The organism is Polyangium jinanense (assembly GCF_028435365.1).
The window spans coordinates 1-115343 of the sequence record NZ_JAGTJJ010000023.1 but is presented as its reverse complement, the minus strand read 5'-3'; the positions used below and the strand labels follow the sequence as shown (position 1 = coordinate 115343).

Annotated in this window: 83 protein-coding genes and 1 tRNA gene (1 of these 84 running past the window's edge); 38 read left to right on the top strand and 46 right to left on the bottom strand. The window is 68.3% G+C overall.

Annotated elements, in window-relative coordinates:
- The 3 genes in view from KEG57_RS30305 to KEG57_RS30295 are tightly spaced (at most 32 nt apart) and all read left to right on the top strand, a layout consistent with a single transcriptional unit that may run on beyond the window.
- On the top strand, positions 1–3079 hold the 3' portion of the coding sequence (locus tag KEG57_RS30305) for a tetratricopeptide repeat protein (RefSeq protein WP_272421893.1). Its footprint begins 1664 nt before the window's first position; only the last 3079 of its 4743 coding nucleotides appear in the window; the start codon falls outside the window, past its left edge; its stop codon occupies positions 3077–3079.
- Positions 3080–3111: 32 nt separating this feature from the next.
- The gene (locus tag KEG57_RS30300) at positions 3112–8112 is read left to right on the top strand and encodes a tetratricopeptide repeat protein (RefSeq protein WP_272421891.1); all 5001 of its coding nucleotides are present in this window, start codon (positions 3112–3114) and stop codon (positions 8110–8112) included.
- 16 nt (positions 8113–8128) lie between these two features.
- A complete protein-coding gene (locus tag KEG57_RS30295; RefSeq protein ID WP_272421889.1) occupies positions 8129–9127 on the top strand; it encodes a formylglycine-generating enzyme family protein in 999 nt (332 codons plus the stop codon).
- A 48-nt stretch (positions 9128–9175) separates the two neighbouring features.
- On the opposite strand, the gene KEG57_RS30290 is transcribed toward KEG57_RS30295, so the two are convergent.
- Entirely contained in the window at positions 9176–9403 is a 228-nt protein-coding gene (locus KEG57_RS30290; protein ID WP_272421888.1) for a hypothetical protein, read from the bottom strand.
- Between the two features lie 18 nt (positions 9404–9421).
- Here KEG57_RS30290 and KEG57_RS30285 point away from each other — a divergent pair, with 18 nt between their 5' ends.
- Complete coding sequence (locus KEG57_RS30285) at positions 9422–9613, top strand: hypothetical protein (RefSeq protein ID WP_272421886.1); 192 nt, start codon at positions 9422–9424, stop codon at positions 9611–9613.
- 48 nt (positions 9614–9661) lie between these two features.
- On the opposite strand, the gene KEG57_RS30280 is transcribed toward KEG57_RS30285, so the two are convergent.
- Positions 9662–10093 carry a hypothetical protein gene (locus tag KEG57_RS30280; protein WP_272421885.1) on the bottom strand — a complete coding sequence of 144 codons (432 nt, stop codon included), beginning with the start codon at positions 10091–10093 and terminating at the stop codon, positions 9662–9664.
- Between the two features lie 243 nt (positions 10094–10336).
- On the opposite strand from KEG57_RS30280, the gene KEG57_RS30275 reads away from it, so the two are divergent.
- A complete protein-coding gene (locus KEG57_RS30275) occupies positions 10337–10648 on the top strand; it encodes a formylglycine-generating enzyme family protein (protein WP_276073410.1) in 312 nt (103 codons plus the stop codon).
- A 48-nt stretch (positions 10649–10696) separates the two neighbouring features.
- Here KEG57_RS30275 and KEG57_RS30270 read toward each other — a convergent pair whose 3' ends face one another.
- A complete protein-coding gene (locus KEG57_RS30270) occupies positions 10697–12151 on the bottom strand; it encodes a haloacid dehalogenase-like hydrolase (RefSeq protein ID WP_272421883.1) in 1455 nt (484 codons plus the stop codon).
- Positions 12152–12318: 167 nt separating this feature from the next.
- Between KEG57_RS30270 and KEG57_RS30265 the strand changes: the two genes are divergently transcribed.
- Positions 12319–13968 carry a hypothetical protein gene (locus KEG57_RS30265; RefSeq protein WP_272421881.1) on the top strand — a complete coding sequence of 550 codons (1650 nt, stop codon included), beginning with the start codon at positions 12319–12321 and terminating at the stop codon, positions 13966–13968.
- A gap of 111 nt (positions 13969–14079) precedes the next feature.
- Here the strand turns inward: KEG57_RS30265 and KEG57_RS30260 are convergent, their stop codons facing one another.
- The 3 genes from KEG57_RS30260 to KEG57_RS30250 form a co-directional block, all read right to left on the bottom strand.
- Complete coding sequence (locus KEG57_RS30260; protein ID WP_272421879.1) at positions 14080–18417, bottom strand: M36 family metallopeptidase; 4338 nt, start codon at positions 18415–18417, stop codon at positions 14080–14082.
- Between the two features lie 215 nt (positions 18418–18632).
- A complete protein-coding gene (locus KEG57_RS30255) occupies positions 18633–19349 on the bottom strand; it encodes a DnaJ C-terminal domain-containing protein (RefSeq protein ID WP_272421878.1) in 717 nt (238 codons plus the stop codon).
- 156 nt (positions 19350–19505) lie between these two features.
- Positions 19506–19928 carry a hypothetical protein gene (locus tag KEG57_RS30250; protein WP_272421877.1) on the bottom strand — a complete coding sequence of 141 codons (423 nt, stop codon included), beginning with the start codon at positions 19926–19928 and terminating at the stop codon, positions 19506–19508.
- Between the two features lie 212 nt (positions 19929–20140).
- On the opposite strand from KEG57_RS30250, the gene KEG57_RS30245 reads away from it, so the two are divergent.
- Together KEG57_RS30245 and KEG57_RS30240 are read left to right on the top strand one after the other, a co-directional pair.
- On the top strand, positions 20141–20992 hold the full coding sequence (locus tag KEG57_RS30245) for a hypothetical protein (protein WP_272421875.1): 852 nt from the start codon (positions 20141–20143) through the stop codon (positions 20990–20992).
- Between the two features lie 65 nt (positions 20993–21057).
- Positions 21058–22044: an OmpA family protein gene (locus KEG57_RS30240; protein ID WP_272421873.1), complete on the top strand. Its 987-nt coding sequence runs from the start codon at positions 21058–21060 to the stop codon at positions 22042–22044.
- Positions 22045–22056: 12 nt separating this feature from the next.
- Here KEG57_RS30240 and KEG57_RS30235 read toward each other — a convergent pair whose 3' ends face one another.
- Complete coding sequence (locus tag KEG57_RS30235; RefSeq protein WP_272421872.1) at positions 22057–23607, bottom strand: alkaline phosphatase D family protein; 1551 nt, start codon at positions 23605–23607, stop codon at positions 22057–22059.
- A 50-nt stretch (positions 23608–23657) separates the two neighbouring features.
- Here KEG57_RS30235 and KEG57_RS30230 point away from each other — a divergent pair, with 50 nt between their 5' ends.
- Together KEG57_RS30230 and KEG57_RS30225 are read left to right on the top strand one after the other, a co-directional pair.
- Positions 23658–26063 (top strand): exo-beta-N-acetylmuramidase NamZ domain-containing protein, encoded by a 2406-nt coding sequence (locus KEG57_RS30230; RefSeq protein ID WP_272421871.1) that lies wholly within the window; start codon positions 23658–23660, stop codon positions 26061–26063.
- Between the two features lie 119 nt (positions 26064–26182).
- The gene (locus KEG57_RS30225; protein WP_272421870.1) at positions 26183–26812 is read left to right on the top strand and encodes a hypothetical protein; all 630 of its coding nucleotides are present in this window, start codon (positions 26183–26185) and stop codon (positions 26810–26812) included.
- A gap of 4 nt (positions 26813–26816) precedes the next feature.
- Here the strand turns inward: KEG57_RS30225 and KEG57_RS30220 are convergent, their stop codons facing one another.
- Positions 26817–27827 (bottom strand): hypothetical protein, encoded by a 1011-nt coding sequence (locus KEG57_RS30220; protein ID WP_272421869.1) that lies wholly within the window; start codon positions 27825–27827, stop codon positions 26817–26819.
- A 96-nt stretch (positions 27828–27923) separates the two neighbouring features.
- On the opposite strand from KEG57_RS30220, the gene KEG57_RS30215 reads away from it, so the two are divergent.
- Positions 27924–29021: a hypothetical protein gene (locus tag KEG57_RS30215; RefSeq protein ID WP_272421868.1), complete on the top strand. Its 1098-nt coding sequence runs from the start codon at positions 27924–27926 to the stop codon at positions 29019–29021.
- A gap of 3 nt (positions 29022–29024) precedes the next feature.
- Here KEG57_RS30215 and KEG57_RS30210 read toward each other — a convergent pair whose 3' ends face one another.
- Together KEG57_RS30210 and KEG57_RS30205 are read right to left on the bottom strand one after the other, a co-directional pair.
- Positions 29025–29711, bottom strand: coding sequence for a DUF4336 domain-containing protein (locus KEG57_RS30210; RefSeq protein WP_272421867.1), 687 nt, complete (start codon positions 29709–29711; stop codon positions 29025–29027).
- A gap of 19 nt (positions 29712–29730) precedes the next feature.
- Positions 29731–30417 (bottom strand): DUF4336 domain-containing protein, encoded by a 687-nt coding sequence (locus KEG57_RS30205; RefSeq protein ID WP_272421865.1) that lies wholly within the window; start codon positions 30415–30417, stop codon positions 29731–29733.
- 244 nt (positions 30418–30661) lie between these two features.
- Between KEG57_RS30205 and KEG57_RS30200 the strand changes: the two genes are divergently transcribed.
- From KEG57_RS30200 to KEG57_RS30180, 5 genes are all read left to right on the top strand, one after another.
- Positions 30662–31549 carry a methyltransferase gene (locus tag KEG57_RS30200; protein ID WP_272421864.1) on the top strand — a complete coding sequence of 296 codons (888 nt, stop codon included), beginning with the start codon at positions 30662–30664 and terminating at the stop codon, positions 31547–31549.
- Positions 31550–31727: 178 nt separating this feature from the next.
- Positions 31728–33239 carry a hypothetical protein gene (locus KEG57_RS30195; protein WP_272421863.1) on the top strand — a complete coding sequence of 504 codons (1512 nt, stop codon included), beginning with the start codon at positions 31728–31730 and terminating at the stop codon, positions 33237–33239.
- 163 nt (positions 33240–33402) lie between these two features.
- Positions 33403–37236 carry a serine/threonine-protein kinase gene (locus tag KEG57_RS30190; protein ID WP_272421862.1) on the top strand — a complete coding sequence of 1278 codons (3834 nt, stop codon included), beginning with the start codon at positions 33403–33405 and terminating at the stop codon, positions 37234–37236.
- 40 nt (positions 37237–37276) lie between these two features.
- Positions 37277–38374, top strand: coding sequence for a DSD1 family PLP-dependent enzyme (locus tag KEG57_RS30185; protein ID WP_272421861.1), 1098 nt, complete (start codon positions 37277–37279; stop codon positions 38372–38374).
- A 10-nt stretch (positions 38375–38384) separates the two neighbouring features.
- The gene (locus tag KEG57_RS30180; RefSeq protein WP_272421859.1) at positions 38385–38978 is read left to right on the top strand and encodes a DUF7691 family protein; all 594 of its coding nucleotides are present in this window, start codon (positions 38385–38387) and stop codon (positions 38976–38978) included.
- Between the two features lie 4 nt (positions 38979–38982).
- Here the strand turns inward: KEG57_RS30180 and KEG57_RS30175 are convergent, their stop codons facing one another.
- Positions 38983–39432, bottom strand: a complete 450-nt coding sequence (locus KEG57_RS30175; protein WP_272421857.1) for a M23 family metallopeptidase — start codon at positions 39430–39432, stop codon at positions 38983–38985.
- A 514-nt stretch (positions 39433–39946) separates the two neighbouring features.
- Here KEG57_RS30175 and KEG57_RS30170 point away from each other — a divergent pair.
- The 7 genes from KEG57_RS30170 to KEG57_RS30140 all read left to right on the top strand — a co-directional run bounded on the left by KEG57_RS30170 (position 39947) and on the right by KEG57_RS30140 (position 48420).
- Positions 39947–40990, top strand: a complete 1044-nt coding sequence (locus KEG57_RS30170; protein ID WP_272421856.1) for a methyltransferase — start codon at positions 39947–39949, stop codon at positions 40988–40990.
- Positions 40991–41113: 123 nt separating this feature from the next.
- Positions 41114–42967 carry a MutS-related protein gene (locus KEG57_RS30165; RefSeq protein ID WP_272421855.1) on the top strand — a complete coding sequence of 618 codons (1854 nt, stop codon included), beginning with the start codon at positions 41114–41116 and terminating at the stop codon, positions 42965–42967.
- Between the two features lie 78 nt (positions 42968–43045).
- On the top strand, positions 43046–45862 hold the full coding sequence (locus KEG57_RS30160) for a hypothetical protein (protein WP_272421854.1): 2817 nt from the start codon (positions 43046–43048) through the stop codon (positions 45860–45862).
- A gap of 10 nt (positions 45863–45872) precedes the next feature.
- Positions 45873–46871 carry a hypothetical protein gene (locus KEG57_RS30155; protein ID WP_272421852.1) on the top strand — a complete coding sequence of 333 codons (999 nt, stop codon included), beginning with the start codon at positions 45873–45875 and terminating at the stop codon, positions 46869–46871.
- Between the two features lie 112 nt (positions 46872–46983).
- Positions 46984–47433 (top strand): hypothetical protein, encoded by a 450-nt coding sequence (locus tag KEG57_RS30150; RefSeq protein ID WP_272421851.1) that lies wholly within the window; start codon positions 46984–46986, stop codon positions 47431–47433.
- A gap of 82 nt (positions 47434–47515) precedes the next feature.
- Positions 47516–47950 carry an STAS/SEC14 domain-containing protein gene (locus tag KEG57_RS30145; RefSeq protein WP_272421850.1) on the top strand — a complete coding sequence of 145 codons (435 nt, stop codon included), beginning with the start codon at positions 47516–47518 and terminating at the stop codon, positions 47948–47950.
- 35 nt (positions 47951–47985) lie between these two features.
- The gene (locus KEG57_RS30140; RefSeq protein WP_272421848.1) at positions 47986–48420 is read left to right on the top strand and encodes an STAS/SEC14 domain-containing protein; all 435 of its coding nucleotides are present in this window, start codon (positions 47986–47988) and stop codon (positions 48418–48420) included.
- 12 nt (positions 48421–48432) lie between these two features.
- On the opposite strand, the gene KEG57_RS30135 is transcribed toward KEG57_RS30140, so the two are convergent.
- Positions 48433–49056 carry a hypothetical protein gene (locus KEG57_RS30135; RefSeq protein ID WP_272421847.1) on the bottom strand — a complete coding sequence of 208 codons (624 nt, stop codon included), beginning with the start codon at positions 49054–49056 and terminating at the stop codon, positions 48433–48435.
- Positions 49057–49131: 75 nt separating this feature from the next.
- Between KEG57_RS30135 and KEG57_RS30130 the strand changes: the two genes are divergently transcribed.
- A complete protein-coding gene (locus KEG57_RS30130) occupies positions 49132–49527 on the top strand; it encodes a hypothetical protein (RefSeq protein WP_272421846.1) in 396 nt (131 codons plus the stop codon).
- A 93-nt stretch (positions 49528–49620) separates the two neighbouring features.
- Positions 49621–50205: a TetR/AcrR family transcriptional regulator gene (locus KEG57_RS30125; protein ID WP_272421845.1), complete on the top strand. Its 585-nt coding sequence runs from the start codon at positions 49621–49623 to the stop codon at positions 50203–50205.
- Between the two features lie 6 nt (positions 50206–50211).
- Here KEG57_RS30125 and KEG57_RS30120 read toward each other — a convergent pair whose 3' ends face one another.
- Positions 50212–51210, bottom strand: a complete 999-nt coding sequence (locus KEG57_RS30120) for an RNA polymerase sigma factor (RefSeq protein WP_272421843.1) — start codon at positions 51208–51210, stop codon at positions 50212–50214.
- 231 nt (positions 51211–51441) lie between these two features.
- On the opposite strand from KEG57_RS30120, the gene KEG57_RS30115 reads away from it, so the two are divergent.
- A complete protein-coding gene (locus KEG57_RS30115; protein ID WP_272421842.1) occupies positions 51442–52326 on the top strand; it encodes a hypothetical protein in 885 nt (294 codons plus the stop codon).
- Between the two features lie 4 nt (positions 52327–52330).
- Here the strand turns inward: KEG57_RS30115 and KEG57_RS30110 are convergent, their stop codons facing one another.
- The gene (locus tag KEG57_RS30110) at positions 52331–53263 is read right to left on the bottom strand and encodes a hypothetical protein (protein ID WP_272421840.1); all 933 of its coding nucleotides are present in this window, start codon (positions 53261–53263) and stop codon (positions 52331–52333) included.
- A gap of 1112 nt (positions 53264–54375) precedes the next feature.
- On the opposite strand from KEG57_RS30110, the gene KEG57_RS30105 reads away from it, so the two are divergent.
- Complete coding sequence (locus KEG57_RS30105; protein ID WP_272421838.1) at positions 54376–54948, top strand: hypothetical protein; 573 nt, start codon at positions 54376–54378, stop codon at positions 54946–54948.
- A gap of 10 nt (positions 54949–54958) precedes the next feature.
- On the opposite strand, the gene KEG57_RS30100 is transcribed toward KEG57_RS30105, so the two are convergent.
- Positions 54959–55219, bottom strand: a complete 261-nt coding sequence (locus KEG57_RS30100) for a hypothetical protein (RefSeq protein WP_272459070.1) — start codon at positions 55217–55219, stop codon at positions 54959–54961.
- A 750-nt stretch (positions 55220–55969) separates the two neighbouring features.
- On the opposite strand from KEG57_RS30100, the gene KEG57_RS30095 reads away from it, so the two are divergent.
- Positions 55970–56446, top strand: coding sequence for a hypothetical protein (locus KEG57_RS30095; RefSeq protein WP_272459069.1), 477 nt, complete (start codon positions 55970–55972; stop codon positions 56444–56446).
- 509 nt (positions 56447–56955) lie between these two features.
- Positions 56956–57636, top strand: coding sequence for a hypothetical protein (locus tag KEG57_RS30090; RefSeq protein ID WP_272421835.1), 681 nt, complete (start codon positions 56956–56958; stop codon positions 57634–57636).
- A gap of 255 nt (positions 57637–57891) precedes the next feature.
- On the opposite strand, the gene KEG57_RS30085 is transcribed toward KEG57_RS30090, so the two are convergent.
- From KEG57_RS30085 to KEG57_RS30070, 4 genes are all read right to left on the bottom strand, one after another.
- On the bottom strand, positions 57892–61716 hold the full coding sequence (locus tag KEG57_RS30085; RefSeq protein ID WP_272459085.1) for a serine/threonine-protein kinase: 3825 nt from the start codon (positions 61714–61716) through the stop codon (positions 57892–57894).
- Positions 61717–61881: 165 nt separating this feature from the next.
- Positions 61882–62712 (bottom strand): hypothetical protein, encoded by an 831-nt coding sequence (locus tag KEG57_RS30080; RefSeq protein ID WP_272421834.1) that lies wholly within the window; start codon positions 62710–62712, stop codon positions 61882–61884.
- A 137-nt stretch (positions 62713–62849) separates the two neighbouring features.
- Positions 62850–63677: a hypothetical protein gene (locus KEG57_RS30075; protein ID WP_272421832.1), complete on the bottom strand. Its 828-nt coding sequence runs from the start codon at positions 63675–63677 to the stop codon at positions 62850–62852.
- A gap of 180 nt (positions 63678–63857) precedes the next feature.
- Positions 63858–64694, bottom strand: coding sequence for a hypothetical protein (locus KEG57_RS30070; RefSeq protein ID WP_272421831.1), 837 nt, complete (start codon positions 64692–64694; stop codon positions 63858–63860).
- Here KEG57_RS30070 and KEG57_RS30065 point away from each other — a divergent pair.
- A complete protein-coding gene (locus KEG57_RS30065; RefSeq protein WP_272421830.1) occupies positions 64693–64914 on the top strand; it encodes a hypothetical protein in 222 nt (73 codons plus the stop codon). The genes KEG57_RS30070 and KEG57_RS30065 overlap by 2 nt on opposite strands.
- A gap of 33 nt (positions 64915–64947) precedes the next feature.
- Here KEG57_RS30065 and KEG57_RS30060 read toward each other — a convergent pair whose 3' ends face one another.
- On the bottom strand, positions 64948–68766 hold the full coding sequence (locus KEG57_RS30060; protein WP_272421829.1) for a serine/threonine-protein kinase: 3819 nt from the start codon (positions 68764–68766) through the stop codon (positions 64948–64950).
- 308 nt (positions 68767–69074) lie between these two features.
- Between KEG57_RS30060 and lon the strand changes: the two genes are divergently transcribed.
- From lon to KEG57_RS30045, 3 genes are all read left to right on the top strand, one after another.
- Positions 69075–71468, top strand: a complete 2394-nt coding sequence (gene lon / locus KEG57_RS30055) for an endopeptidase La (RefSeq protein WP_272421828.1) — start codon at positions 69075–69077, stop codon at positions 71466–71468.
- Positions 71469–71608: 140 nt separating this feature from the next.
- Positions 71609–72508: a hypothetical protein gene (locus tag KEG57_RS30050; RefSeq protein WP_272421827.1), complete on the top strand. Its 900-nt coding sequence runs from the start codon at positions 71609–71611 to the stop codon at positions 72506–72508.
- Between the two features lie 197 nt (positions 72509–72705).
- Positions 72706–73956: an MFS transporter gene (locus tag KEG57_RS30045; RefSeq protein ID WP_272421826.1), complete on the top strand. Its 1251-nt coding sequence runs from the start codon at positions 72706–72708 to the stop codon at positions 73954–73956.
- A 7-nt stretch (positions 73957–73963) separates the two neighbouring features.
- On the opposite strand, the gene KEG57_RS30040 is transcribed toward KEG57_RS30045, so the two are convergent.
- The 5 genes from KEG57_RS30040 to KEG57_RS30020 form a co-directional block, all read right to left on the bottom strand.
- Positions 73964–75265, bottom strand: coding sequence for a DUF418 domain-containing protein (locus KEG57_RS30040; RefSeq protein WP_272421825.1), 1302 nt, complete (start codon positions 75263–75265; stop codon positions 73964–73966).
- Between the two features lie 168 nt (positions 75266–75433).
- Positions 75434–76120, bottom strand: coding sequence for a carbonic anhydrase (locus KEG57_RS30035; protein ID WP_272421824.1), 687 nt, complete (start codon positions 76118–76120; stop codon positions 75434–75436).
- Between the two features lie 67 nt (positions 76121–76187).
- Complete coding sequence (locus KEG57_RS30030) at positions 76188–77021, bottom strand: NAD-dependent epimerase/dehydratase family protein (protein WP_272421822.1); 834 nt, start codon at positions 77019–77021, stop codon at positions 76188–76190.
- Between the two features lie 8 nt (positions 77022–77029).
- Positions 77030–77632, bottom strand: coding sequence for a YIP1 family protein (locus KEG57_RS30025; RefSeq protein WP_272421821.1), 603 nt, complete (start codon positions 77630–77632; stop codon positions 77030–77032).
- Positions 77633–77689: 57 nt separating this feature from the next.
- Positions 77690–79342 (bottom strand): phytoene desaturase family protein, encoded by a 1653-nt coding sequence (locus tag KEG57_RS30020; RefSeq protein WP_272421820.1) that lies wholly within the window; start codon positions 79340–79342, stop codon positions 77690–77692.
- Between the two features lie 184 nt (positions 79343–79526).
- Here KEG57_RS30020 and KEG57_RS30015 point away from each other — a divergent pair, with 184 nt between their 5' ends.
- A complete protein-coding gene (locus tag KEG57_RS30015; RefSeq protein WP_272421819.1) occupies positions 79527–82730 on the top strand; it encodes a serine/threonine-protein kinase in 3204 nt (1067 codons plus the stop codon).
- Positions 82731–82772: 42 nt separating this feature from the next.
- On the opposite strand, the gene KEG57_RS30010 is transcribed toward KEG57_RS30015, so the two are convergent.
- The 6 genes from KEG57_RS30010 to KEG57_RS29985 form a co-directional block, all read right to left on the bottom strand.
- Positions 82773–83699 carry a hypothetical protein gene (locus KEG57_RS30010; RefSeq protein WP_272421818.1) on the bottom strand — a complete coding sequence of 309 codons (927 nt, stop codon included), beginning with the start codon at positions 83697–83699 and terminating at the stop codon, positions 82773–82775.
- 214 nt (positions 83700–83913) lie between these two features.
- Positions 83914–85704 carry an FG-GAP-like repeat-containing protein gene (locus tag KEG57_RS30005; RefSeq protein WP_272421817.1) on the bottom strand — a complete coding sequence of 597 codons (1791 nt, stop codon included), beginning with the start codon at positions 85702–85704 and terminating at the stop codon, positions 83914–83916.
- 195 nt (positions 85705–85899) lie between these two features.
- A complete protein-coding gene (locus tag KEG57_RS30000) occupies positions 85900–87618 on the bottom strand; it encodes a sigma-54-dependent transcriptional regulator (protein ID WP_272459068.1) in 1719 nt (572 codons plus the stop codon).
- An 8-nt stretch (positions 87619–87626) separates the two neighbouring features.
- Positions 87627–88763 carry a serine/threonine-protein kinase gene (locus tag KEG57_RS29995; RefSeq protein WP_272459067.1) on the bottom strand — a complete coding sequence of 379 codons (1137 nt, stop codon included), beginning with the start codon at positions 88761–88763 and terminating at the stop codon, positions 87627–87629.
- 66 nt (positions 88764–88829) lie between these two features.
- A complete protein-coding gene (locus KEG57_RS29990; protein WP_272459066.1) occupies positions 88830–89705 on the bottom strand; it encodes a hypothetical protein in 876 nt (291 codons plus the stop codon).
- Between the two features lie 670 nt (positions 89706–90375).
- On the bottom strand, positions 90376–90993 hold the full coding sequence (locus KEG57_RS29985; RefSeq protein WP_272421812.1) for a hypothetical protein: 618 nt from the start codon (positions 90991–90993) through the stop codon (positions 90376–90378).
- Positions 90994–91075: 82 nt separating this feature from the next.
- Between KEG57_RS29985 and KEG57_RS29980 the strand changes: the two genes are divergently transcribed.
- Positions 91076–92077, top strand: a complete 1002-nt coding sequence (locus KEG57_RS29980; RefSeq protein ID WP_272421811.1) for a hypothetical protein — start codon at positions 91076–91078, stop codon at positions 92075–92077.
- Between the two features lies 1 nt (position 92078).
- Here the strand turns inward: KEG57_RS29980 and KEG57_RS29975 are convergent, their stop codons facing one another.
- Entirely contained in the window at positions 92079–92480 is a 402-nt protein-coding gene (locus KEG57_RS29975; RefSeq protein ID WP_272421810.1) for a hypothetical protein, read from the bottom strand.
- A gap of 66 nt (positions 92481–92546) precedes the next feature.
- Here KEG57_RS29975 and KEG57_RS29970 point away from each other — a divergent pair, with 66 nt between their 5' ends.
- From KEG57_RS29970 to KEG57_RS29960, 3 genes are read left to right on the top strand one after another with little or no spacing between them, the layout of a single operon-like run.
- Entirely contained in the window at positions 92547–93482 is a 936-nt protein-coding gene (locus tag KEG57_RS29970; RefSeq protein WP_272421808.1) for a DUF58 domain-containing protein, read from the top strand.
- Entirely contained in the window at positions 93479–95512 is a 2034-nt protein-coding gene (locus tag KEG57_RS29965) for a vWA domain-containing protein (protein ID WP_272421806.1), read from the top strand. The genes KEG57_RS29970 and KEG57_RS29965 overlap by 4 nt, the downstream gene beginning before the upstream one ends.
- A gap of 42 nt (positions 95513–95554) precedes the next feature.
- Positions 95555–96574 (top strand): hypothetical protein, encoded by a 1020-nt coding sequence (locus tag KEG57_RS29960; RefSeq protein WP_272421805.1) that lies wholly within the window; start codon positions 95555–95557, stop codon positions 96572–96574.
- Positions 96575–96625: 51 nt separating this feature from the next.
- Here the strand turns inward: KEG57_RS29960 and panB are convergent, their stop codons facing one another.
- The 14 genes from panB to KEG57_RS29890 all read right to left on the bottom strand — a co-directional run.
- Positions 96626–97567 carry a 3-methyl-2-oxobutanoate hydroxymethyltransferase gene (panB, locus tag KEG57_RS29955; protein WP_272421803.1) on the bottom strand — a complete coding sequence of 314 codons (942 nt, stop codon included), beginning with the start codon at positions 97565–97567 and terminating at the stop codon, positions 96626–96628.
- Between the two features lie 150 nt (positions 97568–97717).
- Positions 97718–99091 (bottom strand): DUF2330 domain-containing protein, encoded by a 1374-nt coding sequence (locus tag KEG57_RS29950; RefSeq protein WP_272421801.1) that lies wholly within the window; start codon positions 99089–99091, stop codon positions 97718–97720.
- Positions 99092–99252: 161 nt separating this feature from the next.
- Entirely contained in the window at positions 99253–101430 is a 2178-nt protein-coding gene (locus tag KEG57_RS29945) for a DUF4388 domain-containing protein (RefSeq protein ID WP_272421800.1), read from the bottom strand.
- Positions 101431–101628: 198 nt separating this feature from the next.
- Positions 101629–105960, bottom strand: coding sequence for a DNA-directed RNA polymerase subunit beta' (gene rpoC, locus KEG57_RS29940; protein ID WP_272421799.1), 4332 nt, complete (start codon positions 105958–105960; stop codon positions 101629–101631).
- A gap of 6 nt (positions 105961–105966) precedes the next feature.
- Positions 105967–110094, bottom strand: coding sequence for a DNA-directed RNA polymerase subunit beta (gene rpoB, locus KEG57_RS29935; RefSeq protein WP_272421798.1), 4128 nt, complete (start codon positions 110092–110094; stop codon positions 105967–105969).
- A 272-nt stretch (positions 110095–110366) separates the two neighbouring features.
- Positions 110367–110759 (bottom strand): 50S ribosomal protein L7/L12, encoded by a 393-nt coding sequence (rplL, locus tag KEG57_RS29930; protein ID WP_272421797.1) that lies wholly within the window; start codon positions 110757–110759, stop codon positions 110367–110369.
- Between the two features lie 173 nt (positions 110760–110932).
- Positions 110933–111469, bottom strand: a complete 537-nt coding sequence (gene rplJ / locus KEG57_RS29925) for a 50S ribosomal protein L10 (protein WP_272421795.1) — start codon at positions 111467–111469, stop codon at positions 110933–110935.
- Positions 111470–111471: 2 nt separating this feature from the next.
- Positions 111472–112182: a 50S ribosomal protein L1 gene (rplA, locus tag KEG57_RS29920; protein ID WP_272421794.1), complete on the bottom strand. Its 711-nt coding sequence runs from the start codon at positions 112180–112182 to the stop codon at positions 111472–111474.
- Between the two features lie 170 nt (positions 112183–112352).
- Positions 112353–112796, bottom strand: a complete 444-nt coding sequence (gene rplK / locus KEG57_RS29915; protein ID WP_272421793.1) for a 50S ribosomal protein L11 — start codon at positions 112794–112796, stop codon at positions 112353–112355.
- Positions 112797–112851: 55 nt separating this feature from the next.
- The gene (nusG, locus tag KEG57_RS29910; RefSeq protein WP_136932097.1) at positions 112852–113382 is read right to left on the bottom strand and encodes a transcription termination/antitermination protein NusG; all 531 of its coding nucleotides are present in this window, start codon (positions 113380–113382) and stop codon (positions 112852–112854) included.
- 22 nt (positions 113383–113404) lie between these two features.
- Complete coding sequence (gene secE, locus KEG57_RS29905) at positions 113405–114064, bottom strand: preprotein translocase subunit SecE (protein ID WP_272421792.1); 660 nt, start codon at positions 114062–114064, stop codon at positions 113405–113407.
- A gap of 147 nt (positions 114065–114211) precedes the next feature.
- A tRNA-Trp gene (locus tag KEG57_RS29900) sits at positions 114212–114284 on the bottom strand.
- Positions 114285–114345: 61 nt separating this feature from the next.
- Positions 114346–114543, bottom strand: coding sequence for a 50S ribosomal protein L33 (rpmG, locus tag KEG57_RS29895; protein WP_372518185.1), 198 nt, complete (start codon positions 114541–114543; stop codon positions 114346–114348).
- Positions 114544–114552: 9 nt separating this feature from the next.
- A partial coding sequence (locus KEG57_RS29890; RefSeq protein ID WP_272421791.1) for an elongation factor Tu occupies positions 114553–115343 on the bottom strand: 791 nt, incomplete at its 5' end.

Genomic DNA, 115343 nt, shown 5'->3' with positions numbered 1-115343 from the left:
CCTCGCGCGGGGCCTCTGGGTGGTCGCTGCACTGCGCAGCACGCGCGCGGGCAACCTCGATGCGGCGCGCGCGCGACTGCGCGAGCTGCACGAGGCGCAGCCGTCGGACGAGGTGGTGGCGCTTTTCCTCGCGGACCTCGAGCGCCGCGCAGGGGACCTCGCGGCCGCGTCGAACATCCTGTCGGCATGCGCGACGGCGACCGAGGACATCGACCTCGGCGCCGCGCTCTACCTGGAAGCCGCGCTTCTCACGTGGCGGATCGGCGATCGGCAGAAGACGATCGAGCTCATCGAGCAGGCGCGCGGCAGCGCGTCGAAGGCGGCCGCGGCGCTGCTCGCGTGGGCGCTGCGCGGGGCCGATCCCGACAGCCTCGACGGTCGTCGCCGCGCGCTGCTCACGGCAGCGGAGGCGGGCGCCGATCCGGCGAGCATCGCGATCGAGCGCTTCGGCCTGGAGGTGGGCCAGGGCGAGGCGGGTGACCGCCCCGAGGCGCTCACGGCGCTGGAGACGGCGGAGGCCGAGGGCTCGGGCGACATCACGGTCGCCGCGGGGCTCGCGCGCCTGACGTGGCCCGAGGCGCAGAGTGATCGTGGGGCGATCGATCGCGCGCTCGATCGTCTGGAAGACCAGGGCGACGAAGCGACGGCGATCGCCCGCGCGGAGCGGTATCGCCTTGCGCGCACGGTCGATCAGGACCCGGGCGCGGCGGTGTCGCGCGCGGCGGCCTGGGCGGACGCGGAGCCGAAGCTCTACGCCGCGCTCGAGTGGCTCGGGGCGGCGCTCGCCGCGAAGGATCGTGATGCCGAGGTGGCCGCGCGCCGCGCGGTGGGAACGTTCCTCGACGACGAGCCGTGGTCGGCGATGGACGCGTCGGCCGCGCTCGTGGCGATGCTGGATCAGCCGAGCACGCCGCAGCCCCTGCTCGCCGGCACGTCGGACGCGACGCGCCTCGCGAACCTGGAGCTCGCGATGCCCGGCTGCGATCCGCGCCGCCGCGCCTTCGCCCTGCAGAACGTGGGCGGGGCGCTCGGCGAGGATGCGGGCAGCGACGCTTCGGCGCTCTCCGGCTGGTCGGAGCTCGCGGCGGGCAACGTGGAGGCGGCGCTCGCCACCTTCCGCGCGGCCGTCGAGCGCCGCCAGGACGACATCGTGTCGTGGGAGGGCGTGCGCGCGGCGAGCGAGGCGCTCGGCGACCACGTCTCCACGGCGCTCGCGCTCGCGCAGCTCGGCGCCCTCAGCAAGGACGACACGCGCGGCGCGGCGTTCTGGGAGTCCGCGGGCATCATCCTGCTCGATCACACCGACGCGCACGACGACGCGGAGATCGCGTTCGCCCGCGCATTCGATCGGGATCCGAGCCGTTCGGTCGCCTTCGACAAACTCTTCCGCCGCGTCCGTTCGCGCAACGAGGACGACAAGCTGCTCGACATCATCGGGCGCCGTCTCGACGTGGCCGACGACGAGGCGGAAATCGGCAAGCTCTTCTGGGAGCGCGCGCGCGTGCTTCGCAAGAAGGGCGATCGCGAGGGCGCGCTGTCGGCGCTCGAGAACGTCACGATGCTCGAGCCCGATCACGTCGGCGCGCTCGCGCTCGCCGGCGAGATTTCGATCACGATGGGCAAGTTCGCCGAGGCGGCGGACCTGCTCGGTCGGCTCTCGGGCATCGGCGAGGCGCCGGCGCAGCAGCGGCTGATGTCCGGCGTCGCGGCGGTGGACATCTACGAGAACAAGCTGAACGCCCCGGAGAAGGCGCTCAAGGTGCTCGTGGGTCTCCACGAGGCGGGCCTGTCCACGCCGCCCGTGCGCGAGCGCCTCGCGCGCGTCGCGGCGAAGACGGGCGCGTGGTCGCGCGCGACGTCGATCCTCGAGCAGCTCATGCAGGAGCGCGACAAGCGCGAGGGTCGCATGGAGGCCGCGCGGCTCGCGATGGCCATCTGGCGCGACAAGCAGAACGATCCGCTCAAGGCCGAGAGCGCGGTCGTGAAGCTGCTCGACGAGTCGCCGGACGACGGCGAGGCGCTCGATCTCGTGCTCACCACGAGCTACGAGGCGTCGCTCCGTCAGCGCCTGCTCGGCCGCGCGAAGAACGTGCTCGTGCAGAAGCTCTCCGAGGATCCGTGCGACGCCGACCGCGTCGAGCGGCTCGCGAAGATCGCGCAGGCCGGGCAGGACGCGGCGCTCCGCCAGGCGACGCTCGGCTGCCTCGTCTCGCTCGGTCGCGACGACGACGCGATCTCGACGGAGCTCAAACGGATCGACGGTCGCGTCGCGACGCGGCCGCAGATCGTGCTCGACGCGAAGGCCATGGCCGAGATCGCCGATCCGGAGGACAACGGCCCGATCGCGGAGCTCTTCGTGCTCATGGCCGAGACGGTGACGCTCGCGCTCGGCCCGACGCTCGGCTCGCTGAACGTCGGCAAGAAGGAGCGCATCGACTCGCGCGGCGGCCACCCGCTGCGCGTGGCGGTCGCCGAGTGGATGGGCGCGGTGGGCTTCGAGGGCGACTTCGAGCTCTACGTGGGCGGCCCCGAGCCGAAGGGCGTGCACGGCGTCGCCGGCGAGGTGCCCGCGATCGTCGTCGGGCCCGGGATCACGACGCCGCTCGACGCGGCGGCGCGCTCGGCCATCGCACGCACGGTCTTCGCCCTGCGGCGCGGGATCACCTCGCTCCGCACGCGCGACGAGGCCACGGTCGCGTCCGTGGTCATCGCGGCGTGCAACGAGGTCGACATCAAGGTCCAAAACCCCGGCTACGCGGTCTACGGCGAGATCCAGCGCGCGGTGCACAAGGAGATCTCGCGCAAGATCCGCAAGAGCATCGGCGAGGTCTGCCAGAAGGTCGTGTCGAGCAAGCAGGATGCACGCGCGTGGACGAACGCGGCGCGTCGCAGCCTGGATCGCATGGCGGTGATCGCCGCCGGCGACGTCTCGATCGTTCTGAGCGACATCGTGAGCGTGCCGCGGGATCAGCTCGGCTCGGTGGTCACCGAGAGCGAGCGCTCGCGTCGCCTTCTCTCGTTCGTGCTTTCCCCCAGCTACCTCGAGCTGCGCAAGAAGCTCGGCATGGGTGTCCGGTGAGCCACGACTCTGGAGCAAAGGATCAAGGTCCCGTGAGCGAGCCCCAAGACGACGAGATCGACCTCGCAGAGGACGCGATCGAAGACGACGACGACGACGCTGCGACCATCATGGCGCACGTGCCCGACGAGCTGATGGCGTCGCTGCGGAACTCCGGCAGCGAGCCGGAGATCGGCGAGGTGACCGCGCGCATGAAGGAGGACGTGCGGCACGAGTTGCCCACGAGGCCCGAGGACGACGGGCTCGTGGAGGCCCTCGTCGACGAGACGAACACGCTGCCGGCCGCGGACACGAGCGCCCACGACGCGGTGACGCCCGCGGGACCTTCCGTCGTGGAGACGCCGGTGGCCGCGGTCGTGGCCGAGGTGGAAGCCGAGGACGACGTGCCGATCGCGCCGTCGCGGCGCGAGCGCGCGCCCGTCGCGGGAGCGCCCACGTTCGACGACGAGCAGGACGCGAGCGCGCACCTCGTGCGCACGCAGCAGCGTGACGCGTGGGCCGAGCGGGCCGCGTGGCTGCGCGCCGAAGCCGAGGCGATGGAGGACAAGGCCGCGCGCGCGCGAGCGCTCGTGGCGGTGTCCGAGATCTACGCGATGGCGGGCGAGGAGCAGACAGCGCGCGCGATCGCGGCCGAGGCGCGCGAGCTCGCGCCGAGCTCTCCGCTCGCGCATCGCCAGATCCGCGGGCTCCTCGCGCGTGATCAGGACTGGCAAGGCACGATCGAGGTGCTCGACACCGAGGCGCGCATCGCGCCGACGCCGGCCGCGCGGGCCCACGCCGCCGTGCTCGGCGCCGAGGTCCTGCGCATCCGCCAGGAGGACGAGGAAGGCGCCCAGAAGCGCATGGACCTCGCGCAGCGCTCGCTGCCCACGGATCCGCGCCCGCACGTGCAGCGCTTCTCCGAGGCGCTCGGCAGCGCCGACGACGCCTTCACGAAGGTTCGCGCGCCGGAAACGAGCGAGCTCTCGGCGCTGCGCGACGCGTTCACGCAGGTCGCGATCCACCGCGGCGTGGTGCCGCGTGGCATCCGCGGTGTCGTCTCCGCGTACGACGCGCTCCTCCGCGCGCGCGCCGCGCTCGAAGCGGGCGACGTGTCCCTCGCGGTGTCGAGCCTCGGGCGCCTGCGCAGCACCGCCTCCCTCAAGGGCGGCGCGGGCTGGCTCGCGGGCATGCTCGCGGCCGCGCGCAAGGACACGCGTCCGGGCTCGATCGAGGCCCTGCGCGGCGCGCTCGACGGCACGCACGACGCCGACGCGCGGCGCGCCCTCGCGGCCCGCGCGATCGAGCTCGGCGACGCCGCCGCGGCGCGCGCGGCCGTCGAGGGCAGCGACACGATCGCGTTCTCGGCTGCCGACCGCCTCTCCTTGACGGCGCTCACCGGAGGCTCGCGCGAGCTCTTCGACCAGGCCGTCGACGCGGCCGCGGGCGACGACGAGCTCGCGCCGCTGCTCGCCGCGGCGAGCGCGGCCTCCCGCGAAACCGACGCGTCTTCGAGCAGCGTCATCGGCGCTGGCAGCCCGAGCGCGCGTGCTTCCGCGGCGCTCGGCCGCGCCCTCGCCGACGCTCGCCCCGACGGCAAGCCCCTCGGCGAGAACGACGCCCTCGCGGCGGCGATCCTCGGCTACACCGAGCACGCCGCCGACAGCGGCACGGGCCGCGCGCTCAAGCTCGAGCTCGACCTCGAGTCGAAGGCTGGCGCGAACGTCGCCCGCGCCGTCGCCGCGTGGCGCGGTGCAGAGGACGGGGATCGCGACAGCGCGCTGGCGAGCGCGCTCCTCGCCGAGCTCGCGGGCGACGCGGAGCTCGCGGCCGAAGGGTACGATCGCGCGCGCCAATCGGATCCGGCCCACGAAGGCGCCACGCGCGCTCGCGCGACGGGCGCCGACGCCGCGACCGCTTCGAGTGTCCTCGCCGGCCTCGCGCAGTCGATCGAGCCTGGCACGCGCGCCGCGCTCTTGCTCACGGAGGCGGCGATCCGCTTGCTCGAGGTCGAGGTCCCCGACACCTCGATCGACGACGAACGCGACAAACTCCTCCGCGGCGCGGCCGAGATCGACGCGCGCCTCCCGCTCTCCGTGCACCTCGGCGAGCGCACGGCGCGCGGCGTGGGCGATCGCGACGGCCTCATCGAGTGGCTCCACCTCCGCCGTCAGGCGAGCGAGGATCCGATCGAGCAGGCCCGCGACTTCGTGCGCGAAGCCCTCATCACGCCGGAAGGCGCGGCGCATGCGGCGGGCCTGCTCGCGCAGGCGCTCACGGCGCGTCCCGACGACATCGGCCTGCGCGAGCTCTACGAGCGCCTCTCGCCGGAGCGCCCCGCGGATCGCGCGGCCTGGCGTGCCGAGCGCGCGGCTGCCTCCACGGGCTCCGACGCCGCGCGCTTCTCGCTCGAAGCCGCGCTCGAGTACGAGCGCGACGGCGACCTCGAGAAGGCCGCGGCCCTCTCGCGGCAAGCCATCGCCGCGGGCGAGACGCTCCTCGCGCCGCTCTGCGCGTACCGCGCCGCGCTCGCGGGCCATGGCACGAGTGATCTCGTCGACGGCCTCTTGCAGTACGCCCGCGCGACGGAGGATTCCGTCGAGCGGCTCCAGGCGTACGAGCGCCTCGCCGAGCTCGACGAGATCGGCCGTGGCGACGCGGCGAGCGGCCTGCTCTGGCGCCGCACGATCCTCGAAGAGACGCCTACGCACCTGCCGACGCTCCGCCGCGTGGCGAGCGCCCTCATCGCGGGCGGCCGCGACGAGGAGCTCGAGCCGGTCGTCTTCACGCTCGCGAGGACGCTCGAAGGCCCCGAGGCCATCGCGCATGCGCACCTCTCCGCGCGCCTCCGCCTCCGCATCCACGGCTGGGACGAGACGCGCGAGCCGGTCGAGATCGCCTATCGCAACGAGCCTCGCGGGCTCTGGGCGCTCCGCCAAACGGCGGCGCATGCTCGCGCGCGCGGCGACGAGGCGACGGCGCTCGAAGCCGACCTCGAGCTCGCGAACCGCACCGAGCGCGCCTCCGAGATCGCCACGCTCTCGCTGCGCGCTGCCGAGTCCGCGACGCGTGCGGGGCAAACCGAGAAGGCCCGCGAGCTCCTCGAAAAGGCGATCGAGCTCGTGCCTGGTCACCTCGTGGTGCACCTCGAACGTGCCCGCGCCCTCGAGCAGAGCGGCGACTTCGTCGGGGCTGCGACCACGCTCGAAGCTGCCGCGCAGACCAGCGCGACGGCCGAGGAGCGCGTGCGCAACCTCTACCTCGCCGCGGTCCTCTGGGCCGACAAGACGAGCGAGACCGAGCGCGCGCGTGGCGCCTTCGAGAGCGTCTTCGCGGTTGATCCCTCGTACCTCGACGTCTTCCAGCGCTTACAGGCGATCTACGTCGCGAGTGGCGCGCGGGCCGAGCTCGCCGCGCTCCTCGAACGTCGCCTCGACGCCGTCACCGATCCGGCCGAGCGTGTCGAGATGGAGGTCCTGCGTGGCCGCGCGCTCGCCGACGTCGGCGACGCGGCGGCGGCGAAGCAGGCTCTCGCGGCGGCGCTCGATCAGAACCCCGACCACGTCGAGGCTCTGACGGCGTTTGCCGACGTCTGCGCGAGGGAAGACGACTGGGGCGGCGCGGAGCAGGCCTGGATCCGGCTCGCGCGCCTCGTCGCGGAGCCCGAGCGCCAGGCCGAGCTCTACATGCGCCTCGGCGACCTCTACAACGGACCGTTGCCGAACGCCGAGCGCGCCGAGCTCTCCTACCAGGAGGTCTTGAAGCGCTTCGCGAACAACGAGCCCGCGCGTGAGCGCCTCGTCGACCTCTACAAGAACCTCGGCGACACGGCGAAGGCCCTCGAGCAGCAGACGATCCTCATCAACAACGTCGAGGAGCCCGAGGCGAAGTGCCGTCGCACGACGCAGCTCGCCGAGATCTACGAGGCGATGGGCGACCTCAAGAAGGCCGAGCAGACCTTGCTCCAGGCGCGCAAGACCTGGCCCAAGGACGACGTCGCGCTCGGCGCGCTCGCGAGCTTCTACCAGCGCACCGATCAGGCGCAGGCTGCGAACGTCCTGCTCGATCGTGCCGTCGCCGACGCGCGCCGCGCGCTCGGCACCGGCCGCTTCGAGCCGTACCTCTTCAGCACCGTCGCCACCGTCGCCGATCTACGCGGAAGGCCCGAGGTCGCGCGCATCGCGCGTGGCAGCGTGGCGGCCCTCGACGGCGGCGCGGTCGATCTTCCGGGCGCGGGCGTGGCGGCCGGCGACCTCTCGCTCGACGAGCTGGTCGCGCCCGACGTGATGACGCCTGCGTTCCGCGACCTCCTGCAGCGCACTGGGCCGATGCTCGACACGGCCGTGCCGTTCGACGTCACGTCGGTCCGCGCGACGCCCTTCCCGCCCCCGCAGGCGCACCTCGCCGAGGAGATCAAGGAGCTCGCACGCGCCTACGGGATCGAGGATCTCAAGGTGCTGCAGTCGTCCACGCTCGGCTCGGTGTGCGTCGCAGCGAGCGCGCATCCACCGACGATCGTGCTCGGCGCGCCGCTCGTGGCCGCGACGAACGAGGCTGTCCGCACGTTCCTCGTTCACCGCGCGCTCAAGGTCGTCCAGGCGAATGCCACGGCCTTCGCGCGCACCGCGCCGATCGACCTCTGGCCGCTGCTCGCCGCGTACCTCAAGGCGCTGAGCCCCGGGTTTGCCCCGCAAGGTGTCGACCCGGCCAAGCTCAACGATGCGTCGGCGCGCGTCGCCAAGGCGCTCCCGGCGAGCCTCGATCCGCAGGTGCGCACGCTCGCGACCGACGTCATCGCCAACATCGGCAACCGCGCCTCGACCCTCAACACCGCGGTGAACGGCTGGGGTGCGCGCGCGGGCTTGCTCGCGGTCGGTGATCCCAACATCGCGCTCACGGGCATTGCCTGGGCTGGCGGCCACACGAACCAGCCTCCGGCGTCCGGCAAGGAGCGCCTCACCTGGATCGGTCGCAATGCCGAGGCCCGCGAGCTCATCGTCTTCTCGGTGAGCGACGCGTACGCCGATGCCCGCGCGCGCCTCGGCCTCGACTGATCCCACCCGCCCTCGCTTGGCCTCGCGCCTGCTCTCCTCTGCGGCGGCCCTCCTCCTCGGGGCCGCCGCCTGCTCCTCCCCGGACGCCTCCCCCGCGCCCACCCCACCCGCGTCTGCGGCATCTCCGCCGCCGGCGCCCACGCCCCTCCCCTCGGCCGCGCCCCCGCCCGAACCTTCCCGCTGCGCTGGCGTCACCTGCGCCTCGATCGAGCGCTGCGACGAGGCCACGGGCGCGTGTGTCCCGCATTGCCCTGCGGGCGAGGTTTACATCCCGAAAACCGGCCCTGACGGATTCGTCATGGGCAAAGGTTTTACCTTGAATGGCGGCGCGCGCCGCCTCCGCAAGGGACACCAGCCCGACTCCGATCGCCCGCACCGCGTCGTCCTCACGCGCCCGTTTTGCATGGACGAGACCGAGGTCACCGTCGCCGCCATGAAACCATGCGTCGACGAAAAGACCTGCGACCCGCCGAAGACCCTCGAAGTCTTTGCGAACTATCCGCGCCGCCCCGATCACCCCGCCAACGAGGTCTCCTGGGACAAGGCCAAGAAGTATTGCAAGGCCCAAGGCAAAGACCTCCCCACCGAGGCGCAATGGGAATGGGCGGCGACCGGCGGCGACGGACGCAAATGGCCCTGGGGCAACGACGAACCCACCTGCGAGCACGCCGATTTCACCATTGGTGTCCTCGTCTCGCCCGGAGGCGACTCCGGCTGCCACGGCGGTGGCACCTCGCCCGTGCGTTCGCATCCGAAGGGCGCGCGAAGCTGGCCCACCGGCACGCTCCACGACCTCGCGGGCAACGTCTGGGAGTGGTGCGACGACACCTATGCCAAATATGGCGCCGACGCCGTCACGGATCCCCATGTGCAAAAGCCCGGCGTGCTCGTGCACGTCGTGCGTGGCGGCGGCTGGAATCGATCGAACCTCGGCATCCAGACCGCCTTCCGCGGCGCCGCCATTCACACCTACGAGGTCCCCGGGCTCGGCTTTCGTTGCGTCCGGAACCCGTGAACACCCGGGGAGGGCCCCGCGCGGAGCCCTCCCTTTTCGTTTCCGCGATCAGAACACCGTATCCATCTGATCCGGGATCCCCTCACCCACCTCGTTCACGCACGAAACGGAGGCGCCCGACGCGTCCTTGCAGCCCGTCGTCGCACACGGGTACGGCGCGGCTTTCTGCGGGTTTGGCAGGATGAACATCGGGGTCACGAGCCACTTGTTCATGTAGTTCGCGTATGCGTTGCACATGAGCTCGTTCTTGTTGCGGTTCACCGCGAGCTTCAGCACCGTCGTGCGCGCGCGGGCTTGCTCGCGGTCGGTGATCCCAACATCGCGCTCACGGGCATTGCCTGGGCTGGCGGCCACACGAACCAGCCTCCGGCGTCCGGCAAGGAGCGCCTCACCTGGATCGGTCGCAATGCCGAGGCCCGCGAGCTCATCGTGTTCTCGGTGAGCGACGCGTACGCCGACGCCCGCGCGCGCCTCGGCCTCGACTGATCCCACCCGCCCAGCGCCGCTTGGGTAGCGGCGCTGGGCAGACGATCATTACTGGACCTGAATCTCGCCCGTATAAGCCGTCCCGGGCGCATTAGACTCGTAGAGAGCAGAATACCATCCCGGCCCCGGGGGGCCGAACCAGACCTCCTTTTGTCCGACGTATACGGGCCTCGTGTCGATGGTACCCAACCACGTCTTGAGCTTCATCGTCCCCGAAGACGTAAACGCCCCACCGTCGCGTTTCTTGACGTAGAGGCTGTTGTTCGACGTCCTGCAGAGGGTAATGATGTTTCCCCAGGTGCCGCCGCCGGTCGTCGTGCATGTATCGAGCGCCTGCGCGGCCTCCTCAACCGCCTCGACCTCTTCCTCTGCACGCATCGCATACTCGTCTTGGACGGAGCCGTCCTCGGCGATGCAGCCTGCCGACACCATTCCGATGAGAACCGTGAACATCATCGCGTCGATCTTGCTCGAAGGCATGATTCACCTCGTCCTCTGCTATCGATCATCCTGACCGCACCTGGCTGCGCTGCGCCCCGTGCCACCTAGCACTACGCCCTCGCAGAGAGGCAAGGAACTATAGTATGGAACAGACATGCGCCACAACACTGAACAATTGATATGTGTTCGTGCAGCTGGTCGCGCCCACTCCCCCAAGAGGTCATCCCGCGCCAGAAAGCTCGAATCCGGTGAACGTAATTTTATTTACATCGTGGTAACACGCTGAACCATTCCCTATTTCCACACGCACTCCACACGCCCAAAGCCGCTCCAGGGCGCGACCGCATCTGGCCCACCGGCACGCTCCACGACCTCGCGGGCAACGTCTGGGAGTGGTGCGACGACACCTATGCCAAATATGGCGCCGACGCCGTCACGGATCCCCACGTGCAAAAGCCCGGCGTGCTCGTGCACGTCGTGCGTGGCGGCGGCTGGAATCGATCGAACCTCGGCATCCAGACCGCCTTCCGCGGCGCCGCCATTCACACCTACGAGGTCCCCGGGCTCGGCTTTCGTTGCGTCCGGAACCCGTGAACACCCGGGGAGGGCCCCGCGCGGAGCCCTCCCTTTTCGTTTCCGCGATCAGAACACCGTATCCATCTGATCCGGGATCCCCTCACCCACCTCGTTCACGCACGAAACGGAGGCGCCCGACGCGTCCTTGCAGCCCGTCGTCGCACACGGGTACGGCGCGGCTTTCTGCGGGTTTGGGAGGATGAACATCGGGTTCACGAGCCACTTGTTCATGTAGTTCGCGTATGCGTTGCACATGAGCTCGTTCTTGTTGCGGTTCACCGCGAGCTTCAGCACCGTCGCGTCGTGCAGGAACGAGATGTCCGTATCCGAGTCGCCCGCGCCGAACACCGGCCGCTTCTTCATGTCCGCGTTCGGCTTCTCCGCGTCGGCCCCGGTCACCCCGTAGATCACCTTGTTCATCCAGCAGCGTTTGCCCTCGATGTACGTGATCATCGTATTGCCGACGGGATTCGCGCCGTTCCCCGACCCATCCACGACCGATCCGCATCCCTCGAAGTCGTACGTCAGCTTCCCGGCCCCGTCGAGCAGGTTCCGGATCGCGATCACGTGATCCGCGCCCACGTTCACGCGCTCCGCGAACGCCTCCACGTTCGGCTGCGGCGATGCTGAAATCACCCACACGTCGAGCCCATTCTTCTGCATCACGTCGATCAGATCGTTGATTTGCTCGTAGATCCGCACGTACGCATTGACCGACGTCGTCCCGATCGTCTGCTTCGTCCCCTCCGCCGCGGCGAGCCCCTCTTCGATCGCCGTGTTCGCGAATGCCTTCATCTCGGCCGGCGTGTATCCCGCCTGCACCTCTGCGGCCCAGGCGTACGCAGGCTCCATCGTGCGATAGTTCCACGCCTCGAACGCCGCCTTCGCGTCCACCGTCTTCCCCGTCGTATACACCGCGAGGATCTCGTCCGCGCATTCCGCGTTCGTGCTCGTTGGCAGCGGCATCCCCGCGTCGACCAGCGCTCCGCACGCCTGGTTCAGCGCGTTCCGCGCGTCATTCGTCAGGAAACGGCTCGTCGTGCGCCAATCCTTGTTCGGCGGCTGCATGATCTTGTCGTTCTTCACGAGCCAGAAGAACACGAGATCCCCCACGTCGTTCTTGATGACCGTGTTGTCCCAGTCGAAAATCGCGACGGGCTTCTGCGCCGGATCGTACGACGCGCTGTTCACCCCGACCTCGTCGATCATCTTGTCGAGCGCTTCGCGGTTCTGGCCGTACCACATCAGATTCGAATCCAGGTCCGGCGCGGCCATCGCGCCTCCCGCGCCGCCCATCCCGCCGACGCCGCCCATTCCACCCGCGCCGCCCATTCCCCCGGCCCCGCCCATTCCGCCCGTGCCGCCCATTCCACCGGTGCCGCCCGTACCGCCCGTGCCACCGGTCGCGCCTGCTCCCCCGTTGCCTCCGGAGCCGTTCTCTCCCTCGTCCGTGCAAGCCGCCGAGAGCGTCGCCATCCCCACAACGAGCGCGACGGGAAGAAAAGATCGAATCTTGATCATGGCAAGGATCCCCTTTCTGAGATCACCCTACCACGGAAAGCTCGAATCCCGTGAACACCATTTTCACGACATCATGGTAACACGGTGAGGCATTCGCCATTTCCACACGCAAAAGCCGCTCCAAGGCGCGAGCGCGCCTGCTCGATTCGATCCACGCTCACGGCCACATGGCCTTCCCCTCGGCCCCTCGATTCGCGCCCCGGTCCCTCGCCCGCTTCGCCCTCCTCGGCTTCGCCGCGTGCTCCCCCACGCCGAAGTCCGATTCGCAAGCGAACGCCCCGCTCCTCGCGCCCGAGCCCGCCGCGGACGCCATGAAGCCCGCGGCCACGCAAAGCTCCTCGTTCGAGCGGGAAGCCCGCGGCACGAAGCTCCGCCTCGTCTTCCACGCCGATCCCCTCCCGAACCTCGTCTACCAGCTCGATTGCATGGCCGGCCGGCACCCTTGCTCCCGCGCCGCGTACGAGGCCCTCTGGCAGGACGATCTCGGCTGGGACGACACGGATCGCCGCACCCTCGAAGCCTTCCGCAAGATCCGCGAATCCTGGAACGGCCGCATCGAGCTCCGCTCCCCCGCCCCCGCCGCGCCCCTCCCCTTGCCCCACGCCGATCGCACCGTCGCCGCGCGCCTCTCCATCGCCGGCCTCGTCGCTCGCACGCCCGACGAGCACGTCCGTTACCTCGGCCTCGTCACCACACCCACCGACGCGCAGCGCGCCCAGACCCTCGTCGACCATTTCCGCCCTCGATTCGATCGATACTGGGAACGCGAGGGCCGCGCCCATTGCGAAGAATCCGCCGAGAAGCTCGCCGCCCTCTTCCAGCGCGAGGGACTCACGGGCCACGTCGAGGCGCTCGTCGGGTTTTACAAGGCCGACCTCCCCGAGGGCACCCCGCTCCATTTCCACCTCATGGCCCGCCCGGCCCACCGCTCGGTCGACACCGCCCGCCAGATCGGCGGCCATGCCGTCATCGAGATGCCCGCCGGCGCAAAACCCGAGGACCGCGCCCCCGTCGTCGTCCACGAAATGCTCCACCACCTGCACGCCGCCGCGACCGACGAGCGCCTCGCCGCCCTCTCCCGATCGTTCGTCGAGACGAACGACCCGCTCGCCCCGGCCTCGTATGCGGTCCTCGACGAAGCCCTCGCCACCGCGCTCGGCACCGCGAAGGCCATGGGGCGCCTCGATCCGCCGGGTTTGTCCAGAAAGCTCGAAGCGCCGATGGGCCTTTATGCCGAGCCCACGATCGACCGCGTCGCCAAGGCCGTGCTCCCCTTCCTCGACGCCCGCCTCGCCGAAGGAAAGAGCCTGCACGACCCCGGCTTCGCCCCCGGTTTCCTCGCCGCCGTCCACAAAGCCTTCCCCGACGGCCTGCCGCCCCTCGCGCACGCCCGGCCCCTCGTCGCCGTCGTCGCCCCCGGCTTATGGCCGGCCTTCCACGCCTTCGACGGCGCCGCGATGGCCTCCTCGCTCGGCGGCTCCACCGCCTCCGACGCCATGCGCGCCCCCGAAACCCTGAACCTCTTCGCCTCGCGCCCGCACTGGGGCGGCGCGTTTTTCGTGACACACGCCGAGGTTGCCGACCTCGCCCGCTTCGAGGGCACGATCGGCGCCGCCGCCGTCGCCGCCATCACCGCCGAGGCCCGGCGCACGCGCGCCTTCGTCTATTCGACGCAAAAAAGCCCCGGCGTGTATCGATTCGTCTTCGTCGCCGACGACCTGCCCTCGATGAACGACCTCGTCCGCGCCCTCGCGGCCCAGCGCGCGCCGTTCGAGGGCGCGCTGGAGGTCGTCGCGCGCCGCCCGGCCGCGCCTTGATGCGACGCGGAATCGTGTAACCCACAAAAAGGCGCCGCCCGCGCCGTCGCGAGGACGAACGCGGGCGGGTTTTCCGGGGCGCGAGGGGCTCGCGCCTCGGCCGTTCGGGTCTCAGGACCGCTTGCTGCTGCGGCGGCGCTTGGCCATGAAGGCGCCCACCATCGCGAGGAAGCCGCCCACGGCGCCCACGCCGCGCGCCGGCGCCTCGTCGCCCGGCACCGAGCAGCCGCAACCGCCGACGACGACCGGCTCATCGCCGCCGCCGCCACCAGCGCCCGTGGTGACCGTGGTGACGGCGGTGACGGAGCCACCCTCGCCACCCTCGCCACCCTCGCCACCCTCGCCACCCTCGCCACCCTCGCCGCCAGCGCCACCGGCGCTGATGCCGCCGCCGACGCCGCCCTCGCCGCCAGCGCCACCGGTGCCGCCGACGCCACCGGCACCACCGGCGCCACCAGCACCGCCCATGCCGCCGGTACCCATGCCGCCTTCACCGCCAGCGCCACCCGTTCCACCGGCGCCAGCCATTCCGCCAGCACCACCGGCGCCGCCCATGCCGCCAACACCGGTCGAGCTCGACGAGCTGGTCGTCCCGGCCGGCGGTTGCACGAGCACGTCCACCGTATCCGTCGCCGACGCTTGACCGTCATTCACGGCCACCTGGAACGTGAGCAGCGTCTCCGTCGCGACGTTTGGCGCGACGAAGTCCGTATGCGCGCTGTTCGCCGCGCCCAGCGTCACGCCCGGACCGACCTGCTGCGTCCAGCCGAACGTGAGCGGATCGTTATCGGGATCCGAGCTCCCGGACGCGTCGAGCATCACGGTATCGCCGCTCGCCACGATCTGATCCGGGCCGGCCATCGCGATCGGCGCCTGGTTCGGATCGTCGCAAGTGCCCTGATCCGACACGATGCTCCCGAACGGCGGGGCCGCGAGGCCGTTGACGGTCAGGCTCTCGATGAACCACCCCTGCGTCCCGACCGCCTCGTCCGTGCCGATGCGGAAGCGGATCTTGATGGTCTTGCCGGCGAACTGATTGCCGAGGTTGATGCTCGTCGTGACGTTCGCACCGTTCGTGAAACCCGTGCTCTGCCCCGTAAAGCCCTTCTGGCCTACGAGCGGGTTGCCGGCGTCCGCGGTGCCGATGGTGCCATTGTAGGTCGCGCCGAGGTTCGCGTACGTGTTGATGTTGACCCAGGTCTGGCCGCCGTCCTGGCTCAGCTCGATGATGCCGCCGTCCCAGTTCGTGGCCGGCGTCCCGCTCCGCTCGAACTGGTAGCGGTGCACGAGCGACATCGTCACGTTGCCATTGCCCACCACGAAGTCCGGCGACTCGTACCGCTCGTCGGAGATGCCCGCGGTCGCCTCGCCGTGGGCGAGCACGTTCGACGACGTGGCGAGCGGCCGGATCCGCGCCCACTTGTTGCTCGGGCCCGACGCGTTCTTCGCCGTCCACGTCTCGAGGTTGCTCTCCCAGAGCTCCTGCGTCGCCACGTTCGGGATGCTGTCGAAATGGGCCTTGCGCACGCTCGAATTGCTGATCGTCGGCGAGCAGGATCCGGGCGCGGCCACATCGACCTTGAGCTGCAGATCCGTGACTGCCGCGACCGAATCCGCGAGCGCGATTTGCAGCGTCGTCGTGTTCGAGGCGAGGATGTTCGTCGCCGGCAGCGCCACGGACGCGCCGTTCGGGAACGACACGTTCGGGTTCGTCGAGCTCACCGTGACCGTGCCGCCGACGAGCGGCCCCCAGCCCTGATTGCGCACCTCGACGGTGACCTTGCCGATCTCGCTGTTGTCGAGGACGCCGTCGTTGTCGCAGGACAGCACGCTGTCGTCGATGTTCACAGAGACAATCACCGGCTGCGGCGCCGCCTCGTAGCTCTCGGTCACGCCCACGTTGTCGGTGGAGTTGCGCGGCGGCGAGATCGCGCAGGAGCCGGCGCCGCGGATGGCGAAGCCGGTCGCGAGATCCTCGAAGTCCTCCACGTTCGCCGCGATCGCCGTCGCCAGGATGCCGTCGCGCTGCTCGGTGAACGTCGGGTTCGCCGGGGCGAGCTGCATGCCGCCGGTCAGGTAATTGGCCATCTTGCGCTTGGCCTGGTCGAACGTGTGCCGCGGCGTCGCCGAGTACGCGTCCTCGAGGAGCTTCGCATACCCCTCGAGCACCATCGTCGCCCAGATCTCGCCGGTGTTGTGCACCTCTTCGTTCTCGGCGGCGAGCGGCTGCGTGGGCATACCGGTCGGGAGCGCCTCGCCGGCCTGGATGTGCTTGAACGTGAGCGCGTTCTTCGTGAAGTCGGTCGTGTACGGGAAACGCCGGATCCCGAAATACGCGCTATCGCCGAACGTCGCGCCGCCGTACACCGCTGTCGCGTACACGCCATTCGGATCATCGCCCTCGCGAATGAGCATGTGGAGCGCCACGGTATCGCCCCAGCCCTCGCCCATGCCGCGGGCCTGGATCGAGCCCACCGCGACGAGGCGGTTGTGGATGTAGTGACCCCACTCATGCGCGGCCACGCCGTTGTCGATCGTGCCGTCGCGCTTCGTGTTGTCCGCGCGGGAGATCGTGGCCGTGATCGGGCTGCCGGCCGCGATGGCCGCCTTCAGCGCCGTGCCCACGTCCTTCGTGACGCCGAGCACGCCGATGCCGACGGTGATGGGCGGGGTCGATTCGCCCATGGGGCTCGGCGGCAGGCCGGGCGCCAGGTGGTTCGCGATGATCCCGCCCACCGCGCCCGCGGCCTCGATGTTCGACGCCTTCAGGTTGAAATCGCACGAGCCGCGATCCGCGATCACGATCTTCCCGGCGTAATTGCCCACGAGGGGCTGGCAGGCGTCATTGAACGTGCCGGGGGTCTGGTTCGTCGTGTCCGTGGAGTTGTCGACCGCGAGCGCGACCTCCGCCGTCGTGGTGAACGTCTGCAGACCGAAGCTCGCGACGCCGGTCGGATACGTCGCGCCGCCCGGGTTCACGGTCAGGCTCGCGTTCGGCGGGCCGCTCCAGACGAACATCTGCATTCGCGGCTGGCTGCCGTCGGACGGCGTGCTCATGTTCGCGTTGTCGAGCGAAGGCGTCGCGTTGTGGAAGCCGTCCTGCGCCTCGGCCAGGATCGCGTCGTTGCCGAGGCCGCCGCGGCCGTAGTTGTTCACCTGCGCATTGCCGGCCTGCTCGTTGAAGCCCGAGTCGTACCAGTAATCGTGCAGGTAGTTGTTCAGGAAGAAGAGCTGCGTGATCGCCGCCTTCACCTGATCCTGCGTGACGTCGGGGTTCTGCGCCGTATCGTAGACGCGATCGAAGACGCCCGGCGCCGTCACGTTGGCGCGATATTCACCGGAGGAGAGGCCCTGCGGATCCTCGTGATCGACGTACGCGTCGACGTTGTTGCCCGAGGTCTCCTCCGCGCCCACGGGCAGCCACGGATCGAACGTTCCTTGCGGATTCGTGTTGAAGCCGTCCATCGTGACCAGGGTCGGTGCGATGAATGCCGGCGCCGAGCCGTCGGGCGTGCCCGTCGGGTGGGGCGCGTAATCGGCCATCGGGCCCTCGGTCGGCGTGTACTTCGGCGCGCCGTCGGACCAGACGCGGTACTTGAACTCCGCGTCGCTCGTCCGAGCCGCGCGCATGAGCAACCGCCCGTCGTCCGCGGCGATCACGTACGCGTAGAGCTCGTCGTTGTGCAGGCCCTTCTGGCCGCCCCAGATCTCGACGTAATACCCCGACACCAGCTGATCCGGCATCGGGAAATAGACCTTCTTGATGCGCGCCGGGCGCGTCAACTCGACGTGCGCCGTCTCGGGCGAATCGACGAGGTCGTAGAAGGCATAACCGTGCTCGGGCTGCTTCTTGTCCTTGAATGCGCTCGCGGGCACCTTCGTCGCGAAGAAATCGTTGAACGCGCGGGAGACGGCCGTGGAGGCATCGAGCTTGAAGTTCTTGCCGCGCTTCATGCCCGGCGTCGCCGACGGGTGCAGGTTGCCGGCGATCGCCACGAGCTCGCGGCTCTGCGTCATCAGCACCTTCACGTCGTTCTGGAAGACCTCGATCCCGTCGACGTTCTGGCGGAACACCACGATGATGCCCCCGCCCGTCACGTCGTTCACCACCACGGGCACGGCCGCGTCGATCGCCTTCTTGCCGACGCCGTAGAGGTACGCGTAGTGCTCGAGGTAGAGCCGCGCCGACCCCGCGGGCGTCGCCGTCTGCGCGCCCGGCGCCTTCCAGCCGCCCTTCGGGGCCCAGAAAAACGTCGGCACGCCGCGCTTCTCGTCCACGCCCGTCACGCCGCCGACGCCGGTCTCGTGCAGGCTTTGCAGTGGGCTCACCGCGACGGCGGGGGCGTCGTCGTACGCATGGTAATTCGGCAGATCCATGTCACCCGCGCGCGCCGCGGAGCCGGCGAGCAGCGTGATGAGAGCCGTGGCATATCGAGCAGAGCGCTTCATGATTCCTCCACGCCAGAATCTTCGTGGTGATCCCGCAGGCAGACGCCGCGAGCGATGTATTGTTTCGATGATATCGGACAAGGATTGGGCGCTCGTCGCGCCGCGTACACCCCCTGTACCCCGATCCCGCACGGAAGGGAAGCCGTTCCAGGCTCGCCCGAACGCGTGTCCCGCCCCGCCGTTTCCGTGCTCGCGCGTGTGGATCCCCGGTGACGCTAGCGCCCGAGGACGAGCGCCCCGATCACCGCCGCGATCAGCGCCGCGGCGAGCAGCACGGTCCGAAAGAGCCCCGTGTTCCGTGCGGCTTGTCGCACCTCGAACGCCTCGTCCTTCCCGTCCACGAAAGACTCCCCCACGACGAACGTGACAATCTGGTCACCGCGGTGGTCCCCGACGCTCCGTGAACGATAGGGATCGGCCGTTACCTCCGCGGGAATGGGCACGGCCTCGGCGCCGAGGCGCACGGCGCCAAACCCGGCGAGCCGCAGCTCGGCCCCGGTCACCGTCCCTCGGGGCACCATGACCGTCCGCTCGCCGTCGAGCACCGGCACTTTCACGCGCCCCCCGCGCCGCGCGGTCTCCGCGTCGATCCGCACCTCGACGAACAGATCCACGCCCTCGCGACGCAGGCGCGGGTGCGGCGCCACGATCACCTCGATCATCAAATCTCCGGGCCGCCCGACGCCGAGCGACGCCTCGTCCCCCTGCCCCGCGAGCCTGAGGATCTGCCCGTCGTCGATCCCCGCCGGCACCTTCACCGTCAGCGTTCGTTCCTGCAAAACCCGCTGTTTGCCCAGACATACGGGACACGAAACGCCGGGCAGAGCGCTCTGAAAAACGCCGCTCCCTTTGCAGGCCGCGCAGCGCGCCTCGAACGTCGCCTTGATCACCTTGCTCGCGCCCGAGGCCGCCTCCTCCAGCGACACGAGCATCGGAATGCGACGATCCTGCCCTGAATCCACCGCCGGGCGGCGGAAGAAATCATCGAAGATCGCCTGGAATTGATCCTCGAGCGGCCCGAAGCCCTCGAGACCTCCCTTTTTTGCCGTCCTCCGCCCCCATATCGGCTCACGACGCCTTTGCGCAGCTCACGCCGGGCGGCTTCGCTGCTGGATGCATTCGCGCAGCGCGGCCTCGAAGTCCGCGCGGGTATGGTGCACGCGCACGCCCGACATCACCACGCTCGCCGCCTGGATGCCGAGCGCCACGAGCTTCGACCGCACGAGGAAATGGGCCCCCTCGTTCCCTTTCCCCATGTCGCGCGCCATCTCGGTCAGCCGCGCGCGGGCCCGCGCGTCGTAGTCGGTCATCTCCTCCCAGTCGTGAAAGCCCATGACGCGCCCCTCCTCGGCGGCGACCCTGCGCGCCACCGCCTCGATCAACGTCGCGCACTGATCGTCGAGGTAACCCGTCACCCGCGTCACCAGCACCCGCCGTGCGGGCCGCCACACCCGCATCGTCGCTCGCGCCGTCGTCGTGGTTTCGGCCTTGTCGACCGGGAGAAGCTCCATCCCGAACGACTACCGCGCGGGGCAGAACGCGTCAATTCCGTCGAAACGCCCTCCACGGTCGGAATCCTGCCGCTCCAGAAACGCTTGTCATTTTGGCAGCGCGCCGCCGCGTCTCGCGCCGGATTGTCGCGATCCTGACGCACCGGACGTGTGTTCTCTCTGCAAAACGCGCTCGTCCCGGCCTGGCATCGAACTTGATATCCCCCCGCTCCATGTCGTCCGAGCCTTACCGCACCCCCTCGTGCCCCACTTGCGCTGGTCCTCACGTCGAGCAAGCACACATCTGCGCGCTTTGCGAAGAGCCGTTCGTCCCCAGCGGCGCGGGCGCCGAAGCCTGCGACCCTTGCCTCCGCAAAGCTTGCCGCGTCGTCGCGCGCGCGAGCGCCGAAAAACCCGCCCCGCGACGCGCGACGGCGGTCCTGCGCTGGCTGCCCGTCGCGCTCGCCGTCCTCTCCGTGGGCATTCTGTCGTTCAATACGCTCGTCGTCGTCGAAACGAGCCAGCACCTCGCCATGCTCGGGTCGTTCCTCGCCGAACAGCACCGCGCGAAGTCCAGGGGCAAACCCAAGACGCACGCGCCGCCCAAGCAAACCGCCGCGCTCCCCGCCCCGCCCCCGCCGCGCGAAGAGACCTCCTTCGACGACACGAACGTCCCGGCCCTCCCGAGCGTGCTCGCCGCGCTCCGCCCCGAGGTCCACGATCCGGACGCCTTGGTCGCGCGGGTCCAGAAGCTCCGCGAGGCGGGCCTCGACATCTTCCTCGTCCGGACGAACCTCGGCAAGAACGTCTTCGACGGCGGCAACGACCTCCGCACGCGCATCAGCCCCGTCCAGCAGGGCGGAAAGACCGTCGGTGTGCGCTACTCGCGCCTCGGCCCCGACGCGATCGAATCCCTCGCGGGCGTCCAGCCGGGCGACGTCCTCGTCTCCATCAATGGATTCGGCATCGATAACCCCGACCGCGCGCTGAGCGGCTACGCGTCCTCCCGCGAAAAGGGCGGCGCCGTCTTCGAGCTCTTCCGCAATGGCCGCCGCGTCGTCCTCGACGTCCGCTGGCCCAAGTGATCCGCGCCGCCGGGGACGGTCACGAAAGCCTGGAGTCGCCCTCCGGGTTTTGGTAGACGTTCTCCATGGCGATCTTCCGAACCTCGTCGATCGCGCCCCTTTTGCTGCTGGCGCTCGCCTGCGGCTGCGGCGGCGCGGGCGCCCAGACGAACCCCGAAACCCCGACCGAGGCCCCCACCGCCGAGGCCACGTCCTCCACGCCCCCTGCGCCGTCGCCCACGGACGAGGCCCCGAAGCCGCCTCCGCCCGAGGAGGCGAAGGCCGAACCTACCCCGGACAAACCCGCCCCGGCGGAGCTCGCGGAGGCCCCGAAGGCGCCGTCGATCACGTGCCAGCCCAAGGCCGGCGCGGCTGCGGGCCCGAAAAAGAAGCTCGAGATCAGCGTGGATCGAGCACGCGTCGACCTCGAAGGCCACAAGCTCGAGGTCAAGCTCACGCATGCGGCTTGCAAGGTCGAGCTCCAGGTCATCGGCGAATCCGGCAAGATCCTCGCGAACGCGGCGAAGGCGTTTGACGGCGCGGCGCCGGGCACGGTGCTCGCGATCGACTGGAGCCCGATCCGTGCCGAAACGGTGTCGCGCATCGAGGTCTGGGGTCACGACACCGAGGGCAACTACGTCGGCGTGGCGATCACGCCGTGGAACGTGAAGATCGACCACGAGGAGGTCAACTTCGAGACCGACTCGGACAAGATCCGCGACTCCGAGGTGCCGAAGCTCGAAGCGAGCCTCGACAAGGTCAAGGCCGCGCTCACGAAACACCAGGATTTGAAGGGCATTTCGCTCTTCATCGCGGGCCACACCGACACGGTGGGCAGCCCCGAGCACAACCTCACGCTCTCGCGCAAGCGCGCGCGCGCGATCGCCGCCTGGTTCCGCGGCCGCGGCCTGAAGATCCCGGTCGCGTGGGAAGGGTTCGGCGAGCACAGCCCGATCGTCAAGACGGGGGACGAGGTCGCCGAGGCGAAGAACCGCCGCGTCGATTACATCCTCGCCCTCGACCCGCCGCGCTTGCCGCAAGGCGCGGTCACGTTCGGGTGGAAGGCGCTTTAGAGAACCCGAGAATCAGCTCACCGCCTCGATCTCCACGCCCCACATCTCGCTGCCGTCTCCATCGTGCAGCGACGCGCGGAGCTGCCCGCTTTTCCCGTCGATCGCGAGCACCCCGAACGACTGTTTTCCCCCGGCAGGCCCGACCGGCGGATCCCCCTGCTTTCGATTCTGAAATTTTACCTCGGGCCCGAACGTCTCGTCGAGCGGCGCTGGCCCGAACGTGCCTGCGTGCAACGGCCCGGCGACGAGCTCCCAGAACGGATCGAACTTCGCGAACTTCGCCCGCGAAGGATCATAATGGTGCGCCGCTGCGTAATGCACGTCCGCCGTGATCCACAGGACGTTCCGGATACGTTTCTCCTGTAGAAACGACAGAATCGAAGCAATCTCCAGCTCCCGCCCGAGCGGCGGCCCCTCCCCGTTCGCGAACCCTTCCTGCGCCGTGGGTCCATCCGGAATCACGAGCCCGATCGGCTGATCGCAGGCGATGATCTTCCACGTCGCCACGGACCGCGCGAGCGCCTCCTTCAGCCACGCGATCTGCTCTTGCCCGAGGATGACGGCGGGCTCCTTCTCCTCGCGATTCGGTCCATTCGATCCCCGAAAGGTCCGCGCATCGAGCACGAAAACATCCACGCGCGGCCCGTACGACAGCACCCGATGAACCGGCCCTTGCCGCATCGGCGCATACTCGAACATGGCCTGCTTCGCGAACGCCGCGAGCACCGACGCCCGCCGCTCCTTGTACCGCGGATCCGAAAGGACCTGCCCCGGGAACCAGTTGTTGCGCACCTCGTGATCGTCCCATTGCACGATGGTCGGCACGGCCGCGTGCAGCCGCCGCACGTGCTCGTCGAGGAAGTTGTACGCGAAATTCCCCCGGAACTCCTCCAGCGTCTCGGCCACCTTCGACTTCGCCGGTGTCACGAGGTTTTTCCAGACGGACCCATCGTCCAGCTTGATCTCCTCCGGCAAGGGATTGTCCGCGTAGATCCTGTCCCCCGAATGAATGAACAGATCCGGCGCGAGCCGCGCGATCGACGCGTACGTCTTCATCCCGCCGCGATCCACGTCGATCCCGAACCCTTGCCCCGCCGTATCCCCCGACCAAACGATCTTCACATCCTCCCCCGGCCCTGGCGGCGCGCGGAGCGACCCCACGGCGGGCTCGCTCCGCGCGTGCCCCGCGTCGTCCGCCTCGAAGACCACGCGGTAATGGATCCGTTTCCCGGCCGGCAACCCCGTGAGCTCCACGCGCGCCGTGAAATCGTTCTCCGCCGTGGCCACGGGCCCTTCGAGCTTCCTCGCATCGCTGAGCCGCTCGTCGGTCCCCCATTCCACGAAAAGCCGCGCCGGCCGATCCGTCTTGCTCCAGAGCACGACGCCCGAGGCCGTGGGATCGCCGGTCTGCACGCCAAACGGAATCGTCGGCCGCGCGGCCTCGGGCGTCACCACGCCGGGCGAGCCACACTGCCCGGCGCAGGAGGGAAGCGCGAGGGCGGAGAGGGAGCCGAGAAGGAAATGGCGTCGGGGGAGGAGGAGCGTGCGAGGAGGGATCGGCATGGTGTGTTCGCGAGGATAACCGAGGCGGGAGCACATGCTAACATCCGAACATGGGTAGCGCGGCGCGAAACCTCGAAGCTCTCCCCCTCGCGCTCGCCCTGTGCGCCGCCTGCGCGGAGCCTCCGCGCCCCGACGAGAACCGAACGGCCACAACCGCAACCGCATCCGCAACCGCATCCGCATCCGCATCCGCTTCCGCTCCCGCAACCGCATCCGCCACCCTTCCCGCCTCCGCCCCCGCCCTCCCCACCTTCCCCCCCGACGCCGAAGCCCGCCTCGACGCAGCCATCCGCGGCGCCATTGATCGCGGCGAAGTCCCGGGCGCCGTTCTCCTCGTCGTCAAAGCGCGCCACGTCGTCCTCCACAAAGCCTACGGCCTCCGCGCGAAAGAACCTTCCCCCTCGCCGATGGCCCCGGATACCGTCTTCGACCTCGCCAGCCTCACCAAGCCCATTGCCACGGCGAGCTCCATCCTCCTCCTCGCCGAGCGAAAATCCCTGCGCCTCGACGACCCCGCGCAGAAATGGCTCCCCGATTTCACCGGCGACGATCGCGAACGCATCACCATCCGCCACCTCCTGCTCCACACCTCCGGCCTCCCCGCCGGCGACGCGATCACCTCGTACGCCGACGGCGAAGCCCGCGCCCTCGCCCGCATCCAGAAAACCAAGCTCCTCCACCCTCCCGGCGAGGTCTACGTCTACAGCGACCTCGGCTATATCCTCCTCGCCGAAATCGTCCGTCGCGCTTCGGGCGAGCCCCTCGACGAGTTCGCCCGGAAAAACCTCTTCGAGCCCCTCGGCATGAAGGACACCACCTTCCGCCCCGAACCTCGGCTCGGCGCGCGTGCCGCGCCCACCGAGCGCGTCGCGGACAAACTGCTCCTCGGCGAGGTCCACGACCCGCGCGCCCGCGCCCTCGGCGGCGTGGCCGGGCATGCGGGGCTCTTCTCCACCGCCGACGACCTCGGCCGGTTCGTCCGGATGCTCCTCGGCGGCGGCGAATTCGACGGACGCCGGATCCTCGCGGAGACCTCGGTCCGCGCCATGACCGAGCTCGAGCCTTTGCCGCTCCCCGAAGGCAGCCCTGACAAACCTTCCTCCCGCAGCCTCGCCCTCGGCTCGCTCTTCGGCGGGGTCGGGCATACCGGCTTCACGGGCACGGCCTTCTGGCTCGACGTCCGCCGCGGCGACGCCGTCGTCCTGCTCGCGAGCCGCCTCCATCCGGACGGCAAAGGCGACGCCACGCGCCTGCGCCGCGACGTCGCGAATGCCGCGGCCGTGATCCCCCAAAGCCCGCCCGTCGCCCGCGTCCGCGTCGGCATCGATGTCCTCGAAGCGCGCGGCGCAGGTGTCCTCGCCGGGCGCAAGATCGGCCTCATCACGAATCACACGGGCAAGGACGCGCGCGGCGAGCGCACGATCGACGTCCTCGCCGCCTCGAAATCGTTCGAGCTCAAAGCCATCTTCAGCCCCGAGCACGGCCTCGGCGCCGACAAGGATGCCCTCGTCCCCGGCGGAAAAGACGCCCGCACGGGATTGCCCATCCATAGCCTCTACGGCACCGATCGCCGCCCCACGGACGCCATGCTCGCCGGCATCGACACCCTCGTCTTCGACGTGCAGGACGCGGGGACCCGGTTTTACACGTACATCAGCACGATGGGGTATGCGCTCGAAGAGGCCGCGAAACGCCGCATCCGCTTCGTCGTGCTCGATCGGCCGAATCCGCTCGGCGGAATCGTCGTGGAGGGCCCGCTCGTCGATCCCGGCCGCGCGTCGTTCGTCGCGTACCATTCGATTCCCGTGCGTCACGGCATGACCGTCGGCGAGCTCGCGCGGCTCTTCGACGGCGAAAAGAAGCTCGGCGCCGATCTCCACGTCGTGCCCCTCGAAGGCTGGGATCGTTCCTTCCGCTTCGACAAGACTGGCCTCCCTTGGATCCACCCCTCGCCCAATCTGCGCAGCGTCACCGAGGCCCTGCTCTATCCCGGCGTGGGCCTGCTCGAATTGACGAACGTCAGCGTCGGGCGCGGCACCGAAAAGCCCTTCGAGCGCGTGGGCGCGCCCTTCCTCTCCGGCCCGCGCCTCGCCGCCGAGCTCTCGCGCTTCGGCCTCCCCGGCGTGCGATTCTCGCCCGTCCGCTTCACCCCCACGTCGAGCACCCACGCCGGCGTGCCGTGCGAAGGCGTCGCCCTCGACGTCACCGATCCCGCGAAGATCGAGCCCGTCCGCGTGGGCCTCGCGATTGCGATCGCTTTGCGCAGGCTTTCTCCCGAGGAATGGAAACCTTCCGGCGTCCTCACCCTGCTCGGCAGCGCCCGCGTCCACGAGGCGCTCGTCCGCGGCGACAACCTCCCGAAGCTCGTCGCGCTCTACGAGCAGGATCTCAAGGCTTTTTCGGAGCGCCGCAAGCCCCACCTGCTCTACCCCGAGTTCGACAAGGACAATCGGTAGGACATTTTTCGTCCTCGAAACGGCCCGGACATTGTTCATCACGGCATAAGATGAAAAACCGTGACGGACGGAGGTTCCGTGTTATCATCTGGAAACGACACGGACGGCGCGCGACGGTGATGGCCGAGAGCGCCTCCGCGGCCCAGGAGGATCCGATGGACAAGGTCTCGCTGACGTACTTCGTCGATTTCGTTCTGAAATCTGGGACGCCCAAGCTCACCGGCGTGCGCGAGTACAAGGAGCGCAAGGACGAGCTCAGCACGGACTTTTATCGTCCGATCCGGGAAGCCATCGTCGAGATGCACAAGAACGGCCTGCCGGCCTCCACGCTTTCGGACGTCGCGCGCGCGCAGGACGACGAGAAGCGGCAGAAGCATTATCCGCTCGTGGTCGCCGGATATCGCGCGTTCCTCGCCGAGGGCCCGATGAATTTCTTCGAGCCCGCGCGCGCGGGCCTCTCGCTCGGCGCGCTCGAGATCGACGTGAACCCCGAGCTCGGGCTCGTCATCTCGGGCAAACCGCACCTGATCAAGCTCTATTTCCGCAGCGAGCCGCTCACGCCGCGCCGCACCGCGGTGATCCTCGCGCTTCTTTCACGAGGTCTCTGCGAGGGCCATCCCGAATACGTGCCCGCCGTGCTCGACGTGCGCAATGGCAAGCTGCACACCTCCGCGAACACGAGCTCGCGCATCGACATTCTGCTGCGGGGCGAAGCTGCGGCGTTCGCCGCGATGTACGGATCGGTTTGACCCTCTAGCGAGCTCCGTCCGCGCGTCGTACCCATATCGGTCCCTGCGGACGGAGCTCGATCTCGCCCTTTTTCACGCGCAGCACGAGCGCCCCGTCCGGCAGCGCCTCGCCTTTCTCGGGGGTCGCGGGGATCGGCCGCATTGGAATCTTTCCCGTCTCCCAGAGGACATAGGTCCACGGTAGCTCGGCCGACGAGAAGACCGCGCTCTTCTCCGCACGGATCATCGCCGCGTTGCAACGCTGCTCGGGCTCGACGCCCCACTTCTCCGACGGCGCGATCGCCTGGTTTTCCCCCGCGAACACGACCCCGACGCCGGCGAGCTTCTCGTCGAACGTTTCCGGCCGGAGCCGGCTCGGATCCGCAAGCAGGGCATCACAATCGAGCGGGGCCTTCGGGCGTCGTAGCATCACGTGCATCTCCGGCTCCTCGGAAGGCACGTGCACGAACACATCCGCGAGGACCATGCCCCGCGGACCCGTCAGCCGCACCTGATGGAGCCGCGCCACCGACGTCGCCATGCAGAACACGAGCCCCACGGCGGCCGCCAAGAGCTCGATCGGCCGCAGAGGACGCCGCGGGTTGTCCGCTCGAACCTCCCGCATCGAAGGCGTGAGCACCCGGTAGCCGATCGCCACGAAAGGAAGCGCGAAGAGATCCGTCGGATCGGCCCAGGTTTGGAAAGGCAAACCGAGCGCGCCGAGCGCCGCGTCCCACGCCGCGGCGAGGCCTCCCGAGAGCTCGAGCGCCGCGAACACCACGGCCACGGCCACGTGACAGCCGATCACGGCGCGCCGCCTTCGCGCGCGGACGAGCGTCGCGAGCAGCGCGGGCGCGAGGAACAGCCCTGCCGCGTCGCTCAACTTGCCCGTCACGAGCCCGGGGACGAGGCTGCTGCCCTTCAAAACGTGATCGTTCACCGCGAGCACGGCGAGCGCGACCCACCACGCGGGATGCGCGAGCGCGCGCGCTGGGCGCCACGGGGCCTCGTCGATTCGAGCTTCATGCGTTTTCATTCGCCCGACGAGATTACGCTCGATCACGACGCCCGAGAACCATCCATCTGCGCACCTCGACACGCGCGCCAACTCTCTGCGACAATACCCACCCTCATGCGACGCGCGACCTCCTCCCCTCGCCTCCTCGGCCCCGCGGCCCTCCTGCTTCTCGCGGCTTGCAGCAAAGACCCGGCGCCCCCCGCGCCCGCCGTCGCGAGCGCCACGCCCGTCGCCGCGCCCGCCCCGAGCGAAGCCGCGCCCGCGCCCGCGCCGGAGACGACCGCGGCGGCCGCGTCCGAAAAGCCCAAGAACATCGTCCGCTCGTCGCGCCCCACGCCCATCGAATGGTGCCAGGCGCCAATCGCGAAGCTCGGCTGGGAGGGCCACGACGAAGGGGATCTCGTCGAGGCGTGCAAGATGATCGAGGTCCGCGAGTGGGTGATGATCGGCTGCCCGCAGAATGGCCGGCGCGAAAACAACAAGCACCTCGGCCGGTACGATCGCGCGCTCCCCGGCGGTGGCAGCATGGCGACCGACGACGAGGTTTCCGCCGCGGATCTTGAATCGTCGGACGCCGTGGTCATCTCGCTCCGCCCGGGGACGAAGGCCAAGCCCGCCTTCACGTACCGGCCTTTCGAGCACCCCGAATGGATCAAAGACGAGACGTTCACCATCGAGCTGCCGGAGAGCGCGAGTGGCCTCGAAGATCGGCTCTTCAATGGCGGCGCGTGGCCCTCGTTCGAGGCGCGCGACACCTCGCGCTGCGAGGAAATGGCCGCCGCCGCGAAGGCGGAAGCCGCCGCGAAAGCCGAGGCCGCCGCGAAGGCGCAGGCCGAGGAGGACGCGAAGATCCTGCCCGACGTCGAGGGAATCTCCGCCGCGCCCGCGGACGAGGCGTTCGCTGCCGAAAAAGAGGTGCTCGTGACGGGCTCGGGCGCGGTCGGGTGCAAGACGAAGGTCCTGGAGAGCTGGTTCTGGATGCGTTGCGAGGGCAAGGTGAAGATCACCGGCCTCGACATCGAAAAGGGACGCAGACAAACCCAGACGAAAGCGAGCACCGAGGAAGGCGTGAGCAAGCTGCTCGTGCCTTACGTCGAGGGCACGGATCTCCGCGCGAAGATCACGTTCGAGGGCGGCGAGAAATTCCTGAAGCTCCGCTGGCCCAAGGGCAAACGGCCCTTCCAGGTCGGCACGATCGGCGAGACGCGCTGAGGCTCAGACGTAGGGCGATAACGCCGCTTGCACGCGGTCTTTCGCGCCCGAGGCGACGACCTCGCCGTGCGCCATGATCAGCCGATCGAAATCGAGCGCGGCCACCCCGCGCAGCGACGCGCGCAGCGCCGCGCGGTCCTTCGCGATCAGCGGCCACTCCCGGCCCATCGCGAGCTTTCGGTTCGTGCCGAGCGCCGTGTAGACGAGCTTCGATACGAGGCCCTCGGGCTTCTCGATGTTGAACAGGATGTCGGAGACGATGAGCGTCCGGCTCGCGTGGTGCAGGAACACCACCTCCGACACCATCGGGACACCCTCGACGTGCCGCAAATCGATGGCGCCGCCCCACGCGGCGGGCGGCTTTTCGGATAACACCTCGTCGATGCGGACCGAGGGGATTTTCTCCTGGACCCGCGGCGCGCTGAAGACACGCGCCTCCGGGAAACGCGCCGACGCGGCGCCGATGAACAGGTTGTGAAACCGGTTCGGCGCGACGAGGTACGCGACGCGCCCGAGCTTCGCGAGCGCGGCGGCGAGCGTATCGTCGATCGGAATGGGCGAATGCACCCAGAGCTCATCACCCGGGAGGCGCGCCACGGTCATCCGCGCGTTCATCCGGACAAAGCCGGCGAACCGCAGAGGGTGCTCCGCGGCCCAGAGATCTTCGGCGAGGGATACGAGCTCGGTCATGCGATGGTCTCCTTGGGGCTCAAACGTACGGGCCGAGGGCCTCGTTCACGCGGGCCTTCGCGCCCGAGGCGACGACCTCGCCGTGCGCCATGATCAGCCGATCGAAATCGAGCGCGACCACTTCGCGCACCGACGCCCTCCACGCGGCCTTGTCCTTCGTGATGAAATTCCACATCCGGCTCCGCGCGAGCTTGCCGCGCGTGCCCATCATCGTGAGCACGACCTTCGTCGCGAGTCCTTCGGGCCGCTCGATGTTGAACAGGAGATCCGAGACGACGAGCGTCTTGCTCGGGCGGTGAAGGAACGCAACCTCCTGCATCTGCGGCGCGCCCTCGACGAGGCGCTGCGTGAAGACGTCGGCCCACGTGGCGGGCGTATCCGCGGAAAGCACCTCGTCGATGCGGAGCGAAGGAATTTTCTTCTCGAGCCCTGGCGGCGCGAAGACCCGCGCCTCGGGGAAACGCTCCGAAGCCCGGCCGAGGAAGAGGTTGTGATACAGGTTCGGCGCGACGAGGTAGGAGATCTTTCCGAGCTTCGTGAGCTCGGCGGCGAGCGTGTCGTCGATCGGAATGGGTGAATGCACCCAGAGCTTTTCCCCGGGCAGGCGCACCACGGTCATCCGCGTGTCCATCCGGACGCCGCCGGGCATCTTCACGGGGTGCTCCGCGGCCCAGAGATCTTCGGCGAGGGAAACGAGCTCGGCCATGGTGGTTTTCCTTTTGGATCACTCGTTCACGACGGCCATGAACATGTGCTTCGCGACGTGCTGGGCAAGGCTCGCCGAAAGAATCGAAGAGGTTTTCATGGCGAGGCGGGAGAGTATCACCACTCGCCCCGCGCTCCGAGACCCTCCGTAGCATCGACGACCCCAATCGAGTCCGTCTCCGGCCGATCATTTCTGCGACGTTGGAATAGCGCCGCCCCGCGCCCTCGTGGTAGACAAGGGCCCCATGCTGCCTGCATCCGACTCGGACCAGCTCGCCCCGAAGGCCTCGGGGATCGTGCGCCCCGCGCGCCGCCCCGCCGGCTGGGTCGCTCCGGGCCCGCAGCCGCGGACGCCCGATCGCGAGGACGTCTGGCCCGGCCCCGGCGAGGACCTCTGCTACCTGGCCGGTGATTTCCGCATTCTCCAGCGCGTCGACGGCCACCGCTGGTCGGCCGACGACCTCGTCACGGCCTGGTACGCAATCGAGCAGTTGCGCCACGCGCCCCCGCGCCGCGCCGTCGACCTCGGCTGCGGCATCGGCACGGTCCTCCTTTTCGTCGCGTGGGCCTTCCCGGAGGCGCGCGTGACGGGCGTCGAGGCGCAGGACGTGAGCTTTGGCCTCGCGCGCCGCTCGCTCGCCTGGAACGGCGTCGACGATCGGTGCGCCGTGCGTTTCGGCGACTTGCGTGAGGCGTCGACGACCGAGGGCCTCGAAGGCGCGGAGCTCGTGACGGGCACGCCGCCGTATCTGCCGAAGGGGACGGGGATCGAGTCGAGCAAAGTGCAATGCGGCCCGTGCCGCTTCGAATGGCGTGGCGGCGTGGAGGATTACGCGCTCGCCGCGGCGCGCCTGCTCGCCGAGGACGCGCCGTTCGTGGGCTGCGCCGCCTCACGCCAGCGCCCGCGTGTCGAGGCCGCGGCCGCGGGCGCCGGACTCGTGCTCGAGCGCTACCGCGACATCGTCCCGCGCGAGGGGAAGGACCCACTTTTTTCGATATATGTAATGCGCCGCCCTGCCGCGGCTCGCGCCCCGGAAATCGAGCCGCCGCTCGTGTTACGTGGGAAGGACGGACGCTTCACGGCCGCGTTCGACGAGGTACGCCGGGTGATGGGAATGCCCGTCGAGCGTTAAGAAAGTATCGGTCGCATCCCACTCCCCAGAAAATCGAACTCCGAGCGGAACCGCACGTGTGGAAAGCGGTTTTTCGTCCTTGATGCGCCCGGCCGAGGGCAGTAAGAATCGTTCTTCTTCGGTCCTCGGCGCAGCGCGGCGACAAGCCCTCGCGCCCAGGACCTCTCGTGGAGGTCTCATGCGCAGGAACGTTTTGCTTGGGCTCGTCATTTCTTCCGGGCTTTCCGTCCTCGCGGCCGGCGTTGGTTGCGGTGGTGGCGGGTCGGACCCCACCGGCGCCGGCGGCGAAGGCGGGTCGGGCGGCGCCGGCGGCGCTTCGCAGTCGAGCTCGAGCTCGTCGAGCGTCGCGCAATCGGGCTCGGGCGGCTCGACCCCCGCCGATTCGAACATCAGTTGCGATACCGCGGCGGAGCTGTTCCTCGACGATCCCGGTTTGCAGGACACGCTCGATCCGATCGATACGGACGAGGATTTCTACAAATTCAAGGGCGCGAAGGGCCAAGCCATTCTCCTCTCGACGGATGCGAAGCCCCCGCAGGACGAATTCGACAACACGTACCCGGATCTCGTCCTCACGCTTTACAAGAAGCAGGGCGCGCAATGGGTGCAGATCGCGGAGAACGACGATCCGTTCCCGCGTTCGAGCAACGACAGCGCGCTTTACACGATCCTTCCGGCGTCGGACGACGACGAGTACTGCATGCGGGTCACCGAATGCAACGTGTGGGTCGGCGGGGCGCCGGGTTGCGCGCCCTCGGCCGACATCACCACGTACGACTACGCGGTCGGCGCGGGCATCCTCGACGCGTCGCTCGAGAGCATCGCGGCCGAGACGGAGCCGAACGACGCGGCCGAACAGGCCACGGCCGTCGAGTATTCGAAGAACCCGCAGAGCGGGAACTATTACCTCTCGCTCCAGTGGGGCGGCTACGGCAGCGCGGCGGACGTCGACATCTGGAGTTTCAACGTCCCGGCGGACGCCGTGACGGTCATGGGCGATCGCCCCGTCTGCAACTTCGACTTCTATCCGGGCGGCACCGCGGGCGGCGGCTCGACGGCCACGTCGGGCGTGATCGCGTACGTGACGACGGCCGCGGATCCCACGAAGAAGCTCGCGCAGGTCGACGTGACGGCGGCCGCGACGCCCGCGCAGATCGCCGTGCCTTGCGAGCTCGGGACCGATTACCTGTTCTTCATGACGCGCAAGGCTGGTTCGACGGCCGGGGAGAACGATTTCTACTTCGTGAACCACGGCGGCACGGGCTCGAACGCGCTCGAGGCTGGGCCGAACGACGCCGTCGACACGCCCGAGGCGCTGAAGGCCACGCCGAACGGCACGACGACGAGCTACTTCGTCGACGGCGACCTCGACGCGGCCCCGACGGACATCGATTACTACTCCGTCGACGTGCCCGACGGCTCGGCCACGATCAGCGTCGCCTGCGGCGGCCAGCGCTCGGGCTCGGGCCTGCGTGGGCTCAAGGTCTCGGTGCTCGGCGCGAACGACATGCCGATCACCGGCGGCATCGGCACGGAGAGCGAGACGAAGGACCTCTTCCTCCAGGACGTGAACATCCCGGCCGGCGTCACCAGCCTGAAGATCAAGGTCGAGGCGGCCTCGCAGGACGCCGAGGTCGCGAGCACGTTCTACCGTTGCGGCATCCACGTCGCGCCGCCGGCCAACCCGTAGTTTTACAGGACGTACCCTCCCCGCCTGCCCTCCCGGACCTCGCGACACGCGGGGCCGGGGGGCGTCCCGGACGCTCCCAGCAAGAATTCGACGCGCGCTACGAATACCCGTCCCTTTCGTGGGGATGGACCGCGCCGAACTTTGCGCGGATACTTGGCGCCCCATGCTTCCGGGCCAGGTTGTCGACGGACGGTTCGTCGTCGAAGGCGTCGTCGGCCAAGGCGGCATGGCCCGCGTGTTTCGCGCGACCGACCACACGACGGGCGAGGTCGTCGCCCTCAAGGTCCTGCTCGAAGAAGAAGCGGCGAACATCGAGCGCTTCGAGCGCGAGGCGGAGATCATGGCCGCCCTCCAGCATCCCGGGATCGTGCGGTACGTCGCGCACGGCCGCGAGGAGAGCTTCCCCTACATCGCGATGGAGTGGGCCTCGGGGCAGAGCCTCGACCGGCGCATCCAAAGACAAACCCTGCCGATCGACGGCGCCGTGCGGCTTTTGCGTCATCTCGCAGAGGCGCTCGCGGTCGCGCACGAGCGCGGGATCGTGCATCGGGATCTGAAGCCCGGGAACGTGATCCTGCTCGAGGGCGATCTGGAGCGGCCGAAGATCATCGATTTCGGCATCGCGCGGCTCGGCGGGGCTGCCAAGGAGCTGACGCAGAAGGGCGTCTTGCTCGGGTCGATGGGGTACATGGCGCCGGAGCAGGCGCGCGGCGCGCAAAACCTCGACGCGCGCGCCGACGTGTTCGCCCTCGGCTGCTTGATGCTCCACGCGCTCACGGGCAAGCGGCTCTTCGAGGGCGGCGACGCGCTCGCGTACCTCGTGCGTGTGGTCGTCGAGGACGCGCCGAGGCTACGCACGATGCGGCCCGACGCGCCGCCGTGGCTCGAAGCGCTGCTCGCGCGGATGCTCGCGCGCGCGCCCGCCGAGCGGCCGGCGAACGCGGGCGCGCTCGCGCTGGAGATCGAGCGGGCGCTCGAAGCGGACCTCGACGAGACCACGACCTCCGCCACGTCGCTGCCGGGCGGCGCGCTCGGGGCACACGAGAGGCGCGTTCGCTGCGTGCTCATCGTGCGTCTGCCAGAGGGGCCGGGCGCGGGTTCCGCGGGAAAAACCTCGCTCGTGGAGGTCGCCGCGGGGTTCGGCGGCGCGGTCGACGAGCTGCTCGACGGGCACCAGCTCGTGACGTTCCACGGCTCGGGCGCCGCGACGGACGAGGCCTCGCGGGCCGCGAAATGCGCGCTCGCGTTCGCCGATCGGGTCGACGGTGAACGCGCGGCGATCGTCGCGGCGGAGAGCGCGGGCGAGGCGCCGGCGGCTTCGACGATCGAGCCCTTCCTGCCCATGCTCTCGCGCGCGCCGCGCGACGCGATCGCGGTGGACGACGTGACGGCGGGCCTGCTCGGCGCGCGCTTCGACGTGAGCGGCGACGAGCAAGGCCTCTTCCTGCTCGGCGAGCGCGACGTCGGCGAGCCCGCGCGGACACTGCTCGGCAAGCCCATGCCGTGCGTCGGCCGCGAGATGGAGTTTTCCGCGATCCAGCGCATCTTCGAGGAGGCCGAGCGAGAGCGGGTGCCGCGGGCGATGATCGTCACGGGCGAGGCCGGGATCGGCAAATCACGCCTCCGGTACGAGCTCCTGCGCTGGCTCGGCGAGCGAGGTCGGCCGGTGGAGATCTGGATCGGCCAGGGGGATCCGATCGCGGCGGGCTCGTCCTTTGGCCTCCTCGCGCGGACGCTGCGGCGGGCGGCGAACGTGATGGCCGGCGAGCCGCTCGAGGTCGCGCGGCGCAAGCTGCGGGCGCGCATCGGCCGCTACCTCGATCCGATCCGCGCCGCGTCCGTGGCGGAGTTTCTGGGCGAGGCCGCGGGTTTGCCCTTCGAGGGCGAGGGCCGCCCGGGGCTCGTCGCGGCGCGGCGCAACGCGACGCTCTTGGGCGACCGGATCCGCCGATCGTTCGAGGAGCTCGTGGTCGCCGAGTGCCGCGCCAGCACGCTGCTGCTCGTGCTCGAAGACCTGCATTTCGGGGACCTTCCGAGCTTGAACCTCGTCGACGCAGCGCTCGCGCAGCGCTTGCCGCTCGTGGTGCTCGCGCTCGGCCGGCCCGAGCTCGCGCGGACGTTCCCGGATCTCTGGACCGCGCGCGGGCCGCTCACGATCTCGCTCGCGCCGCTCGCGGACGGCGACAGCCAGAGGCTCGCGCGCGCGGCGCTCGGGCCACGGGCGAAGAGCACGGTGATCACGCAGATCGTGGAGCGCGCGGGCGGGAACGCGTTTTTCCTGGAGGAGCTCGTGCGCGCGGCCGCGCGCGGCCGCGATCAGGCGCTGCCGGAGAGCGTGATCGCCATGGTGCAAGGCACGCTCGAAGAGCTCGATCCGCGCGCGCGGCGGGCCCTGCGCGCGGCGAGCGTCTACGGCGACGTGTTCACGGAGGGCGACGTGGCGGCGCTGCTCGGCGAGGAGACGCGCGACGTGGCCGAGCTGCTCGGCGAGCTCTGCGCGCGCGAGCTCTTGGAGCTCCGCGAGGTGAGCCTCACGCGGCACGAGAACGTCGTGGAGATGTACTCGTTCCGGCACGCCTACGTGCGCGAGGCGGCGTACGCGATGCTCACCGACGAGGACCGCGTGCTCGGACACAAGCTCGCGGCGCGCCGGCTCACGGCGGCCGGAGAGCCCGATCCGATGCGCCTCGCCGAGCACCTCTTCCGCGCGGGCCAGCTCGACAAAGCGATCACGCACTTCTCACGCGCGGCCGAACAAGCGCTCCTCGGCGGAGATCTCGGCAAGGCCCTCTCCTCTGCCGAGCGCGGGATCAACTGCGGCGCGCTCGGCGACGATCTCGGTCGCCTGCTCGTGATCCAGGCCGAGGCGCATCGATGGCGCGGCGAGAACGTCGAGGCGATGCGGAAAGCGGAGCACGCGCTCACGGTCCTGCCGCGCGGCACCGACGCGTGGTGTGCGGCCGCGAGTGAGGTCACCTCGTGCGCGACGACGCTCGGCGATCCGGGCACGCTCGAGCCCGTGGCGGCGGCGCTCTCCGAGGTCGTCTCCGCGCCGCGGACCTCGCCGAGACCGACGCAGATCGCCGCCTGCGCGCGCGTCGCGGCCGCGTTGTACGTGCTCGGGAGGCACGAGCTCGCGGAGTCCCTGCACGAGATCGCCGCGGGGCACGAGGAGGCGCGGCGCGAGCCGTCCACACGCGCGCGCCTGCATGAGGCCGACACGCTGCGGGCGCACACGATGGGGGACGCGGCCGGGGCGGTCGCCGCGGTGGAGCAGGTCATCCAGGCCTTCACGGAGATCGGCGACCTGCGCAGCGTCGCGCTCCACCGAAGCAACCAGGCCGCGCTGCTCAACGCGATCGGCGCCTACGTCGAGGCCGAGTTCGCCGCGCGCGCCGCGCTCGAAGCGGGCGAGGCGCAAGGGCTCTCGCAGATCGTGAGCGCGGCCCAGCAGAACCTCGGCTTCTCCCTGGCGCACACGGGCCGGCTCGACGAGGCCCAGACGCTCCTCTCGCGCAGCATCCGCGACGCCCTCCTCCAGAGGAACCGCAGGCTCGAAGCCGGCGCGCGGATCTACCTCGCGATCGCCGCGCTCTATGCGCGCAAGCTCGACATCGCCGACGCCGAGGCGCGCGCGGCCGCGGACGCGCTCGCGGGCATGCCCCTCCACGCCTACGCGCAAGGCGTGCTCGCGATGGTCGAGGTCTTGCGGGGTCGCACGCCGGAAGCCCTGCACATGGCGGAGAGGGCGATCAGCGCGCTCGCGGCGCGTGGGGGCGCGGCCGAGGAGGGCGAGGGGCTCGTGCGCCTCGCGTTCGCCGAGTCGCTCGCGGCGACGGGGGACACCGAGGGTGCGCGGCGCGCGCTCTCCATCGCGAGACGGCGCATCGAGGAGCGCGCGGCTCTGCTCACGCGGCCGGCGCATCGACGGAGCTTCGTCGAGCTCGTTCCCGAGCACAGGCGAACCCTCGATCTCGCGGCGCACATGGGGGTGTAGCTCGGGATCAAAAGCGGCACGTGAGGAGGACGAACCAACCATGCTCGAATGGACGAGAGGCCAGGCGGTCGGCGAAATCGACACGCCCGCGCTGATCCTGGACATCGCGGCGGCCGAGCGGAACATCCGGGCGATGGCGGATCGGCTCATCCATGGCTCGGTGCGCCTGCGCCCTCACGTGAAGACCCACAAATGCCCCCTGCTCGCGCACAAGCAGATGGCGGCGGGCGCGATCGGCGTGACGGCGGCGAAGCTCGGCGAGGCCGAGGTGATGATCCGCGCGGGGATCCCCGAGGTGCTCGTGTCGACGCCGATCGTCGGGCGCACGAAGATCGATCGGCTGCTCGCGCTCTCGCGGCACGCCATCGTCCTCACGGTCGTGGACGACGTGGGCGCGGCCCGGGCGATCTCCGACGCCGCGACGCGGGTCGGGCAGAAGATCCCGGTGCTCGTCGATGTGGACGTGGGGCAGCGGCGCACGGGCGTTTTGCCGGGGGAGCCGGCGCTCGCGCTCGCGCGGCAGGTGGCGACGATGCCGGGCCTCGTGCTCGTCGGGCTCCAGGGATACGAGGGGCATTTGCAGCACGTGCAGAGCCGCGACGAGCGCGAAGCACACTGGCGCGCCTCGATGGAAAAGCTCACGGACACGGCGGACCTCATCCGCGGCGCGGGTTTTCCTCTCGACATCGTCTCGACGGGCGGCACGGGCACGTCGACGTTTGCCCTCGAAGCCCCGGGCATCACCGAGATCCAGCCCGGCTCGTACGTGGTGATGGACGACCATTACGGCACGGTGCAGGGCGTGGGATTCGAGCAAGCGCTGTTCGTCCTGACCACGGTCGTGAGCCGGACGCGGACGACGGACGTGATCGTGGATGCAGGAATGAAGGCGCTCTCGAGCGACAGCGGCCCGCCGCGGGTGCGGGGCATCGAGGGCGCGCAGTATGTGTTCGCGGGGGACGAGCACGGCCGGATCGAATTCGCCGACCAGGGAAGCAATTTGCGGGTCGGCGACAGGGTCCTGCTCGTGCCAAGCCATTGCGACACGACAATCAACCTGCACGACCATTATCACGTGATCGAGGACGACCGACTCGTCGAGGTTTGGCCGATCTCGGCGCGCGGCCGCATCCGGTAGGAGGAAACCAGTGAGCTACAGCGTGATGGCCTATGCGGTCAAATTCGACAAACTGAAGCCCGTCTTCGGCAGCGGCGACGACAAGCTGCGCCGGCAGATCTGCGGCCGGTTCAAGGCGGATCTGGCCCGGCAGGCGGACTGGTTCGACTCCGAGATCGCGGGTGGCGCGCCGACGCCGTTCGACGCGGTGAAGGCCTTGATCATGGGCACGGTCCCCGAGAAGGGGCACGGCTTCATGTATGCGTATGCCTACGCGCGGATCGTCGAGCACTTCGGCCGGTACCTCGACAACAATGCATTTTCCTCGATCCGGTGGGAGTTCATGGAGGCCGTCGAGGAGGATTGGAAGAAATCGGGGCTCGACGAGGCCTTGCCCATCAGCGATCTCTACGTCGGCAAGGCGCTCTGCACGTTCCCGCCCCCCGACGATTTCCCGCGCCACGGATACTGGAGCCCGGAGCAGGTGGTGGCAGGAAACAAGCGTTTCGACGAGATTCACATCAGCGCGGAGACGGACTACGTGCACGACGCTATCGTGGCCGCGCGCAAGTGGGTCCGGGAGGCGTCGTCGAAGGGAGAAGGGATCGTCGGGTTCTATTATTGACGATTCACTCCTTCGGCAAACGCGCTCCTTTTCGATAATCGCCCATCACCTTCCGGATCTCGTCCTCGAAGAGGAACGTCCCCCAGGATTGCTCCACCTCGCCGTCCAGCAGGAAGCCGAGGTGCAGGTGCCAGCTCCCGTTCGCCACGCCGGACGTCCCGATCCGGTCGCCCCCCTCGATCCGCGTCCGCGGCTTCGCGCCCTCCGACTGCACGTGCGCGAGCTCGGAGAGATGCGCATAATAGATGTGCGTGATCTTGCGGTTTCCGTACGGAATGGGCGTGTCGAGCTCGATGCGCACGCAATACGGCGTATCGCGCGGCCCGGTCCAGAGCGTGTGCCCCGCCTCGGCGTAATCGACGTACCCCGATGCAATCGCGTACACGGGCTTCTTGATCCCCATCACATCGAGCCCGGTGTCGGCCCGGTACCCCGCGATCACGCCCTCCGGCATCGGGTTGTAGAGCCCACTCGGTAACTTGCTCGACCTGGGTCCAGCGGGCCACCTGGGTTCGTCAGGAGCGGCTTCCAGAAACACAGCGGTCGGCCCGGTGAAAATCGCTTCGTGAACATCGCTCTCAGGTCGGGCCGACCCGATCTCTTCCACCGTTCGATCCGGCCCACCGGCCGCCGCCCCTCCAGATCCCACACAAGCCGGGAGCGCGACGAGCGCGAGGGTTCCAAGGATCCGGGCGACGGAGGTGGTCGGCATGTCGGGCATGGCGGTTCGGGTGGCTCATCGGGCGGGGGAGGCATTTCGTGACGACGTCGATCCCGAGCGCCTCGCCGTGAGGCAGGGCACGAGCACGGAAACGCCGCTCGATGCCTGGGTGTCTCGACTTGCGTTGCAAATGAAAGTCATTATCATCAGTGGCGCAAACGGCTCGGCGAGCGCTCGCTGGTCGCCGGCACGGTGCCGGCGCGGACTGGCGGCGCGAGCCGTTCATCCCGTTGCAGGAGGTTCCACGGTGCCTGAAAGCCACTCCCCCGCCGCATTGCCCCCGCCTTTGGCGATCTACCAACTCGTGGTGGGCCACTATCGATCGAGCGCGCTCGCCTTGGTCGCGAAGCTCGGTGTCGCAGACCTGATCGCCGCGGGCCGGCGGAGCGTGGACGATCTGGCGAGCGCCACGTCGACACAACCGCAGGCGTTGCGGCGCGTGCTGCGTCTCCTCGCGAGCGTCGACGTGTTTCGCGAGGACGACGCGGGAAACTTCGAGCTCACGACCGCGGGTCAGTTCCTCCGATCCGATGTACCGGGTTCCATGAAGGCGCTCGTCGCCACGTTCGCGGGCCCTCCCATCCAGGAGAGCTGGCGGGAGCTCGAGTACTGCGTCCGCACGGGCCAGCCTGCGTTCAAGAAGGACGACCCGAACGCTGATTGGACCACGCGTTTCGCGGCGGATCCCGAGACGGCAGCGAACTTCGACAAGGCGATGGAGGCCGGGACCGCGCTCGCCGCGCCGGCGGTCGCGAGCGCCTACGACTTCTCGAGCTTCAATACGATCGTCGACATCGGTGGAGGAAACGGCACGCTCTTGACGGCGATCTTGAGCGCGTATCCGAAGCTGCGCGGCACGTTGTTCGAGCGCCCCGAGGTTCTCGAACGGGCCCGCGGCGTGCTCGCTTCGAGCCCGTTATGGCCCCGGATCGACCTCGCGCCGGGGAGTTTCTTCGAGGCCGTCCCGGCAGGCCTGGATGCGTACATGCTCAAGCACGTGATCCACGACTGGAACGACGCCGACGCTTGCGCGATCTTGAAGGTGTGTCGCCGCGCCATGCCGGCGCATGCGAAGCTCTTGATCGTGGAAGGGGTTTACCCGCGGCGCGTCGAGCCGACGCTCGAAGCGCAGGGCGCCACGGCCAACGACGTCAACATGCTGGTCTGCACCGGAGGCCTGCAGCGCTCCGAGGCCGAATTTCGAGAGCTCTTGACGGCCGCATCCTTCCAGCTCACGCGAATCGTCCCGACCTCGATGAGCGCCTGCGTGGTCGAGGGCGTGCCCTGCTGAGTCCGCGCTGTCGTCCTCGCCGCGGACCACACCGAGCTTGCTGCGGGATCTTGGGGGGACCCCGCACAAGCCGGGAACAAAACCTGCCCCGAGGTTCCAAGCACCCGAGCGGAGGTGATCTTCATGTCGGTCATGGCGCTTCGGGTGGATCAGGGGGCGACGGACGCGTTTCGTGACAACATCGATCGCGGAAGCCTCTCCGAGGTACCATCCCTCTCCCTCGCGATGACCTCGAAGGCCCCTCTTGCCGCGGACGCGGTCCCCGTCCCCGACCTCCTTTGCGAAGAGGCCGAAGTCCGCGTCGACCTCGACGAGCTGCACCAGACCTTCGCCTTCGCGTTCGCGCTCGGCACCTCCCTCGACGCCTTCGAGCGCGTCCTCGCCGTGGCCGCGCTCCCGTCCTCGACGTGGGATCGCAAGGACTTCGAGCGGGACATCTTCCTCGAAGACCTCGTCACCCGCGCCCTGCGCATCCGCATCGGCGGGCGGGCCGTCACGCCTTGTTTGCCCTACCTGCTCCGCGCCATCTCCGAGCCGCCGAGCGACCTCCGCGTCGTCGCCTTCCGCCAGCGCATCCTCGCCGAGCTCTCCGGAAAGCCCGAGCTTCGCCGCGACTTCGAGCGCGTCTACCAGCGCCTCGTCACCTTGCGCGCGTCCTTCTGCTCCGAGGGCGGGTCGCGCCGCGGCGGCGATACGCATCGACGCCTCGAAATCCTCCGGTCCGTGCAGGAGGTCGTCGAGGACCTCGCCGGCGCGTTCGACGGCGCGAGCTCCGGCGTCGCGCGGATCCGCGCGTTCGGCCTCGCCGTGAAGGAAAGCGAGGCGTACAAGCGCCTCGAAGCCCTCCTCGATCACGAGCGCCACCTCGGCACCGTCGACCTTCGGGTCCGCGTCGGCGTCGATGGCACCTTGCGCACCTTCCAGATCGTCCGCATCCGCGAGAACCAGGACAATCCCCTCCACACCTCCGCGATCGCCCGCTTCTTCTCGCGCCTCCGCCTCTTCCTGCGCGGGTATCGCGTCACGCCCGGCGAGGTCACCGAGCGCCTGCTCGACGACGTCTTCAGCGGTCTCGAACGCCCCGTCGCGCTCCTCGTCCAGCTCCTCGGCGACATGGAGTTTTACCTCGCCGGCCTCGGGCTCGCGGACCTCGCGCGGGACAAGGGTTTGCCCGTTTGCCTCGCCGAACTCGTCCCCCCCGGCGAGGCCGGGCTCACCATCGATCGCCTCTACAACCCGCTCCTCCTCGCCGGCAAAGGAAAACCCGTCCCCTCGAACCTCGGAACGGCCCACGGCGACGCCGTCGTCATCGTCACGGGGCCGAACTCGGGCGGCAAGACGCGGCTGCTCCAGTCGATCGGCCTCGCGCAGCTCCTCGGCCAGGCGGGGCTTTTCGTCACGGCCGAGCGCGCCGTCTTGCCGCAACTCGGCGGCATGTTCGTCTCGCTCATCGAGGAGGCGCGCAGCGATCAGCCGGAGGGGCAGCTCGGCATGGAGCTCCTCCGGATCCGCAGGCTCTTCGAGGAGCTCGGGTTCGGCTCGCTCGTGCTGCTCGACGAGCTCTGTTCCGGGACGAACCCCTCCGAGGGCGAAGAGATCGCGCGGCTCGTGATCTCGCTCCTTCCCGAGCTGAAATCGCCGGTCTTCTTGACCACGCACCTCCTCACGCTGGCCACGCACCTCGAGGAGGAGCCGCCTGTCCCGCACCTCGAATTTTTGCAAGTCGATCTCGACGAAAACGAGCGCCCCACGTACGGGTTCCGGCCGGGGGTCGCCAAGACCTCGCTCGCGCACAAAACGGCGGCGCGGCTCGGCGTCACGCGGGACGAGCTCGCGGAGCTCATCGCCAAGAAGAAGCGCGCGGAGAGCCTGGGGGAGCGGCCGCTACCGTCGAGCCGCCGCGTCGCTCGCCCGATCGCTCCGGAAAAGAGCGGCGCCGCTCCGGAACGGCGCAGGCTCCGCGCGACGCGGCGGTAATCGCGGCCCTTTTCGGCTGGCACGATCCGTGTTCCCCTGAGGCGCTGGCTTTGGCCTTCGGGAGGAAGAACAGGGGACATGGAACGGACCAGCCGAAAGATACCCGTCACCGAGCGGCAATTCCTGTGGGTGCAGGACGACGACAAGGGCGAGGTCACCTTGCACGTCGGGCCCACGATGGTCTCGCCGACCGCGGCCGATCGGGTCGTCATCGACGACGGATTGGGCGGTTTCCGCGAGGACACCACGGGCAAACCGCAAAGCATGGTGGAGCTCGGGGACAACCAGTACGCGGTCCTCTTCAACCCGCTCCTCGAGAGCGACAGCGGCCCGAACGGGCGCTTCAAGAATGGCCGAAACGAGTCGCGCCCGCTCCGCAATGGCACGCGCTCGATGATCCCCGGGCCGTGTAGCTTCTATCTGCGCCCCGGCCAGCGTGCCGACGTGCGCGACGCGCACGAGCTCGCCTCGAATCAATACCTCGTCGTCAAGGTGTACGGCGAGGTCGACAAGAATGCGCCGTACTACGAGGTGACGGCGCGATCCGCGGCGATCACGCGGGCCACGGCGGAGAACCTCGACGAGCAGCCGACGACCACGGTGGGCGCCGTTTCGCCTGTGCCGCTGAAACGCGGGCAGCTCATCGTCATTCGTGGGCTCGATACGCAGTTTTACATCCCGCCGACGGGCGTGGACATCGTGCCGGATACCTCGATCGACGACAGCGGCGCGGCCATCAGCGCGGCGATCGCGCGGCAGGTGCTCGCGCAGAGCGGCGAGGAAACGGCCGCGATGGAGGAATACGCGGCCGACGACGAGGGCCCCGCGTTCCGGGGCCAGGCGCGCAGCAAGGTGCCGAACCAGTTCATCGATCAATCGGCGCGCATGCGCGGACGCAAGCCCGCCTCGGCCGTCCCGCCCACGCCGCAGGCCGCGCCCGCGCCCGCGGTCGCCGCGCCCGAGGCCAAGATCGGCGCCGCGGCGGTGCAGGATCTGCTCGCGTCTTCCGCGGTTCGTCGCGCGCTCGAAGCCGAGGCGCGGCAGGCGCGTCTCATTCGCCGCGCGGTCGTGCTCGGCGAAAAAGAGTATTGCGTGATCGTCGACGCCGACGGCAAACGCGAGATCAAGGTCGGCCCCGCGCGTGTCTTCCCTGGGCCGTACGACACGTTCATGACCCTCGGCTCGCGCAATCGTGTCTACGACGCGTACGAGCTTTTGCCGCAGCGCGCGCTGTGGCTGCGCGTCATCGCGCCGATCAAGCGGGCAGACCTCGCCGCCAAATTGCCCCGCGGCTTCGAGCTCGCGAAGGACGAATATTTCCCCGGCGACGAGCTCCTCCTCACGGGCGTCTCGACGTTTTTCGTCCCCTTCAACGAAATCGAGTGCCTCTCGCCCGAGACCGGCCAGGCCGTCGTGGGCAACGACCATAGCCGTGTCTTCATCGAGGCCATCGGCATCGACCAGAAGAGCGGCATTTACGTGCGTGACCTCGCGACCGGCGAGGTGCGCCTCGTGCGCGGCAAACAATCGTACCTCGTCGACCCGCGCAAGGAGGTGCAGGTCACGCGCACGGTGCCCGCGGACGACTGGAACCTGTGGATCGCCTCGAACGAGCCGCACAAGGAAACCCCAAGGGCGATCACCACGCCGTGGGCGCTCTCGATCCTGGTGCCGAACAACACGGCCGTGCTCGTGACGAGCGCGAATTCGCGCCGCGTCGTGGAGGGACCGTGTGTGACGCTGCTCGGCTACGAGGAGTCGCTCACCTCGCTCTCGCTCTCGACGGGCACGCCAAAGAGCGACGAAGGCCCGCTCCGCACCTGCTTCTTGCGCACCGTGGGCAACCGCATCTCCGACAAGATCACCGTGGAGACGGCCGATTTCGTCAAGATCTCGGTGCGCGTCTCGTATTCGGTCGAGTTCCTGCCGGACCATAAAGACAAGTGGTTCAACCACGAGAATTACATCCAGTTCATCGTGGATCGCCTCCGCTCGATCGTACGCGGCAAGTGCCGCACGATGTCGCTCTCCACGCTCTGGCCCGAGCTCCCCGCGGCGTTTCGCGACACGCTGCTCGGCGAGCGCAAGGACGGCGCGCGGCCCGGGCGGCTCTTCACGGAGAACGGCACGCTGCTCTCCGAGGTCGAGGTGCTCGGCGCGGAGATCGAGGACCGCGAGGTCGCCGCGCTCATGCAGAAGGTGCAGACCGAAAGCGTGACGCTCGCGATCGGCGATCGAAAAGCGCAGGAAGCCCTCGCGTCGGCGAAGCTCCGCGCCGAGGTCGAGCGGCAAACGCAGGAGCTCCTCGCCGAGGCGCGGGTGCGCGCGGCGAAGCTCGAGGAGCTCTCGCGCAAGCTCGCGCACGAGGCCGCGCTCGCGAAGGCGCGCGAGGACGAGGCCGTGCACAAGGAGCGGCAATCGCTCGCGGACGCGCGCGAGGCCGATGCGCAAAAGGCCCGCCTCACGCGCGAGAACGAGGAGAAGGCGGCGCTGCTCGAAGGCTTCCGCAAAGACGCGGAGGCGCGCGCCGAGGCGCAGCGGCTCACGCACGAGATCGAGCTCGCTTACGCGGCGCGGTTGCGCGAGCTCGAAATCAAGCTCATCGAGGTGCAATCGAGCGCGACGGTGGCCGAGCGCCAGGCCGTGCAGAAGCAGCTCGTCGAGGCCATGGTCGGGCTCGGCGACAAGCTGCTCTTGACCGAGGTCGCGGGGAACATGAACCTCGTGAGCCTCTTCAAGGGCAAAGACGTCGGTACGATCCTCTCCGAGGTGCTCGGCGGGACGAAGGTGATGCCCACGCTCCGCTCGATCATCGATGCCGCGGCAACCCCCACGAAGGGCGAGCTCGACGTGGGCGACGCCGCTCGCGTAGTGCCGGGCGCGCCGATCGTGTAACGTCGGCCTCATGTTGCCGAAGACCGGCCCGCGCAGCCGCGCGCGGGCGTGGATCCTCTTGGGGGCGCTCCTCTTCGCGCCCCCCGCTTTTGCAGCCGATCCCCCGAAAGATCCGGCCCCGAACGATCCGCCGCCAAACGACGAGGCTCCCAAAGACGAACAGCCTTATGTGCACAAAGGGTTCGTCTACCGGAGCACGACCGCGGTGCGTTACAATCCGCTCGGGCTCTCGACGTTCTTCCGCATCGGCTACCAGCGCCCGCTGCTCGGCCCGCAGGAGAACATCCTCCTCCAGCGCACGTACATCGGCATCAACGCCGTCACCACGATCACGCCGGCGTACATCCGCGGAGGGCTGCGCCTCGACGTGCAGCCGCTCGCGTTTCTGCAATTCCTGTTCGCCTACGAAGGAATGGCCCTCTTCGGGACGTACGACACGCTGCAATCGTTCAAGCACGTCTCCGAAGATTTCGGCGACGTGCGGCAGATCGAGCGCGGAAAGCAAGGGCTCGCCTATCCGACGACCGGGGGCATCTTCACGGCCGACGTGATCTTGCAGGCCAAGGGCGGGCCGTTCCTGCTCGTGTCGGACACGCAGTTCATCCATACCGATTTCACGATCACGCCCGGCGACCGATTCTATTTCGATCTCCCGCTCGGCATGCTCGCGAAAGACGACGGCTGGATGGTCTCGAACGAAACGGATCTCCTCTTCGTGACCTCGTTCGGCCTCATGGCCGGCGCGCGGCACGGCGTGTATCACACGTTTTTCCCGGCCGAGATCATTGCCGGGGAGGAGGCGCGGGCCGAGCAGATCACGCCGGTCGAGTTCGCGGGACCACTCGTCGGATGGCAGTTCCCCGAGCACAATGGCCCCAAACGTTTCAATGCGCCCGGCATTTTTTTGAACGTGAGCTGGTGGATCCGGAACCCTTATCGGACGGGGCAGGAAGTCGCCGCTACGGTGCCTTACATCGTGGGTGGTTTCACGTTCAAGGGAACGCTTTGACCACGAAGTTCACACGCGTGGCCTCCCCTGGCAATCGTGTATCCTTTGCGGAATTACCGCACAATCAGGGCGCTAGACGCCACGAAAAACGCTGGTACGGTTCGTTCTGCGCATGGAAAACGATTCGCCGGAACGCATTGCCGTGGGCCCGCATCTCGTGACCATCCTGCCGCCCAACATGCTCCAGGTCGATTTCGGCTCTCCCCTCGATGGGAGCCAGGCGGGCCGTATCCTCGACTTGATGTGGCAAACCGGTTCCCGACGAGGCCCGCTCAAGGTGCTGATGGACATCACCCACGTGACGAACGTGCCCCGGGGCGTGCGGGAGTCGATCCGCACCCGCAACACCAAGAGCACGACCGCGGCCCTGGCCTTCGTCGGCGCGCGGTTCGGCGTGCGCGTCGCCATCGACATGATCATCGCCGCCGTGCGAATCCTCCGGCCCGACGTACCCGCGTATCCCCACAGCTTTTTCGATCGCAAGGAGGAAGCGCTCACCTGGCTCCGCGCCGCCCCCTCCGCCCCACGCCGCGCGAACGATACGCCCCAAGGGTCGCGCTGACGCAAACCGTGCGGGAGGCGCGCCGCTCGTGTAGGCCTCGTGGTAACCTATCGATCCTCGGCGCCGGTCGCTCCTCTTGCCCATGAAAAACGATTCGACGGAACGCATCCGCTTCGGCCCGCACGTCGTGACGTTCGTGCCGCCCGACCTGCTCGTCCTGGAGTTCGCGGTTCCGCTCGAGGTGGACGACTGCAACCGCGTCCTCGATCATGTATACCGGACGACGGCCGAGCGAGGTCCGTGCAAGGTGCTGATGGATATCACGCCCTTGAAGAGCGTTCCGCGCGACCTCCGGGAGGCGGTCCGCGCCCGCAAAGACGCCTCCAAGCACGCGGCCCTGGCCTTCGTCGGCGCGCCGTTCGGCGTGCGGGTCGTCCTCGAGATGATCATCGCCGCCATCCGGATCCTGAAACCCGAGCGGCCGCGTTACCCCTTCGCATTCTTCGATCACAAGGAGGAAGCGCTCGCCTGGCTTCATTCACAGCCGCGCGTCGCATCCTCAAACCACGCCGCTTGAAGGATCGAGGCTCGGCGCGATACAAGTAGCTTTCCATGTCCTCCCTACCCACGGTCCTCCGATTCGGTGACCATTGCGTCAGATTCGTGACGCCCGACATGGTCGTCGTCGAGTTCAAGCCGGATATCGCCATCGACGACGTCATTGCCATCACCGATGTGCTTCGGACGGTGAAGGAACGGGAGGGACGGCTTTTCACGCTGGCGGACGTGTCGAGCGTGACGACGGTGCCCCGGCGCGTGCGGATCCTGGGGCCCCGCGTCGTGCCGGCGTACGACGCCCTCGCCTTCGTGAGCGCCCATTTCGCCCTGCGCGTGGTCGCCGAAATGGTCATGCGCGCGACGAAGGTGCTCTCGCCGAAGTTATCGTTTCCTTATGCATTCTTCGACGACCAAGCGACCGCGCTCCCGTGGCTCCACGCCCAGCGGCGCGCCTTCGAGGCCACACACGCGGCGGCCCATCCCCGCTGAGAAAGCGGCCTTTCAGGGCGCCGGCATGCTCACGATCTCCTCGATCTCCTTCAGCACGAGCTGCGCCCGCCGCATGACCTCGAGCGCCACCTCGTACCGCATCGGCTGCGGCTCTCCCATCGCCACCGCATAACTCGATTCGAGCTCGGTCGTGCGATCGACGAGGTCGTTCGTCGCGCCGCCGTACGGGCCCTCCGCGAGCGCGAGCAGCGTCTCCACGCCGACGGAGAACCCACGCACGAAGGCCGCGCGCAAAGGCGGCGAGCCCGAAAGCCCCGGGCCCCGCATCGCCGCGGCCGCCTCCTGCATCTCCGCGGCCGCAACGCTCGTACCCACCCGCTCGCCTTCGGGCACTTCCTCCAAGGTGAGCGCGAAGAGCCGTAGCAAAAGCGCCATGTCCGCGTCGCTCGGCGGCATCGGACCGAGCAGCGTGCGCCGCAGGTTGATGCTGAAGTCCGAGCTGCGCTCGGCCAAGCGCTCGGGGGCGACGTACATGTCGGGCGGCGGGGACACCCGCAGCGCTTCCTGCTGGATCTGGCGGACGAGGGGCAGGTTCGCGGGCGGCGCATTGTCCCGCATGACGACCACGCACCCGCCGAGCAGGAGCAATCCCCCGCAAAGCGCCCCACGCACCATGGCTCTCCCCCGCCGTCCGGGGCTGCAAACCGCGCGCCGGTGACGCCGCGCCGCCGTTCTGTTAAGCCGGAACGCATGACCCACACGCAGACGTCGCTCGCTGTCGCCGCGCTCGCCCTCGGGCTCGCGCCCTTCGCCCTCGGCTGCGAAGAGAGCGCGCCTTCGCCCTCCCCCGCCGCCTCGGCCGAGCCGCTCACGGCCCCGAAGCCGATGGACGTCGTCCCCGCGAGCCCGCCCAAGGTCGACCTCGGCCCGCTGCCCGTGCCCGCCATGTCCGCCGCCGACCTGCCCCCCGATCCTGCCTCCTCGGCGGCCCCGAAGCCCACGGGCACGACCACGGCCGCGGCCCAGCCGCCCGCGGCGACGGCCCCGACCGGCGCGACGAAGGGCGGCGCGGCCCCCGCGGATCTGCGCGCCACGCCCCGCACCTCCCCCGGCCCGATGGCCCCGCGCACCGCGCCCACGGAGTGACCCGGACGCACGGCCCGAGCAGGGCCGTGACGATGGGGGGATCCCTTCGACGTGAACCTGTGGCAAACTCGTTCACGGTTCGAGGGAAGGTTCATGAACGACACCGCGCGCCGCGAGCAGATTCTCCAGGCCGCCGATCGCTTGCTCCGGCATTACGGGCCGCAAAAAACCACGGTGGCGGACGTGGCGCGGGAAGCAGGCGTCGGCGTGGGTACGGTGTACCTCGAATTCTCGTCGAAGGAGGCGATCGTCGAGGAGCTGTCGCGCTCGCGGTACGACGTCGTGCTCGACGCGATGCGGGCGGCGGCGGTGGCGGACGGGCGCTCGTTCGGCGAGCGTCTCGTGGGCGCGCTCGACGCGCGGCTGCGAGCGTATTTCACGCAGGCGGACGGCGGCGCGCACGCGTGTGACTTGTTCCATTGCGGGAGCCCCGCCGTGAAGAGCGCGTCCGAGCGGTTTTACCAGGAAGAACGGGCCCTGCTCGCGGACTTGCTTCGGCGAGGGACCGAGGCCGGCGAGCTCGACGTGGCCGATTCGGATCTCGCGGCGCGGGTCTTGCTCCGGGCTTACAAGAGCTTCGCGCCGCCGTGGATCTTCATGGAAGAACGGGACGAGGTGGGGCGATTGCATGCGGCTATGCATGCGATTGTGCTTGGTGGCGTCATCGCGCGGCGTTGAGCGAAGCTACTTCGCGCCCGTAACGCTCGCCTCGCCGCGTCTCGTGGCATTCGCAGCCATCCAATCGAAGGGCTTTGCATGGTCACGCTGGGGCGGCGCCAGCGGAAGACGCCTTGGGCTTCCATGCCGTGTGGCGTCCTCCGTGCGTGCGTCGCTGCCCTGGATCGTGGCAATGCTTCGCGGCTCGTCCCGGCGGACGACGTCGGCGCGGGTGGCTTGACTTGCCGTGATCGTGCCCGGCATGGCCTGCGGTGTCCCCCCGGACGGCCACATGCCGATCGCCGCGCCCACGGCGACGCTGCCCATGACGCGCATCGGGGACCGCGCGAGGGACGTGCGGAGCTGCCCAAATGCGGAGGAGATAGCCGCGCGTGCCACGCGCGCGGCCAGGACAAGAAGCAGGAACGGCAGGGCGATGGCGCTCCGCCCGATAGCACGCGATGGCGCCTCTTCGACGAATTCGAGCCTCGTGTGGAGGAGACCGATGCCACGAGAATAGCGGTGGAAGACGGTGGTCGGGGCCAGCTTCGTCTCGGCGGCGATCTCGCGTATGGTTTTTCCTTCGACCGCGTGTGCGCCGACGATATCGCGCATCTCGGCCGGTAGCGCGTGATAGGCCATTCGCACCGCGGCGTCGTGCTCGTCATCCCGCGTTCCGGCGATCCGCTCGTCGAGGTCGCCGAGCGGCGCGAGAGAAACGTATGTCCGCCGGCGCTTGGGCTTGAGGTTTGACAGGGCCGCATATTGAGCGAGCTTGCACATCCACGCGACGAACTCTTCCCATTCGTGTGTGCTCGGTTGTTCCTCAATGGGCTTGCCTAATGCGGTCACGAATGCATCATGCACGACGTCGATCCCATGCACATGCGCTCCAAGCCCGATCCGATGCACGTGCGCCACCATTCGCTCGACGAGCTCCCGATAGGCGGGGACGGTGAGCTCGAACGCCCGAGCCATGGGCTCGCCGCTCTTGGGTGGTTCCGTGTCCTCGTCCGGTCCGGCCATCGGTTTGTCCTCGCGCGCAAAAGCAGACCTCATGCATGTAAAGGTCGCGAGCGGCCCTGTTGTTCAGAAAAATCGACACGCGCCTCGACGATCGTCCCGGGCGGGGCCGGTCCCGGGGCCAGGCGCGGGTGGCCACGGCGCGGCCTCGCCGCGGCCTGCTTCGCCTTCGGGGCGCTCTTCCCGGAGGCGCGGGCGCATGCGGACGTCCCGCGGCATCGCCTGGACTTCAGGGTGGATCGCGCGCTGCCCCTCTGCGACAGGCCGCTCGTCTTCATGGCGATCCTCACGAACTGGGTGTCCGTGTCCACGTTCGACCCGCCGGCCGCGCGGACGCTCACCGTGCGCATCCGGCGCGCGCCCGACGCGGCCAAGCTCGCCGACGTGACGATCGTGGACGAGGCTGGGGACGTCGCGGAGGAGGTGCATCGGAGCTACGAGCCGGCGACGGAGTGCTTCGAGGTGCTCTACGCGACGGCGTTCGAGGCGGCGAAGCTGCTCGGCGCGTTCGAGCCGCCGGAACCGCCGCCGCCTCCGCAGCCGCCGGCGCCTCCGTGTCCGCCAGCGCCTCCGCAGCCACAACCGCGGCCGTCTCCGCCTCCGCTGCCGAGGCCGCCTCCGCTTCCGAAGCGGTTTTTTCTGGGTGCGGGGGTTGGGGCCTTCCTGAACGTGGCGCCCGAGCCGTTCCTCGCGCCGCGGGTGTCGGCGGGGTGGAACGTGGCGCCCCGGTGGGTCGTCGGGCTGGACGTCGCGGCGTGGCCGTGGATGACGGCGAACCCGCAGGACGGGCCCACGTCGGTGGACGTGGAGACATACCTGGGGACGGTGGCGGGGTGTTACCGGTTCGGGCGGTTCATGACGTGTGGCCTCTTGGCGGGGGGCGTGCTGCTTGGGAGTGGGACGAACCGGCTGTACGGGAATCCTTACGCGTCCCCCTTGCTTGGGCTGGGTGGGCGCGTCGCGGCCGAAATCCCCGTGTGGGAGCGAGTGACGTGGCGATCGGACGTGGACGCGCTCGGGTTCGTCCTCGCCCGACAGCTTACGGTGAACGGCGTACGCTTCTCGGATCCCTTCCCGCTGGCGATGAGCGTGACCACATCGCTCGCGTTCACGTTCTAGCGAGTCAGGACGTAGCCGCCCGGCAACATACCGTTACGGGTTTGTCAAGGGTCAGTTCGCCGACGACCTGGCCCCCGCTCGGGGTGCACGTGCCCTTCGTGTAGTTGAGGAGCTCCGCCGTCTTCCCACTGAGCTGGGTGCCGGGCATGAAGTCGTCACACGGAGCGACCATCCCCGCAGAGATAGGACGGGCGATGGCGACCTGGGAGCAACCTTGGCTGCTCCAGGCGGAGATCAGCACCTCACACATCCCGCCGGTCGGCGCTTCGCACGTGCAAGCCGAGCACTCGCGCTCGTCCTTCACCACGCCGTAAAGGACGTGCCGCTCCCCGGTCCACCCCTCCGGACAGAGGTGCTCGCCCTCCCGGAAGATACAAGAGGAGTAGTCGTCCCCCGCCGGCCCGCAGACCTTTTCGCTCTGCCCGTGGCAGACCGGCCAGGGCTCGGCGCGCGTGCACACCCGGCCGAGGGGGGTCTCGGGTCCACCGTTCCAGACCTTGGGGATCTCCTGCCCCGGATCTCCTTTTGTATGTGCCTTGCAAGGCTGCTCCTCGATCACCGGAGGCGAGATGGTGATCGACCGGACGCACGGCACGCCGCCGCAAAGCGTGGCGGAAGGGATCGCTTTGTCCTGGTTGCAGGTGCCGTCCCAGTTTGTCGACGGATCGAAGTTTGTCTTGACACCGCCCCCGGGATCATCACAGCCGGTGGAGCTGACGGTCCACGTCTGCGGCAGCTTGCACGACCCCTCGGGCTCCTCGCACGAGCACTCGCCACATAGAAGAGGAGGGGGCGCGGGGATCCCTTCGAACGCGAGAATCGGCGCGTCGTCGGGGCACGGCGGCGGCTCGCGCCAGTCGGAGAAAAACGCGACGAGCGTCCAGTTTTTCGGAGATTCGTCTACACATTCGCCGCCGCCCGGACAAAGCGACGACATCCCTCCATCCGCTCCCCCATCCGAGCACTTCGGGGGGAGCGGGGGCGGACCATCACAGGCGTTCGGGCAGTCCCACGGGATGGGTTTCGGCGTGTAGATCCACGGACGGTCCGGATCAGAGCACGCCTCTGGAAAGGGACAAGGGCAACACCGGTTCGGAACCTCCGGAGGACAATCGCCACCGGGGTCGTTGTCCAGGCCGCAGGACAGAACACCAACCGCGCCGGCCCACCCCGCCGCGATCACCAACAAGAACCCGACTACCTTGCGCATGCCGCAAGCATACCGGGGTTGTCACCGACAAGGCAACCCGATCCACAAAAAAGGTTCGTCCCGGGATCCCGGGACGAACGAGGTACGATGGTCTAAAAAAAACGGAGGACCGCACTCCCACGAGGTCCACACAATTTGTTTTTTTGGGTTTTGCTCGGTCCCGTCTCCCGGTGCTTCCGGGTGGGTGCTCGCGAGCCGCAGGTGCGCGGAGCGTGGGCCCGTCCTCCTGCAAAAAGGTTTGCCCGAGGAGAGGGCGAAAGGCAAGAGGAAAAGTGGACGTACCCGGAAAAACTTGTTCTTGGCCGGGCGGGTGGGGAGGAGGGATCGGGACAAACGGGAGGGGGGCTGCGGGAGGGGGCGCGGGCGGCGACGGGGAACGTTACTGGGCCGAGCTGGGCGTCCCGGGAGCGATGCTCCTTCGTCTGAGTTCTTCTTGCTCTTCTTCGTTGAGCTCGTCCCGCCACGTAAGGACCGCAGGGCAAAGCTTTTTGCTTTCGGCGTCGGTGCAAAGGAGGAAGGAATCGTGCTCGTACTCGTCGAGCTTGCCGTTGCCATCGAGATCCATCGAGATCGTCGAAAAGATGGCCGCACCGGCCTTGGACGACGTGCATGTGGGCCCAGAACGTGGCCCCCGTAGTGTCCTCGCAGGGAATTCCACACCAGATCGGGTCGAGCTCCGTGCATGTGTTCCTCGACAACCCTCAGATCCCGCCTTGGCCCCCGGCTCCGGGGTCGGCCCCGGTTCGGTGGAGGGACGCTGAGCCAGGCGGGGCGTGGAGACAACCGGGAAGAACGAACCGACTCGCGATCCCGGCTCCGATGATGTAAGGTGCACCCTTGTGAGAGCTCCGAGCCCGAAGACACGCCGCGCGGCCTTCGCCGCCCTCGTCATCGCCGCCGCCGCAGCGCTCATCCTGGGGGCGCGCGGCCCGGACGAGGATGACCCGATGTACAAGCACTGCGAGGATGACCTCGGGTACGTCTTCGATGGCTGCCATGAATGGGACGTCTGTCCGTACGTGGACGAAGAGTTCGTGGACGCGTGCGTCGCTGGTTGCGTGCGCGCGATCTGCCCGAAGCAAGCCGAGTGCACGGGCCTCGACCCCATGTTTTGCGCCCCCTGTGACGACATGCAGGGCGCCGCCTTCTGGCGCAACGTCGATGCGGCTCGCTCCCGGTGCGGACACAAGGCCGGGTTCTTTGTGTTGCTGGACGACCCCACGGAGGCGACGTATCAGGCGATGTATCGCGCCTTCGATGAATGCTTCCCCGTGGATGTCGAGCAACACTGCCCGGCTCTCGCCCGAACCGATTGGTTGGCCCGCTTCGACGCCGTCACGCCCATCCCTCGTAAACGCACCATCCCTGCACGCGCTCCCACTCCAGGCGCACAATCATCTTCGCCGCGGTGAAGGCTGGACTTCAGGTCCCGCCGTGGCCTCCCTCCCCGGGGTGGGCATCGAAGCCCCCTTCTCCGCCTGCCCCCTCCTCCTCGTCGAACCAATAGTCCCCGGTGCCAACGCCCACCCCGATCGTGACGAGGGTCCCGCCGGTCGGCCCCGTGTAGTCGGGCCCGTTCGAAGTGCCAGCGCCGTCGAGGCAGATCAACGCGGGAGCGGCCTCGAACTCGCATTTTATCTCTGTCTCGTAGGTCCTTATTTTCATGGCTTCCTTCTTGCACATGCCTTGATTCCAGGAGCCATGATCGCGAATGACCGGATCCACGTTCCCCTGCAAATGCTCCACGGAATCAGGACGCCCTGCCTGATTCGGGCATATAATGGTGACGTTACACTGAATGGCGGGGCCTTCGACCCCACCAAGATCAGTGTGTTTTCGGGTTTCGGCACTTGCTCTCACACCCCACCCCGAACAGAACCCCCCACGCGACCAAGACCCCGACAACGACCCTCTGCATACACATCCCCTGTCTGCCGCTGCCTGCAGCGCCCGCGCGTCACCCCCGCGCATGTGAAATCCTCCTTGCCAGACCCTCCCCGACAGGGCCAACAATCCCCGACCCGAGGCCCCGACCCGCGCAGCCCACCGACCCACCCCCGAAGCACATCCCCGCATTCGTGGAGCCCATCGCCCAGGGTCCCCACGAAAGCGAGATACCCTCCAACGGTCGGCAACGACCCTCCGAGGCTATCCCCATGGCCTCCACGGCTCGCCCATGGCCCTGGAGCATGTCTCACGACCCTCCAAGGCTATCCCGATGCCCTCCAGGGCCATCCGCCGCCCCACCACCCCGAGCCGCCCACGCTCGGAGCCGCGGGCCCTCCTCGCGACGGCTCCGCCTCCCCTCCCCAGGCATCTCGCCCGAGCCTCCGAGGATGCCGCCCTCGGCTTGGAAGGTTTGAACGTCCGCCAGCGTTGTGCATTCGTCTACACCAAACGGCCGAGCGCCGTAGAACAGAAAGGGAGGCGGTCATGGGCACCCCGAAGTACCCCGAGGTCGGCGACCTCTTCATCGACGCAAGCGATATCAAGGTAACGGACATCACGCCGGAGCAGATTCAAAAGCTCACGAAGCTACGCGACGGATTCGAGGCCGCCGTCAAGAATCTCCTCGGACTGAAGCCCGAAGACGCCGACCGCGCAGGGCTCAACGAGAAAGACAAGGAGCGGCTCGCCGCTGCTTTCGCCCGGGATCAGCGAATCGGCGAGCTCCTGCCCGCCTCGCAAAAGCTCACGGAGCTGCTCCACGAGACGCGCCAGACGACACGGCACGAGATCGCCACGATCCTCGCCGAGAACGCCGCGCAGGCCAAGCGCAGGGCAGACCGCGTGCAGAATGGCGCCGAGGTGCTCGGTCCCGTCGCGCCCTTGATGGACTACCAGTATGGGCCGGCCAACAAGGCCGCGGCCACGAAAGAAAAAGCCAAGGAGCCAAAGCAGGAAGTCTGAATCAAGCCGCGCCTAGGCACGTAAGCTCGTCCCGCCTCCGCCGCAGCCGCTCGCTCATCACATTCCCGATCGAACCATCGATCGTCTGCTTCCTCGTCGTCCTTTCCCTCCGAACGCTCCTGGGCGATTCGTGAGCTTCCGTCTCCAACGCTGAGGAAGCTCATGAGCATCGTGACGACGTCGACAAATGGCCAAATCGCTCGCGGCGAAATGCGTGGTTCGCCGTTCCCCTCCCCGTCCGGGGCAACCGCCCAGTGCTCGCAGAGCACGATCTCAGCGTAACCTCTCCCCTGTGAGCACGTGGGTCACATCACTTGGTGGTCACTTCGCCGTGCAATCAGACCATAGAAGGCAGCTCATGCACAGCTGAATGACCACCGCGCTTGCATTGCACATAGGGCGCGCGTCCGGACGGCGAGGAAAACATATAAAACTTGGTATGGCTGGTGCCATGGGAGAATGCGCCAACACATGGAGCCCCCGGCTCCCAAAAAGGAGGCCGTCCCCCAATGAACACGATCAAATTCACTTTTGCTGCTCTTCCTCTCTGCGCTCTCCTGTTCGGCTGCGCGTCCGAACTGCACGAGGAAAGAGATCTCGGCGTGGCGGAGCAGGCGAACGGAAATGGCGCCCCGAGCGGCTCGCATCACACGCTCAACATCATCGGCGTTCCGAAGGGCAAGAACCCGGATATGACGGGAAACAGTGGCAGCCGCATCTTCGTGCCGCTCGACGGACCGGCGCAGATTTACCTCGCGGAGGGTCCGTCCTTCAACGTGCTCGATGCCAACGGCACCGACGCCAACGGCGCGAAATTCGAGCTCCCCGCGGCCGACGCCGATAACGACGGAATTACCTCGTATTCGGTGTTCGCGCGCCCGCTCGGTACGCCCGGCGGCTCATCGACGACCACGACGTGCATGACCGAGACGGTGACGAGCCCGACGGACGAGGCGGAGGAGTACTGCAGCGTTTATTCGATGGAGCTCGATCGCACGAAGGGCAAGCAGACGTTCACGAACGTCTCGAAGGAGCTGCTCTACGTGTACGCGGACGTGGACGGCGACGGCGACATCGATCGTGTGCCGCTCTTCGCCGATGGATACGAGAATTTCCTCTGGGATTACGACAACAACGGCTTGAAGGTGGCGCAGCTCCGCTTCTACGACGAAGCGACGAACGTCAACTGATTTCCACCCACGTGGCGCTGTGGCCCATGACGGCCACAGCGCCGTCCGTGGTCCTCCTCACGGTGGATGGCCCCCGTGATTGGGGCGCCCACGGCTGTCGGGCTCGACCCACCCATACCCGCGATCCCTGCACCCAGCTTCCGGCGAGCCCGGATCGTCCCATGAACGGACCACCGGCGGGCTCCTGCCCGCCGCGCAGAAGCTCGCGGGGCTGCTCCACGAGACACGCCAGACGACGCGGCCACGAGGGCTGAATCAAGCCGCGCCCAGGCACGCAAGCTCGTCCCGCCTCCGCCGCAGACGCTCGCTCATCACATTCGGAATCCGCGACGCCGCTGCAATGGCTTTCTCGAGCTGACGCATCGCCCGCTCCCGCTGGCCGAGGCGAGATGCATGCAGCGCCCGCGCCTCCAGCACCTCGATGTGCTCCTGCCCCACGCTCGCGCGCGCCGAACGGGCTTCGAGCGCCTCCCACGCCGATTCGATGTCGGAAAGGGAGCCCCCGTCGTCCCCCGTCGCGAGCTCGATCATCGTGCAAAGCACGTCCTCCGAGGGCGACATCTCGGCCGCGCCCCCGCGCAATGCAGAGGCAATGGCCCGCGCCGTCCGCGCATCGCCGCGGGCGAGGGCAATACGCGCGTCGAGCAGGGCGAGCATGGCCGGACGCACGCAGCCGGCACGCCGCGCCGCGACGGCCAGCGCCGCGCGAATCATGGGCTCGGCGGCCTCGACGTCGTCCATCCAGTACAGGTGCTCGGCCAGGTTGTAATGACCCGCAAGCTCCATCGTCGGCTGGCCGAGCTCGCGGCCGAGCTCACTCGTGCGCTCGAAGTCCCGGATCATGCCCTCGCGATCGCCACGAATGCCCCGGACCATGGCGCGCGTGTTCCACGCGGCGCCGAGGTGCAAAAGGTCGCCGCGCTCCTCGCAGCGGCGAATGACCTCGTCGAGCAATGCCGCGGCCTCGTCGACCCGGCCGAGCAAGGGCAGAAGGTAGGTGAGGAGCAGATGCGCGATCACGTAGGTCTCGTATCCCTCGTCGCCGAGGCGGCTCGCGAGCTCGGCCGCGCGCGAAAGCTCGTCCGCGGCCTCCTCCTCGCGCTCGGCACGCAATGCCGAGCGGCCGACGCCGAGCAAAAGGCGCGCTTCGAGGAGCGGCGAGCGCGAAGGGAGGGCCTGCTCCTCGATACGCGCGGCGAGCACGCGGCGCTCGGCTTCGCGATATTCGCCCATCCAGTCGAGCACCATGGCCTCGTCGAGGTAAAGCTCCACGATGAGCGACGCCTCCCCGCGCCGCGCCGCGCCCTCGCGCGCCCGCGCAAGCTCGGTGAGCGCATCGTGAAAGCGGCCGAGGCGAAAACGCGAGAGGCCACGGCCGCGCTGCGCGCGCGTTGGGAGCTCGCCCCAGAGCGCCTCGGCCTTGCCATAACATCGCTCGGCGTCGAGGTAATCCTTGCGGGCCGCCGATTGCTCGGCCGAGGCCAGGTAAAACGAGGCCGCCCGCGCCGAGGCGCCGCCGCGCTCGAAATGTTCCGCCAGGACGAGCGCGTCGGCTTCGCCCTTCTCCTCCAGCCATTCGGCCGCGAGGTGATGGCCGAGCGTGCGATCTTCGTCCGTGAGCATCGCATATGCGCCCTCGCGCCAGAGCGCCTGTCGGAACGCATATTGGGGTTCGCCAGGAATGCGGCTCTCGCGCTGGCGCGTGACGATCTCGTGCGAGACGAGGGCCGCGAGGTCACGCGCGACGGATTCGTCGTCCTCGCCCGCGAGGCGCGCGACCGCGCCACGCCAGAAGACCTCGCCGAGAATGCTCGCGGCGCGCAAGGTGCGGCGCGCGCGCGGCTCCAATCGTTCGAGGCGTGATTGCACCATGGCCACGACCGTCCCGGGCGGGGTGCCGCCGCGCCCCTCGGCCTCGGCGCGAATGAGCTCTTCCAGGAAAAACGGATGCCCCTCGGAGGACGCGACGAGGCGCTCTTCGAGCCCAGAGCGAAGCTCGCCGAGCGCGTGGCGAACGAGGCGCACGCACGCCCGCGGCGAGAGCTGCCGGAGGCGCACGTCCTGCCGGCCGCGGCTCGACCAGAGGCCGGGAAAGAGCTCGTCAATCTCGGGGCGCGCCGAGGCGAGGAGGAAGATCGGCTCGAACGCGAGGCCCTCGAGCGCGGCGTCGAGCGCGAGCAGCGAGGCGCGGTCGCCCCATTGCACGTCTTCGAGGAGGAGGACCAAGGGTTTGTCCCCGCATTCCGCGCGCAGAAAATCGCGGAGGGCGCGCTGCATTTGCTCGCCGCAAAGCTCGGGGTCCTGCCGCGCGGCGCGGAGCGGCAAGTCCTCGTCGTCCGGAAAAGGCACGCCCGCGAGCTCGCCGAGGAAGCTCGCGACGCGGCGGCGATCACGCTCGGGGACGCGGCGCGCGACGCGGGCGGAAAGCAACTCGCGGCGGCGCGCGAGGGGCTCGCCGCCGCGAATGCCCGAGGCGCCGCGCAGGACCTCGGCGAGCAGGCCGAAGCTCGAAGCGACGCGCAAGGGATCGCCGCGGCCGAACCAGATCTCGGCGGGCTCGACGGCGGCCCGCTGGCGCTCGACGAACTCGTGGAGCAGGCGCGATTTGCCAATGCCCGCGGGGCCGGAGACGACGACGACACGCGCGGCCGGCTCGCTTTTGCAGGCGGCGAAGGTGAGGTCGAAGAGGCCGAGCTCGTGCTCGCGGCCGACGCAAGGCGTGGCCTTGCCGAGCAGGGGCCGCGAGACCTCGAAGCTCGCGCGCTCGCCGAGGAGCGCGAAGCCGCCGCGCTTTTGGGCCTCGACGTCGAAGCGCGCGTCGAGCAGGCCCGCCGTGGTCTCGTCGAGGGCGATACGGGCCTCGCCGCTCCGCGCGTGGAGGAGGCGCGCGGCGCGGTCGATGGCCTCGCCGACGGGCACGCCCCGCGCGCGCTCGCCAAAGCCCGCGGCGACGGCCATGGCGGCCCCGGGCGCGCGCTCCCAGAGCGCGAGCGCGCAGCGAGCGACGTGGGCCGCGACGTCGGTGGGCACGCGCGTCCGATCGATCACCACGGCCGCGGTGCCGTCCGCGAAGACCTCGAGGTGCCCGCCGAAGCGTTCGGCGATCGCGCCGAGGTCGTCCGTGGGCGAGTTGCAGGCGAGCGTGGTCGCCGGGCCGAACGGGCCGAGCGCGGTATCACGGCGGCCGCGGAGCACGACGCCGAGGAACCTCCGCTCGCCCTCCCCGAGCGTCGATCGAGGCGCGGAGGAGCGTGGGGCCTCCGAGCTCGGGGGCTCGAGGTCCTTCTCGGCGGCGAGCGCGAACGCCACGGCCGCGCCGTCTTGTGGCCTCCCGAGCGGGTCTTTGGCGAGCATCCGGGCGACGAGGCCATCGAGCCACGAGGGCACAGCGGGCGCGCGCTCGGCGAGGCGGGGCGCGTCCTCGAAGATGATCTTCGCAAGGACGGCGATCGTGTGATCGGCGCGGAAGGGCGGCGCGCCGGTGATGCACTCGAACATCAGGCATCCGAGCGAGAAGACGTCGGCGCTCGCCTTGACGATGCTGCCGCTGCGGACCTGCTCGGGCGCCATGTAGCTCGGCGTGCCGATGACGGTGCCGGTCTGCGTGATGCGCGAAGCTTCACCACAATGCGCGATGCCGAAGTCGAGGATCCGCGGCTCGGAGACGGCACCGTTGACGAGGAAGACGTTTTGCGGCTTGAGATCGCGGTGCACGACGCCGGCGTCGTGCGCGACGGAGAGGGCCTCGGCGAGGCGCTGGCCGAGCGTGAGGGTCTCGCGGAGCGACAGCGGCCCGCGGGCGAGCCTGCGCCCGAGGTCCTCGCCTTCGAGCCATTCCATCACGAGCAGCGGGCTCGACGCCGAGGACGTGTCGTAGGCGACGTAGCGGACGATGCCGGGATGCGAGAGGCGCTCCAGGATCTGCGCCTCGCGACGGAAGCGCGAAAGGCTCTCGGGAGAAACGGCGACGAGGATCTTCGCGGCGACGACGTGACCGGTCACGAGGTCTATGGCGCGAAAGATTTCGCCCATCCCCCCTGCATTGACACGCGCCTCGACGCGGAAGCGCCCACCGAGCACTTCTCCCGGCCGCACAAGGGGAAGCGTAACCCTAGGATTTCCCGCGTCCAGGGGCCATCGGGAAGGAAACGACAATCGATATCCGACCGGGTCGAATGTAATGGTGTGGAGCCCGCCTGGAACGGAGGAAGGCGTGGAAAGAGAGACTGCACTTTCGGGGTGGTATCAGGGCAATCCAGTGGTAAGTACGAACTTCGTGGTCGTCGAGCTCTGGCCGGGCCTTTCGGTGCAGGACGGATAATACTGACCCGCGCCGTTCAAGGTCTGACACGCCGTGGAGCAGGGACCGACGATGTCGATCATCCCGCACTCCTCGACACCTCCGCCGGCGACGAGGTGCCCCACGGCGCAATCGCGTTTCCAGGATCGGGAGTTCGTCACCGTATTGCTGTTGTAGCAGGCGTGAAGGAACGGCGTGGGCGCCCACAGGTTGCCCCAGAACGCGCCTTCGACGTCCGGATACGCGGCGAGCTCCGAGCTGCCGCTGAGCGTCTTCAAGGGCTCGGTGAGTGATCGGATCGAAATGACGACGGGCACCTCGTAATAATTGACGCGGGCCGCCAGGCAGGCGCTCACCATGTACTGCCCCTGTGTGTTGAGCGGCCCCGTGGCCCAGCCGGGCGCGACGCCGAGCTCGCCCCAATACGTCTCGTCGTGGACCACGTTCGACGCGTCGGTCCAGGAGAAGGAAAAACTCTGCGAGGTGGTGAAGGCGCAGCCGACCGCATATTTGAGAAAACGACGGGCAAGCGTGCCATTGGACCCCGGGTCCTCTATCGCCGTGAGGGCCTTCGGGTCGAGGGTATTCAGCGCGATCCCGTTCAGGGCGATCCCGTTCAGCGCGAGCGAATTGAGCGCGAGCGCGTTCGAAGACAGGTGGTTTCCCTGCACCAGCGCGACCTCCGCCTCCATGACGTCATCAGAAGTCTCGTCGATGTAAGCGGTACAACCGGGGGTCAACGCGAAGAGCATCATCAACGGCGACCAAGCTCGCATGTCCACCTCCAAGGAACGGCATTCTCCCCGGGGCGGTTCGTCCGCGGGGGGTATCGGGCTTCGATGATCTCTGGCTGGAATGCGTTGCGCGGCTCGGTCGCACGCTGCGCGGAAAGGTGTCCGGGTCGGAGCGGCGATCAGGGCAGCGCGGTCGTCACGACGAGGTTCGTTTTCGATTTGCCTTTCCCGTCAGGTTTGTCGCCGCATAATCGGTAGTATCGACCGCCGCTGATCAAAGGTCCGCACACGGCGCTACAGGGGCCGACGATGTCGATCATGCCGCACTCCTCGATCGTGCCGTCGTCGCGCAAATGCCCTGCGGCGCAGTCGCGGCTCCACCCGCGGGAGTTCGCGACGGTCTCGCTGTTGTAGCAAGCGTAGATGGCGGGCGCGGTGCCCCAGAGGTTGCCCCAGAACGCGCCCTCGACGTCCGGGAAATGGTCGAGCTCCTTGTCCCCGGGGACCTCGAGGGGCGGCTGCGTCGATCGGATCGATATGAGCACCGGCACCTCGTAATAGTTGACCCGCGCAGCCACGCAGGCGCTCACCATGCGTTGCCCCTGGAGGTCGAGGGGCCCCGTGGACCAGCCGGGGGCGACGCCCAGCTCCCCGTGGTACGTCTCTTCGTGAGCGACGCGCGCCGCGTCCCACCAGGTGAACGCGAAGCTCTGCGAGGGCGCGAAGGCGCAGCCGATCGCGTAACGAAGGAACGCGCGCGCACGCGCGCCCTTCACGCCCGCGTCCTGGATGGCCGAAAGCGACGTCGGATCCATCGAATTCAGCCCGATCCCATTCAGGGCAATTCCGTTCAGCGCCAGCGAGTTCAACGCGAGCGAGTTCGCGGCCAGTTTGTTACCCTGCACCAGCACGCCCTCGGCCTCGAGTACGTCCTCGGAGATCTCGCCGACCCCTGCACAACCCGATAAGCAAACCAGGAGCCCTATCGTCCTGAACCAAACTTGCATAAGCCCTCCCTTGTACGGATTCGAACCCCGTGGACGACCGCTTCGAGTGCCGGACGGATCGCCGACGGGTTCGTGCTTGGATGATCGGAGGGCACAACGCGTTGCGCGGCGCGAGCATCGGGCCGGTCGCGCGCGATGGAGGGGGGGTGTACGGGACGGTGCCGGTGGGAAAGGGCCCGTTCAGGGCAGCGCGGTCGTGATGATGTGCTCGGTCATGGTGGGATCCTGCCCCGGGTGCACGATGCACGAGGGGTACGCGCCCGTCTCACCGTTCACCGGCTCGCAGACCTCGCTGCACGGACCCACGATATCGATGAGGCCGCACTCGTCGATGGAGTTGTCGGGGTTCAGGTGGCCCGCGGCGCAGTCGCGAGAATGGGCGCGGGAGTTCGCGATCGTATCGGCGTTGTAACAGGCGTGGACATAGGACGTATCGCCCCAGAGGTTGCCCCAGAACGCGCCCTCGATGTTCGGGTAGTTCGTGAGCTCGGCCGGGTCGATGACCTTCAAAGGCACCTCGGGCGCGCGCATCGAGATGGTGACGTGCGTGCCGTAGTAATTCGTGAGCCCCGCGAGGCAAGCGCTCACCATGCGCTGGCCCGTCAGGTCGAGCGGGCCCGTGTGCCAGTCCGGTGAGAGCCCGAGCGCACCCACGTAAACCTCGGGGTGCTCGACGCCCTGCGCGTCGGTCCAGGAGAACTCGAACGTCTGGCCCGCATTGAGCGCGCAGCTCACGGCGTACTTGACGAACTCGCGGGCGAGGTCGCCGTTCGCCCCAGGATTCCGGATCGCCGAGAGCGAATCCGGATCGAGCGCGTTCACGTTGAGCGCGTTCACGTTGAGCGCGTTCACATTGAGCGCGTTCACGTTGAGCGCATTCACGTTGAGCGCATTGGTCTTGACGATCTCGCCCTCCGCAACCCCGACCGCATCCTCCTCCGGCCCCACCTCCGCGGTGCACCCTCCAAGAGCCGCCGCCAAAACCACGAGCTGAGCCCCTCGACCGAGAACACGCATGATTGACCTCCGCTCCTGCAGCAAGAAACCAACGGAGCCGAATGTCGCAGAGTTTCCGGACATTCCATTATGTCTAGATGCATTCCAAGAACGAAGCAAGCACAAAAATGGCGAAACCACTGCGCCGAAATTGCTCAACATGCGCAAGTGCCACGCGACGCCAAATAAGAAGGGTGCGTCGGCGCACGATCGCGACGCATTGCATACAGTAAAAACCTGATGCGGCCCTTACGAAACGAAAGGGTGCTCGCCCTCAACCCTTCGCCGCGACGAGCGCACGCCGGAGCCGCGGCGTCATGACGTTCGCAACCCGCGAGGCCACGTCGAGCGCGGCCTCGAGGTGCCGCGCAGCGTCGTCGCGCCGGCCCCGGCGGAGCGCCGTGAGCGCCCGCGCTTCGAGGACCTCGAGCCGCTCCTGTCCCACCGAGCACCGCGTCGAGCGCTCTTCGAGCTCGTCCCAGCGCTCCGCCGACGCGTCGGTCGTGGCAAGCTCGACCATGGCGCAGAGGACCTCCTCGGAGGGCGCCAAAATCTCGGTCCCCTGTGCCCGCGCTTCCACCTGCTCCTTGCGAATGGCCGCTATGATCGCCGCCGCAGAAGCCTCGTCGCCGCGATAAAGGTGAACCCGGGCTTCGAGCAACTTGACGATCGCAGGGTGCGCCCCGATGTTCGGCCGCGGAAACGAGGCCGCGGCGGAGCGGATGTATGGCTCGGCCGCGGGGAGGTCGTCCATCAGGTAAAGATATTCACCCAGATTGTAATGCCCGATGAGCTCCAGCGTGGGCTGGCCGATCTCGCGGCCGATGGCAATGGTTTGCTCGTAATCGGCGATGAGCCCGGCCCGATCGCCGCGGCAAGCCCGGACGAGGCCCCGGTTGGCGAGCGCGCCGCCAAGGTGAAGGAGGTCGGCGCGGACCTCGCAGCCATGAATGACCTCGTCGAGAACGGCAGCCCCCTCGTCGGAGCGCCCGAGGCCCGGCAAGATGAACCCGAGCAAGAGGAGCGCGATCGTCCGCGTCTCGTAGCCCTCCTCCCCGAGCTCCGCCGCCCTCTCCGCCGCGGCGAGGAGGTCCCGCGCCGCCTCTTCGTTGCGGTCGGCGCGGTGCGAGGAGCGCCCGAGCCCGAGCAGGAGGCGCGCGTCGACGAGCGGCGAGGTGCCCTCGACATACCGCGCCTTCGCGTCGAGGACGAGCTCCTCGGCGCGCTTCACGTCGCCCATCCAGTCGAAGACGATGGACTCGTCGAGCAAGAGCTCGACCTGCAAGAGGACATCTCCCGCCGCCTCGGCCTGGGCCCGCGCGGCCGCAAGCTCGGTAACGGCGTCCTCGTACTGGCCCCGCCGAAACCGCGCGAGGCCACGCGCGCGCCGCGCGACCGCGGGCAAACCGGAGAGCAGCTCGTCGGCGCGCGCGAAGTAACGCTCCGCGTCCGGGTAATTGCGCCGCGCGCTCGCTTGTTCCGCGCCGCGGATGTACATCGTGCCCGCCCGATCGAGCCGGCCGCCGCGCTCGAAGTGGTTCGCGAGGATCAATGGATCGGTCTCGCCCGCCCGTTCGAGCCATTCGCCGGCGAGCCTATGGCCGAGCTCCCGATCGTCGTCCGTGAGGAGCGCATACGCGCCCTCGCGGAGGAGCGCGTGGCGGAAGGCGTACTCCTCGTCCTTGGGAAAACGGCTCTCCCGATGCTTCGAGCAAATCTCGCCGGCGACGAGCGCGGCGAGCGGATCGCTGCTCGGATCGCCCTCGCCGACCATGTGCACGACGGCGCCACGCCAGAAGACCTCGCCGAGGATGCTCGCCGCGCGCAAAGCCCGACGCGCGCGCGGTTCGAGCCGCTCGAGGCGCGTCTGCACCATGGCCACGATCGTCTCCGGCAAGGATTCGCCGAGCGAATCCTCGGATGCGGCCCGGACGAGCTCTTCCAGGAAAAACGGATGCCCCTCGGAAAGGGTCACGAGCCGCTCGATGAGAGGCGTTTCCGCCGCGTCGCCGAGCACCTTGCGCGCGAGCCGGGCGCTCGCCTTCACGGAGAGGTGCTTCAGCCGGATCTCCTGGCGGCCACACTCGACCCAGAGCTGCGGAAACACTTGCTCGACCTCGGGACGCGCGGTCGCGACGAGAAAGATGGGTTCGTCCGCGAGCTCGCGCAGCGCCGCTTCGAGCGCCGAGACGGAGGCGCGATCGCCCCAGTGCACGTCCTCGACGACGATGAGCGCGGGACGCTCGGCGCAAAGAGCGCGTAGGAAATCACGAAATGCGCGTCGTATCTGCTCGCCGCAGAGCTCGGGGTCCTGGCGCGCGGCGCGGAGCGGGAGGCTGTCCTCGTCGGGGAACGGGATGCCCGAGAGCTCGCCGAGGAACTCGGTCACGCGGCGCAGGTCGCGCTCGGGGACGTGCCGCGCGACGAACGCGGCGAGGCGCTCGCGCCGCACCTCGATCGGCTCGCCGCCCTTCACCTCGGCCGCACGCCAGAGCACGTCGGCGAGCAGGCCAAACGTGGAGCCGGCCCGCTGCAGATCCCCGCGGCCCCACAGGATCTCGACGGGCGCGGCCGCGCGCTTGCGACGCTCGATGAACTCGTGCACGAGGCGCGATTTGCCGATGCCGGCAGATCCCGTGACCACCACGGCGAGCGCCGCAGGTTCGTTCTCGGCGTTCGTGAAGCTCTGTTCGAGCAGGGCAAGCTCGTGCTCGCGCCCCACGCATGGCGTGAGCTTGCCGAGCAGCGGGCGGAAGGCCTCGGCCGAGACGCGCTCGCCGCGCAGTTCGCAGCCGCCGGGCGCGAGCTCGACGAAGTCGAAGCGGCTGTCGAGCAGGCCCGCCGTGGTCTCGTCGATCGCGACGCGTGGCCCGGGGACGGGTCCCTCCATGTGCAGGAGCCAGATCGCCCGTTCGATCGCCTCGCCGACCGGCAGGCCGCGACCGAGCTCGCACCACCCGGTGGTCACAGCGATGGGCACCCCCGGAAAAAACTCGCGCAGCGCGAGCGCGCACCGGGCGACCTGCGCGGCGATGTCCGTCGGCACGCTCGTGTGGTCCAGGATCACGACGGCCGTGCCGTCGGCGAGGAGCTCGAGGTGCGCGCCGAACCGCGTGACCACCGAGCGCATCGTGTCGGGCGTGGAGACCGCGAGCGTCTTCGAGGTCGAGGTGATGGGCGGCGCGGACGCGGGCGGGCCGAGCAGCACGACGCCGAGGAAGCGCCGCTCACGCTTGCCGAGCGAGCGCGGCGGCACGTCGTCGAGGCCGTCGTCGTCGATCGTCTCGGCTTCGAGGGCGCGGGCGAGCGTGGCGCCGTCGCGCGGCCGCCGCGTGGGCTCCTTCGAGAGCATGCGCGCGACGAGCTCGTCGAGCCACGGGGGCACGACGACGCCGAGCTCGTGGAGCCGCGGCGCCTCCTCGAAGATGACCTTCGCGAGCACCGCGACGAAGTGATCGCCCTGGAAAGGAGGCCGGCCCGAGAGGCACTCGAAGAGCAGGCATCCGAGGGAAAACACGTCGGCCGAGGCGTCGACCACGCCGCCGCTGCGCGCCTGCTCGGGCGCGATGTAGCTCGGCGTGCCCATCATCGTGCCGGTCGCGGTGATGCGGGCGCTGCCGCCGAAAAACGCGATGCCGAAATCGAGGATCTTCGGCGACTCGCTTCGACCTCCAACGAGAAAGACATTGCCGGGCTTGAGGTCACGGTGGACGATGCCCTGCGCGTGCGCGGCGCCGAGCGCCTCGGCCACGCGCGTCGCGAGCGTGATCGTCTCGGGGACCGTGAGGTGCGTGCGCGCGAGCCTTTGCGCGAGATCCTCGCCTTCGAGCCACTCCATCACCAGGAATGGCTGCCCGTCCGGCATCACGTCGTACGCCACGTAGCGGACGATGCCGGGGTGCGAGAGCCGCGCGAGCGCCCGGCCTTCCCGCTCGAACCGCGCCACGGTCTCGGGCGCCGTGTCGTTCAGGATCTTCGCGGCCACGATCTCGCCGCTGGAGAGATCGAAGGCGCGATAGACCTGCCCCATGCCGCCGCCCCCGACCTGGGCGTCGACGCGGAATCTCTGCGCGAGGACCTGCCCGACTCTCATCCCGAAGGCGGTTTGCGAAGAGCGTGGTCCGACGACGTCGAGGTCCCGTTTGCCCGCACCGTTACCAGCATACGCGTCGGCGGGGCGCGGATCATCTTCTCTACGCGGTCATGACGAACGTCACACGTGTGGCGCCCCTGGGCGGAAGGCCCCCCACGAGCCTCCCGTACCGTCCCGTCACCCCTTCGCACGTCCCCCCGTTGACGGAGCAGTGAACGGATTTATGGTTCGTTCACGCCTCGGGCCACCGGACCGGCGACGCCGACCGTGGCGAGGCGCTCTTTCCTGAAGTCCCAAGGAGTCCCACGATGACGACCCTCCGCGACGGGGCCCGCGCGCCCTCTTCTCCATTTCCGGTGCTTCCGCTCCGCAACGGGGTGCTCTTTCCCGGCGCGGTGATCGCTCTTCCCATCGGCCGCGAGCGCTCGGTGGCGCTCGTCCGCACGCTGAACAAGGGGGACGTGATCGGCGTCCTCACGCAGAAAGACCGCAACCTCGGGGATCCGGCCGAGTCGGATCTCTATCGCCTCGGGACGTTCGCCCGGGTGGTGGAGACGGGCAGGCTGCCGAGCGGGGACATGAAGCTCGTCATCGAGGGCGTGGGCCGCATGCACCTCGGTCGTATCGTGCGTCGGGATCCATTCTGGCTCGCGGAGGGCGAGGTCGCCGCGGAGACGAGCGAATCGAGCGAGGAGGCCAAGCTCTTCGCCCGCGCGCTCTTCGATCAGGTGCGCGAGCTCGGCCGTGGAATCGAGAATTCGATCGAGCCGTCGCTCGCCGAGGAGGATCCGGGCCTGTTCGCGGATCGGGTCTCGGCGCTGCTCGGGCTCACGTCGGACAAGGACATGCGGGTGCTCGAGGCGCTCGACGTGGTCGAGCGGCTGCGTATCGTCGCGGGCTTCGTCATCGAGCAGAAATCGCTCTCCGAGGTGAAGCGCAAAATCGAGCAGGACGTGCGCCGCGAGATCGGCAATCACCAGCGCGAGGCGATCCTGCGCGAGCAGCTCCGGGCCATCAAGAAAGAGCTCGGCGAGGAAAGCTCGGACGACGAGACGGGCAAGCTGCGCGAGCGGCTCGAAAAGGCGAATCTGCCCGAGGAGGTGCGCACGGTCGCCGATCGCGAGATCAAGCGGCTCGAAGCGCTTTCGCCGCAGCAGGCCGAATACAACGTGATCCGGACGTACCTCGACTGGATCGCGGAGCTACCGTGGAGCCAGCGCGCCGACGCGAAGGACGACATCGACGCGGTCGGCAAGAAGCTCGACGAGGACCATTACGGCCTCGGCGACGTGAAGCGCCGGATCCTGGAGCACATCGCAGTGCTGAAATTGAAGGGCACGGCGAAGGGCAGCATTCTCTGCCTCGCGGGCCCGCCCGGGGTTGGCAAGACCTCCATTGGGCAATCGATCGCGGACGCGACGGGGCGGCCGTTCGTGCGGATCGCGCTCGGCGGCGTGCGCGACGAGGCGGAGATCCGCGGGCATAGGCGCACGTACGTGGCGGCGCTCCCGGGCCGGATCGTGCACGGGATGAAGAAGGCGAAGGTGAAGAACCCGGTCGTGCTGCTCGACGAGATCGACAAACTCGCGGTGGGCTGGGCGGGCAATCCCGAGGCGGCACTGCTCGAGGTGCTGGATCCGGAGCAAAACAAGACGTTCCAGGACCATTACCTAGAGCTGCCGTTCGACCTGTCCGAGGTGCTCTTCGTCTGCACGGCGAACGACCTCGGCACGCTGTCGGCGCCGCTCCGCGATCGATTGGAGATCATCGAGGTCCCCGGATACACGCCGGACGAGAAGGCGCAGATCGCGCGCCGGCACCTGATCCCGAAGCAGCTCGCGGCGCACGGGATCCCCGAGGGCACGTTGACGATCACGGACGACGCGCTCCGGGCCATCGTGCGCGATTACACGCGGGAGGCGGGCGTTCGTCAGCTCGAACGGGAAATCAAGAAGCTCTGCCGCGCGCTCTCGCTGGAGGTGGCGCGGGCGAAGGACGAAAAGCCGAACCTGCACGTGGAGGAGAGCGATCTCGGAAAATACCTCGGCAAGGTGAAGTTTTTCGCGGAGGTGGCGGAGCGGACGGCGTCGGCGGGCGTTGCGACGGGAATGGCGTGGACGCCGGTGGGCGGCGACATTCTGTTCATCGAGACGAGCCGGATGCCGGGCCGAGGCCGCGTGGAAATCACGGGGCAGCTCGGCGACGTGATGAAGGAATCGGCAAAGGCGGCGCTTTCGTACGTGAAGAGCCACGCGGCGGAGCTCGGCGTGGATACGTCGAAGCTCGAAGAGGAGGACCTGCACATTCACGTGCCCGCGGGCGCCGTGCCCAAGGACGGGCCGAGCGCGGGCGTGACGATGTTCACGGCGCTGACCTCGCTGCTCTCGTCGCGGCGGGTGCGCAGTGATACGGCCATGACCGGCGAATGCACGCTGCGTGGGCGCGTGCTCCCCGTCGGCGGGATCAAAGCGAAGGTGATGGCCGCGCATCGGGCCGGCATCAAGCGGGTGATTCTGCCGCAAAAGAACGCGCGCGACGTCGAGGAGGTGCCGGAGGAGGTGCGTAGCTCGCTGACGTTCGTGTTCGCCGAGGACATGAGCCAGGTGATCCACGCAGCGCTGGAAGATCGGCCGGCCGACGAAGAGACCGTCCCGCTCGGCAACGACGCGGAGACGGGCGGCGAAGTGCGCGCGGTTCATTGACGAGCGACGGCGATCGACGCGCCGCAGCAGGTGTAGGCGGATCTCTGCCAAAATCCCGGCGGGCGGCGCGTCGACACTTCTCCAGCCATTCCACGCGTGCTACGTTCCCCGTCGCATCGCTTTCGCGCGGAGGAATGGAAATGACCTTATCGTATTTCGGGCGGACGCTCGCGGGTCTCGTTCTCACGGGCACGCTCGGTCTTTTGGGCTGCAAGGGTACGGTCGTGATCGGGGGCGGCGGCGAGGACGGCCAGCCTGGTCAGCCTGGCCCGGGTGATCCCGGCGGCGTCGTGAACCCGCCCCCCGTCTGCGGCTCGGAGCTGCACCTCATCGGCATCTACGAATCACACGGCAATCACGGCGGCGGCGTGCACCCGCCCGGCGCGGCTTCGGTGCACGTCGAGCGGCAATCGAGCTCGATCCTGGTCCTCTCGTCGTACGAGCCGGTGCACTGGACCGTCACCGCGGCCGAAGGCGTCACGCTCGAAAAGGTGATCCTGAACGGCTATCACGATCAAACGGCCGACGTGCCCGCGGGCGTGGCGGTCGAGATTCACGACGGCCCGGACGGTTCGCTCGGCGCGTATGGCTATGCATGGCCGCACGCCGAGGGCGGGAGCGATACGCAGACGCTCGTCGCCGCGGTCGAGAACCTGACGGGGCGCGCGTTGACCTCGTTCCACGGCTGTTATCAGGCCACGCACTTCACGCTGCACGACGACCTCCAGGCCGACTCGTCGTGTGCAATCGAGCAGGGCTACACGCAGACGAGCCACGTGGCCGAGGGCATGCTCGAATGCGACGACGAGCCGGAGGGCGCGGATTCGTGCGCGGGCAAGGAGGCGCCCGGGGTTTACGATTTCAAGTTCTGCTGGGACCAGGGCGGCTCGATGCACACGCCGGACAGCTCATGCGAGGAGGCGCTCGACAACTGCCTCTTGAACAGCCCGCTCAACCCGGATCGAAGCGTGATCTGCCGCTTCGACGGCGAGGTCGTGCACCTGAGAGAGGTCGTGCCCGGCGACTGCGACGGGTTTTGATCCGATACCGCCATTGACACGCGCCGGGCTCGCCCGCTCGCGGGTCCGCGCGGGCCCTTCCTGTCAACACAAAAGCGCGGCTCTGGATCGACGCTTCGGCAGGCGGGCGTTCATGCTGCGACGCGGCGGCCGATGAGAAAAGTCGTTCGCAGCAGAGGCACATAGCCCACGCGCGGCCGCCATGGTAGAGGCCGTGCGTGAGTCCTGTCACCCCCCAGCTCCGCCGTCTCTATGCGACCACGTTACCGTTCGGGATTGCGTGCGGCATCTCGATCGGTCTCACGGCGGTGCACCTGAACCGGCTGGGGTACTCGAAGGATTCGATCGGCTTTCTGGCCCTCTTCTTCGGCGCGGGGCTCGTGGCCTTCGCGCTCCCGGTCGGGGCGATCATTCGACGGTTTTCGGCCGAGCGAGTCCTTTCCGCGTCGCTCGTCGGGTACGCGGGCTGCCTCGCCGCCTTCCCGTTCGCGAAGACCTTCGCCCAGGTCGCGGGCGTGCGCTTCGTCGACGGCCTGTTCACGATCGGCATATGGGTCAGCTCCGAGACGGTGCTGCTCGCGCAAGCCCGGAAGGAGCACAAGGCGTACCTCACGACCCTTTATGCGATATGGCTCGCGAGCGGATACGTGGCCGGTCCGCTCATGGCGACGGGCATGGATCGGTTCGTTCCTGCGACCGTCTCGTTCGGCGTGGCCGCCCTGTTCGCGCTCAGCGCCGGCCTTTACGTGGCCTTGAAGATGCCGCCGGCGCCGCCCGTCGAGGGCGCGAGCGCGGATGAGGAGACGGAGGGCGAAAAGGGCTCGGAGCTCTCGGCCGCCACGATCCTGTGGCGTATCAAGACGTCGTGCTTCGCCTCGTTCTCGTACGGCTACTTCCAGGCGGCCGTGGTGATTTTCCTGCCGCTTTACCTCATCGAGTCGAAGGGGATTCCCGAGAACCGCACGATCGTGCTGCCGGGGCTGTTTTGCCTCGGCATGATGATCTTCTCGAACGTGGCGGGCCGGGTCGCGGACCGCGTGGGGCACCTGCGCGCGGTCCGCGTGCTCTCGTTCATCGGGCTCTGCTGCGTGGCCGGCTTCATCTACGCCGACAACTATTGGCTCATGCTCGCCATCGTCTTCGGGACGGGCGGGTCGTTCGCGTCGATGTCGCCGGTCGCGCTCGCGCTCACGGGCGTCATCGTCGAGCCGCGCGATTACAGCCGGGCGAACTCGATCTACAACATGTTCTACGCGGCGGGCATCCTCTCGGGCCCGCTCGTTGCGAGCCAGATCTTCCAGCGCCTCGGCGGGGTCGCGATGCTTTACCACCACGTGGCAATGTGGGCCGCGTTCGTGCTGTTCACCGTGATCTTCATGTACGACGATCCGGCGGCGCGGCGACGGCGGGACGCGAAAGACGTGAACGACCCGGACCCGACGGGGCTGCCGGGCGGGGCCGCGGGCTGAGAGGGTTTTACGAACCCGACGCGGTGGGGCTGACCGGCACAGGCGCCGCCGGGGTTTGCGCGAGGCGCATCGGCGGCAGCTTGCCGTACGTCGCGGCGCGCCACAGCCATTCGAGCGGGCCATAGCGGAAACGCGCGAGCCAGAATCGGCTCCAGACGACCTGCACGGCGAAGATCGCCACCGCGATCCCGGTCCCGAGGAGCGGGCCGACTTTGCCGTACCAGCCAAATCCGTAACTATAAAAGAGCGTGGTCGCGATCAGGCTCTGCGTCAGGTAATTCGTCAGCGGCATGCGGCCCGGGCTCGCGAGCACGAGGAGCACGCGCTTGCCGCGGTCGGTCTGGAGCAGGAGCGCGATCGCCGCGATGTAAGCGATGCAGAGCAGGGGCCGGTTCACCCGGAAGAGCAGTTCGGCGAAGAAGCCGTACCAGGTCCAGCCTTCCGGCGGGGGCATGGGTCGGAACTCGAAGAGCAGAGAAAAACCCACCGACGCGGCGATTCCGAGGCTCAGCGAGATCCAGAGGACCTTGCGAATCCGCGGGAGGTTCTCCGCGACGTCCTCGAGCAGCCGCTTTTTGCCCGCGTAGAGCCCGAGGAGCATCGTGACGAACACCGAGAGATACCACCAGATCATGCCGTGGCCGATCCGGATCATGGCGTACGCATCCGCGAAAACCGCGAGCCGCGCCCCGATTTGCTCGAGATAGGTCCCCGTCGAGTAGATCCGCATGTGCTCATGCGCCATGGCGACCCAGAAGGATCTCGGATGCGGGGGCGCTTCTTGCAGAAGGAGCCCGATCATGCTGCGCACGGTCGGCGCGAGGAACGCGATCGCGATGAGCCCGAAGACGAGCCGATCGGAGGCGCGGCGCAAGGCGAGCAAGAAGAGCCCGAGGACCGCATACGTGTGCAGCACGTCCCCGTTCCAGAGGAAGATCGCATGCGCGGCGCCCACGAGGAAAAGCACGGCGACACGTCGCAGGTAGAGAGGCGTGAGGCGCGCGCCGCTCGCCTCGGCGCGCTGCATCTGGACGGTCAGCCCGAGGCCGAACAAGAACGAGAAGATGGAGTTGGCCTTGCCCGCGAACACGATCGACGTGACGGTCTCGGCCGCCCGGTCGTAGAAGCGCGGGAAGTAGTGCTCGTCGAGCGCGTGGATGCCGTCGGGCACGCTGAAGCCCGGCATGTTCATCACGATGATGCCGAGCAGGGCGAACCCGCGAAGGACGTCGAGAAGCGGGTTGCGTTCCTCCGGGGCGACGGGTGTGAGCGGTGGGGCGCCCTCCGTCTTGCTTTGTTCCTCTGCCATGTGGGGACCTCCACCGATGGAGAGTCACTCCGCCTTGCTTTGTTCCTCTGCCATGTGGGGACCTCCACCGATGGAGAGTCACTCCGGGCGCGATGTGAACGAAAAAGCGCACCCGGGCCTCCTTACTCACTCCGGGTTGATCCCGGCGTGAGGCCCTCGGCCTGGCCGTCAGCTATGCTGAAACGCGGATTGGCCGGCCAGCACGCGCTCGGCCTCGGTCTCGTCGAGCAGGATGTAGCCGCCGCGCTCCCTATCGTAGACGTGCACGTCGCCCGTCGCGACGTCGAACCACCAGCCGTGCAGCGTGATCGCGCCCTCGTCCACGAGCGTGCGGACGTTCGCGTAGCTCGCGATGTGCTCGAGCTGCTGGAGGACGTTGGCCTGGGAGAGGCGATCGACAGCCGACAGGTCGTCCTTGATGAAGGGCGAGCGCACGAGGCGCGCAAAGGCAGCTTCGCCGTGCGCGAGCCACGCCTTGAGGTTCGGCAAGGCGCTGTAGTTCTCGCGGCCGTTGAGGATGGCCTCGATGGCGCCGCAGCGAGAATGACCACAGACGACGATGTGCCTGATCTTGAGCTTGGCCAGGCTGAACTCGATGGCCGAGGCTTCGGAGACGTCGCCCACGGAGATGCCGGACGCGGTGGCCGGCGCGACCAGGTTGCCGACGCTCCGAACCACGAAGAGGTCCCCCGGGTCGGTGGAGACCATCAGGTTCGGGACCACACGGCTGTCGGCGCAAGCAAAGAAGAGGACGTCCGGCTTCTGCCCCCGCTCCGCGAGCTGCTTGAAGAGCGGAGCCAGGCCGGGGAGCTTGTTCTTGCGGAAGTCGATGAGGCCGCGGATCAGCTTTTCCATGACCGCCGAAGATAGACCAGACGTAATTGGTGAGCCAACGAAATAGTTGGCAACGCAAACTAAATTCTTACGAGGTCGTGGGGTCGGCCTCCGCGGCAAGGCAGGCGACGAACCCCTCGCGATACGTCGGGTAATCGAGGGAAACCCTTAGCTCTCGTCGAATCTTCCCGGCGTCGACGCGACGGTCGTTCCGGAGGGTCGGGGGAAGGTGATCCCTCGGGACCTCGGTGGGTCGCGGGACGCCGAGCCGAGCGCAGAGCCAGTCGATGACCTCGGACTGAGGGACGGGCGCATCGTCGGCGACCACGAAGACCTCGCCTTTCGGAGCACGCGCGAGCGCGGCGAGGGCGAGGCGCGCGAGGTCCTCCACGTGGATGCGGCTGATGACGGCGTGGCCGCCTTCGGCGATCTTGTGTTCGCCCCGCGCGAGCCGGACGTGTAGGCCCCGACCCGGGCCGTAAATGGCCGCCGCGCGGAGGACGATCCCGCCGGCCGCGCGCACGAGGGCCTCGGCCCGGAGGCGGGCGGCGGCGCGAGGTTCACGGGGATCCACCGGAGTTTCCTCGTCGATCCGGCCCGCGGCGCTGCCATACACGCCGGTCGAGGAGATGTAGACCGCAGACGCGGCGCGGGAGAGAAGGGGCAAGAGGGCGGCGTCGGTCGCGTCGTCGGGCGGGTATGTGACGAGGACGCGCGTGTCCTCGCGGAGGAGCGGCGCGACGAGGGCTTCGTCGAGGCGGGGCACGAGGCGGACGTCGACGCCGAGCCGTGACAAGGCGGCGGCGCGCTCGGGGGAGCGGGTCGTGCCCACGACGCGGATCCCCGCGGCGAGGGCCTGCTTGGCGGCGAACGTTCCCGTAAAACCACAGCCGAGGATGACGAGTGTTTCCGAGGCGTCCACGATCGCTCCTACCGCAGGAAAAATGCGCCGAGAAGGGCCTGCGCCACGAATCCGACGAGCGTGGCGAGGAGGGCCGTCCGCGTGCGGAGATGGTGCGCCCGTGACAAACCCATCGTGCCGAGCGCGAGGCAAGAGGCCGCGGCGAGCGGCGCGTAATACCGCATGGCCTTTCCGATGGCCGAAAAGCCGAGGGCGAAATAGACGGCGATATCGGGCACGATGAAGAGGAGCGTCATCGGCACGGCATACGCCACGCCGAATACCGCGAGCGACGCATCCTGCCGGCTCCCCTCCCCGCCCGGCGGGGATGCGCGGCGCGCGATGGCATGCGTGATGCCGCCGCCGACGCGCCAGAGGACGAGGTAAAGCGGCACGGCGAGGAGGGCCTGGACGAGGTAATGCCGCTCCCGCCCGAGCCCCGGCAGGCCAAACCTCGGCGCATGGCCCGAAAGGAAAAGGAGAAGGGAAAACGCGGTGTGCAAGGCGCCGAGCACGAGCATCGCCGCCCGCCCTTCCCGCGCGTCCGCGCGCGCCGCGACGCCCGCCATGGCGGCGCGCGGGCCACGGAGGACGTCGAGGAAAAGCGACCAGGCAGGGCGGGGATCGGGCATCGGCGCGCCCATTCGATAGCGGAAAGGGTGGGCGCGGGAAAGGGGGTTTGTCGTCGCTCAGGAAGCGAGGGCGTCCTCGGTGTCGTCGTCGTGCGCCGCGGCGGGCGCGTGTACGCGGGTCCTGGAGGCGGGCGCGAGCTCGGCGGCCGGGACGATCTGGAGCGAGCCGTCGGGCGGGGCGAGGAGGTCTGCGATGTGGCGGACGCCGAGGATGTCACGGGCCGCGAAGAGGCCGGAGGTGGCCGCGCCCGCGACGCCATGGCTGAGCGTGCTCGCGCCGACGCTGTAAAGGCCGGGGACACTGGAACGAATGGGGAAGGAAAAGGGGCCGAGCTGGAGGGGGCTCTTCGCCGTGCCATAACTCGAGCCGCGGTGGGTCTCGCAATAAAAATCGTTCGTGAGGGGCGTGCCCACGGAGCGGAAGGTGAGGTTCTTGCCGAGTCCGGGGATCACACGCTCGGCCGCGGCGATCAGGGCGTCGCCGAGGCGCTCCTTGAGGTCGCGGTATCCCTCGGGGCGCGCCGCCGCGGTGCCGGCCCAGCGTTCGAAGGGTTCGTACGGGACGAACGTGAAGAGCTCCAGGGTATGGTGGCCCTTCGGTGCGTGGCCGGGGTCCTTCAGGGTGGTGACGGTGAGGAAGAGACCCTCGATGATTCCGTGGGGGAGCGCGTGGAGGGCGCGCTCGTAGACGCCGTTCACGTCGAGGGTGCGATAACACCAGTAATTGCCCGAATCGAGGCCCATCGCGGGTAGGTCGAGGTCGGTAGCGCAAAAGACGCTGAGGATGCCGACGGAGTATTCCATGCGGCCGGTCTTCCGGCGCTCGCGCTCGCCGTGCGGCGGTTCGAGGAGCTTGCCGAAGGTGATCGCGGGGTCGGCATTGGAGACGACGGCGCGGGAGGCGATACGCTCGCCCGATTCGAGTTCGACGCCGGCCGCGCGGCCGGATTCGACGAGGATGCGGCGGACCCGGGTGCGGAGACGAATCTCGCCGCCGCGCCTGCGGAGGGCCTTGATCATGGCCATCGGAATGCGTTTGGCGCCGCCGCGCGGATAATACCCGCCGTCGTAGTAATGGTTGATCATGCGGGCATGGAGGGGGAGCGAGACGCGCGATGGGGGCAAACCATGGTTGCCCGATTGCGCGGCGAGGATGCCGCGGAGGAGCGGGTCGCGAATGGTGCTGTCGAGGAGGGCGTGCTGGGTGCGCAGGCCCCACACGAAGAGGTCTTTCGAGCGGAACGGGAGCTCGAGGGCGCCGCGCGGGGAGACGAGGAGCTCCTCGCAGCGGAGGGTGCCCTCGACAATGCGGCCGATGACGTCGAAGTATCGCGCGAGCCCCTTGCGCTCGTGGGGGAAGCGGGAGACGAGGCGCTCGAAATAGCGATCGAAGCCACGCGGGACATCGAAGCGCTCGCCGCCGAGGAGGAAATGGTCGAAGCCGTCCGGCGCGAGCTCGTGAAACGTGAGGTCCGAGCCGAGGCCGAGGCCTTCGTAGAGCGCGCGGGCGGACTGGCCGGGGCCGAGCTCGCCGATATAATGGACGCCAGGGCTGAATCGATACCCTTCGAGCGCGAAGCTGTGCGTCCAGCCGCCCGGCAAGTAATGCTGTTCGAGGACGAGCACCCGCTGCCCCGCGCGCGCGAGCGCGAGCGCAGCCGTGAGCCCCCCCGCGCCCGACCCAACGACGATCGTGTCCCAGCGCTCCATCGGAAGATCCTCCTCGATCTCGGGTTGGATGTCGGAGGGGGGAGGCGGTGTTGCGGGGGCATGACATTTCGTCGAGCAACAGGCGAGGCGCGGACGGAACGGACGAGCGGATGACGGCTTTCGCGCCGCCCGCCCGGCTGGTAAGCTTCTTGCTCGGAATGCCCTGCCTGCAAGGGGTGGTTGAATGAGGGTCGTTCGTGCGTCGCCCGAGGTGGACGTCGACGTGGAGAGCAGCACGGTGCTGGTCGATCCCGCGCTCGCGCAGACGGAACTCGGCCCTCCTTTGGAGCTCCGGTCGGAGCGTCGCAGCGTGCCCCCGTCCCTCGCGGAACGGTACGAGGACATTCATTTCCTCGGCGAAGGCGGGATGGGGACCGTCTATCGCGGCCGGGATCCGCGGCTCGGACGCACGGTGGCGCTCAAGCTGCTCAAGGGCAGCGATCCGGAGCTCGGGCGGCGTTTCCTCCAGGAGGCGCGGTCGCAGGCGAAGGTCCAGCACGAGAACGTTTGCCGGATCTACGAGGCCGGAGAGGCCGACGGCGAGCCTTTCATCGCAATGCAATACATCGAGGGTGAACCGCTCTCGAAAATGGCCGGACAGCTATCGCTCGAACAACGCGTGAAGCTGATGCGGGAGGTCTCGGCCGCGGTCCACGAAGCGCACCGGCTCGGGCTCATTCACCGGGACATCAAGCCCGGCAACATCATGGTCGAAAGGAGCGCGGACGGGGACATCAAGCCCTACGTGATGGATTTCGGTCTGGCGCGGGAGGTCGCGGACAAAGGAGAGACGGTGACGGGGGCGGTGCTGGGGACCCCGGCGTTCATGTCGTCGGAACAAGCAAAGGGCGACGTGCGAGCGCTGGATCGACGCTCGGACGTATATTCGCTCGGCGCGACGCTCTACGACGTCGTCGCGGAGCGGCCGCCGTTCGTCGCGCCACACACGTGGAAGCTTTTGATGATGGTCGCCTTCGAGGAGGCGCCTGCGCTGGGGAAGGTGAAGAAAGGGGTGCCGGCGGATCTCGAGACGATCGTGATGAAATGCCTGGAGCGAGATCCGGGGCGGCGATACGAATCGGCGCGGGCGCTCGCCGAGGATTTGCAGCGGTTTTTGGACGGAGAGCCGATTCTGGCGCGGCGGGCGTCGGTGGGGTACGTGCTGTGGAAGAAGGCGCGGAAACACAAGCTCGCGACGGCGGTCTCCGGCGTGCTCCTCGTCGCGGCGCTGGCGCTCGCCGGCGTGTGGTGGAAGGCACGGCAGCAGGCGGCAGCCGAGGCGAGGATCGCGCAGGAGCTCGGCGAGCGGGTGAAGGAGATGGAGCTCTTCTTGCGCGCGGCCTACGAGCTGCCGCTGCACGACGTGGAGCGCGAGCGGGACGTGGTGCGGCGGAAGCTCTCGGCGATCGAGGAGCGGATGAAGGAGGCGGGGCGCGTGGGCGAGGGCCCGGGGCATTACGCGCTCGGGCGGGGATATCTCGCGCTGGGGGATCCGGAAAAGGCGCGGGAGCATCTGGAGAAGGCGGTCGGCGCGGGGTATCGATCGCCGGAGCTCGAATACGCGCTGGGGCGGACGCTCGGGGAGCTTTATCGGCGGGCGCTCGCGAAGACGAAGCGGATCACGAACGCGGAGGAGCGCAAGAAGCGGGAGGCGGAGCTCGCGGCGGCGCTGCGAGCTCCGGCGCTCGGTCATTTGAGGGCGGCGTCGGGGGCGGAGATCGAGGCGCCGGCGTACGTGGAGGGGCTCATCGCGTTGTACGAGGGGAAAAACGAGGAGGCGCGGGCGAAGGCGCGGGAGGCCTTCGAGCAGGCGCCATGGATGTATGAGGCGAAGAAGCTCGAGGCGGATGCATTGTTCGCGGAGGGGAGCAAGTATCGGCACGACGCGGCGTTCGATTGGGACAAGATGATGCTGTCGTTTGGCCCGGCGGCCGAGGCGTACAAGGTCGCGGCGGAGATGGCTGAGAGTGATCCGGAGGTGCATCGGGCGGAGTGTGAGCTTTGGGAGAAGATGGGGCTCGCGGCAGGAGCGCTGGGAAAACCTGCGCAGATCGAGTTCGGTAACGCGGAGGCCACCTGCGCCCGGGCGGTACAATCAAGCAGCCTGGATGGCGCCGCGCGGGTCGAACGTGCGCTCGCGCTTTATTACCGATTTTTCACGGAAAATGCCCAGGCGAATGACGCGGACGCGGCTCAGCAAGCCGTCCTCCAGGCCGTGGAAGAGGCCGTACGCGTCCGCCCTCGGGACGCGATGGCGCTTTACGCGCTGGCTGCCACATTGAACGTCCGGGCAGCGCGGCAGGCCGCGCGCGGCGAGCGCGTGACCGCCGAGGATGCGATAGCGGCGTTCCACCGCGTCCTCGACGTCGAGCCTCGGTTTACCTGGGCGCTGAACGAACTCGGACAAACGTATCTGATAAAAGCGGAGTTCGACCGTCTCCACGGCGAGGATCCTCGCCAGCTCCTCGGGAGCGCATCGCAGCGGTTCGATCAAGCCATCGAAGTGGACCCGAGCTTCACCTTGCCCATGTTCGGCAAGATCCGCGCTGCCATCTACAGGCTCGTGTACGAGACCGAGCACGGGCTCGAAGCGCAGAGCAGCGTGGATGCACTCTCGAACGCCGTAGCCCTGGTCGAACAGCGGAGCCTCGGAGGCTTTCTACCCGCCTACTACGCGGCCAAATCGTTGCGGGTTCGGGCTGCGTACGAGCTCTCGGTCGGCAAGGATCCTCGCGCCTCGATCGCCGCAGGCCTGGAGAAGATCCATGCATTCGCGACGCCAGGCACGGAGACGGGCTTCTTGTTGATGGAGGTCGCCGAGCTCCGGCTGCTCGAAGCCGAGCACACACTCTCCAACCGCCTCCTGCCCGTCCCCGAGCTCCTTTCGGTGCGGGACCGCGTGGAGAAGGTCGCCGAGGAGGACACGTGGGACATCGATTCTCACCATATCCTGGCCAGGCTCCACCTCTTCGCCGCCCGCGCGCGCGCGGTGAGCGGCGAGGCGCGCGAGCAAGGATTCGATGCCGCGGCGGCCGTCCTGCGACCTCTCGTCGCGAAGGAGCGCAACGACCCTCGGCCCTATCAGATGCTCGCCGAGATTCACGCGAAAAAGGCCCCGTGGTTGGATGGGCACGAGAAAAGCGCGAACGCTGATGTCGACGTGGGGCTCGAATTCGCAGAGAAGGCGCTCGCCATTCACCCGCACAGCGCGCAAGCGTTCGTGGCGAAGGGGGAGCTCCTCCTGGTACGGGCGAGGGTCTCACGCGGAGAGGATCGAAAGAAAGCCGCGCGCGCGGCGGGCGAGGCGTTCGTGGCAGCGATCCGGGAAAACCCGCGGCTCGCGGCGGCGCATCAGGCGAACATTCAGGAGGCCAAGGGAATGGAGTGAGCGAGTGTCCGGCAACGCAGGAACGTCGGACGGAGCGGGCGCTCAAGGGCAAGTCGCGTCGCTCGCCTTCAAGTAGCTGTGAATCGCGTAGGAGCGGTTCGAGCAGCCCTCGAACGTCGAATGCAACGGATCGCTGCAGAAGGCATCGAAGGTGTCGCAGAGTCCCATGTAGCTGAAGCCGCAGGGCGTATACGTCGCGTCACATGCCCGGAGGGTCGCCCCCTCGGCAGAGCTGCAGAACGTCACGTCGCTACAGATGTACGCATTGAACGCTGGAGTGCTATCGGTGTTGCTACCCAGCGGCATTGTAGAATCGAACATATTGCCCCACACCGTCGACTCCGGCACCGTGTAGGGGTAGGCCTCGCTGGCTCGATAGGTGATCTCCGGGTGAGCGCCTCCGAGCAGGATGTTGATCGTCGCGCCGTAGCGGTTGGTGCGCGCCACGACGCAGGCCGTGACCCACCTCTTTTCATCCGTCGTGAGCGCGCGCGTGCTCCAGTCCGGCGCAAGACCGATCTCACCATGGTACTGCTGGAACACGGGCACGGAGAACCCCCCACTCGTCATGTACCCGACAATATGTCCCGTGTCCCCCACGGTGGTCCCCTCGGCCAAGGCGCAACCGATGAGCTTCTCCAGAAACTCGACCCTGGCGCCTGCCCACTCACCCGCCGCGCTGGGCGATGGCATGTCGGGCATGCTGGGCAGGAAGCCGGAAGGGGCCAGCGCGGCATTACCGATCACACGAACGGTCCGCTGCACGCCATGATTATGGGTGACCCGATACCTCAAGTGATTGGTGGTCCCCGGATCGCCACCTGACCCGAGATGAGCCTCCCCGAGCACCTCACCCTCGGGATCCCAACCCGGATCCTCGGGGTCTGCCATGCAACCCAGGCCATAGAGGCTCATGGCGATGAACACGAACGGCGAAGCACAACGAAGCAGCGTGGTTCCAGGGTTCAAGAGAGAGCCTCCTGTCGAAGGTGACGATCACGGACATTGCACCCGTCGTGCCAGAGGTCGTCCGGAGGTGCTTCAGGCCCGAAAGGCACACGTGAAAGCTGCGTCTACACGATCCTCGCCCGGACGCGGGGCCCGAGCGGGGATCGGCGCGCGTAACGTAGGTACGCGCGTGCGTCATCCGTGGACGCGGAGCTCCGGGCGATGGGAGCGGACCTCAGTAGGTCTGTCTGACGAAGACGCCTTCATTTGCAAAGCCGACCACGTCCTGCGTTCCATCACCATTGATATCCGCCATCATGCGCGGGTGCATGTCCACGCGCCATCCGAAATCATAACCGAAGCCTTCTACCAGGTGGCTCGGCAGCTCGAACGAGCTCCCGGTAGAGCGCGAGATATAAACGCCGTTGCCCCCAAAGCCGACCACGTCATCTTTCCCGTCATTGTCTACATCCGCCATCATGCGCGGGTGCTGTTCCACGCGCCATCCGACTTGATTATACCCGAATCTGTTGACCCAGAGCTGGGGCGTCGTGAAGGAGCTTCCCGTCGAGGTAGACACGACCACGCCGTTGTCACCGAAGGCAACGATGTCCTGCTTCCCGTCGCCGTTGACATCGGCCGTCATCCGCGGATGCATGTCCACGCGGTAGCCGTGGTTGTAACCATAATTCCCGACCCAAAGCGATGGCGTCGAGAAGGAGCTTCCCGTCGAGAGCGCCACGTACACGCCGTTGTTGGCAAAGACGACGACGTCTTGTTTCCCATCGTTGTTGACGTCGGCCATCATGCGTGGGTGCTGGTCGATGCGATAGCCATGATTGTAGCCGTAATTGGCGAGCCAGAGCGACGGCGCCGTGAACGAACTTCCCGTCGAGAGCGAGACCACCACGCCATTGTCCCCGAAAGCGACGACGTCCGGCTTCCCATCGTTGTTGACGTCGGCCATCATGCGCGGGTGCTTGTCCACGCGGTAGCCCTGATTCCAGCCATAATCGCCGACCCAGAGTGACGGCGCCGTAAACGAGCTTCCCGTCGAGAGCGAGACCAGCACGCCTGCGTCCCCAAAGCCGACCACGTCCGGCTTCCCATCGTTGTTGACATCCGCCATCATCCGCTCGTGATATTCGGTGCGCCAGCCGTGATTGTAATTATATTGGTCCACCCATAGTTCCGGCGCCATGAAGCCGGTCCCGGTGGACCTGGACACGAGCGTCCCCGCATCGCCGAATGCGACGACATCCTGCTTTCCATCCTCGTCGACGTCCGCCATCATACGCGGGTGCTTGTCCACACGCCATCCCTGAACATAGCCGTACTCCGTTATCCATCGCGGAGTGCCGTACATCTGGATCGCGCCCTGGATGTCGCTCTCGCTGAGCGTGCCGTTGCCGTTCCATTCCGGATTGCAGTAATTCATCACCGAATCCAGATCCCACAAGTTTAGCGTGAGGTCACCGTCGCTCCCCTGCTCCTCATCGCACCACGACGGGGTGTCGGGCCGATTCTGCTCGTGAGCGAATCCGAGCGCGTGCCCGAACTCGTGCACCGCGATTGCTTCGATGCAGAACCGGCGCGAGTTCTGACAGTCCGGGGACCAGTTTTGGAAGGTAAAGTTCAATACCATACCATCCGTTTCGCCGTCGAGATCGGTGCCGAGGCCATCTGTGTGTGGGCCTTCATCGGAGATTCGGATGCGAATTCCATTCGACGAGCTGGTGCATGTACCCCAGCCATTGAAATCCACCCGCGTGTGGGCGTCCCACGACGCGAGGACGGCTTGTCTGACCCAGTCTCTCTCGGCTTGAGGCGCCGCGCTGGGGTTTTCCCAGCAGACCTGGACGGACTCTCCGCTCCACAGCTTCGACGAGGCTACATAAAGCGGGGCCACGTCCGTCTGAACGTTTTCCTCGGCGGAGGGTTCGGCCGGGCCAGAGCAGCCGGTCGACGAGTAGGAAACGGCAAGGACCGACGCGATGGCAATCGCCATGGAATGATAACGTTTCATGGGTGTCGAAGCTCCAGCGGGATACTGTGTTGGGCCGCGTTGCTCGCGGTGCGGATAGCCGCAAAGCAACCCGCATGCCGACACGCGAGAGCTGCGTGCACCCGAGCCTCGCTCGGACGCGGGGCCCGAGCGAGGCTCGGCGCGCGTAACGTAGGTACGCGCGTGCGTCATCCGTGGACGCGGAGCCCGGGGCGCTCAGGCCTCGTCGTCCCTCAGCTCCCGAAAGGGCCCGCTCTCCTCCCCGAGCGCCTTGCAAAGCGCCTCGACCTTCTCCAGCTCGCGCCGCAGCATCTTGTGGTGATTGCGCGCCTGCACCTGCGCGCCCTTCCCGAAAAGCCGGAACGCCGCGTCCCGGCTACCGAGCCGCTCCACCGCCGTGCCGAGCACGAGGCCGCGGAATGCATCGCAGAGATCCAGGTCGAACACGAGGCCCTTTCCCTGCTGCCGCTCGGCCTCTTCCACGATCGCGCCCGCCGCGACGCGCAGGTCGTCGAGCGTCGACCTTCGCCCGCTCCCCCGCTCGTAGCTCAGGGCGCGCGCGAAATGCTTTTCCTCCAGCAAGATCTCCGACCCTGCCTCACCGTGCGTCATGAGCGCGAGCGCATAGGCCCGGCGAACGACGTTGTCGAGCTGACGCAAATTGCCCGGCCAGGCATGCTCACCGAGAAGCGTCTCCACGCCCGCCGCGATCCGCGCTTCCCCGCCCGGCACCGATTCGCGATGGCGCCTCGAGGCCATGAAGCGCGCCCATTCCGCAATTTCGTCCCGGCGCTCGTCGAGCGGGGGGATCTGCACCGGGAGCACGTTGATCCGATAATAAAGATCCTCCCGGAACCGTCCGGCCTTCACCTGGTCGTACAGGTCGACGTTGCTCCCCACGATGAAACGCACGTTCGCCTGCTGCTCGCGCGCGCCGTCCCCGATCGGGCGATACGTGCGCGATTCGAGGAGCTGGAGCAATCCCGCCTGCGCCTTCAGCGAGAGTTTGTCGATCTCGTCGATGAACAACGTCCCCTTGAAGGCCCGCGTGATGCACCCGGGCGTGTCGCGCACCGCGCCCGTGAACGCGCCCTTTTTCCAGCCGAAGAGCTCCGCCATTTGCAGCTCTTCGGGCACGGCGATGAGGTCGAGGACCTCGAAGGGCGCCTCACGCCGGACCGATCGCGCGTGGCACCAGCGCGCGAGGCGCGATTTGCCCGCACCCGTGGGACCGCCGATGAGCAGGGTCTCCTCCTGCTGCGCGAAGACGCGGAGCATGTCGATCAAGCCCGCCATGCTCTGGCCCATGACGGGCAAGAGATCGTCGGTCGCGCCAGTCGCCGCGGGCCGGGGCGGAAGGGTCGCGAGGTAAGGCGCCGCGAGGTCGGCGAGGAGCTCCAGTGATTCGTGAATGGCCGGGAAGATGAAATCGTCGCCGACGGCCCTCGGGCACCCCGCCTCGACCGTGGCCATTCCCTCGATCGCGCCGTGCAGGGTGCGCAGCGGGATCGCGTAGAGGTGGCTCGTGTCGCGGCTCGTCAGCCGAAGCACGCTGTCCTGACCGGAAAATCCGCCCTCCTGGAACACGTTCGCGGATTCGTTTTGCCGCGTCCATACGCGGCCGAGCGGGACGTCGATCGCAATGGGGCATGCTCGCGTGACGACCCAGCGCCACGCGCTCACGGACGGCAAATAGTTGATGGTCGGCTCGCCGCCGCGCTGCGTATCGTCGAGGAGGACCAATCGCCGGTAGCCGTCGCCGGGCCGCCAGTGCGCCATGCCGCGGAGGATCTTGCCGCGGCCGGCGAAGCTGCTCTCCGCGAGCGCCGCGAGCGCCGCGTCGAGCATCGCGCGCAACAAGGTGTGCGCGGCGTCCTCGAAGGTCCTCGCCTTCCGGAGCCGGTCGATAAAAGCAAGGATTTCCCGCTGGTTCATGCCCCTCCTTAGCGCCCAAGGAGCCCGAGGGCCATCACGACCGCCGCCACGAGGACGACGGCGATCCCGAGCCACACAGGCCATCGCCGGGGGCGCGACGAGACCGTCGCCTCCGTCGGGGCCCGTTCCTCGGCCACCGCGCGCTCGATCACGGCGTACGGAGCGCTCTCCATGTGGGTCATGCCCACCTCGCTGGGCGCGTCCCTGCGGCCGACGAGCATGTCCTCCCGCAGCGCCATGCCTCCCGGCAAGAGGGGCTTCATCGCTTCGAGCATCGCCGCCGCGCTGGAGAACCGTTCTTCACGCGAAAGCCGTGACGCCCGTTCGAGGAGCGCCTCCACGTCGGGGCCGACCCCCGGCACGACCTCGCGCACCGTGGGCATCGGCTTCGTCGCGATATGGTTGAGCAGCAAGGGGAACGATTTGACGTCCGCATGCGGCGGCTTTCCGGTGAGCATCGCGAACAGCGTCACCGCCAGCGAAAACAGGTCGCTGCGTGCGTCAATGCCTTTCGCGCCGTCGAGCTGCTCCGGCGACATGTAAAGCGGCGAGCCGAGGAGCTGCCCCGTCTCGGTCATGGACAGCTGCGGTGCCGAGAGGGCCGAAGGCGCGGCGCTCGTGGAATGATCCGGCGGGAGGCGCCGGATCTTGGCGAGGCCGAAATCGAGGATCTTGACCACGATTGCGCCGCCTTCCCGCCGCGCGAGAAAGAGATTGCCGGGCTTGATGTCCCGATGCACCACGCCCGCCGCATGCGCCGCCGCGAGCCCCGCGCAAACCTGCGCCGCGATCCGCAAAGCCACGTCGACCGGCAAGGGGCCGACCCTGTCGAGGAGGGATTGCAGGTCCTCCCCGCGGAGCAGTTCCATCACGAGGAACGGGGCGTCCGTGGCGGGATCCCGCTCGATGTCGAGCACCTGGGCGATGTGCTCCGACTCGAGCGAACCCGCGATGCGCGCCTCCTGGTCGAAGCGCAAAAGCTCGGGATCCCGCGGGTCGAGGACGTTCCCCCGCAGCGACTTGATCGCCACGCGCCGGCCGGTTCGCAGGTTCTTCGCGGCGTAAACCGTGCCCATCGTCCCCTCCCCGAGGACGGCGGAGAGCTCGTATTTGTCGCCGATTTTCCCCTGAACCCTGATCGCCAAGGTTGCGAGGGTACGCGCCATCGCGCGTGGCGGGCAAGGGCTGTGAGGAGGGCAGGGCGCGAGGCGTTATTTCCTGGCCTTCGCCTTGAGCGCGGCTGCCTTTTCGAGCAGCGCTTTCGCCTGCGCTTCGAGCTCCTCGGCCGCCTGCGCCCGGGCCTGCCGCTCCTCGGCGGCGCGGGCCTCGGCCTCGGCTTCTTCTTCGAGCTTCTTCAGGAGGGCGTTGCGCTCTTCGAGCTGGGCGGTGAGCTCGGCGATCGCCGCCTTGACCTCGTCGATCGTCTCCTCCTGCTCGCGAGGCGGCTCGCTGTAGAAGAAACCGTCGGCGAAGTCCTGCGGGAGCGCGGGGTTCTGGAAGGGCAGCTTTCCGAGCCCGCCGTGCGCCTCTTTGCGGGCGGCGTTGACCTTGTCGATGAACTGCTTGCGCTTGCCGACATCGCGGAAATCGCGATTGCTCGACTGCGCGGTCTTTCGCAATTGTTCGGCGTCCTTGCCCGCGGATACGAGCGTCTCCGCCTCGGGCGCCATGGCCACGAGCGCGGGCACGCCGCATTTCGCGAGCGTCTCGGCCCAGTCGCTCATGTTGTCGAGCTGTCCGGCGAGGACGGGCCGGCGGAACTTCCCGAGCGGCTTGTTCTTGAAAAGCGCGGTGCGGAGCTGCTTGCGCGTAGGGCCTTCGGTGGTGTCGTCAATGCCACGCGAGGCACGCCCGGCGAAGACGTCGAGCCCGCCGTCGGCCTTGTCGACGGCGGCTTGCGCCTGCGACATCCCATCGAGGATCTCGATTTCTTCGAGGAGGACGAGCTTCCATTCCTCGCGGAGCTCCTGGAAGACCGGCACATAAACCGCGGCGAGAGGCTCCTGGCGCGCGTGGGAAAGGGTGTATTGCAGCTCCCGGAGGAGCGTGAAAAGACCGATGCGATAGGAAAGAATGCGAGCTGCCATCGTGGGGACGCTACCCAGGCCGCCATGGACGGTCAAGACAAATGTGACGGACCACGCCACGCCAGCTCGGCGTGGGTGGGTGCAGAGCATGGGACGCTATCGTGTTCCGTTGATGTCGAGGGAAGCGAGCCCGTGAGACAGCAACGGCGCGCCGAGCACATCCTTTCGAAGCCGCCCAGACTGGCTCGGGCCTCGGAGGACGGGGCCTGTTCGGCTGCCGAACGGGGAGAAGCGCGGCGGGCCGGGAATCGTTCCGCGGCAGGACAGGATCGGCGCTCGGGCCCTCGTCGCTTCCGGCAGAAACAACGATGGGCCGCGTCCGCGTCCCGGCGTGGTTGCGGAAAACAACGGCTGGCTGGCGAGACGGCCCGGCGCTGTTTCGCAAAGGAATTCCAGCGCGGAGGTCGAGCCCGGGACGGTCACGGAGCCGAACCGTCGGCGGACGCGACGACGGTCAGAGCTTTTCCGCGAAACAGGGGGCGGCCGGGTGGCCCGGGCGTGTGTTCCACGAACCAGCGTAGGGCGGGAGCGGGAGGCCTACGCAGTCCAGCGTGAAAACAGGGAGCGGACGCGCATGCGAGGCGGGTCGCTGCTCTCGTGAGAATGCCGGACAGCGGGGCGTTCTTTCCTGGCCTTCGCCTTCAGGGGCGACATGGCTGGAAGTCTGGCGTCAACGCGCAATGACGAACGGAGACCACGAAGATCCCCGGTCCTCGGTCGAAGCGACATATCGGCCGGGCGCGACGCCTGCGCCATAGTCGTCGTCGAGCCGGAGGACGAGATCGAAATGATCCCGCGATCGCGCAATCAGCGACTCCACCGTTGCCATGTAGTAGACCTTGCGGAGGGTCGCACGGCGCGCCCAGGTGCGGCCGGAATCGGTCGAAGCAACGATGACCAGGTCCCAGCCCGGCGACTCGATTCGATTGTCCAGGACGCCGATGACCTCGCGGGAAGCCTCGCCGGCCCGCGCGACGGCCTCCCAACCCATTTGCTCGTTGTCAGGGCCGTCGAGCACGACCGTCTGCACCGGACGTCCGGCGCTCTCGATCGCGACGGCAGGAAAGCTGTGCAGCGGGTCGGGGCGGACATCGAAGAAGACGAGGCGGCCCGTTTCCGGCGGCGGGAGCGGGAGACGAAAGCGGACCTCATCGGCCGGGACCTCGGGCGATGCTCGTGTCGCGGGCTCGATCCCCGACCCGCGGGAACGCGGGGGAGCGCTGGCCGGGGGGGTGATTGCGCAGGAAAAGACGCCCGCGAGCAACAGCAGAACGGAAGCGACGCGCATGCGAGGTGGGTAGCTGCTCTCGTGAGCCGTGGCAAGGCGTGAGAATTGCGCTCCCCGATCTCTCGTGGTAGCGCCTTTCCTCATGGATCGACCTGCCCTGCCATTCACCGTCGTGCTGTGCGTATCCCTGTCCCTGTCGGCGTGCTCGTCATCCAATGCCGGACAGCAGGTCGTCCCCAGGGCAGCAACCCTGCCGAGTACCGCTTCCACGACCAGCGCCGCGCCGGCGTCCGCCGCGACCGCTCCGCCTCCAGCACCCACGCTGGCGCTGCGCCCCATCCCCGCCGAGGATGTCTTGCCGGCTGGCTTCTGCCACCTCGATGTTTATCTCGACGAGGAATGCAAGAAAAGCGCGCCGCGTTATGCACTCTTCCTCGGCGTCGCCGTCGACGCCCATGCGGCCGAAGCGGCACTCCGCAGCGGGGGGACCGGGGAGCTCGCGACGGGATACCCGTTCGTCACGACGCTGGACGATCTGCCGCTCGCCGATCCCAAGCGCAAAGGGCTCGCGGTCGTGGCTGGGCTCTTCGAGCGCAAGGACCAGGCCGAGCAATATCAGGCGCGCTTGTCCGGTCCGACCGAGCTCGTCGAGCTCGCCTCGCCCGAGGACGCAGCGTCGCGAAAAATCCAGCCGAAGGACAGTCGCTCAAGCGCGGTCGAGCTCGCCGAGGATACGGCCGCGTTCTCGAAAGAAGATCTCGAGAAGACCGAAGAGGCTCTCGACGAGGCACTCGCGCAGAAATGGGTCAGCCTGCCCGAACAGAGAGAGCGGCGGGAGCGTGCCATTGCGGCGCTAGAGTCGCGCTGCAAGCTCCCCCGTGGACGCGTGTTCTCGGCGTCGCACAAGGACTTGATCCGTCCGTTCATGCTGCGTTATGCCCCCGTGCGCTGCGACGACGGCGCCGAGGCCTGGGTTCCCTGGCGCGCGACGCGGCTGAAGAGCACTGTGGTGCGCACCGGCGAGGGCGCGCTGGTGCATCAGGTCATGCTGGTGGAGTGCGACTCGCCCATCATCGAAACACGCCGGTTCGGCGCGGACTCCGTGGCGAAGCCGCTCCGCCTGGCGCTGCGTGGGGGGTGCTGATTCAGGGCGCCCCGCCGTCCGGACCCGGAGGCTCCCGCGCCGCCGAAAGCAGCGCCCCCGGACAAACCACCGGCTGCGTCCGCTCGGTGCTCCCCTCCCGCAAACACGATTTCCCCATCACGCGAATGCGCTCGCCGACCTGTAAATCCTGCGGGCAAGGGGTCTGCGTGGCCGGGGAGACGACGTCCCGGTCGACCGAATGAACCTCGCATCGCTCGGCCGTGCGGGCGAGGTAATGGCGAATCGTCGGGCGGCGCGGGGGCGCGGCCGAGGGCGCGGCGGAGAATGCGGTATCGGGGGGAGCGGGCGCGGGCGTGGCCTCGGGGGCGTCGCCGCCGCGACACGCCGGGAGGAACGCGGCGAGGAGGAACACGCGGAAAGGGCCGCAGAAGAACACGCGCACGGTCCTCTCCTTGCCACAAGTTTTGTCGTGGCGGGCCCGTCGTGTTGGGCTAATTCAACCGTCCCCATGGCCGAGCTTCGCCCTTCGTCGCGCTCCGGAAGAGATGGGATCCCCATCGACTGGGGTAGCCTCGCGCCGCTGCGCCTCAGGGCCCGGACGCTGGCCGAGGGCGTCTACGCCGGCGGGCACCGGAGCGTGCGCAAAGGGCCCGGCGTGGAGTTCGGCGGGCACAGGCCCTACGTGCCCGGCGACGATCTCCGGTTCTTCGACCGGCGCGCGCTGCTCCGGCACGACCGGATGATGGTGCGCGAGTTCGAGACGGAGACGGATCGCGCGCTCTGGCTCTGTGTGGACGCGACGGCGTCGATGGCCTACCGCAGCAGCCGGGCCCCAGGCGCGAAGCTCGCCTACGGGGCGCTCGTGGCCGCGGCGCTGGCACGCGTGGCGCTGTCGACGGGGGATCCCGTGGGCCTCGCGTGGATCGGCGGGCGCGGGACGCTGCCGCTGCCAGCGTCGAGCGGGCGCGAGGCGTTCGATCGGGTGGCCGGGGCGCTCGAAGGGGCCGCGGCCGCGGGTGACGCGAGCACGGACGAGGCGGCGATGGAGCGGGCCCTCGCCCCGGTGGCACGGCGGGCGCGGCGAGGCGCGGTGATCGTGCTCGTGAGCGATTTCGTGGACCTGCCGGAGCGGGCGCTGTCGGCATTTTCGGCGCTCGCAGCCGGCGGGCGCTCGCTCGTGGCGCTGCGGGTGCTCGACCCGAACGAGGCGGATCTCGGCTTCTCCGGGCACGTGCGGCTCCGCGCGAGCGAGGGCGACGTGGTCGTGGAGACCGACGCCGAGGAGGTGCGCGCGGTCTACCGCGAGCGGCTCGCCGGGATCGCCGAGCGCTGGTCGACGGAGCTTTCCGGAAGGGGCGGGCGCTGGGTGGAGTCTGTCACGGACAAGCCTCCCGCCGACGTGGTGCGCGAAGTGGTGCGCGCCGTGGCCGAGGCGCGCGCATGAGCTTCGCCACGATCGCCGCGCTGCTCGTGGCGCTGCTCGTCGCCGCGCCGGTCGCAGCGCACCTGCTCCGGCGAAGGCAAGCCGAGGAGCAACCCTTCCCGCCCGCGAAGCTCGTTCCGCCGACGAAGCCATTGGCCCGGCGGCGGAGCATGCTGGAGGATCGCTCGCTCTTCGCGGTGCGAGCGCTCAGCGTGCTCTTGCTCGCGGTGCTCGGCGCGACGCCGTTCGTGCGGTGCGCGCGGCTCGGCCTGGAGCGAAAAGACGGAGCCTCGGTGGCGCTCGCGATCGTGATCGACGATTCGCTGAGCATGCGCGCGCCGCTGGAGGGCGGAACGGCCGCGCCGGGGAAACGGACGAAGTTCGATCGGGCCCTCGCCTCGGCGCGCGAGCTCGCCACGGGCCTGCGCAGCGGCGATGCGGTGGCCGTGGTCCTCGGGGGCGCGCCCGCGCGCGTGGCACTCGCGTCCACGACGAACATGGCGGCCGTGACGGGCGCGCTCGATGGGATCGAGCCGTCGGATCGCGCGACGGATCTGGATGGCGCGCTGGCCCTGGCGCGGGAGCTTCTGCGCAGCGTTCCGCACGCCGATCGGCGGGTGGTGCTCCTGAGCGACCTCGCCGATGGAGCGCCGAACGCCACGCCCCTCGGCGGCGGCTCGGACACGACGTTGTGGGTGCCGCTGCCGGAGCTCGAAGCCACAGACCGCGATTGCGCCGTGACACGCGCGGATCTGCGCTCGGGCAAGGTGCGGGCGCGGGTCGTGTGCAGCCCCGAGGCGCGGCCGGCCGGCGAGGGCGCGGCGGTGATCTCGGCCTCGGCGGGCCGCGCGGTGGAGCTGCGGGCCGAGGGGAAGGTGCTCGCGTCGGCGCCGCTCGGGCCGTCCGTCCGCGCCGAGGAGGTCGCGCTCGACGTGCCGGAAGGAGCGCCGGAGGACCTGACGGTCGGGCTGACGCCGGGCGACGCGATCCTGGAGGACGACGAGGCCCCGGTCGTGCCGGCCGGCGGGGCGCTGCCAATCGCGGTCGTGGTGGACGTGGCCTCGACGCACGTGGCCACGGGCGGGCCGCCGCCGATCGAGCAGGCCCTCACGGCGATGCACCTCGACGCGGAGGTGCGGCCGCTGCCCGCGGTGCCGGACCACGCGGATGAGCTCGCCGCGTTTGCCGGGCTCATCGTCGATGACGTGCCGGGCTTCACGCCGGAGGGTCGGCGCTCGCTTTCGGCGTGGGTCGAGCGCGGGGGCGTGCTGCTCTTGACGTTCGGGCCGCGCGCGGCGACAGCGCCACTCGGGGCGGGGTTCGATCCGCTCGTGCCAGGCGTGGTGCGCTGGGGGCCGAGTCCGTCCCAGGGCGCCGATCCCGCGAGCGCGGTGTTTTTCGGGCCGAGCGCGGAGGGCCTCGGCAAGCTCTCGCCCGACGGACGCGCGTCCTTCGATCCGGCCGCCGCGACGAACGCGGACATGCTCGCGCGCTGGGACGACGGCGCGCCCCTGCTCCTGCGCCGCTCGCTCGGCCGCGGCGCCGTCTTCGCGCTCTCGCTGCCGCTCACCGTGGACGAGAGCGACTTCGTCCTGCGGCCGGCATTCCTCGCCCTGCTCGACCGCTTCGTGGGCACGGCGCGGGCGCGGGGCGGGGCGCGGCAGATCGACGTCGGCGACGCGTTCACGTTCGACGGGTTCAAGGACGTGTCGATCGAGCGATTGCCGCTCCGCACAGGCGAAGCGCGGCGGCCGATCCCGGTCGTGGAGCAGGACGGACGCCGCCGCGCCGTGGCGCCGCTGCGGGGTCGGTACGAGGTGCGTCTCGACGGCGAGCGCGCGATCCGCGTCGCGACCGTCCCCGAGCGCGAGATCGATCTGCGCCCGCGGCGCGTGATCGACGCGGCGCGTGCCGAGGCGCTCGGCGGCGTCGTGCCCTCGATCGACGCGTCGCCCTACGTCGCGCTCGGGCTGCTCGGGCTCGTCGTGCTGGAGCTGTTCCTGCGCGCGGTGGGGCAAAAGCGCGAGGGTTCGGCGTCCACGACGGTCTGAACCGCGGTAGCATCGCCGTTCTCGCTTCGGAGGCGTGAGGACATGCGATTCACTTGCTTGCTCGCGATCGCCGCGCTCGCCGCGGCCGGGTGTACCGCCGACGGCAGGGACCTCTTCGGCTCGCCGCAGAACCCCGGCGCGGGAGGGGAAGGCGGCAGCGGGGGCAGCGGCGGCATGGGCGGGATGAACGCATCGTCGTCGTCGTCCGGGAGCACGTCTTCTTCGTCGAGCGCGTCGAGCTCCAGCTCGTCCTCGTCGTCCGCGTCCTCCTCGTCGGCCTCTTCGTCCTCGTCCTCGTCCTCGTCCTCGTCCTCGTCCGGCGGCGGCGATACCTGCCAGCACGCCGTCTGCACGGTCGGAAATGCGCTCAACGCGGGCTGCAATCCGTGCGTCGAGCAGGTCTGCGCATCGGAGAACGGAGCCGCGTGTTGCGAGGACTTCTGGGGCGGCAACTGCGTGGCGCTCGCCGATCAGCTCTGCAACGCCGGCTGCTGCGGCAATGGCGAGTGCAACGGCGAGACGTGCGACTCGTGCCCGAACGACTGCGGCGCCTGCTTCTGCGGCGACGGCGTGTGCAACGGCGGCGAGGACTGCGGCTCGTGCGCCGAGGATTGCGGGCCCTGCGCCGAGTGCCCGCACTCGGTCTGCGGCACGGGTGCGGCCCTCGATCCCGACGTCTGCCGCGCGTCGTGCGTGGACGAGGTGTGCATGCAGGACGCGAACTGCTGCGGCATGGGGTCGAGCGCGCCGTGGACCGGGGCATGCTCGTACCTCGCGGACACGCTCTGCGGCGCGGATCCGTGCATCACGGCGGTGTGCATGGATCAGCCCGCGTGCTGCACGACGGGCTGGGACCAGGCCTGCGTGGAGGCGGCCACGATGAAGTGCGGCGTGAGCTGCAACTGCGCGCACTCGATCTGCCAGTCGGGCGACGAGCTGGATCCGACGTGCAACCCGTGCGCGGCGGCCCTTTGCAAGGCCGATCCTTATTGCTGCGAGCAGAACTGGGACGGCATCTGCGTCGGCGAGGTCGAGCTCATCTGCGGCATCAACTGCAATTGACGCCGAAAGCGCGGGGGCAGGCTCCGATCCCGGGCCCGCCCCCGCCAAACCTCAATGCGTCTGCCAGTGCGGAGGGATCTCCTCCAGCACCGCGGTCGCGGCCGCGGGCTCGGCCGGCGGCGGAATGCGGCGCGGGCCGTTCGGCTTGAAGCTGTGCTCGGCGCCGGGGAACGTGCGCGCTTGCACCTCCTCCACGTACGCCCGCGTCGCCGCCATGATCTGCTCGCCCACCTCGGCGAAACGCTTCGCGAAGCGCGGGCGCAGATCCGGGTACATGCCGAGCATGTCGTAACAGACGAGCACCTGCCCATCACACCCCGCGCCCGCGCCGATGCCGATCGTCGGGACAGACACGGCCGCCGTGATCTCCTCCGCGAGATCCGGCGGGATCGCTTCGAGCACGATCGCGTACGCGCCAGCCTCGTCGAGCGCCTGCGCGTCCCGCACGAGCCGCGCCGCGGCGTCGTCGCCCTTGCCCTGCACCTTGAAGCCGCCCATCGCGTGCACCGACTGCGGCGTGAGCCCGATGTGCGCGCACACCGGAATGCCCGCCGTGACGATGCGGCGCACGTGCTCGGCCACCTCCTCGCCGCCCTCGATCTTCACGCTCTCGAACGCGCCGTCCTTCATCAAGCGGCCCGCGCTCTCGAGCGCCTGCATGGGCGAGAGCTGGAAGCTCATGAACGGTAGGTCCCCGACCACATGCGCGCGCCGCGCCCCGCGCGCGACGGCGCGGCCGTGGTAGCAAATCTCCTCGACCGTCACAGGCAGCGTCGTCGGGTGCCCTTGCACGACCATGCCGAGCGAATCGCCGACGAGCAGCATGTCCGCGCCGCCCTCGTCGAGCAGTCGCGCCATCGTGAAGTCGTAGGCCGTCACCATCGCGATCGGCGGCCCGCCTGCCTTCCGCGCGCGAATGTCCGGCACGGTGATCTTCTTGGGAGCCGCAGACGGACGTCCACCGCCACTGCTCTGACCTTTGGGACCGTACATGATTTCCTCCGGGTCGCGGCCGCATGGACGCGGTCCACGCCTACGAACGAGGCTAGGGCGACCCGAACGAAACGGCAAGACGCGCGATCCGCGAAAAAATCGCGCGGGCTGCACGCCGGGATGACCCGGAAAAACCCGCGCGATGGGACGTCACCGGCGGCGACGGCGGCGCGCGACCGAAAGCAACATCGCGCCGCCCAGGAGCCCGAGCGCCGCGGGCATGCCCGCCTCGCCGCCGACGGCGCAGCCCGCGCTCTTCGAGCCCGGGTTCGGGTCGTCCTCGCCCACGCCGAAGCCATTGTCCCAGGGGTTCACGTCGGGGTCGGTGATCGGCCCGCCCGGGTCGGAGCACCACTCCGGCGGCGGCGGACACGCGGGCGGCGTGCCGACGGCGGTCGTGACCTGGAGCCATCGCTCGACGTACGACTGGTCGTTCGACGCGCCCAGCGTGAGGTCGGTCTTCAGCGCCTCGCGCGAGAGCTCCGCGTGGATGCGAGTCACCCAGAGGTTGTTTTCGGGGATCGCGCCGAAGAGCGCGGCCATGTCCTCCACGCATTCCTCGAGCGCGCTCGGGCCCATCGGATCGCCGCCGTAGCCGCTGTTCTCGGGGTCGAACTCGGCCGTGTATTTGAGATTGTCCTCGATCCAGTAACGCGAGAGCGGCTCGCCCGCCTCGACGAGCCACGCCTTGCCGCCCGACGTGTCGAAGCTCTGCTGCTTGAGGTCCTTGTAGTTGCTCGATTGCGTGTCCCAGTTCCACACGAGATCCGCGGGCTTGATCTGGAAGCTCGGGAAGTTCGTCGGCTCGTAGCGGCCCTCGCCGAGGACCCAGAGCGTGATCGGCGTGAGCGCGCCCGTGCCCGCGGCGACCATGCGCAGCGGCAGGACCGGGACCGCGCCGAGCGAGGTGACGCGCACGGGGCGCATCGAGTTGATGCCCTGGCCAGGCACGAGCTTGAGGGCGAGGAAGTCGAAGCCCTCGTTCACGTACGCGTCGACGATCGGCTTGATGTCGGGCGGGATGTTGTAGCCGTTCGAGAGCAGCCAGTTCGCGAGCGCGTTCGGATCCTGCGACGAGAGCTGCACGGTCGCGTACGGGCCGACGACCTCCTCGGCGATGACCTCGACGCCGCCGCCCGCGCCGCCCGAGCCCGAGTCGTTGTCGCCGCCCGCGCTCGGCGCGCCCACGCAGTCGGGCGGAAGGCAGTTGATCGAGGGCGAGAGGACCGAGACCTGTGTGGCCTGTTCGAGCGCGCCAAAGACCGCGTCGGACGAGAGCCCGATGTCGACCTGCCCCTTGATCGGCAGGAGCCACGCGAACGAGGACGGATCCCCCGCGTAGGTGATTTGATCCCAAAGGGTCGTCCGATCGTTCGAGATCGAAAGAACCATGCGGTGGCCCGTGACCTGCGTGGTCTCCTGCTGGGTGATGAAGCACCCGCCACACGCATTCGAATCGGTCGCGTAGAGGGCGGGCACCACGAGGAAGGGCAAGGACAAGGCGAGGGCGCGAAGGAGCTTCATCACGATCCTCCAAGGCAAGGGCCCGGCAAGGCCGAGCGAGGGACGCTTCCGCTACGCGACCCCCCATGAAGGCGCGTAGCCTTTTCACTCTACGCGTCTCGACGCTCCACGGACCGACAACGGCTGGAGATTCGCAAAAGAAAGCGGAGGGGAAACGCCCCTTACGGAGCGTGCAGCATGCCCTCGTCGAGGCGGCGCATGCCTTCGAGCAAGAGCGCCTCGGGCGATACGGCGATCGTGCGCCCCGAAGGCTCGACGCCCGGTTCGAGCCGGAACTCGCCCTCGTTCAGCGCGAGCATCCGGTAGAAGGCCTCTTCGCCGACGACCTGCTCCCAGCGCGCGTCCACGACCTGCCCCTCGGCGAAGTGGATCTCGCCCGTGCCCTTGCCCGTCTGGATCCGGAGCGCGCACGTCTTGCGGCCATGCCAGAGAACCTGGACCATGTCCGGGATGCTCATCTCCGCGAGCGATCCGGTCACGCCGCGCCCACCGCCGCGCGCGACACGGCGCTCCACGAGCTGACGGAGTTTTGCCGCGAAGATGTCCGCGGACGTCGGCTTCGAGACGAAGTCGTCGACGCCGAGATCAAAGGCCTTCTGCGCGCTGTGGCGGTCGTTCTTGCGCGTGAGGATCACCCACGTGATCCCGCGTCCCCACGACTCCTTCTGCGCGTCGGCACGGAGCGCGAGGCCCATCTCCGGCTCCTCGAGGTCGATCTCGCTGACGACGGCCGCGATCTCGCCGCCTTCGAGCTCGCGCCACGCCTGCGCCACGGTCCGCGCGACGCGCACTTCGAAGCCCTGCTCGATGAGGCGAAGCTCGAGCACCGTGGTCTCCTCGGGATCCGGATCGATGACGAGCACCGTGTACCGCTCCGACAAAAGCCGCGCGCGCATGTCGTCGCCCGTGACCTCGTGACGGAAGAGGTCGACGATGTTCGGATCGAAGACGGTGCCGCGATACCCGGCGAGCACGTCGCACGCCTCGGCCGGGCGGAGGATCTTGCGGAAGGGGTTGCGCGGGTTCTGCGTGAGGTCGGCGTAGGTGTCCGCGACGGCGAGGATACGCGCGCCGAGCGGGATCTCCTTGCCCGCGAGGCCATGCGGCAAGCCGCGGCCATCGTACCGCTCGTACATGGCCTGGAGCGCGGCCACGGTCTCCGCCGGCAGGCCCACGGACCCCATGAGCTGCGCCGGGAGCGCGACGGCCTTGAGGCCCGCGACGCGATGTCCCTCGTACTCGGCGACGTTCAGCGCGGTGAGGTGATACGCGCCCATCTTGCCGAGATCGTGCAGGTACGCAGCCACGACAAACGCGGCGACGTGCGCAGGCGCGAGGCCGATGCGCTCGCACGTGCGGCGGCAGAGGCGCGCGACGACAGCCGAGTGACCACGCAGATCCTGGCGGTTCGCTTCGAGCAAGCTCACGAGGACGTTGAGCGTCTCGATGTACTCGTGCGTCTCGATCGGCGTGAGGATCGGGACCGGAGGCGGCGGCGGCGTGGGCGAAGGCGCGGTCCCCGTCAACGCACGCACCTGCGTGGTCGGCGGTTGCCCTCCACTCGGCGACGTCTGCGCGGTCGCCGTGATCGGCGCGTGGCCGCCGTTCAGGGAAGGCTGTGTGCTGCCCGTGTGCACCGAGGGCTGCGTCTGCTCACGCGCGCCGGTGGGGCTGGTTTGTCCGGTCGCGGAGGGAGACGTGGGCATCGGCGCGCGCGGCGGCGGCGGCGCCTGCACGCCCGGGTTGCGCGGCGACGCAGCCGGCGAAGGAATGGGCCCCGTCGCAGGGCGCGCCGGCGCGGGGCCGAGCTCGATGTCGATGAAGTCGCCGGTCTGGGCGTTCGTCGCGACCGGACGGAGGAGCGCCTCGAAGGCGGAAACCTCCTTGAAGTAATGCCGCGCGATCGCAGCGCGCACCGCGGCCGGCCGAGCCACGAGCGCGCGCACTTCGCGCACGCCCGCCGCGAGCTTCACCTCGTGGATCGCAGCGTCGTTGTCGGGATCCGCGGTGACGACGGAGAGCACCGACTTCGCCTCGTCGAGCAGCACCGGAAAGACGCCGTGCATCTTCGCGGTCTTCGGCAAGACGCGTCCGAGCACGCGCGGCTCGATCGCGGCCTTCGCGAGCTTTTCGGTCGAGACGAACCGCGTGTTGTGCAGCGTCGCGACGTACTTGAGGAGATCTCCCTCGGGCAGGATGTCGAGCTCGATGAGCGAATCCTCGATCCGGCCGCGCTGACGGCTCGCGTGATCCACGGCGCGCCGATGCTCCTCGGCCGCGATCCGGCCGTCGGAGAGCAGGCGATCAGCGACACGCTGGTTGGTGCCGAGCACGGACATCGCGAGTGCAGAGATAGTACATGTCCGCAACGACGGGGTATCCCAAGACCCGCCGAAGCAGCAGTCCTCCGGCGGATCGACAGGGGACGGCGCGTGCCTGGCCGAACAAAAAGCGCACGCCCGCGCCTGAAGACAGGGCGGGCGTGCGGCTTTGGGGTCAGGAGGCCGTCGGCGACGACGACCCCCCTACCCTGCAGCTCACTCCTCGTTGACGGCCGTGAGCGTCTCCTCGGGGCGAGGCCGCGGCGGCGCCATGGGCGGAGCCGCAGGCTCGGCGGCCGGCGCGCGCTCGCGCACCGGCTGCTCGCCCTCGACGATGACCTGCAGCCGCTTGTAGGCGGGCAGGCCCGTCCCGGCCGGGATCAGGCGACCCATGATGACGTTCTCCTTGAGGCCGCGGAGATCGTCCACCTTGCCGCTGATCGCCGCCTCGGTGAGCACCTTGGTCGTCTCCTGGAACGACGAGGCGCTGATGAACGACTCGGTCGACAGGCTCGCCTTCGTGATGCCGAGGAGCAGCGGCTCGGCGATGGCGGGACGGCCGCTACGCTCGAGCACCCGCTCGTTCTCGCGCTCGAAGAGGTGCTTCTCGACCTGCTCGTCCACGAGGAAGTTCGTGTCGCCGACGTCCTTGACGCGAACGCGCCGGAGCATCTGCCGCACGATGACCTCGATGTGCTTGTCGTTGATACCGACACCCTGCAGGCGGTAGACCTGCTGGATCTCGTTCACGAGCCAGGCCGCGAGCTCCTTCTCGCCCTTCACGCGCAGGATGTCGTGCGGGTTCGGCGGGCCGTCCTGGAGCGGATCACCGGCGCGCACGCGATCGCCGGGCTGCACCTGGATGTGCTTGCCCTTGGGGATCAGGTACTCGCGCGCCTGATCCGCGAGCGGGTGCCCATCCGCGCCGAACGGCGTGATGATCACCTTGCGCTTGCCCTTCGTGTCCTTGCCGAAGGAGACCTCGCCGTCGATCTCGCTGATGATGGCGTGATCCTTCGGCTTGCGGGCCTCGAAGAGCTCCGCGACGCGGGGCAGACCACCGGTGATGTCCTGCACCTTCGTCGTGTCGCGCGGGATCTTGGCGATGATGTCACCGGCCTCGATCATGTCGTCCTGCTGGGCGACGATGTGCGCGCCGACCGGCAGGAGGTAACGCGCCTCGAGCTCGCTGTTCGGGAGCTTCAAGGTCGCGTTCGAGTGCGGATCCTTCAGCGAGATCCGCGGGCGGAGGTCGGCCGCCTTGGACTCGATGACGACCTTGCGCGACAGACCCGTGACCTCGTCGACGCGCTCCTGGACGCTGACACCCTCGACGAGATCGCCGTACTTCACGATGCCGGTGACCTCGGTGAGGATCGGCGTCGCGAACTGGTCCCACTCGGCGAGCAGCTCGCCCGGCTTCACGCGCTGGCCGTCGGCGACCTTCATGTTGGCGCCGTAGACCAGGCGGTGATGCTCGCGCTCGCGGCCCGTCTCGTCGACGACGACGAGCTCGCCGTGGCGGTTCATGACCACCATGGTGCCGTCCTTCTTGCGCTGCACGTTCGCGCGGCGCAGGCGCACGGTGCCCTCGGTCCGGGCCTCGAGGTAGCTCGCCTCGATCTTGCCGCGGGCCGCCGTACCACCGATGTGGAACGTGCGCATCGTGAGCTGCGTGCCGGGCTCGCCGATCGACTGGGCGGCGATGATGCCGACCGCCTCGCCGATGTTGACGCGGTAGCCACGCGCGAGGTCGCGGCCGTAGCAGAGCGCGCAAACGCCCCGCCGCGTCTGGCAGGTGAGCACCGACCGGATCACGACCTCCTCGATGCCCGCGTCCTCGATCCGCTTGACGGAGGCCTCGTCGAGCTCGGTGTTGGCCGTGATGAGGACCTCGCCGGTGAGCGGGTCGATCACGTCCTCGAGCACGACGCGGCCGAGGATGCGGTCGCCGAGGGGCTGGATCACCTCGCCGGCCTCCTCGAGCTTCGTCACGCGGATGCCGTCGATCGTGGCGCAATCGAACTCGGAGATGACCGCGTCCTGCGCGACGTCGACGAGACGCCGGGTGAGGTAACCCGAGTTCGCCGTCTTGAGCGCCGTATCCGCGAGGCCCTTACGCGCGCCGTGCGTCGAGATGAAGTACTGCAGCACGGTGAGGCCTTCACGGAAGTTCGCCGTGATGGGCGTCTCGATGATCTCGCCGGAGGGCTTGGCCATGAGGCCGCGCATCGCCGCGAGCTGACGGATCTGCTGGGTCGAACCACGCGCGCCCGAATCCGCCATGATGTAGATCGGGTTGAAGCTCGGCTCGATGCTCTCCTTGCCCGTCTCCGGATCGACGACGCGCTCCTTGCCGATCCCGTCCATCATCTTCGCCGTCACGGCGTCCGCCACGCCGGCCCAGATGTCGACGATCTTGTTGTAGCGCTCGCCGTCGGTGATCAGACCTTCCTGGTACTGCTCGACCACGCGCTCGACCTCGCGCTGCGCCTCGTCGAGGAGGTCGCGCTTCGCCGGCGGGATCACCATGTGATCCATGCAGATCGAGATACCGGCGCGCATCGCGTGGTCGAAGCCGAGCGTGCGGAGCCGGTCCGCCAGAAGGACGGTCTCCTTGTTGCGGTGGACGCGGTAGCAGACGTCGATGAGGGCCGAGAGGGCCTTCTTGTCGAGCGTCTTGTTCGCGTAGTCGAAGCTCACGCCCTTCGGCAGGACCTCGGAGATGAGCACACGACCCACCGTCGTCTGCACGATGCGGCGCTTGATCTGGCCGTGCTCGTCGCGAACGGGGTTACCGTCCTCGTCGATGTGCGGCACGCGCACGCGGATGCCCGCGTGCAGCACGACCTCGCCCGCGTCGTACGCCATGCGCACCTCCTCGGGAGATGCGTAGACGCCGCGCAGATACCCCTCGGCCGTCGAGCCCTCGGTGCCCTGACCGTCCGCGCCGAAGCGCAGGCTGCCCTCGCGGAAGCTCCCCTTCGAGAACTTGCGCTCGCGCGTGGCGTAGTAGAGCCCGAGCACGATGTCCTGCGTCGGGTTGATGATGGGCTTGCCGTTCGCGGGCGAGAGGATGTTGTTCGTGCTCATCATGAGCACGCGCGCCTCCATCTGCGCCTCGATCGAGAGCGGGACGTGCACGGCCATCTGGTCGCCGTCGAAGTCGGCGTTGAACGCCGCGCAAACGAGCGGGTGGAGCTGGATCGCCTTGCCCTCGATGAGCACCGGCTCGAACGCCTGGATGCCCAGGCGGTGGAGCGTGGGTGCGCGGTTCAGGAGCACCGGATGCTCACTGATGACTTCTTCGAGGATGTCCCAGACCTCGGGACGCTCCTTCTCCACCATCTTCTTCGCGCTCTTGATGGTGTTGACGTACCCGCGCTCTTCCAGCTTGTTGTAGATGAACGGCTTGAAGAGCTCGAGCGCCATCTTCTTCGGCAGACCGCACTGGTGCAGGCGCAGCGTCGGGCCGACGACGATGACCGAGCGGCCCGAGTAGTCGACGCGCTTGCCGAGCAGGTTCTGACGGAAGCGACCCTGCTTGCCCTTCAGCATGTCGCTGAGGCTCTTCAGCGGACGCTTGTTCGGGCCCGTGATCGTCTTGCCACGGCGGCCGTTGTCGAAGAGCGCGTCGACCGCCTCCTGCAGCATGCGCCGCTCGTTGCGGATGATGATCTCGGGCGCGTTGAGCTCGAGCAGCCGCTTCAGGCGGTTGTTGCGGTTGATGACGCGGCGGTAGAGGTCGTTCAGATCGCTCGTCGCGAACCGACCACCGTCGAGCGGCACGAGCGGACGCAGGTCGGGCGGCAGCACGGGGATGACCGTGAGCATCATCCACTCGGGCCGGTTGCCGCTCTCCCGGAACGCCTCGACGACCTTCAGGCGCTTCGCGAGCTTCTTGCGCTTCGCCTCGCTCGTCGCCTTGCGCATCTCCTCGCGGAGCAGCTCCGCGAGCGCGTGCACGTCGACCTGCTTGAGCATCTCGAGCACGGCCTCGCCGCCCATGCCCGCGGCGATCTTGTCGTCGCCGTACTCGTCGATGATCTGCAGGTAGCGCTCCTCGCTGAGGAGGTCGCCGCGCTGCAGACCCGTCTCCTTCGGGTCGATGACGATGTACGCCTCGCAATAAAGGACCTTCTCCAGATCCTTCAGCGTGATGTCGAGCATGTTGCCGATGCGCGACGGCAGGCTCTTCAGGAACCAGATGTGCGCGACCGGCGTCGCGAGCGAGATGTGGCCGAGGCGCTCACGTCGAACCTTCGACTGAATGACCTCGACGCCGCACTTCTCGCACACGATCCCACGGTGCTTCATGCGCTTGTACTTGCCGCAGTTGCACTCGTAGTCCTTTACGGGCCCGAAGATCTTCGCGCAGAAGAGACCATCCCGCTCCGGCTTGAACGTGCGGTAGTTGATGGTCTCCGGCTTCTTCACCTCGCCGTGCGACCACTCCCGGATCTTCTCCGGGCTCGCGAGCGAGATCCGAATGGCGCTGAACGACAGCGGATCTTTGGGCTTCTCGAAGAAGCTGAAGATGTCACGCATTCGGCATCACTCCTCTTCCGCGGCCGAGGCCTCGAGGCCCGTCTCGACCAGCTCGACGTTCAGACACAACGATTGCAGCTCTTTGATGAGCACGTTGAAGCTCTCCGGCAGGCCGGCCTCCAGCGTGTACTCGCCCTTGACGATCGCCTCGTACATGCGCGTACGACCCATGACGTCGTCCGATTTCACCGTGAGGAACTCCTGCAGCGCATAGGCCGCGCCGTAGGCCTCCATCGCCCACACCTCCATCTCGCCGAGGCGCTGACCGCCGAACTGAGCCTTTCCGCCCAGCGGCTGCTGCGTCACGAGCGAGTAGGGGCCGATCGACCGGGCGTGGATCTTGTCGTCCACGAGGTGGTGCAGCTTCAGCATGTACATGATGCCCACCGTGACGTTCTGATCGAACGCCTCGCCCGTGCGACCATCGAACAGGATCGCCTGACCCGAGCTCGGCAGACGCGCGAGCGCGAGCGCGCCCTTGATGTCCTCCTCGGTCGCGCCGTCGAAGACCGGCGACGCGACGAACACGCCTTGACGAACCTTGCGCCCGGCACGCACGGCGTCACCCTCGTCCATCGACGCGACGATCGCCGAGTTCTCCTCGTCTCCCGCGTAGACCTCGGCTAGACGATTGCGGATCTCGGCGCCCGCCTTCTGATCCTCGATCATCTGCTGGATCTGCCGGCCGAGCTCGTAGGCGCCCCAGCCGAGGTGAATCTCCAGGATCTGACCGACGTTCATGCGGCTCGGCACGCCGAGCGGGTTCAGCACGATGTCCACCGGCCGGCCGTCCTGCAGGTAGGGCATGTCCTCCTCCGGGAGAATCCGGCTGATGACGCCCTTGTTGCCGTGGCGGCCTGCCATCTTGTCGCCGACCTGGAGCTTGCGCTTGATGGCGATGTAGACCTTCACCATCTTGATCACGCCCGGCGGCAGCTCGTCGCCCTTCGACAGGCGCTCGATCTTGTCGCGGAAGTGCTCCTCGCGCGTGCGGACGAGGTCCTCCAGATCCCGCAGGATGTTCTGGATCCGGTCCGTCTCCTCCACCGGGATCTCGCCCCAGTAACGGCGCGGGATCTCGGCGAGGGCCGCCTCGGTGATCTCGTCGCCCTTCTGGAGCAGGACCTTGCCCTTGTCGTCGACGAGCTTCCCGTTCGTCGTCTTGCCGACCAGGATCTCGCGAACCCGGCGATAGAACGAATCGCGCAGGATCTTGATCTCCTCGTCACGCGTCCGCTCGATCCGCGCGCGCTCCTGATCCTCGATGTCCCGCGCGCGATCGTCCTTCTCCGTGCCCTTGCGCGAGAAGACGCGCGCGTTGATCACGATGCCGCTCACGCCCGGCGGGACCTTGAGCGAGCTGTCGCGCACGTCGCCGGCCTTCTCACCGAAGATCGCGCGAAGCAGCTTCTCCTCGGGGGAGAGCTGCGTCTCGCCCTTCGGCGTGATCTTGCCGACGAGGATGTCGCCCGGACGAACCTCGGCGCCGATCCGCACGATGCCCGAGTCGTCGAGGTCCTTCAGGGCCTCCTCGCCGACGTTCGGGATGTCGCGCGTGATCTCCTCCTTGCCGAGCTTCGTGTCGCGCGCGACGCACTCGAACTCCTCGATGTGGATCGAGGTGAACACGTCGTCCTTCGCGATGCGCTCCGAGACCAGGATCGAGTCCTCGAAGTTGTAGCCCTGCCACGGCATGAACGCGACGAGCACGTTCTGCCCCAGCGCGAGCTCGCCCATGTCCGTCGACGGGCCGTCCGCGAGCACGTCGCCCGCCTTCACCACGTCGCCCGTGCGCACGATCGGCTTCTGCGTGTAGCAGGTCGACTGGTTCGAGCGCTGGTACTTCATGAGGTGGTAGATGTCCGGCACCTCGGCACCCTCGCCCGCGGCGCGCACCACGATGCGCGTCGCGTCGACGCTCTCCACGATGCCCGGGCGACGCGCCACGACACACACGCCCGAGTCCCGCGCGAGCCGGTTCTCCATGCCCGTGCCGACGAGCGGCGCTTCGCTCCGGATGAGCGGCACCGCCTGACGCTGCATGTTCGCGCCCATGAGTGCGCGGTTCGCGTCGTCGTGCTCGAGGAACGGCACGAGCGCGGCCGCGACGCTCACCATCTGGTTCGGCGCGATGTCCATGAGCTCGATCATGTCCGACGCGACGATCTTGAAATCGCCGTTCAGACGCGCCGAGACCACGTTCTCGCGGAACTTGCGACCATCGTCGAGCGCGGCCGTCGCCTGCGCGATGTACTTGCCCTCTTCCTCGAGCGCACTGAGCCAGACGACCTCGTCGGTCACCGTGCTCTCCGTCACCTTGCGGTAGGGCGTCTCGACGAAGCCGAACTCGTTCACGCGGGCGAACGTCGAGAGCGACGCGATGAGGCCGATGTTCGGGCCTTCCGGCGTCTCGATCGGGCAGATGCGGCCGTAGTGCGTGGCGTGGACGTCGCGCACCTCGAAGCCCGCGCGCTCGCGCGTGAGGCCGCCCGGACCGAGGGCGGACAAACGACGCTTGTGCGTGACCTCGGAGAGCGGGTTTGTCTGGTCCATGAACTGCGAGAGCTGCGAGCTCCCGAAGTACTCCTTGACCACCGCGCTCACGGGCTTCGCGTTGATCAGGTCGTGCGGCATAAGCGTGTCGATCTCCTGCGACATGCTCATGCGCTCCTTGATCGCGCGCTCCATGCGGACCAGGCCGATGCGGTACTGGTTCTCCATGAGCTCGCCGACCGCGCGCACGCGGCGATTGCCGAGGTGGTCGATGTCGTCGACCGAGCCGCGGCCGTTCTTGAGCTCGATGAGGTGCCGGACCGTCTCCAGGATGTCCTGCGGCGTGAGCACCGTGAGATCGAGGTTCGGGCGCTGGCCCTCCGGCAGATCCCGGTAGAACTTGTAGTTCAGCTTCAGCCGGCCGACCTTCGAGAGGTCGTAACGCTCCGGGTTGAAGAACAAGTTGTGGAAGAGCGTCTTCGCCGTCTCGAGCGTGGGCGGATCACCCGGGCGGAGGCGACGATAGATCTCGAGGATCGAGTCCTCCTGCGTCTTCACCTTGTCGGCGAGCAGCGTGTCGCGGAGGTACGAGCCGACGTTGAGGCCGTCGATGAAGAGGATGCGGAAGCTCTCGAGCTTCGCCTCGCGGATACGCTCGAGCTTGGCGTCCGTGAGCTCCTCGTTCACCTCGACGATGACCTCGCCCGTCTCCGGGTCGACGACGTCGTGCGCCGCGACCTTGCTAACGAGCTCCTCGGTCTCGACCTGCATGCGCTCGAGCTTCGCCTCCTTCATCTTGCGAATCGCGGCGCGCGTGAACTTCGTGTTCTTCTTGACGATGACATCTTCCTTGATCTTGATGTCACGCGTCGCGCGCTGGCCCGCGAGGAGGTCGTACTCGATGCTCTTCGCGTACTTGCCGCCCTTCTCGAGGTAGACCGTCTCCGTCGAGTAGAAGTAGTTCAGGAGGTCCTGCGTCGAGTAGCCGAGCGCGCGCAGGAGGACGGTCGCGTGCATCTTCCGGCGACGGTCGATGCGCACGTAGATGATGTCCTTCGGATCGAACTCGAAATCGAGCCACGAGCCGCGGTACGGGATGACGCGCGCCGAGTAGAGCAGCTTGCCGCTCGAGTGCGTCTTGCCCTTGTCGTGATCGAAGAACACGCCGGGCGAGCGGTGCAGCTGGCTGACGACCACGCGCTCGGTGCCGTTGATGATGAACGTACCGGTCTCGGTCATCAGCGGCAGCTCGCCGAAGTACACCTCCTGCTCCTTGATATCCCGGACGATGCGCTCACCGCCGTCACGGGTGTCGTAGATCATGAGCTGGTTGGTGACCTTGATCGGCGCCGCGTAGGTCATGCCTCGCTGGCGGCACTCCTCGACGTCGTACTTCGGCGGCTCGAGGTTGTACGAAACGAAGACGAGCTCACTCGTCCCGTTGAAGTCCTTGATGGGGAACACCGAGCGGAACACCGCCTGGAGCCCGACTTCCTCCCGCTCGTGCGGCGGGACGTTCATCTGGAGGAACTTGTCGTAGCTGGACTTCTGGATGTCGATCAGGTTCGGAACGTCGATGATGCGACGAACGCGCCCCAGATTCTTACGGATGCGGAAGTTGGATTGGACGACCGACGGCATCGATATTCCTCCGGCTCCTACGGGTGCGCAGGGCTCGTTCCCCGCGCGCTCCACGAACCGAGCATCAGCCTCGAAGCTACGAAACAGCCATCAAAGGTCCCGGCGACGGACAAACTCGGCTGCGCTACCGCGACCTGGAAGACGCGCTCGAATCACGCGACAGACGCAGCAGCAAACCCCCCAAAGACAAAACTCGACGCGCGGCAGGGACGTTCGCCCCTGCCGCCGTCGCATGGCGGATCGCGCTGTCCCTGAACGGGAAGCTCGGATCCTTACTTGAGCTCGACCGTCGCACCTGCCTCGGTGAGCTTCTTCTTCATCTCCTCGGCGTCGGCCTTGGAGACCGCTTCCTTCACGTTCTTGGGCGCGCCCTCGACCAGGTCCTTCGCCTCCTTGAGGCCAAGGCCCGTGATCTCGCGGACCGCCTTGATGACCGCGATCTTGTTCGCGCCGGCGTTCGCCAGCACGACGTCGAACTCGGTCTTCTCCTCGGCCTTGGGCGCAGCCTCACCACCACCGCCACCAGGAGCAGCAGCAACCGCCACCGCCGCCGGAGCAGCCTTCACGCCCCACTTGTTCTCGAGCTCCTTGATGAGCTCGGCGATCTGGATGACCGGCAGGTTGGAAAGGTAATCGACGACCTGCTCCCGCGTGATCTCAGCCATGACGAGACTCCTTCAAACCGTCTGCGCGCCGCGGTGGGATGAGTACCCCGGGGCGCGTCTGTAGATCAAAACCCGAAGGGCGCAATGCCCTTTCTCACTGGTCGAGCGTTTGGAGCTCCGGACCACCTCCGGTCCCCCTTCGCCCCGACCACGATCGGACCCGGAACGTGGGCTCAGCCCGCCCCGCCCGCCGCGTCCTCCTTGGCCTTCAACAGGTACGCGAAGTTCTGAAGAGGCGCGTTGAGCTGCTGCAAGAACTGCTGGAGAGGCGCCTGCAACGTGGCAAGCAGCGTCGCCCTGAGCTCGTCCTTGCCGGGCATCGACGCGAGCTGATTCTCCACGCCTTCGGCGTCGAGAATCTGGCCCTCGATGAGGCCCGCCTTGATCTTCAGCTTCTCGTGCTCTTTGTCCTTGCGGAAGGCCTTTACGACCTTCGCGGCGGCGCTGGGATCCTCGTAACTCCAGGCGATCCCGGTCATCCCGACCAGCGTGTCGTCGAGCTTCTTCGACCACGCGTGATGCTTGATCGCGTGACGAACGAGCGTGTTTTTCACGACTCGATACTCGACGCCCGCCTTCCGGAACTCGTCGCGCAGCTTCGTGACCACTGCGACGTTGAGCCCCGTGAAGTCGAGGAAGACCGCCGAGGTCATGCGATCGAATCGCTGCTTGACCTCGCCGACCAGAGCCTCTTTCTCCGTGCGCTCCATGATCAGCCCTCCTCACCCTTGTCGCTGAGGTGCACCGGGTCAATCCGGACGCCCGGCCCCATCGTCGAAGACAACGTGATGCTCCGGAGGTACACCCCCTTCGCCGTCGACGGCTTCGCGCGAATGAGAGCCTGAATCAAGGCCTCCGCGTTCTTGGCGAGCGCGTCCTCCTTGAAGGAGGCCTTGCCGATCCGAGCGTGCACGATGCCCGCCTTCTCGACGCGGTACTCCACCTTGCCGGCCTTCGCTTCGGACACCGCCGTCTTCACATCGACGGTGACGGTGCCGACCTTCGGGTTCGGCATGAGGCCTCGCGGACCGAGGATACGACCGAGCTTACCGACCAAACCCATCATGTCGGGCGTAGCGATCACGCGGTCGAAGTCCATGAAGCCTTCCTGGATCTTGTTCACCAGGTCGGCCTCACCGACGAAATCGGCGCCCGCCGCTTCCGCTTCCTTCGCCTTTTCGCCCTTGGCGAAGACGAGGACGCGGACCGACTGGCCCGTTCCGGCCGGCATGACCACGGCGCCGCGAACCATCTGGTCCGCGTGACGCGGGTTCACGCCCAACCGCACAGCGATATCGACGGTCTCGTCGAACTTCGCCGATGCGGCCTGCTTTACGAGCGCACACGCTTCTTGGAGCGTGTACTTGCGCGTGCGGTCCACCATGGCCTGGGCCGCAGCGCGTTTCTTGGCGACTTTCGGCATCTGCCCTCCTGTTGTATCGGCTTACGCCTCCCACGGTGCGCCGTTTTAACCGTGGTGCTCTCCTCCCAACGTGGGGGGTGCTCTTATAAAACCGCGCTTTCACGCGGTCGCGTGCCCGTCGCCGGCTTCTCCGACAAACGGAGATGCGACAGAGCGCGCGAAGGACGAACTCAGTCGACGATCGTGATGCCCATCGAGCGGGCCGTACCCGCCATGCTGCGCATCGCCGAATCGAGGTTCGTCGTGTTCATGTCCTGCATCTTCATTTGCGCAAGCTCCTGGAGCTGCTTGCGCGTCACCTGGCCGACCTTCACCTTGTTCGGCTCCTTCGAACCCGAGCCAGGCTTCTTCTTCGTCTCGAGCCCCGCGGCCTTCTTGAGAAGGACCGACGCGGGCGGCGTCTTCAAGATGAACGTGAACGACCGGTCCGAATAGACCGTGATCACCACCGGGATGATCATGTCGCCCTGCGAGGCGGTCCGCGAGTTGAAGTCCTTGCAGAACGCCATGATGTTCACGCCGTGCTGGCCGAGCGCAGGACCGACCGGCGGCGAGGGGTTGGCCTTCCCCGCAGGAAGCTGAAGCTTGACGTACCCGGTGACCTTCTTCGCCATTGCTTTACCCGTTCTGTGCTGCGTCTACCTTGTTCGTACCGACCCGGAGCGTCGCTCAGCGCTTCTCTACCGCAGAAAAATCGAGCTCCACGCTGGTCGGACGGCCGAAGATCGACACCTTGACCTTCAGCTTCTGCTTGTCCATCTTCACGTCGTCCACGGTCCCGGTGAAGTTGGCGAACGCGCCGTCGAGCACGCGAACCTCCTCGCCGACCTCGAACGTGAGCTTGGGCTTCGGCTTGACCGCGCCCTCCACGATGCCTCGACGCAGACTCTCGATCTGCGGGGCCGGGACCTCTTGCGGCGTCTGGTTGCCGATGAAGCCCGTCACCTTCGGCGTGTCCTTCACGAGGTGCCACACCGTCTCGCTCATCTCCATCTCGGCGAAGATGTAGCCAGGCAAGCTGAGCTTCTGGCGAACCCGCTGCTTGCCCCCCGGACGGTTCTCCGTGACCGTTTCACTCGGGATCAAGATCTCGCCAATCTTGTCCTCGAGGCCGTGCTGCTTCGCTCGCTGCTGGAGCGCATCGCGCACCTTTGCCTCGTAGCCCGAGTAGGTATGAATGACGTACCACTTCTTCGCCATGGCGCGTGGCTCCCGAACGGCCCTAGCTTCCAGTGCCGTAGACGATGCCCGTCACGAACGACCACAACCTGTCGAGCAGCGCGAGATAAAGGGTGGCCACGGCGCTCGCCGCAATGACCACCACGGTTGAGTTCGTGACGTCCTTCTTGGTCGGCCACTTGACCTTGATCAGCTCCGAAGCGACCTCGTCCGTCCACTCCCGCACGTCGGGACGCCGATAGGTCCGCAGCGTGACGATGACCGCGACGACGCCCGCAATCACGGTCGCATACGTCGCCTTGTCCTCATCCACAACCGCCGCGAGCGCAGGCACCGCCCGGCTGAACCAATCCCGGTTCGAGAGGTTGCTCCAGATCCCGTGGATGGCCTTGCCAAGCACGTACGCGCCGAGGATCGCCGCCCCGAAGAACCCCGCCATCACGTAGCGGTCGGTCCCGAGCTGCCGCGCCGCCGCGACCTCGCCGTCTTCCCCGGCCTCTTCGCCAGGAGCCTGCCCTTCCGGGCCCTCTGCAGCAGCTTCGTCGTGCTCTTCGCCGACTTCGTCCGCGTCGGGCGCCACGTCGAGATCGATTCCCTTGCGCACCGCAAGCGAAGCATCCGCACCCGAATCCGGGGCGGAGTCCGGCGCAGAGCCCTTTTTCTGGGCCTTCCGTGCCTCGTCTTTCTCTCGTCGTGTCGCCATCGCCGTTTCCCAAACGTGCCGGATCCCGCTTCGAGCAGCGTCACCGACATCTACGCCTCGCCCGCTCGCTTTCGCGAGATCGAGCGAGGCGTTTCGTGCGGCCCCACCTGGTGCTGAACGGACAGCGAAAGGAGGGGCCCTTGAGGGCAGGGGCAGAGAGGCTCGAACTCCCGACCTGCGGATTTGGAATCCGCTGCTCTACCAGCTGAGCTATACCCCTTCAACCTACTCGACCCGGGACAGATGCCACGAGCCGAGCGGTTCGTCTACTTCGGATCCGACTACTTCGTCTCCCGGTGCAGCGTGTGCTTCTTGCACTGCTTGCAGAACTTCTTCAGTTCTACGTAATCCCCGGGAGACTTGGTCGTCTTGTAGTTCCTCGCCGTACACTCGGTGCAGGCCAGCGAGACCGGGATGCGTGTCCCTCGTTCTCCCGTGGCCCCACCGGAGCCACGGGAACCGCCGCCCTGCACCGACATCACGCCTCGTTACTTGAGGATCTTGGTCACGATGCCCGCGCCGACGGTCTTGCCACCCTCGCGGATCGCGAACCGCATCTGCTCCTCGAGCGCGACCGGCGCGATGAGCTCGATGTTCATCGTGATGTTGTCGCCCGGCATCACCATCTTGACCCCCTCGGGGAGCTTGACGGTGCCCGTCACGTCCGTCGTCCGGATGTAGAACTGCGGGCGGTAGTTCGTGAAGAACGGCGTGTGACGGCCGCCCTCCTCCTTCTTCAGGACGTACACCTCGCCCAAGAACTCCGTGTGCGGGGTGATCGAGCCCGGCTTCGCGAGGACCTGGCCACGCTCGATGTCGTCCTTCTCGACGCCGCGCAGGAGGCAACCGACGTTGTCGCCGGCGATGCCCTGATCGAGCAGCTTCCGGAACATCTCGACGCCCGTGACCACGGTCTTGCGCGTGTCCTTGAAGCCGATGATCTCGACCTCTTCGCCGACCTTGACCACGCCACGCTCGATACGACCCGTCGCCACCGTGCCGCGGCCCTTGATCGAGAACACGTCCTCGATCGCCATGAGGAACGGCTTGTCGATCGCGCGCTCCGGCTCCGGGATGTAGCTGTCGAGCGCGTCGAGCAGCTCGCCGATCTTCGCCTCCCACTTCGGGTCACCCTGAAGCGCAGGCAGCGACGCACCACGGACGACCGGCGCGTTGTCGCCGTTGAAGTTGTACTTGTTGAGGAGCTCGCGGACCTCCATCTCGACGAGGTCGAGCATCTCCGGGTCGTCCACCGCGTCACACTTGTTGAGGAAGACGA

Bases quoted from the DNA above. Each gene is read 5' to 3' on its own strand.
- KEG57_RS30280 (WP_272421885.1), bottom strand. From the start codon at position 10,093: ATGCCTTCGAGCAAGATCGACGCGATGATGTTCACGGTTCTCATCGGA.
- KEG57_RS30270 (WP_272421883.1), bottom strand. From the start codon at position 12,151: ATGATCAAGATTCGATCTTTTCTTCCCGTCGCGCTCGTTGTGGGGATG.
- KEG57_RS30265 (WP_272421881.1), top strand. From the start codon at position 12,319: ATGGCCTTCCCCTCGGCCCCTCGATTCGCGCCCCGGTCCCTCGCCCGC.
- KEG57_RS30260 (WP_272421879.1), bottom strand. From the start codon at position 18,417: ATGAAGCGCTCTGCTCGATATGCCACGGCTCTCATCACGCTGCTCGCC.
- KEG57_RS30255 (WP_272421878.1), bottom strand. From the start codon at position 19,349: ATGCTCGTGTCGCTGGAGGAGGCGGCCTCGGGCGCGAGCAAGGTGATC.
- KEG57_RS30250 (WP_272421877.1), bottom strand. From the start codon at position 19,928: ATGGAGCTTCTCCCGGTCGACAAGGCCGAAACCACGACGACGGCGCGA.
- KEG57_RS30245 (WP_272421875.1), top strand. From the start codon at position 20,141: ATGTCGTCCGAGCCTTACCGCACCCCCTCGTGCCCCACTTGCGCTGGT.
- KEG57_RS30240 (WP_272421873.1), top strand. From the start codon at position 21,058: ATGGCGATCTTCCGAACCTCGTCGATCGCGCCCCTTTTGCTGCTGGCG.
- KEG57_RS30235 (WP_272421872.1), bottom strand. From the start codon at position 23,607: ATGCCGATCCCTCCTCGCACGCTCCTCCTCCCCCGACGCCATTTCCTT.
- KEG57_RS30230 (WP_272421871.1), top strand. From the start codon at position 23,658: ATGGGTAGCGCGGCGCGAAACCTCGAAGCTCTCCCCCTCGCGCTCGCC.
- KEG57_RS30225 (WP_272421870.1), top strand. From the start codon at position 26,183: ATGGCCGAGAGCGCCTCCGCGGCCCAGGAGGATCCGATGGACAAGGTC.
- KEG57_RS30220 (WP_272421869.1), bottom strand. From the start codon at position 27,827: ATGAAAACGCATGAAGCTCGAATCGACGAGGCCCCGTGGCGCCCAGCG.
- KEG57_RS30215 (WP_272421868.1), top strand. From the start codon at position 27,924: ATGCGACGCGCGACCTCCTCCCCTCGCCTCCTCGGCCCCGCGGCCCTC.
- KEG57_RS30210 (WP_272421867.1), bottom strand. From the start codon at position 29,711: ATGACCGAGCTCGTATCCCTCGCCGAAGATCTCTGGGCCGCGGAGCAC.
- KEG57_RS30205 (WP_272421865.1), bottom strand. From the start codon at position 30,417: ATGGCCGAGCTCGTTTCCCTCGCCGAAGATCTCTGGGCCGCGGAGCAC.
- KEG57_RS30200 (WP_272421864.1), top strand. From the start codon at position 30,662: ATGCTGCCTGCATCCGACTCGGACCAGCTCGCCCCGAAGGCCTCGGGG.
- KEG57_RS30195 (WP_272421863.1), top strand. From the start codon at position 31,728: ATGCGCAGGAACGTTTTGCTTGGGCTCGTCATTTCTTCCGGGCTTTCC.
- KEG57_RS30190 (WP_272421862.1), top strand. From the start codon at position 33,403: ATGCTTCCGGGCCAGGTTGTCGACGGACGGTTCGTCGTCGAAGGCGTC.
- KEG57_RS30185 (WP_272421861.1), top strand. From the start codon at position 37,277: ATGCTCGAATGGACGAGAGGCCAGGCGGTCGGCGAAATCGACACGCCC.
- KEG57_RS30175 (WP_272421857.1), bottom strand. From the start codon at position 39,432: ATGCCGGAGGGCGTGATCGCGGGGTACCGGGCCGACACCGGGCTCGAT.
- KEG57_RS30165 (WP_272421855.1), top strand. From the start codon at position 41,114: ATGTCGGTCATGGCGCTTCGGGTGGATCAGGGGGCGACGGACGCGTTT.
- KEG57_RS30160 (WP_272421854.1), top strand. From the start codon at position 43,046: ATGGAACGGACCAGCCGAAAGATACCCGTCACCGAGCGGCAATTCCTG.
- KEG57_RS30155 (WP_272421852.1), top strand. From the start codon at position 45,873: ATGTTGCCGAAGACCGGCCCGCGCAGCCGCGCGCGGGCGTGGATCCTC.
- KEG57_RS30150 (WP_272421851.1), top strand. From the start codon at position 46,984: ATGGAAAACGATTCGCCGGAACGCATTGCCGTGGGCCCGCATCTCGTG.
- KEG57_RS30145 (WP_272421850.1), top strand. From the start codon at position 47,516: ATGAAAAACGATTCGACGGAACGCATCCGCTTCGGCCCGCACGTCGTG.
- KEG57_RS30140 (WP_272421848.1), top strand. From the start codon at position 47,986: ATGTCCTCCCTACCCACGGTCCTCCGATTCGGTGACCATTGCGTCAGA.
- KEG57_RS30135 (WP_272421847.1), bottom strand. From the start codon at position 49,056: ATGGTGCGTGGGGCGCTTTGCGGGGGATTGCTCCTGCTCGGCGGGTGC.
- KEG57_RS30130 (WP_272421846.1), top strand. From the start codon at position 49,132: ATGACCCACACGCAGACGTCGCTCGCTGTCGCCGCGCTCGCCCTCGGG.
- KEG57_RS30125 (WP_272421845.1), top strand. From the start codon at position 49,621: ATGAACGACACCGCGCGCCGCGAGCAGATTCTCCAGGCCGCCGATCGC.
- KEG57_RS30120 (WP_272421843.1), bottom strand. From the start codon at position 51,210: ATGGCCGGACCGGACGAGGACACGGAACCACCCAAGAGCGGCGAGCCC.
- KEG57_RS30110 (WP_272421840.1), bottom strand. From the start codon at position 53,263: ATGTCGTCGCTTTGTCCGGGCGGCGGCGAATGTGTAGACGAATCTCCG.
- KEG57_RS30100 (WP_272459070.1), bottom strand. From the start codon at position 55,219: ATGTGCAAGAAGGAAGCCATGAAAATAAGGACCTACGAGACAGAGATA.
- KEG57_RS30095 (WP_272459069.1), top strand. From the start codon at position 55,970: ATGGGCACCCCGAAGTACCCCGAGGTCGGCGACCTCTTCATCGACGCA.
- KEG57_RS30090 (WP_272421835.1), top strand. From the start codon at position 56,956: ATGAACACGATCAAATTCACTTTTGCTGCTCTTCCTCTCTGCGCTCTC.
- KEG57_RS30080 (WP_272421834.1), bottom strand. From the start codon at position 62,712: ATGCGAGCTTGGTCGCCGTTGATGATGCTCTTCGCGTTGACCCCCGGT.
- KEG57_RS30075 (WP_272421832.1), bottom strand. From the start codon at position 63,677: ATGCAAGTTTGGTTCAGGACGATAGGGCTCCTGGTTTGCTTATCGGGT.
- KEG57_RS30065 (WP_272421830.1), top strand. From the start codon at position 64,693: ATGATTGACCTCCGCTCCTGCAGCAAGAAACCAACGGAGCCGAATGTC.
- KEG57_RS30070 (WP_272421831.1), bottom strand. From the start codon at position 64,694: ATGCGTGTTCTCGGTCGAGGGGCTCAGCTCGTGGTTTTGGCGGCGGCT.
- KEG57_RS30060 (WP_272421829.1), bottom strand. From the start codon at position 68,766: ATGAGAGTCGGGCAGGTCCTCGCGCAGAGATTCCGCGTCGACGCCCAG.
- lon (WP_272421828.1), top strand. From the start codon at position 69,075: ATGACGACCCTCCGCGACGGGGCCCGCGCGCCCTCTTCTCCATTTCCG.
- KEG57_RS30050 (WP_272421827.1), top strand. From the start codon at position 71,609: ATGACCTTATCGTATTTCGGGCGGACGCTCGCGGGTCTCGTTCTCACG.
- KEG57_RS30040 (WP_272421825.1), bottom strand. From the start codon at position 75,265: ATGGCAGAGGAACAAAGCAAGACGGAGGGCGCCCCACCGCTCACACCC.
- KEG57_RS30035 (WP_272421824.1), bottom strand. From the start codon at position 76,120: ATGGAAAAGCTGATCCGCGGCCTCATCGACTTCCGCAAGAACAAGCTC.
- KEG57_RS30025 (WP_272421821.1), bottom strand. From the start codon at position 77,632: ATGCCCGATCCCCGCCCTGCCTGGTCGCTTTTCCTCGACGTCCTCCGT.
- KEG57_RS30020 (WP_272421820.1), bottom strand. From the start codon at position 79,342: ATGGAGCGCTGGGACACGATCGTCGTTGGGTCGGGCGCGGGGGGGCTC.
- KEG57_RS30015 (WP_272421819.1), top strand. From the start codon at position 79,527: ATGAGGGTCGTTCGTGCGTCGCCCGAGGTGGACGTCGACGTGGAGAGC.
- KEG57_RS30005 (WP_272421817.1), bottom strand. From the start codon at position 85,704: ATGAAACGTTATCATTCCATGGCGATTGCCATCGCGTCGGTCCTTGCC.
- KEG57_RS30000 (WP_272459068.1), bottom strand. From the start codon at position 87,618: ATGAACCAGCGGGAAATCCTTGCTTTTATCGACCGGCTCCGGAAGGCG.
- KEG57_RS29990 (WP_272459066.1), bottom strand. From the start codon at position 89,705: ATGGCAGCTCGCATTCTTTCCTATCGCATCGGTCTTTTCACGCTCCTC.
- KEG57_RS29985 (WP_272421812.1), bottom strand. From the start codon at position 90,993: ATGCGCGTCGCTTCCGTTCTGCTGTTGCTCGCGGGCGTCTTTTCCTGC.
- KEG57_RS29980 (WP_272421811.1), top strand. From the start codon at position 91,076: ATGGATCGACCTGCCCTGCCATTCACCGTCGTGCTGTGCGTATCCCTG.
- KEG57_RS29970 (WP_272421808.1), top strand. From the start codon at position 92,547: ATGGCCGAGCTTCGCCCTTCGTCGCGCTCCGGAAGAGATGGGATCCCC.
- KEG57_RS29965 (WP_272421806.1), top strand. From the start codon at position 93,479: ATGAGCTTCGCCACGATCGCCGCGCTGCTCGTGGCGCTGCTCGTCGCC.
- KEG57_RS29960 (WP_272421805.1), top strand. From the start codon at position 95,555: ATGCGATTCACTTGCTTGCTCGCGATCGCCGCGCTCGCCGCGGCCGGG.
- panB (WP_272421803.1), bottom strand. From the start codon at position 97,567: ATGTACGGTCCCAAAGGTCAGAGCAGTGGCGGTGGACGTCCGTCTGCG.
- KEG57_RS29950 (WP_272421801.1), bottom strand. From the start codon at position 99,091: ATGAAGCTCCTTCGCGCCCTCGCCTTGTCCTTGCCCTTCCTCGTGGTG.
- KEG57_RS29945 (WP_272421800.1), bottom strand. From the start codon at position 101,430: ATGTCCGTGCTCGGCACCAACCAGCGTGTCGCTGATCGCCTGCTCTCC.
- rpoC (WP_272421799.1), bottom strand. From the start codon at position 105,960: ATGCGTGACATCTTCAGCTTCTTCGAGAAGCCCAAAGATCCGCTGTCG.
- rpoB (WP_272421798.1), bottom strand. From the start codon at position 110,094: ATGCCGTCGGTCGTCCAATCCAACTTCCGCATCCGTAAGAATCTGGGG.
- rplL (WP_272421797.1), bottom strand. From the start codon at position 110,759: ATGGCTGAGATCACGCGGGAGCAGGTCGTCGATTACCTTTCCAACCTG.
- rplJ (WP_272421795.1), bottom strand. From the start codon at position 111,469: ATGGAGCGCACGGAGAAAGAGGCTCTGGTCGGCGAGGTCAAGCAGCGA.
- rplA (WP_272421794.1), bottom strand. From the start codon at position 112,182: ATGCCGAAAGTCGCCAAGAAACGCGCTGCGGCCCAGGCCATGGTGGAC.
- rplK (WP_272421793.1), bottom strand. From the start codon at position 112,796: ATGGCGAAGAAGGTCACCGGGTACGTCAAGCTTCAGCTTCCTGCGGGG.
- nusG (WP_136932097.1), bottom strand. From the start codon at position 113,382: ATGGCGAAGAAGTGGTACGTCATTCATACCTACTCGGGCTACGAGGCA.
- secE (WP_272421792.1), bottom strand. From the start codon at position 114,064: ATGGCGACACGACGAGAGAAAGACGAGGCACGGAAGGCCCAGAAAAAG.
- rpmG (WP_372518185.1), bottom strand. From the start codon at position 114,543: ATGTCGGTGCAGGGCGGCGGTTCCCGTGGCTCCGGTGGGGCCACGGGA.